The organism is Shewanella sp. GXUN23E (assembly GCF_050865035.1).
In the GTDB taxonomy this organism is placed as follows: Bacteria; Pseudomonadota; Gammaproteobacteria; order Enterobacterales; family Shewanellaceae; genus Shewanella.
The window spans coordinates 1-115,343 of record NZ_JBOZWP010000010.1 but is presented as its reverse complement, the minus strand read 5'-3'; the positions used below and the strand labels follow the sequence as shown (position 1 = coordinate 115,343).

Sequence of the window (115,343 nt, the reverse complement as noted above, 5' to 3'; positions counted from 1 at the left end):
AATGCCCCCAGAGTGATATGCAGGCCATGGGCGAAGGTGGCACGGGTCGGCCGACATTCAAAGTCACAGGTAAACACGCTGGCACCCAGCAGCATGATGGCGTACAGACCAAGTAAGCCGATGCCCAGCCGCAGTGGCACCGTCTGGGGCAGCACCGGCAGCAGCAGCGCCAGAAATACCAGCAACAGAAGTTCAGTCGGGACAAACCCGAGATAATTCACGCTCCAGGCATGGGGCGCACCGCTGGCACCAAGTTCACTCATATATTGGGAAACATGGCTGTAATCCGGGTAAAAAGCCCCGGCTATCAGCACAGTAAGTACTAACCAGAGGTAGCTCAGCACGGGCAGCCACTTAATCCACCATGGCCTGGAAATCATCAGAAACTGGCTCAACATACAGCACTCCCTGCGTCCACTTTCGATTTAAAATCAACCAATAATATGAAGATGCCAGGTCAGTGTCCAGCAATGCCACGCCGGAAAACCTCCAATACTGCGTTGTTTTTAAAATAAAAAAACCGTTTAAGCCAATCGAATTAATCCATTGATTCCAATCATCGCCGTCACAGACAACCGGCCATACCGGTGTCATGATGCTGCAATTACAGCGGCCGCTGTATCCTACAAGGAGAATCACCATGCGCAAGACGCTTATCGCTTCACTGATGTTGTTGGCAGCTGCCCCGGCTCTGGCCGCAGACACTGCCACCGTCGAGATGTCACTGCTGGCGCCGGAAGGCAATACCCAGGTCGGTACCATTACCCTGACACAAACCGAATATGGCCTGGTGCTGACCCCCGACATCCATGGTCTGACCGCAGGTCAGCATGGCTTCCATATCCATGCCAACGGCAGCTGTGAGCCTGCCACCAAGGATGGCAAAACCGTACTGGCCGGCGCCGCAGGTGGTCACTATGATCCGGACAACACCGGCAAACATGGTCATCCCTGGGACACGGGCAATCACAAAGGCGATCTGCCTGCCCTGTACGTGGATCACCATGGCAATGCCAACTACCCGGTACTGGCACCCAAGCTGACCCTGAATGAAGTCAAAGGCAAAGCGATTATGGTGCATGTCGGCGGCGATAATCACTCAGATCACCCTGCCCCACTGGGTGGTGGCGGTGCCCGCATGGCTTGTGGCGTGATCCAATAAGCGGAACTTGCAGGAAAATAGCCAATTCGTTTTGGCCCAAAAAACAAACGCCGGGTTAATTGACCCGGCGTTGTCGTCTGTGAAAGTCCGTCATTGAAATACAGTGGTTGCAAGGATGGCTATCACCCCTGCATATCCACATAACCCGGCAGCGCCCTGACCCGCTCAAGCCATGCCTGAATTGCCGGATACGCCGTTAAGTCAAAGCCGCCTTCGTGGGCGACATGGGTGTAGGCATACAGGGAAATATCTGCCGTGGTGAAATACTCCCCACACAGGTAGGGAGTGCGCTTAAGCTGCTGCTCCATCACATCCAGCGCATGGTAACCGGGCGCATGCTTGGCCTCGTATTCAGCCCGGCGCTCATCCGGCAGCCCCAGATAAAACTGAATAAAACGGGCGACCGCAATATAAGGTTCATGGCTGTATTGCTCAAAGCTCTGCCACTGGGCAACTTTGGCCAGCTCGAAGGCATCGGTGGGCAGCAAGGGGGAATCGTGAGCCAAAAAGTTGAGCATGGCGTTGGATTCACTCAGGCAGCGGCCATCATCCAGCTGCATCGCCGGAATTTTGCCATTGGGATTGATGGCCAGATACTCAGGGGTTTTATGCTCCCCCTTGAGCGCATTGATATTGACCCACTCGTGCTCAATTCCCAGCAGCGCACACACCAGTTTAAGTTTGTAGCAATTGCCCGAACTCACATCGCCGTAGATCTTCATTCCCTGCTCCTTCACCGTAAAAATCGCCCACAAAAAAGCCCACTCTCGTGGGCTTTTAGCATCAAGTCAACCGACTTATATTCAAGGCTGAATTAATCTTCAATGCCTTTGCTGCGCAGGAACTCATCATAGGTTCCCTTGAAATCGGTCACGCCATTGGGGGTGATCTCGATAATGCGGTTAGCCAGTGACGATACAAACGCGCGGTCGTGAGATACGAAGAACAGGGTGCCTTCGTACATTTCCAGGGCGTTGTTCAGCGACTCAATGGATTCCATATCCAGGTGGTTGGTCGGTTCGTCCATCACCAGAATATTAGGCTTTTGCATGATCATCTTGCCAAACAGCATGCGACCCTGCTCACCACCGGACAGCACCTTAACTGACTTGCGGATATCATCAGCGCCAAACAGCATACGGCCCAGAATGCCGCGTACCGCCTGCTCGTCGTCACCTTCTTTCTTCCACTGGCTCATCCAGTCAAAGACAGTCATGTCGTTTTCAAAATCACTGGCGTGATCCTGCGCGTAGTAACCGATAGACGAGTTTTCAGACCAGTGAATGGTACCTTCATCCTGTGGCAATTCGTGGATCAGGGTACGTACCATAGTGGTTTTACCGGCGCCGTTCTCACCCAGAATGGCAATGCGTTCGCCCACTTCAGCAATCATGCTGAAGTCTTTGAACAGTGGTTCGCCATCGAAGCCCTTGGTCAGATTCTCAACCACCAAAGCGTTACGGAACAGTTTCTTTTCCTGCTCGAAACGAATGTATGGGTTCACCCGGCTTGATGCCTTCACTTCGTCCAGCTTGATCTTTTCAATCTGCTTGGCACGGGAAGTGGCCTGCTTGGCTTTAGACGCGTTGGCAGAGAAGCGGGATACGAAGGTCTGCAGCTCAGCAATCTGGGCTTTCTTCTTGGCGTTGTCAGCCAGCAGACGCTCACGGGCCTGAGATGCAGCTGTCATGTACTCATCATAGTTGCCCGGATACACGCGCAGCTCGCCGTAATCCAGATCCGCCATGTGGGTACAAACAGAGTTCAGGAAGTAACGGTCGTGGGAGATGATGATCATGGTGCTGTTACGCTGGTTCAACATATCCTGCAACCAACGAATGGTGTCGATATCCAGGTTGTTGGTCGGTTCGTCCAGCAGCAGCACATCTGGATCGGAGAACAGTGCCTGCGCCAGCAGCACACGCAGTTTCCAGCCCGGGGCCACTTCACTCATCGGGCCAAAGTGCTGCTCCAGTGGAATACCCACGCCCAGCAGCAGTTCACCGGCGCGGCTTTCGGCGGTGTACCCGTCCATCTCGGCAAATTCCATCTCCAGCTCAGCGACCTTGATACCGTCTTCTTCGGTCATCTCAGGCAGAGAGTAGATACGGTCACGCTCCTGCTTCACTTCCCACAGTTCTTTGTGGCCCATGATCACAGTATCCACCACGCTGAACTGCTCGTAGGCGAACTGATCCTGGTTCAGCTTACCCAGACGCTCATTCACGTCCAGAGACACGTTACCACTGGTTGGCTCCAGCTCACCGGCGAGAATTTTCATGAAGGTAGACTTACCGCAGCCGTTGGCACCGATAAGACCGTAGCGGTTGCCGCCGCCAAACTTAACCGAGATATTTTCAAACAGTGGCTTGGCGCCAAACTGCATGGTGATATTCGCTGTAGTGATCAATGTGAACTTCCAAATCTTTGTGGGTGTGGCGGACCGAACCTTGTGCGCAGATGGCCAAAATTCATGCCGCAAAAATCGAACGCGGCACTATATCAAAAACACATCAAGATGTCATGAAATGAGCAAGATTAACGGCCGCCAAAAAAATTGAACACGGCATATGCTCCAATCCGCAGTCAAGAGCTGAAAAGATTGGGATGACATGGCAAGGCGCAGCGCAAAAACAGAGAAAGCAGCAGCGCGATAATATGGAAGTCAGCCGCAAACGGAGAGCAGGCTTACTTTGGACATAAAAAAGCACCTCTCTGAGGTGCTTTCAATTGGGATGCCGGATTAGTTCCAGCCGCGCTCAGGGTAGAGCCACAGGTGCACTGTCACTTCGTCGCGGTCGTGGTACAGGTGCTTGCAGCTGATGCGGAAATCTTCCACGCCGTTTTCCCGCAGAATTTCATCCATGGTCGCGAGGATCTGGTGCACTTCTTTAAAGCGGCTCTTCATCGGCAATTTCAGGTTAAAGATCGCTTCTTTAAACCAGCCGTTAATCGCCCAGGCTTCCATCAGCTCGGCCACGCGGCTTGGCTTTTCTACCATATCGCACACCAGCCAGTAGATGTTCTTGCGTGGCGGCTCCCAGCGGAAACCATCGGCCATATGGTGTTTCACCTGACCGGTTTCCATCAACTTGTCATTCATTGGGCCGTTATCGATGGCATGCACCATCATGCCGCGGCGCACCAGTTGATAGGTCCAGCCGCCGGGACAGGCGCCCAGATCCACCGCATTTAAACCGCTGCGCAGACGGGTTTCCTGCTCCTCTTTCGGGATAAAGTGAATAAAGGCTTCATCCAGCTTGAGGGTTGAGCGACTTGGCGCATCGGCCGGAAACTTGAGGCGTGGAATACCGCCGAAATGAGGTGATGAATTGTTGCTGTAGGAGTAACCGGCATAAGCCTGACCCGGCGCCACAAAACACACATGGATAATGGGGCGGCGTGGGCTTTCTTTCTGCAGCAGGTTACCGTGTTTGCGCAGGCTCTGACGCAGCGGCACGGTAAACTTGCGACAAAATGCCGACAGCTCTTTGGATTCGTTGGTGTCCGGGGTTTCAACTCTCAGTTCACCGGCTTTTTCAACCTGACTCAGGGCCTCAACGATAGGCGTGACTCTGTCTTCCTGCGGCAAATCAGCCAGCAGTTCAGAGGCTGCAAACATCTGCCGGGCAAACACCAGCGAGTCCAGACTCAGCTCTTTGGCCAGGCGATCGGCATCGCCCTCGGCGAAACACTGGAAAATCACATAGGCATCATCACGGTTGGCTTTAACAAACCCACCGATATTCATTTCACCAGCACGCAGCTGGATTTCCGCCGCGCAGTCTTTTTCATAGCCGGCACGACAAAACAAAAACAGATTCTTCATTGGAAACTCAGGTTAATCCGGGCAGCGGCCCTAATACAGTCAGGGCTAACCAGCCCTGCCAACGCAGGAGCATGGCACCCTGCAAAATGGGCAGCAGTATAACATAAACAAAAAATGCGGCATGCACTCAGGTCAAACCAGAGTGCAACGCCGCATTTTCAGATACTGAACTTATTCAGATACTGGGCTTATTCAGATACTGGACTATCTCAGACGATGACTGATCTCAACGAAAAGACTCAGGCTTATGCCTGCTCGACCACCTTATCACGCCACAGTGCCACCGCGATCAGCAGCCAGCCAATCAGAAACAGGCCGCCGCCCATGGGCGTGATCGGACCGGTCCATTTGGTGCCCAGCAGGGCGTAAAGGTACAAAGAGCCGGAAAACAGCAGTATGCCACCGGCAAAACACCAGGCCGCCCAGCCCAGCAGTCTTGACTTAACCCAATGCCCGGCAAACGCCACCGCAATAATGGCAAAGGTATGATAGAACTGGTATTCCACGCCCAGATTAAAGATATCTATCATCTGCGGGGTAGCGATATGTTTAAGCCCATGAGCGCCAAACGCTCCCAATGCCACAGCCAGAAATCCGCTCAGGGATGCCAGCAACAACCAGCCTTTACGCATGTTTCTCTCCAAAAAACGCAACACAATAATCAACGGCAAGCGTCAGGTTAGCCACTAATGTGGTACCGGACGACTTGCGCGGCACAAAGCTGTGATCGCCATCAGGGATTGGCTTTATCGAGGTGTTAGTGCCAAGCGGCCAGATGCTTGCCCTGGCAAAGGAGCCAAAGCTGTCACGCTCCCCCTGCAGCACCAGTACCGGTACTTTGGCCTGCTGCAACGGTTCCAGCCTGGGTTCAGTCTCCCCGCCCACTTCTTTCTTGCGGGCAACAGGCATAAAGGGATACCCAAGGCACACCACACCGGCCACTTTACCGGCAACCAGGTCATCAGCCACCATTATGGCTGCCATCCGCGAGCCCATGGACTTGCCCATTAAATAGATCCGAGCGGCCCCGGCGTTAACGGCCAAATCAAGGTAATGCTCAAAGCACGCCAGTAAGTTGGGCGCCCTGTCCGGCGGTCTGCGCTTACCATCCCCGGCGCATTTTTGCATATAGGGAAAGTTAAAGCGCACCACACACATGCCTTTGGCCGCAAGCCCTTTGGCCATAGCGGCCATAAATTCATGGTTCATGTCAGCGCCTGCGCCATGAGCCAAGAGCACCAGATCGCCACCGACCTTCAGCTCGCCATCAACAAGCACATGGCCAGCATCAATCTCAGCCTGGAAGCAGTTCACTGCGTGACTCCTCGGCAAACATATCCAGCATCCACTCGCGGAATGCAGCGATTTTGCCCTGCTCAGCATGGCTTTGCTGACACACCAGATAGTAGGCGTCCTTACTGACCAGCACTTCCTGGAACGGACAGACCAGACGACCGGCCTTGATATCCGGCCGCGCCAGCACGCTGTAGCCCAGTGCCACGCCCTGACCATGGGCGGCAGCCTGCAGCACCAAAGAGGAATGGCTGAAAATCGGCCCCTGATTGACATTGACATCCGTCACGCCGCACTGGCGGAACCACGCCTGCCAGTCCTGACGGCTGGAATCGTGCAGCAGGGTATGGAATTTAAGATCGGCGGGCTTTTCCAGCGGCTTGGGACCATTGAGCAGCAAGGGTGAGCACACAGGAATGAGCACTTCATTACGCAGTTTGTCGGCGCGCACCCCGGGCCAGTTACCCTGGCCGTAATAAATCGCCACATCCACATCATCGGTCAGGCTGGCGGAATCTGAGTCCACCGCCTTGATGCGCACATCGATGTCAGGATTCTTTTCACTGAACTTGGCTAATCTTGGCACCAGCCACTGAATAGCAAAACTGGGCGACATGGCCACCGTCAGCGAGCCTATCGCGCCGCGGGCCAGCAGACGGTCGGTGGCTTCTCCCAACTGCACGAAAATATCTTTGATATCGAGAAAATAGCTCTGACCTTCTTCAGTCAGCAGCAAAGAGCGGTTTTTGCGGCGGAACAGTTTCAATCCCAGAAACTCTTCCAACGCCTTGATTTGGTGGCTGACGGCCGCCTGAGTCACGAACAGCTCTTCAGCTGCGCGGGTAAAACTCAGATGACGCGCAGCGGCCTCGAACGCTTTGACCGCATTGAGCGGAGGTAAACGCCTGGACATAGTGGTCACTTCCCTTGTCTATGTATCTGACCGGCAAAAGTGCCGATCGCTACCCAGCCTGTATGAAGAACATGTTGGTGCAAGACTGGATTAGTTTTTCTAATCGCGATTGTGACATTTTCTTGGGCAAAAAGGCCAGCTAATCCAGTCAGTTTCCACACCTGTCTGGCGACTTTTGTGACAAACGGACATAAAAAAGCCGCATCATCAGATGCGGCCTCAGATCCGGAGTAGGATTAAGGACGATACACCTTCACATTGGTGAAGCCCTGCTCCTGCAAATACAGCGCCTGCAGCTTGCTCATTACGCCACGCTCACAGTACAGCAGGTAGGTTTTGCTGCGGTCCAGATCGGCAAACTGGGTCGCCAGTTTGAAGAAAGGGATCACCTTCACGTCCACACCGTCGATTTCCAGTGGCTGCTTCTCTTCCTCTTCCGGCGCACGGATATCCACCACGATTTCCTGGGCACCAACAGAGTTCACGGTTTCAGTTTCAGTCACTTTGGTGTCCATGCTGGCAGCTATCTCCCGGATATCGATAATCTTGGCCTCTTCCAGCACCTTATCGATAAGGTCCCCGGAAAACTTCTTCTCTTCTTCTTCGATTTTGGCCAGCACAGCCTTCACCGTTGGGCGCTGGGAAATCACCCCACAGTATTCAGGCATGGACTTGGCGAAATCTTCAGTGCCGATACGACGGCTTTCGTTGATGATGTCCTGCTTATCCATGGTGATCAGCGGGCGCAGGATCAGCAGATCCGTGCAGCGGTCAATCACATTCAGGTTAGTCAGGGTTTGGCTGGAGACCTGACCCAGACTCTCACCGGTGACCAGCGCCTGAATGCCCATGCGCTCAGCTACCCGGGCGGCAGTGCGCATCATCATACGCTTTAAGATCACGCCCATCTGGCCGTTATCGATTTTCTCCAGGATCTCAGCCACCACAGGCTCAAAAGGCACTGACACAAACTTCACCTTATGGGACTCGCCATAAGTCTTCCACAGGTGATAAGCCACCTGCTTCACGCCAATCTCATGCTGAGCGCCACCCAGATTGAAGAAGCAGTAATGGGTACGGGCGCCTTTCTTGATGAACTGGAAGCTGGAGACGCCTGAGTCGAAACCACCGGAGATCAGTGACAGCACATCTTCCTGGGTCGCCATAGGGAAACCACCCAGACCGTCGATGCGCTCCTCCACCATGTAGAGCTTCTGCTTGTCGATTTCCAGGTTGATGGTCATGTCAGGGTCTTTCAGTTTTACGCCTGCCGCTTCTGTGTGCTGGTTCAGACCACCACCGACATAACGCTCCACTTCAATGGATTTGAAGTCATGCTGACCGACACGTTTTACCCGCACACAGAAGGTTTTGCCCTTCAGTTGGTCACGGTAGACCGGCAGCGCATGCTGATAAATATCATCAACGGTTTCAAAGGTGTATTCATTCACTTTCAGCGAGTGGGCAATGCCGGGGATACATTGCAGGCGCTCGGCGATCCGGTCAGCCAAATCGGCTTTGCCCTCAGGCACAACCACTACCAATTTATCCCACAGGTGCTGCACTTTGATGTCTTCATCAACCTTTTTGAGCACATTGCGGATATTGGTTTCGAGCATCTTGGTAAAGCGTTTCCTTACCGATTTGCTCTTCATCATGATTTCCGGATACAACTTAACGATAAACTTCATGGGAGATCCAAAGGACTGTGTTTCCAAATAGCGATCCGGTGATTATACCAAACACAGGCTGACGGACGCACCCTGTTTGGGCCATCGCGGGTTCAGAGAGATAAATCAAAGGGATTAAGCCCATCAAATGATGGGCTTATGAATACTCAGTTGGAGGATTTTTCGACCGATATCTCATCGGACTCTTTAGCCTTGCCCTGCTCAATGGCAATTTCAACCCGGCGGTTGCGGGCCCGGTTGGCGGCAGAATTATTGGGAACCAAAGGGTTGTTCGAGGCCATGCCCACCACTTTCATCCGCTGCTGATCTATACCCTTAACTTTGGCCAGCTCCTGTGCGACAGATACCGCCCGGGTTGCAGACAAATCCCAGTTGGACGAATAAAGCTCGTTGCTGATCACCATATCATCGGTATAACCTGCCACGGTGATCACCCCGGGCACGTCCTTGAGCGTCTCACCTATGGTACGAATGATGGGCTTAACCTTGGGTTGCAAAAAGCCTGAGCCGGATGCAAAGGAACCTTTTTCGCGAATACGGATAATGATTTGCTGACCTAAAGACTCAAGCTCCACGGCGCCATCTATGATTTCCTGCTCCAGCTTCTCCGCCAGCTTTTTCACCTGATCATTGACCTGCTCCTGCTCCGAGCTGGTTTGATTTTCCGCTGAGGATGCCGAGCTTTGTGACGCGGTGGCCGCCGTCTGTCCACCCCGCTGCTGACCTTCCTGAGACTGGACACCGCCGCTGCTGTCATCTTCACCGGCCTGCACATTGACGCTTTGTTCCGTCATTTCATTGGTCTGCTGATTGATGATCTCAATCGGGGTAGGATCAGGCCTGCCGGGACGAAACTCCAGTGCAATCACCGACGTGCCTTTGGGAATATCTTTGACGTTGACTTTATTCTGCACCCCGAAGGCATACTTCATCGAGCCGGCGATCTGCTTGAACTTCACCACATCCATTTCGGAAAACGCCAGCAACAGCACAAAGAAGCACATCAGCAGTGACATCAAATCGGCAAAGGTTGCCAGCCACATAGGTGCGCCCGGTGGTGGACAGTCACACTTCTTCTGGGCCACGGCTTACTCTCCGCCTGTGGTGTCGACTTTACGTTTACCCTCATTGAGGTAATTCTTCAGGAAACTCTCAATGACCCGGGGATTTTGCCCATCCTGAATGGCCAGTACGGCATCCATGATGAGGTTTTTAACCATCACCTCTTCCGCCATGCGAAGTTGCAGTTTATCCGCTATCGGAATCGCCACCATGTTGGCCAGCATGGCGCCATATAGAGTGGTCAACAGCGCCACCGCCATCGCAGGACCGATGGATTTGGGGTCATCCATGTTGGATAGCATGGCCACCAGCCCCACCAGGGTACCGATCATCCCCATCGCCGGTGCCACATCGCCCAGCGCTTTGAAAATACTGACTCCGGCTTTGTGTCGCTCTTCAGTCAGGCTAATGTCTTTCTCCAGCGCCTCACGCACCACATCGCCGTCATGGCCGTCCACCAGCATATCGACTGCGCGCTGCATAAAAGGATTGGAGATTTGCGCTTCTTCCAGTGCCAGAAAGCCACCTTTGCGGGCAGCATCAGCCATAGTCACTGATTGTTCAATCAGATCTTCCGGCTTATCCAGTTTGAACATAAAGGCTTTGACGAAAATTTTACCCGCGCCGATCACTGAGCCCAGGTTGAATTTCATCATGACCACAAACAGTGAGCCACCAAACACAATGAGTACCGAGGGAATGTCGATAAAGATGGAAAGGCCACCACTGGTTACCATGGCGCCGACAACGAAACCAAATCCCCCCAAGATACCTATGAGTGTCGCTAAATCCACTGAATGCTCCTAAATCAACAAGGTACAACTGCGTACCCAAATCCCCAAAATACACCCCGGAACTGATCTGCCAGCCTTGCGCCAGTCCAGTAACCAGTCCTTTCTGCCATTTGAAATCAGGATGACACCTGTTCTCAGTTATCGGTCAGGTTCAAGGGAAGTTTAGCTTCATTTTAATTTTTCTAACAAAATTTCCCTAATAAAGCGTGCTGTTGAGCAAATATCCAACGTCCTGATTTGACCCCAACTGCGCCCTGAGATACCTTGTGCAAGCCTGAATATTAGGAAAGACAAAGTGGCCAAAAAACCGGAAAATCTCAGTTTTGAAGAGTCCCTTGCCGAGCTGGAACACATAGTGAACCAACTGGAGCGTGGAGAAATCCCGCTGGACGACGCACTCAAGCAATTTGAGCGTGGCATATCCCTGGTAAGAAACAGCCAGGCCAAGCTGGAACAGGCACAGCAAAAAGTTGCCATTCTGATGCAAGCCGATGAACAAGCCCCCCTGTCGAGCTACAACACCGAGGTAGAATAAGCGTGTTAGCCGATGCGATTACCGGGTATCAACAACGGGTTGATACCCAGCTTAAAGTGCACCTCAATGCACTGGATGACCAAGCTGCCACATTGAAAGCTGCCATGACCCATGGTGCCCTTATCGGCGGCAAACGAATCCGTCCCTTTTTGGTTTACAGTGTCGGTCAGATGCTCGGTGTGCCCCTAGGCAAACTCGATGCCTGTGCCGCCGCCATTGAATGTATTCATGCCTATTCCCTGATCCATGATGATCTGCCGGCGATGGATGACGACCACCTGCGCCGTGGTCAGCCCACTGTTCATATAGCCTTTGATGAGGCCAGCGCAATTTTAGCCGGTGACGCCCTGCAAACACTGGCCTTTGAGATTCTCAGTCAACCCATCGATGGGTTAACGCCAGGCCAACAGCTCAGGCTGGTATCAGCATTGGCCAAAGCATCCGGTTATCAGGGAATGTGTGGCGGTCAGGCGATCGATCTGGCCAGCGAAGGCAAGCGTATTGATTTGCCGACACTGACCCGATTGCATAACAAAAAAACCGGCGCCCTGATCCGCTGCGCGGTTGAGTTGGCACTGATTTGCGCCGATGCCAATGATGCCGATCGTAAAGCCCTGCTGACCTATGCCGATGCCATCGGGCTGGCATTTCAGGTGCAGGATGACATTCTGGACATTACCGCAACCACCGAAGAGTTGGGCAAACCACAGGGCTCTGACACTGAGGCAGATAAAAGCACCTTCCCTCAGTTGCTGGGGTTGGATGGTGCCATCGCCAGTGCGAACGGACTGGTCGCCGATGCCCTGTCAGCACTGCAGACTTTGCCGTACAATAGCCAGTTAATTGCAGACTTTGCCCGATATATTGTCGAGCGAAGAGTATAACAAGAGATAAAGTTGCTCATTATGAGTTTGGACATATCGCATTACCCCCTGTTGGCACAGGCCAACACCCCGGAAGAGTTGCGCCAGCTGCCGCCCTCTGTATTGCCACAGGTGGCCGATGAGCTGCGTGAGTTCCTGCTCAAGTCCGTGGGCATTTCCAGCGGTCACTTTGCCTCCGGTCTGGGGACAGTGGAACTGACTGTTGCGCTCCACTATGTATATAACACGCCTTTTGATCGCCTGATCTGGGACGTGGGTCATCAGGCCTATCCGCACAAAATTCTCACTGGCCGCCGTGACCGCATGCCAACCATTCGTCAGAAAAATGGTCTGCACCCTTTCCCATGGCGGGAAGAAAGTGAATACGACACCTTCAGCGTGGGTCATTCCGGCACTTCTGTGTCCGCCGCGCTGGCAATGGCAGTCGCCGCCGAAAAAGAAGGCGCCGGCCGTAAAGTGGTTGCCGTGATCGGCGATGGTGCCATGACTGGTGGCATGGTGTTTGAAGCCATGAACCACGCCGGCGATCTGCACAACGATATGTTGGTTGTCCTGAATGACAACGAGATGTCCATTTCCGAGAATGTCGGCGCACTGAACAACCACCTGGCCAAACTCATGTCAGGTCGTTTCTACACCACCATCCGTGAAGGCGGCAAAAAAGTGCTCAAAGGCATGCCGGTTATCAAGGAAATGGCCAAGCGCACCGAAGAGCACCTCAAAGGAATGGTGGTTCCCGGCACGCTATTTGAGGAGCTGGGCTTTAACTATATCGGCCCCATCGACGGCCATGATGTGAACGCTCTGGTGGAAACCATGAGCAATATGCGCAACCTGAAAGGGCCGCAGATCCTGCATATCATGACCAAAAAGGGTAAAGGCTATGAGCCTGCCGAGCGTGACCCTATCGGTTGGCATGCCGTACCCAAGTTTGATCCCAGCACTTTTGCCAAGCCTGCCAGTAAACCGGGCAAGCCCACTTTCTCACAGGTGTTTGGCAAGTGGCTGTGTGATGTCGCCGCCAAGGATGACAAAGTGCTGGGCATCACTCCGGCCATGCGTGAAGGCTCTGGCATGGTGGAATTCTCCCAGCGCTTCCCCAAGCAGTATTTCGATGCAGCTATCGCTGAGCAGCATGCTGTCACCCTGGGCGCAGGCTTTGCCTGTGAAGGTTACAAGCCTGTGGTCGCTATTTACTCGACCTTCCTGCAGCGTGGCTATGATCAGCTGATCCACGATGTCGCTTTGCAGAAACTGCCGGTCCTTTTTGCCATTGACCGTGGTGGTATTGTGGGTGCCGATGGTCCAACCCACCAGGGTGCCTTTGATTTGAGCTTTATGCGCTGTATCCCCAACATGGTGATCATGGCACCAAGCGATGAAAACGAATGCCGCCAGATGCTGTATACCGGCTATTGCTACAATGATGGCCCAACCGCCGTGCGTTACCCCCGTGGCAGTGCCACCGGCGCCGAGCAGGTTGAAGAAATGACCGCAATGGCAATCGGCAAAGGTCGCATTGTGCGTCAGGGCAACAGTGCCAATGGCAAGCGCATCGCCGTTCTGAACTTTGGTACCACTTTGGCTGCCGCGCTGGAAGCCGCTGAAGTGCTGGATGCCACTGTCGCGGATATGCGGTTTGTGAAACCACTGGATGAAGCCCTGGTCAGCCAGCTGGTTCAGGAACATGACGTCATAGTCACTGTGGAAGAGAATGCCATCAAAGGTGGTGCTGGCAGCGGCGTGCTGGAGTACATGGCAAGTCAGCAACTACTGAGGCCAACGTTACTTATCGGCCTGCCCGATGAGTTTATCAAGCACGGCGCACCGGAAGAGATCACCGCAGATCTCAAACTTGATGCCAAAGGTATTCTTGAGCAGATACAGCAATTTACTGCCTGAACAACGGTGAATCTATATTCCCGATGATAAAAAGCCCGGCCAGATGCCGGGTTTTTTATTGGGCTCAAACAGACCCAGCGGCATAACGCCGCGAAAACAAGATGTAACCTTACGCCTCAAACTTTCCACATTGGTGTAACCCGCTTCCATTTTTTGTGCTGCCTGCAGATAAATTCAGGCGACTTTCTTGCTCCTGATCACATCAATTAATTTCAACTGCTGGTAATTTTATTACCGAAACGAGCAGATTTGAACAACAGGAGAGTTTACATAACTCGTTGCTTATTAAGGATTTAACCCCTTTTGTCAGACACGACTTATGTGAATTTTTACTGACTTGAGAGGTGACCTATGGCCGCTAAATTCTTTATCCCTTCCGTGAACACTTTGGGTCAGGGCGCTCTGGACGATGCGATTAACGACATCAATGCCCTTGGTTTCAAACACGCGCTGATCGTCACCGATAAACCTCTGGTTGAAATAGGGCTGGCCGGTGAGTTAATTGAAAAACTCGGTGCCGGCGGCATCCAATCCACACTGTTTGATGGCGTGCAGCCCAACCCCACTGTCGGCAACGTTGAAGCAGGTTTGAAACTGCTGACAGACAACGGCTGTGACTTTGTGATCTCCTTTGGCGGTGGCTCGCCCCACGACTGTGCCAAAGGTATCGCTCTGGTCGCCACCAATGGCGGCTCCATCAAAGACTATGAAGGTGTCGATAAGTCTGCCAAGCCGCAACTGCCACTGGTGGCCATTAACACCACAGCAGGCACAGCCAGTGAGATGACCCGCTTCTGCATCATTACCGATGAAGCCCGCCATATAAAAATGGCGATTGTGGACAAACACACCACCCCGCTCCTGTCGGTCAACGACCCTGAGCTGATGCTGAAAAAACCAGCCGGGCTCACTGCAGCCACAGGTATGGATGCACTGACCCACGCCATCGAAGCCTATGTCTCGATTGCCGCCAACCCGATAACCGATGCCTGTGCCATCAAGGCGATTGAGCTTATCCACCAGAATCTGCAACTGGCCGTCAGGGATGGCAGTAATATTCAGGCCCGTGAGCAAATGGCGTACGCTCAGTTCCTTGCCGGTATGGCCTTTAACAACGCCTCTTTGGGTTATGTGCACGCCATGGCGCACCAGCTGGGTGGCATGTACGACCTGCCCCACGGCGTGTGCAATGCGTTGCTGCTGCCTTATGTTCAGCAATACAACGCTCAGGTTGCTGCCGCTCGCCTGAAAGATGTCGCCAAAGCCATGGGCGTGGACGTGACAGATATGAACGATGAACAGGGTGCGCAGGCTGCGATTGCTGCCATTAAGGCGCTGGCAGCATCAATCAATATTCCCGCCAGTCTGACTGAGCTGGGCGTACAGGAAGCAGATATCCCAACACTGGCCGAAAACGCCTTGAAGGATGCCTGTGGCCTGACCAATCCCAAACAGGCAACCCATGAAGAAATCTGCCAGATCTTCAGAAACGCTCTGTAATACCAACTCCGTTAATAGTTTGATCAATTCAGAGCGTGTCAGGGTTTCTATGTGCTTGATACTGTGCTCAGCCGTCTTGACATAGCAGCACTATGACTTCGCCACCTCGCAAACCACATGGATGTGGCGAATGTCATTAACGCACGACTGCTTGGATGCAAGAGGTAGAGCAACGCAGGAGCTGTTGCCAGGGAGCGGTTAATGACCTTGTCTCAAGCGCATTGAACTCCCGCTGAAACAGATCAACTATTAAATGAAATTGGGATAAGTAAGGCACCTGACTAACCCAGTCGCGGCCGGGGAAATGCAATAACTGCCTGGCAAATACGCAATAAATGAGGGTATCAAAGCCACCTGCGGGTGGCTTTTTCTGTGATGACGCCATCAGATCCGCCCCCCCCCACCGCAGACACAAGCGGAACCCGCAACAATACGCCCTGGCATCCCAATTACCTGAACTCCCGGTTCAAGTGCCTTAAACCACTTCTTGCCACACATGTTGCATTACATATTTCAGCGCGCAAACGACTAACGTTGCCAAGCCCGACATTGGCTGTCTGTGACGGTCTCTGCCAATACCAGTCAACTGAATCCTGGCATTTACGCCAGAGATGGCAATCCCGGACATTTACAGCTGACATCCATTCAGCGAGTGTCAATTCCAGGTGGCACCGCACAACGCCTTCAGTTTTAACGCGTTACCAGCCAACGGAGAGTTATGTCGCAGTCGCCGCTTCCGTCATTTTGTGTGGCCAGCACGCAGCACCCGTCTCACACTTCGGTCGCTGATGGCTTGACCCAGGCGAAAAAGCTCACCATGATGAAAAAAATGGCATTTCAGGGAGCGGTTCAATGACAGCAATTACCCAGGTATACAACTACACCGTCAGAACAATGAAACAGCCGGATGTCGAGGCATTTGACTGGCACACCCATGTAGAGATGAATCACTCCAGTGAAATAGCGCTGGATCGGGTTTACCGCTGGCACAACCAGGATGGAACTCAGGAGCTGGATCGCGGCGCCTTGGTCGTTAAAAAGCAATCTGATCGCCCGGTGTATTATGGGTTACTGCACGAACGGGTTAACAGTGACAATCATGTACTGGCCACATTCAAACTGATCCAGGATGAATCTCAGGCCGAAGTGGATATCGATGAAGTATTCCAGTACCTGTTGGATGACTTTATGCAAAAAATCAGTCAGTAAGTGCCAGCTTGCGGGTAACCCCCAACGCCGGATGAGCATGGATAAATAATCGCTGATTGTCCATGCTCAACGCTTTTCTTCGGTGTGACTGATAATAATTAATCACAGATCACATACTGACAAAAAAAACGCCACTCAGCCGCCATTAAAACCTTCATTTCAAAACAAACAATTCATTATTTTTCAAATAATTAAAGATGCAAAGTTAGCATTAATTGCATTTTAGCCCGCTAACCAGCGAATTGTTGTATTTTTACTACACTGCTATGATTCCTGTCCAATATCAGCCCATCTGTCGCTGAGCCGGTCATCGCGTACCCAACCAAAATCAATCAACACGCCGACGCCGGACCCAAATTCTGTTTTTTCTTCAAGGAGCATACGACAATGCAAGCGCAACCCAATGTGGTTATCGTCGGCGGCGGAGCCGGCGGTATGGAAATTGCCACCAAACTGGGTCATAAACTGGGCCGAAAAGGCAAAGCCAGAGTGACTCTGGTCGATTGTGCCGACAGCCATGTGTGGAAACCACTGCTGCACGAAGTGGCTACCGGTGCACTCGATGTGGGTATTGATGCCCTCAACTATCGCAGTCACGCAGCCGCCCACGGCTACCATTTCCAGCAGGGCGCAATGACCGACATCGACCGTGAGCAGCGTCAGGTGATCCTGGCTCCCATCTTTGATGACAATGGTGCCGAGCTACTGCCATCCCGTCGTGTCGACTATGACTATCTGGTGATCGCCATCGGCTCCATTGCCAACGATTTCCGTATTCCCGGCGTCCGTGAATATTGCGAATTCCTCGACAGCACTGAAGAAGCCATGGCCATCCGTAAACGCCTGCTGAACAAGTTCATGCGTTATGCCCGCCACGAACAGCTGCAGGATAAGATCAAGATTGCTGTAGTCGGCGCCGGTGCAACCGGTGTAGAGATGTCTGCCGAAATGCACCATGCCGTTGAACAGCTGCGCGGCTTTGGCTACAAGATAGACAACAGCCTTCTGGAAGTGACGCTGATTGAAGCTGACAGCCGTATTCTGCCCAAGGTTGAAAAGGCGGAAATCTCCGAGTCGGTAACCCGCGAATTGCAGAAACTGGGCGTCAATGTAATGACCAACACCCGCATTACCCGCGTTGATGCCAAGAGTCTGACCACGGCAGAGGGCGTCGAGTTGCCAGCAGATATGGTGATCTGGTCTACCGGCGTTAAAGCGCCGGATTTCCTGAAAAATATTGCCGGACTGGAGAGCAATGCCATCAACCAGGTGATGGTAAAGCAGAACATGCAAACCACTCTGGATGAGCGTATCTTTGCCATCGGTGACTGTGCGGCCTGTCCACAGCCGGATGGCAGCTTTGTACCGCCACGCGGCCAGAGCGCCCGTCAGATGGCACTGATGACCGCAGATAACATCATGCTGATGATCGACGGTCAGGCGCCACGTCACGAGTATCTGTACAAAGATCTGGGCTCACTGGTGAACCTGTCCCGCTTCCATACCGTGGGTAACCTGATGTCCTTCATCGGCGGTGGTGTGCTGGTTGAAGGCAAGATTGCCCGCTTCGTGTACACCTCACTGTACCGCCGTCATCTGATTGAACTGCACGGTGTGGTACGCGGCACTCTGCTGATGCTGGCCAAAGGTATCAGCCGTATCATTCATCCGCACCTCAAGCTGCACTGATCCTGCGACAAACAATGATGCCCGGTATTAACCGGGCATCATAGACGGCATGCAGGCCGCCAGCCACTTCAACATATCATTCCTTTATCAGATCAAATCAGATAGTTATAAAGCCAAAACTTGGATTACCCGGGTGTTTAAAATGACTCGCCCCGGAACCAGTATGGGTGCGAATAAACAGCCAAAACTGGCAAGTAAAGCCTATTTCAATCCCAACCTGACTTTCGCCTCTGCCGCATCAAAATGATCCCGCCGGAAGTTGTGTGCTTCGGTGTTAAACACACAATCATTGAAATCAAACACACTTTGCCCAGCGAATGCCAGATAGAAATATTTCAGGGTTTCGGCAAAAAAATAGGTGGCCAGATAATCTTTTGGCGCCTTGCTGCTTACATCCTCAACAGCATGAAAAGCCAGCGAATTTCGGCAGCAGGCGTTGATATCGCGCCAATAGGTTTTCACCATCTCCAGATAGGTATCATCACCGGTTAACTGGTGCAGATAATAGGCAGATTCGATGATCTCCGGATTCAGCTCCGAGTTGGCATACTCAACTCTGTCCTCACCATAGTGATAACGAGTGGGCAGCAGGTGGTGTTTCTGCCACATCCAGTGCCAGCTATGCTGGTTTTTCGCCGCATTCTGCACATCTCCTGACAGCGCCTGAATCGCGGGAAAAAAGGCGTCATACAGGGACACTGAGCGTTTGAGTATCTTGCCGCTGTCCATGTCCACTATGGTATAAAACCTGTGTCCCTCAAAATCATCAGCCAGATATTGATTGATGGCGCTGATACTGGCCTGCCACACCGCCTGGATCTCGGCGTCGGGAAACAGGATCAGGCTCTTGTACAGGTATTCATAATAAGAGTCCACACCGGCCTGAAGATGGTGCCAGCGGGTCCCCACCCATTCGCCGGTTTCCACATCGATATTCTCACCGGGAAGGCCAATTTCACTGCGACGTTCAAACACCGCCATCGTGGCCCGTTTGGCAGCCTGATAGTATTTGGGATCACGACTGTAATAACTGAGAATGCCAAACTCAAACAGGTAGGTCGCCGCCTGGGCGACATTCACCACCCGGCCCTCGCCCTCACCTTTGTTTCCAGCCGTCTTACCGGTTCTCAAATTGACCGAGTGATAAGGCATGCCAGTAGGGGAATCAAAAGCTGGCAGCAGTCGGTCGGCAAAATCCACAGCCTTTGCCAGTACCGCAGGATCCTGACTGTCGTCATACATAGCCAGCAATCCACCCAGAATTCGAATATTGACCTCGAACACCTGCACATACACGTCTTTATCCCAGTCCATCTCCAGCGCATAGGTGCGGACTTCATCGGCCTCCTTATCCATGCCCATCACTTTCAAGGTGCTGTAGGCGTCGTAGGGCGAGATACCCAGAGAACTTTCATACCAGTTGAAGCCTTGCGCTGACAAAGGCAGCAACACATCATCGCCCCAGGCGTACTTCCGGTAGGCCTGCCAGCTGCGTTGCATTTCAGCCTTCACTTCCCGGGCGAGAGCGGGCGACGCGGTAACGCCGGGCCTGGCCCGAAGAACCTGCAGCTTGCCCGACTGAACGCCCTGCTGATGGCTGCAACCGCCAATGACCAGTAGCAGCAAAATGAGTACGCCCCTGAGCATAATGTATCTCCCTGATTATGTTTTTATTTATGGCTCATCTCGAACACCAGTTCCCCACCGGCAGCCAGCTCCGCATGCGTAAACTCAGGAACCTGGCGGACTTCACCGTTAAACAGCACCCGGCTGACATAGCCATCCGCGCTCCCCTGGCGCTTTACCTTCAGTTTGCGACCATTGTCCAGCGCCACTGTCACCTGCTTAAACTGAGGCGTCCCCAATACATAGATGCCACCAACCGGGTTGAGGGGATAAAAGCCCAGCGCGCTGAACACATACCAGGCCGACATCTGCCCCAGATCATCATTGCCTGCCAGCCCGTCCGGTGCCGCCAGATACATGGTGTCGCGGATTTCGCGAATACGCTGCTCCCCCTTCCATTTATCCCGGGTGTAGCTATACAGATAGGTCACGTGGTGCACAGGCTCGTTGCCGTGGGCGTACTGGCCAATCAATCCCGAGATATCCGGTGACACGTCCCCCTGCATCTCAGAGCTGACGCTGAACAGCTGATCCAGCTTGTCCACAAAGTCAGCTTCTGAGCCAAACAGGGAGATCAAACCGGGAACATCCTGGGGCACAAAAAAACTGTACTGCCAGGCATTGGCTTCGGTGTAGTCGGTATTTCTGTGCTCCACATAGGTGGGGTTAAAAGGCTCAACCCAATCGCCTTTCGCGGTTTTGCCCCGCATAAAGCCGGTACTTCTATCAAACAACTGACGATAGGCCTGGCTGCGCTGATTGAAGTATTCAAACTCCTTTTGTTTACCCAGGGCTTTGGCCAACTGAGCAATTGCCCAGTCGTCATAGGCATATTCCAGCGTCTTGGATACTGCCTCAATTTCGAGCTCGGAAGGGATATAGCCATATTGACGGAACAGATCGATACCGAATCTGTCCTGCATGGCGGATGCCTTGCAGGCCTCAAACAGCAGCTCAGGATCGGCCGTAGTCAGCCCTTTCAGATAGGCATCCACCAGCACAGGCACCGCATGGTAACCAATCATCACGTCGGTCTCGTTGGACATCAGATCCCAGGTCGGCAGCAGTCCGGTTTCCTGATAAAAGCCGAGCATGGACTTGACCATATCGTCCACCCGGCCTGGGTCTGTGATGGTTAACAGTGGATGCAGCGCCCTGAAGGTATCCCAAAGGGAAAACAGCGAATACTTGCCATAGCCGGGATTATCGTGACTGCTGCCATCCGCGCCGAAATAGCGGCCATCCACATCATGGAAGATTTGGGGTGCGGTAAAAGCATGATAAAGCGCAGTATAAAACTTGGTCTTGTTAACTTTGCTGTCGTCTTCAACGTCGAACTTGCCAAGCTGTTCACGCCAGCGCTGCTCAGCGCGGTGGCGTGCAAGGTCAAAATGCCCAGGATTTTCAGCCGCCAGATTGGCTTTGGCACCATCGATGCTGACATAGGAGATACCTACTGCAACTTCCAGTGGCTTATCGCTGATATCGCCAAAATTCAGGACAATTTTGCCCTCTCTGCTGAGCAGTTGATCACCTTTAACCGCCATGGGCGTGGGATCCGGCTGATGCTCATTCAGGGTAAAAAGCGTGTGCGTAAAAGGCTGACTGAATCTGGCGGTGAAATAGACAGGCTGATACTTGGCCCAGCCGGTGGACAGACGATAGCCGGAGAGGGTGTAATCATCCTCAACCTTCAGCAGGGTCGAAACCGGTTTGTCGTAGTTTTGCGCGTAGCCCAGATCCACCAAAAGCTGAGCGTCTTCATCTCCCCTGAATTGGTAACGGTGAAACCCCACTCGCTCAGACGCAGTCAGCTCAACCTTGACTGATTCTTCGGGTAGACCAAGTTGATAATAACCGGCAGCAGCCTGTTCATCGTCATGGCTGTAGTGGCTGAAAATGCGGCCTTTGTCATCCCGCTGCCGCTTGAGATAGTCACCGCGAAACGGCATCACCAGCACATCCAGCAGATCGCCCACACCTGTGCCTGACAAATGAGTGTGACTGAAGCCTACCAGCACATTGTCTGAATAGTGATAACCCGAGGTCCAGTCCCAACCTTTGGAAGGGTTGTCCGGACTGAGCTGAACCATACCAAAAGGCACAAAAGGCCCCGGGAAGGTGTGACCATGGCCACCAGTGCCGATAAAAGGGTCAACGTATTTCAGCGGGTCCTGGCTGCTGACGCTCGCCAGTTCGTTATCCGCCACATTGGCGCAGGCTGTCAGGCTGAAAAGCACACACGCAGAGGTAAGGTATTTAGAAAAGGATATCCTTATATTCATTGTTTTTATCCTGTCAGTCCTGCAATTTGTCGTACCAGAAAAACTTGAGAAACACACTGCCCACAAGCATCAGAGCCACTGACCAAAGCAAGCCCTGATAGTCGCGCACAACCAGATAAATGGGGATCAGCACCAGGCTCAGCTGCCAGAAAATGCCCACCAGAATATTGGCCATATCCCGCGCCATGGGTGGATTGTCCAGCTCAGGGTGTTCAGCCAGCACCTTGTCTCTTACCGGCCCCCAGAATCCCCAGGGTCGAACCTGCAGGTAGAAGGCTTTCAATACGGCCTCTTCCTGAGCCGGAGTCGCCAACGCCGCCATTACAGAGCCTGCGAGGCTGACAGACAGCAGCAAAGGAAAGGCCAGCAGCGGGTGAGTTTCCGGCAACAGCAGAGGCAACAGCAGCGAGGCCAGCAGGCCTGACAGCATGCCGAAGAAATAACCGTAAGCGTTAAAGCGCCACCAGTGCCACTTCAGCAAATTGGCCGCCGCATAGCCGCCAAACAGCGCCGCAAAGATCCATTGCATGATGTTGTTAATGCTATCCAGCATAAATCCCACGCCAACGCCGATTAACACCAGCACAAAAGACACCAGATAACTCAGCCTGACATAGCGCTCAGGCGCCGCATCCGGGTTGAAATACTTGCGGTAAATATCATTCACAAAGTAGACGGGCGCGGCATTCAGCGAAGCCGCGAAGGTAGACATAAAGGCCGCCAGTAAACCGGCGATCAGCAAACCGGTGAGGCCGACCGGCACAAAGCGGTTAATGGCATAGGGCAGGATTTGCTCGAAATCAAACGCGCCGCCACTGGCCTGAATTTCCGGCCCCATATACACCAGTGCCAGCACCGCCAGCCCGGTCACCATCATATATCTGGGGAAAAACATCACCACAGACACCAGACCGCTCATTTTGGCAGCCTCCGACGGCGTTCTGGCTGCCAAAATGCGCTGCATATCATAGTTGGGCACAGGGCCGGCCATACTGGAGAGCACGCCTTTAAACAGCATCATCATCACCATGATGCCGAACAGCTCCAGACCATCAGCGTGGATCTTGTCGTTGACGCTATCAATCACTCCAGACCAATCCAGCCCCAACTGCCAGCCAAAACTCACCTCGCTCCAGCCTTCAGGAGTGGCCTGTGCCAGTTGCTCAGGCGAAACCAGACTCATGGCGATGATACCAACGGCGATGGCGGCTATGGTCATCATCACAAACTGCAGGATCTCGGTGAACACCACAGAGTACATGCCGCCCTTAACCACATACAAAGTGGTTACCGCGAAGATAATCAGGGCATACACATCCGGCGCCAACTCCCAGGGAAAGAAGATAACGGCGAATTTGCCAATGCCTTTGAATGCATAGGCAATAAAGCCTACGGCGCTGACCAGAGCAAAAATCACCACCGCTAACTGGCACAGTTCAGCATCCCGGCCGGTACCAAATCGGGTGTTGAGCCACTGAGCGCCGGTCATCACATTGGAGCGCCTGAGCCATACAGACAGGTAAACCATCAGGAAAACCTGATTGAAGATGGGCCAGATCCAGGGTAGCCAGGCGCTTTTCAGGCCGTAAACAAAACACATGGACACCAGCCACATGGTGCCTGTGATGTCGAACATGCCTGAAGCGTTCGACACCCCCAGCGCCCACCAGGGGATGGTTTTGCCGCCAAGAAAGTAAGCGCTCATATCCCGGCTGGCCAATCGGGATATGTACAAGCCCAGCACCAGGGTACCAACCAGGTAGACAAAGATGATCACTATATCTATGGTGCTGAGATTCATTCCCCCTCCTCCGGCCAAATCACGCTCGATACCAGGCTTATGCAAGTAAGCCCCGCCGCTTCTTCAAGCATGGCCTGCCTGTCACCATCTGCCAGTGGCAAAGTCACGGTTTTACTTCGGCCCGGCAGCAGGTCAAAAAAGTTATCGGAGAAGTTGCCCAGGCTTGTCGGCATGGCGAGATAGACCTGCCGGGCGAGGGTGTCGCTTTGCAGCGTGACGATGAGAGTGTCTTTGGCCAATACCGGCTCAATCCTGATGTTAGCCGGTTTAAGCTGTTGCTCCGCAGGCGCGACAAAGTAGAACAGATTTTCCGCCCTAACCTCGCCCTCATCGCTGCTCAGGGTCATCAGCAACAGATTACTTTCGGGCTGCAACTTGGGCCAAAGCTGGGCAGGAGACAAAGTCATCAGGGTCTTTGCCCTGCCTGGATGCAAACTCACGCTGATCTGCTGTTGCCACAACGGCTCGCCATCAAAACTCATCAGACTGACATTCAGGCTTCCCTGAAAGTCTGTCGGCCCATCCGACACGGCCTTGATGGTCAGTTCATCAGCCGTCATCTCGGCAAATACCAACTCAGGCGCGAAACTGCGCTTTGCCTGATAATGCAGGGCTTTATATCGTCCAAAGTAATCAATACCTGACCAGGAGGCCGCAGGCCAGGTGTCATTGAACTGCCAGTATAAGGTTCCCATACAGAAAGGCGTGCAGCCTCTGTGGGCCTCAAACCCCTGACGTAAGCCTTCAGCCTGTTGCACCTGACTGAGATATAACAGAGATTCGAAATCCCGGGCCGGCGGATAATCACGGGCAAGGTAAGACAAAATCAGCTGATTGCCTCTGGGATGTTTCTGGTGAGTCACCATCACAGGAGACTCAAGTTGCTGATCCTCGGCCCTGGTGTATTGATTGACCGATTCCTGCAGCGGAAATGACTGAAAACCAAACTCGCTCATAAATCTTGGCACGCAGCGCCGATATTCGCTGAACGCCTGCTCGCCGTGCCACACCCCCCAGTAGTGGTGGTTGGCCTTGTTGTACTCCTCATTTTCCCAGTAGCCGATGGGCGAGGAGCGCAGATAAAAACGTCCGGGATCCAGCGCCTGTAACGCATCCGGCAGGCACTGGTCGAAGAGTTTCAGATAATCTGCTTGCAGCTGCTTGTACAACTGCGGGCTGTAGTTGAACTTTTCCGGCCACTGCCAGTGTTCAATCGCCATTTCTACTTCATTGTTACCACACCAAAGTGCAATACAGGGGTGATTACGCAGTCGCTTGATATTGTATTGCGCCTCCTGGCTGACATTGCTCAGAAACTCGCTGTCGGCCGGATACAGGGAGCAGGCGAACATAAAGTCCTGCCAGATGAGTATCCCCTGCTCATCCGCCAGACGATAAAACTCATCATCCTGGTAGATACCGCCGCCCCAGACCCTGAGCATGTTCATATTGGCATCCAGTGCCGCCTCAAAGCCGGCCTGATACTCAGCTTTACCGACCCTGTGGGGAAACGCATCGCCGGGAATATAGTTGGCGCCTTTCATAAACAGGTCGCGGCCATTGACCCTGAACAGAAAACTCTCCCCGTCAGCATCCGGGCGGTTAATCACCTCTATGGTGCGCAGCCCAATGGCCAGCTCGCGACTGTCCACCAAGCGATTGTCGCGGTACCAGCGCAGTTCAAAGTGGTAAATAAACGCCTCACCGGCGCCGTTTGGCCACCACAGCTGCGGATTTTGCAGGGTTAATTCCAGTTGCGCATCCTCACCGGCAGTAAAACTGACTTCCCGATCCAGCTCAGGACATTCCCAACACTGCAGCATCAGGGTGTCAGCTCCGGCCTGCGCTACATTCAGCTCGGTTGCCAGTTTAAAAGCGAACTGCGCCTGCTCGGGATTGAGCGCATGCTGAATAAATTGCACATCTTCGATACGCCCAAGCTCGCAGCCTTCCAGATAGATATCCCGCCAGATCCCGCTGCTGACCAGACGAGGCCCCCAATCCCAGCCAAAGTGGCAGGGCGCTTTACGGCAGTAAACGCTGAGCTTATCCGCAGACTTATCATTTTCTGCCGGATAGACATAACCCGCGGCTTGTGCAAGAGGACGGGTTGAACGCAGAGGAGACTTGAATACCAGCTCAAGCACATTTTCCCCCGACCTCAGCAGCGCTTTGCAGTCGAATCGATAGCCAACAAACATATTGCGGGTACTGGCCAGCACCTGACCATTAAGAAAGATCTCGCAATAGGTATCCAGACCATCAGCAACCAGATAAATACCCGGTTTTTCAAGCAAGGCGTTATCAACAATAAAGGCTTTGCGATACACCCAGTCTTTCTCGGACACCCATTGAACCTTGTTTTCATTGTCGCCATAGAAGGGATCATCAATGACGCCTGCCGCCATCAGATCGGTGTAATTACACCCCGGTACCCGTGCCGGTAACCACTCGGGCTTATCCTGCTCGGCAAACAGCCACTCGCCACATAAAGATTGTCTTTGGATCATGGTGTCGGTGACCGAAGACGCCCTGTGTTCATCACCCTTTATCAATTTCGTCATCAAATTCACTTTATTCTTCTTGGTTGTTGTTGCACGCCGGATTCGGCCGTATTAAGGAGGGTCATTCGGTGTAACCTGGAAACCAGGCTGCATTCAGTCGCGCCTTCACGTAACACGGCTGAATGACAGTGCAGTGAGTAGGGCAAGCCGACGGGCTGCAGCAGCTCAAGCAGACCTTTGACATTGGCCTCTTTCAGACCGCCGCCGATAACCAGCTCAAGTGCCCCGTCAAGCCTCTCAAGCAGCCAAACTAATCTGGAGCGGGCCTCGGCATTCATATTCGCACCGGGCCAGTGACAACCGCTGCTGAGTACCCGGGAAACCTGGGATGACTTCAGCCACTCAATGGCCACCAGCGGATTGGCAACCGCATCAAAAGCCCGGTGGAAAGTCACTGACAACCCGTGCTCAGCGGCAATATCCAGCAGATATTCATTGGCTTTGATCTCCAGCTGCCGCTGCGCATCCAATACCCCGAACACCACACCGTCAGCCCCGGCCAGCGCCAGCTCCCGGATGCTTTTGCCCATCTGTCTGACTTCATGGTCCGAGTAATTAAAATCGCCGCCGCGGGGCCGTATCATGGCCAGCACGCCGCGGGTCGGCCCCCAGAACTCTCTGGCCAGTTTCACGGCCCGTTTGCACGGTGTGAGCCCCTGCTGTTTCATATCACTGCACAGCTCTATGCGCCGGGCGCCACCATATTGAGCGGCCATCACATTGCGGGGTAAGCGGTCCAAATCATCGGTGGAAACACAGATCTCCAGGGTGGGCCATCTGCCACTCATATGGCCTCTCCCAGCAACGCTTCAGATTGATACAACACCGCACCCCGCTGGTCCTGACGGGCATAACTAAAGCCAGGTTGAATGCAGTAAGCCGCACTTTCCCCCTGACAATTCAGCGCCACAAACCCCACTTGAAAGGCGGCATAATCCCCCAGCTTTTCAGCGATTCTGAGCACAGCGCCTTTACAGGCCTGCCCGGGCGATGCTCCTTGCCTCATCAGCTCCACCACCAGAAAACAGCCAAGGGTTTTCATCATCAGCTCGCCCATGCCGGTCGCTACCGCGCCGCCGACCGCCCCATCCACATACAGGCCAGCACCGATAATCGGCGAATCCCCCACCCGTCCGTGCAACTTGTATGCTGCGCCACTGGTCGTGCAGGCGCCGCACAGTCGGCCAGCGTTATCCAACGCCAGCATGCCAATGGTGTCGTGATTTTCGATATTGATGTCTTTGGGACGTTCGCCCTGCGCACGCCAGCGTTGCCAGTCGGCGTAAGATTCCGCCGTTAACAAGTTCTCTTTGGAAAAACCCCGGGACAGCGCAAATTCCTGGGCGCCACTGCCCACCAGCATCACATGGGGTGTATGTTCCATCACAGCTCTGGCAACCGAGATGGGATGTTTGATGTCCCGGAGAAACGCCACTGAGCCACAGTCCATGGCTTCGGTCATAATGCAGGCATCCAGGGTCACTTCACCGCTGGCATCCGGATAGCCGCCCAGACCAACTGTCCGTACCTCAGGATCGGCTTCTGTCACCCTAACCCCGGCCTCGACGGCATCCAGGCTGTATCCACCATCAGTCAACACTTTCCAGGCCGCCTGGTTGGCCGCCAGCCCATGGTCCCAGGTTGATACCACCACAGGCGTTGTCTTTGCCGGGGTCCCCGCCTTGTGTGGATTCAGCATCGGGTTCAGGCTATCTGATATCCCGGTGACCCCCATGGCCAACGCGCCGGAGATAAATTCTCTTCTGGTTGTCATCGCTCACCTCCGCGGCTCGACTCTAACTTCGCCGGCGCCCGGTCAAACTGCGCCATGGCCATCATGATGGCGCCTTCCTGAGGCGAATATCTGGCCGCAGTCAATATCTGAGTGTCTGAATCCGCCAGATAAGGCAACACGAACTGACTGATACTGCCGCACAGGACAATCTTGTTAACGCCGGTATGCCGCATGCGCCGGATCACCTGACTGACAAATTCGGCAGCATCCTGCACTAACTGCCCGGCCACATAATCCCCCTTCTCTGCCGCCGTGAGCACATGGGGCGCCAACGTGGCATAGCTTGTGGCAGAGGCATTCTGAAACTCAGTCGCCAGCCTTAATGGGTCATCGTCAGGCATCAGGCAAGCCGTTAAACTGGTGGCCGGCCCCAGTCCGTCTGCCGCCAGCAGGACGGCTTTAACAGCTTCAAGCCCCAACCAGGAACCGGAGCCAGTGGCATTGACCGGAAAACCATAGCCACCAATGGGGATTCGTCTGCCCTCAGCCTTGGCCAGCGCGGCAAAGCCGGTCCCCAATATAATCAAGCCGCCATCTTCGCCATCGTGGGCTCCCAGATTGGCGACCTCCAGATCAGTATCCAGATAAAGACGGTAAAAAGGGTGGTGCCATTGACTCATCTGCAGCCTTGCTGAGGGTAAGTGCAGCCCAGCCAGCCCGGCGCCAACCACCAAACGACTGATATGGGAGTAACCCAGTCCGGCGTGAGCCAATGCCTGCCGGGCAGCAGAGGTGATGGATGCGATGGTGGCAACATAGTCAATGACCGGATTTGCGCATTTGCCCTCGCCTTCGCCCAATATCTCCCCATCAGCACTCTTCAACAACGCCCGGCATCGACTGCCGCCGCCATCGATCCCCAGAAAGAGCAAGCCCTGTCGGTCATCGGCTAACGGCAGAGCTTTGCCCTTCACAGCGACACCATTCATCGCTTTCTCCTGTTCAGGAAGTCGGATGGTCGCCAAAACGACCATCCGTTCCGGGTTTACAGCTCAGGGCCGATGAGTTCTATCTCGGCGATCTGCATCAGGCCGGAATCACCTTTGTTCTTGGTGATCTCAGCCCGGTAGTACTTGAATGCCCGACCGTTGGCAGAGGTAAACTCCTTGCGCTCAAAGCGGCTATCGAACACCTCACCAACCCAGCTACCCACCTGAGTCCAGCTCTTGTCATCGCCCTCTGAGTTGGATCCCATCAGCCTGAAGTTTTCAGGATCCCGCTCAGGCGCATCATTGGCACTGGTGATTGCCAGCGAGTTCACCACTTTAGCGGCCGGGAAGCTGACCATCACCCAGGACGGCTCACTGTCTGATGGCACGCCGCCGTTATCCAGCCACTTGGTCGAAACATCATCGTCAAAGGCTTTGGGACCGGCTTCTCCGTCACTGATTTGCGCCCTGGCAGTGACCGTCACGTCCTGGCCTCCGTTGGTCTGGTCAATCGAGGCATAACCCGGACCTATCAGCGCAATTTCGGCCACCTGCATCAGGCTGCTGTCACCTTTGTCTTTGGTGATGTTGAATCGATAGTGAGAAAACGCCAGGGTGTTGGACAAACCGAAACTCTGATACTCAAATCTGCCGTTGAATACCACCCCATTCCAGCTACCCAGGGTCACCCACTGCTCACCGTCATTGGAGGCTTGCAGATTAAAGTTTTCCGGGTCTCTGTCCTGTGCATCATTGGCACTGATGAGCGCCAGCGTTGATACCGCCTGCGGCTCAGTCAGGGAGACTGTGACCCAGGATGGCTCGTCGCCAGACGGCACACCTGTGTTATCCAGCCACTTGGTTTCATGGCTATCGTCAAAGGCCTTGGAGCCGGCCTCGCCGTCACTGATGGCACCACGGGCGAGGTAACTGGCGCCCAAACCGTGGTTGGCAAACGCCTGCTGCGGACCTATCAGCTCTATTTCAGCGATCTGCATCAAGCCGTCATTGCCTTTGTTTTTGGTGATATTGAAACGGAACTGCTTGTATGCCGCTCCGGCCGTCAATGGATAAACCTTACGCTGAAAGCGACTGTCGAAGGCTTCACCGGCCCACTGTCCCAGCGTGACCCAAAACTCACCATCATTGGAGGCCTGCAGGTTGAAGTTCTCCGGATCTCGACTGTCAGCATCATTGGCGCTGGTCAGTGCCAGAGCGCTGACCGTCACTCCCTGTGCAAAACTCACCTGCGCCCAGGCAGGCTCGGTATCGCTCGGCGCGCCGGCATTATCCAGCCATTTGGTTTCGGCTGAGCCATCAAACGCCTTGGCACCGGCTTCACCATCACTGATGGCGGCTCGGACCGTGACATTGGCCGGCTCCACCCCGTGCAGGACATCGGCATACACAGGGCCTGTCAGTTCAATCTCGGCCACCTGCATCAGACTGCTGTCACCTTTGTTTTTGGTGATGTTGACGCGGTAACTGGAGTAAGCCAGCGAATTGTTCAGGCGGAAGTCCTGAGTTTCAAAGCGGTTATCAAACGACGCACCGACCCACTCCCCCAACCGAATCCAGCTGTTGCCGCCGTCATTGGAGGCTTCCAGATTGAAGTTCTCAGGATCTCTGTCCGGAGCATCGTTGGCACTGGTCAGCGACACTATGCTGACGGGATAAGCCTGGGCAAAATCAATCCGGATCCAGGAGGGCTCCGCTTCAGATGGCACACTTTCGTTATCCAGCCACTTGGTGCTGCTGTCACCATCAAAGGCTTTGATGCCACTCTCACCATCGCTGATCGCCTTACGAAAGGTAATGGTGGCATCAGCAATCCGGTCAGCCGTGGTGTACTCAACCACAGCGCCGGCGGCGCTCTCTTCCACAATCAGCGGCAATTTACTATCGATAATATCTTCAGCGGTCAGCTGCAGCGCGCTCAGCACTTCACTCAAAGCCAGACGGTTAAGCAGACGCTGACGTAAATCGGCCAGCGCATCAGCATCCCCATTGGCCGCCAGACGCGCCAGGCTCTGCCACTGAGAGAAGGAGTCAGCCAGGGTAGAGTCCTTGGCAAACCCGGCGAACATGCCATTAATCAAAGAAAGATTGCGGGTCAGCTCATCCACACCGTCAAAGTTGGCAACCGCTTCCGCGCTGACCAGAGGTCTGGCAAACAGATTGGCTTTGGCATCAATCCCGAGCAGACGCAGCACCAGAGTGGAATACTCCTCCTGCGCAGGCTCAAAGGTCGACTTGCCGGAAATATTTTTCCCCGCTGCCATGGCATCTTCGATCAATGCTGTCGCCAGGGTGGTCAGGGCATTCACCTGAAACTCAGCCTCCACCTCGCCACCTGCCGGGGTCCCCAGCGTCGCTTCGACCCACACCAGTGACGACAGACTCACACCGGCCAGCTCGTCACCCGGAGTCAGCTGCCCAAGAGAGGCGCTGCCACATACTGAGGCATCGCACACCATTGCGGTGTCTTTATCTGCCGTGGCGACCAGTTTGTGAATGCCTTTAAAAGCAAAACCTGTGTCGGATGCCAGCGCCACCAGCGCCTGTCCTTTCGCATCGGTTCTGCCGCCCGCAGTCAGGGTCACCTTTGATGCATTCAGGGGAAGTACTGTCAGCACAGCATTCTCCATGGTGCCTTTAATCACGCTGCCCTGCAGTTCCACACTGGAGTTTTCAATTTGAGGAACATGTTGTGGGTCCGGATCATCTCCGCCGCCACATCCCACCAATCCTGTGGCCGTGATCATTGTGGCCAGAGCTATTGGAGTTTTTATCAGCCTTTTCATAATAAAATCCTTTCTGTGTCTTAACTGCCGGCTGATGAACTCAGCCAGCAGATTGCAATAATCAGAACTGGTAACTGATGCCCATGTAGAAACGACGGCCCGAATAGCTGGTATTCAGCAATCTGGCATCTGTGTCATTACCCACCCGGGAAGTCTGTTCGGATTCAGTCAGGTTGATCACCGAGCCGGTCAGGGTGAGCGCTTCAGTAATATTGTAAGAAGCATTCACATCCAGCTGATCGTAGGGGTCCTGATAGACGTTTAAACCACTGTTGATGCCCTGCACCACTTCCCCACGTTTGTTGTAGGAGCCGCGGACACTGAAGTCATCGTTTTCGTAGTAAACAGAAAGGTTGTATTGATAATCGGCACTGCCCACCAAGGGTGATGCAGCCACCTCTTCGCCATTGACACTGATACCGGCCTGATTGGTATCGTTGCGGGTGTAGTTGGCGTAGAAACCAATACCATTGTCGAAAGAGTGCTGCATAAACACTTCCCAGCCCTGGGATTTGGCATTGGTGCCGTTTCCGGACGTGCTGTACGGACTGACAGTAATCTCTCCCGGTTCAATAATGCCCGGCATCCCCGGATAATAGCGGGTAGAATCAATCACCAAAGGCACCACGAAGTTATCCACCTTCTTGTAGAAGAGCGCTGCCCCTATCGCCGAGCCATCGCCGTAATAGTATTCGATGGACAGATCTGCCTGCAGTGACTCAAAAGGCTTCAGCTCTTTGTTCCCCCCGCTGCCACTGAATCCTGGCAGGACGTTGAATTCCTTACGATCATCCGCCCACTCTTCAGACACCCAGGAGATGCGTTCCTGACTGCCCATGGCATTGTAGCCGGGACGGGAGATCACCTCTGCCAGAGCAGTGCGAACCACCAAATTGTCGGTGACATCCCAGGCCAGGTTAAAACTTGGCAACACATGGGTATCGGTATTTTCGCGGGAGATCAGATCATAGTTTTCAACAAAGCGGTCATCGCCCTGAACCGGCTTTCCGGTGACATCATCGGTATGATCCAGAAAGAAGGTATAAAGATCAGTGGATGAGCTGATGGTTTCAGTGCGAACCACACGAACGCCGACGTTGCCACGGAAATCACTGAAGCTGAAATCCCCCTGCAGATACATGGCACTGATGGTTTCTTCTATGTCATAGACAAAGTTGTCCTCAATACGGGTATAAGGCACGTAGTTTTGCAGGATAAGGTTGCGATACTTTTCCCAGTTGATGGTGGGCATCAGGTTGATATCGAAACCGCCGGCAATATTGCTCTCTCCCGAGGTGTTGAGAATATCCATCGCCAGTGGCATACCACCGTTCCACTGGTAGCTGTCAAAGCGGGTGATGTCCTTGCCGGCAGCCAGCCTGGCTTCGACATCCAGATCCGGTGAAATAAAGAAGTTATTGCCGGTTTCCCTGTGCAGCTTGGCGTTACGGTACTTGGCACCGACAGCAATCTTGTCAAACAATCCCCATTCGACATCAAAATCAACATCCAACTGGGCATAGGTTTCTTCCAGCGTGCTGCGCACAAAGCTTGAGTTGGAAGAACCGGGATCACGGCCACCACCGGCGCCGGCCAGCAGATTGTTCAGGATGTTGGGATCCATATACATGGAAACCCTGTCAGGGCCCAGAGACCAGCCGGCATATTGAGCGGCATTGGAGATACCATCCCGCTCCTCACCCCAGTTGGAACTCTTATAGGCAGCTTCCCAGCTTTCTGACGGCCCCCCCTCTGATGCAGTGTGACCGGCAATCAAACGGGCTGAAAAATTATCGCCGACATAGTTCACCTTAAAGTCGTAGGTATCCGAGGAAGATTCTTCGCGCACATACGTCCCGCGGATCCAGGGGAACTGCATATCTGCCGGCGCACCGCTGGCACCGGCGCTGTAGTCCATGCCAGTGGCAATGGTGCCGCTGGGATCAAGGTGAATATTGGTCAAAAAGTCGGGAGACAACAGCCATTCCGGCATATCCACGGCGGACAGGGTTCTGTCCTGGCCCAGGTTGAAATGGAAATAGTTGGCGGTGACTTCCCAATCATCGGCTGGACGCCATTGACCGGTAACCTGAATGCCGTCGCGCTCACGCTGCTCTTTTACCACGGCGGTACGCACGACCTGTGGGAACCAGATACCTTCATATTGCTGGCCTTTGGCGTCAGTGATCTTGCCCCAGCCATTATTGTTATCTACCGGGTTACCATTGACATCAACTGCAGGATTATCCTTTGCGCCATTCCAGCGCCAGATATTGGCACTGGTGCCACCGGAAAGGGTCCGGTTGGTTCTGTGCTGCCGGGTGTACCCCACCAGCAGACCAATATCCTCATCGTCGTTCTTCCAGGAGTACACAACGGCAAACTGAGGCTCATACTTGTCAGTAACGTCCGCATAGGTGTATTCCACATTCACCAGCCCCGAGTTGGCCTCCATCTCAAAGGGAGTGCGGGTATGTAATATTACAGTACCACCTACCCCGCCTTCATCGAGACGTGCTTCTGGGGATTTGAACACTTCCACCATGGAAATCATGGATGAAGGTAACAGTGAATAGTCGAATGAGCGGGAAGGATCTCCCGGGCTGGAGGCGATAAAGTTGCCGTTAAGCTGGGTGAAGGTCAGATCAGACGACAGACCACGAATACTGACAGTAGCGCCTTCGCCGCCGTCACGCTGAATAATGACCCCGGGCACCCGTTGCAGGGAGTCGGCGACGTTTTTATCGGGAAACTTACCGATATCCTCCGCAGTAATGGCATCCACCACTGCATTGGACATTCTCTTGATATTGAGGTTTTGCGCCATACTGGCGCGAATGCCGCGCACCTCAATGACTTCCATATCTTTATCGTTTTTCTTCTGTGTTTCTGCGGCCTTGGTGTCATCGGCCTTGGTTTCTTCAGCATAAACATTGCCCATAGCCGCCAGAATGGCTAGGCAAAGCGTGCTTTTTACCAGGGCGCACCGCGAAGTCTTCCGCTTTTGTTGGTGCCAGATCGCCATTTGCTTTTCTCCGTTCTCTTGGTTCGAGTTATCCAGTCGCAACAACGGATACGCGTCTGCAAGGCCCAAAACACAGAATCAACAATGAGATAGCTTAGTATCCACGATTGGTTTCGGCTTCCTGCAAACAAACTGTAATCGTTTACATCAGCACTTGGATGATAAAGAACCAAATTTAACGGAGTCAACTTTTTTTTAACATTCATGTAAAAATAAAAAGCCCTGCTTCATGGCAGGGCTATTTACTACTTATAAATCAAATTATTGTGGCGATGGTCCGGAGCTGGAGCGCTCCAGCAAACGGAAAGGAAGCAACTCTCTGCGACGACTGAGAGGCTTGTTGCTCATCATTTGATGTAACATCTCCATCGCCTTTTTACCCATCTCAAAGGCGGGCTGATCCACTGTCGTCAGCGGTGGATCCATGTAGGGCGTGACCGGAATATTATCAAACCCCACAACAGAAACATCCTCTGGAACCCGCTTTCCCATTGACTTCAGGGCATGAATTGCACCGATGGCAATATCATCATTAAAGCAGACAATCGCGGTTGGAGGCTGAGCGACCGTCATCAATTGCTGGGCACCGGTGATACCGTTTTCAATACTGTAGCTTGACCCCACCAGCATCTCGTCAGTGAAGAGGATACCTTCCTCATCCAGGACGCTTTTGATACCAGCCAGTCGGTCACGGTGGATCTGACTGTCTATCTGTCCGGCTATCACCCCAAACCGCCTGTGACCATAGTTAATCAAATGATGGGTCAGCGCCCTGCAGGCACCGTGATTGTCCAGTTCTATACAGGGGAAACCATGATTTCCCTTGATCCTTTCACACACACTGACCATGGCAACATCCGTCCCCAGTTCAGCATCCAGCTCGGAAAATGGATAGGAGTGATCCAGCTGAATTAGCCCATCGGCACGGTTGCTGAGCACCATTGAAGCATATTGATGTTCCAGTTCCGCATTGCCCTGGGTATCGCCCAGCAACACTGAATACCCGTGTTCCTGCGCCGTTTTTTCGATGCCCTCAACTATCCTCATAAAAAACGGGTTAACGAGGTTGGGAACCAACACCACGATTGAGTTGGAACGCCCACTTTTGACACTGGCGGCCAGCCAGTTGGGGCGATACCCCACAGCCTTTACCGCATTGAGGACCTTCTCCCGGGTCTTGGGGCTGACAACCTCGGGATTCTTGAGTGTTCTGGATACTGTTGCCGTAGACACGCCAGCATACTGACTTACCTGTTTAATATTAGGCACTTAGCAACCTCCTCCACATTATGAAAACGTTACATCCATTTAAGTTGACGAATTTTCCTGATGCTGCGGGAAATTGCAACCCTAAAAAATATACCCCCTCAAAATCCAGTTGTGACGGGGGTTTCATCAATCCATGGGCGATATTACACAAGCATGACTTGTTTGCAAATTGTAAATATAGCTGGTATCACAAAATGTAATCGGTTACTTTTAATAATTGCGCAACATATCCAACGTAAAAACGACACATAAGGAATGTCATGTTGAACCCGGTCATATCCAATAAGCCTCTGATAAAGAACGCCTTAACTGGTGCGATTTGGCTGTTTTCCGGCGCTGTCTGCAGCAACGCTGCACCGTCAGTTAAGGTTGATACGCCCCTGTCATTGGTCAATACATTGATGGGAACTGACTCAACATTTGAGCTATCCAACGGCAACACCTATCCGGCGGTTGCCTTGCCCTGGGGCATGAACTTCTGGACCCCCATGACCGCGCCAATGGGGGATGGCTGGGCGTACAAATATGACGACAACAAGATCCGTGGCATCAAACAAACCCATCAGCCTAGTCCCTGGCTCAATGACTATGGTGCATTCTCGCTGATGGCCGTTACCGGCGCGCTGCAACTTCAGGAAGATGCCCGCGCCTCCTGGTTTTCCCATAAAACCGAGGTTGCCAAACCCGATCACTACAGTGTCTACCTGGCCGATTATGACGTGACTGCCGAAGTCACTGCCACAGAGCGCGCAGCACAATTCAGGTTTACCTTCCCCCAAACTGACGCCGCTTACATAGTGCTTGATGCCTTCGACAAGGGCTCCATGGTCAAAGTGTTGCCACAGCAGCGCCGGATCATCGGTTATGCCCGCAATAATCATGGTGGCGTGCCGGACAATTTCCACAACTACTTCGTGCTTGAATTTGATAAAGATTTTGAGCAAGTCCACACCTGGTCAGATGATTGGCAACTGGCACAGGATGCCATTGAGCAAGAGGGCAAACACACAGGCGCCATAGTGCGCTTTACCACCGGCAGAGGTGAGCAGATAGGGATAAAGGTCGCCTCTTCTTTTATCAGCCCGGCTCAGGCCCAGCTCAATCTTGAGCGGGAACTGGCAGATGACAGTTTTGAGCAGACCCGGGCAAAAGCCACTGCCCGCTGGCAGCAGGAGTTGGGGCGAATTCAAATTGAAGATGACAATCTGGATGCCAAACGTACGTTCTATTCGGCGCTGTATCGGGTACTGCTGTTTCCCCGCAGTTTTTATGAATATGACGCCCAGGGCAAGGTAATACATTACAGCCCCTATAACGGCAAGATCCTGCCTGGCTATATGTTTACCGACAATGGCTTCTGGGACACCTTCCGTGCGGTGTTCCCCTTCTTTAACCTCATGTATCCCGAGCTGAATGAAAAAGTGATGGAGGGCCTGGCAAACACCTATTTGGAATCTGGCTGGTTGCCGGAGTGGGCCAGTCCCGGCCACAGAAATGTGATGATAGGCTCCAATTCCGCCATCAATATTGCCGATGCTTATCTCAAAGGCGTAGGGCAGCAACATATTGAGACTCTGTATGAAGCCGTGCTGAAAAACGCAGAGGTGAATGAAGGCAGGCCAATGACCTCAGTCGGGCGGGAAGGTGTCAGCTATTACAACACGCTGGGCTATGTTCCTTATGATGTGGGTATCCATGAAAATGCCGCCCGCACGCTGGAGTATGCCTTTGCCGATTTCAACCTCTATCAGTTGGCCAGCGCTCTGGGCAAACAGGATGATGCAAAGCGCTTCTATCAACGCTCCCTCAACTACAAAAAGCTGTTTGATCCACAAACTGGCTGGATGCGGGGTAAGAACCGGGACGGCAGTTTTCAGACACCATTCAATCCGCTGAAATGGGGCGATGCCTTTACCGAAGGCAATGCACTGCACTACACCTGGTCAGTCTTCCACGATACTCAGGGTCTGATAGACCTGATGGGTGGCCAGCAGAAATTTGCAGATAAGCTGGATCAGGTATTCGAAATGCCACCGCTGTTTGACGATTCCTACTACGGCTTCACCATTCATGAGATCCGGGAGATGCAGATCGTCAACATGGGCAACTATGCCCACGGCAATCAGCCAATGCAGCACATGATTTATCTGTATAACCACGCAGGTCAGCCCTGGAAGGCGCAGCAGCGACTGCGGGAGGTAATGGATAAACTCTATGCCCCCACTCCCGATGGCTATTGCGGTGATGAAGACAACGGCCAGACTTCCGCCTGGTACGTGTTCAGCGCACTGGGCTTCTACCCTGTAACACCGGGAACGGATCAGTATGTCATCGGCTCGCCGCTGTTTGACAAGGCAACGCTGACGCTGCCGGGCGATAAGACACTGACCATTTCCGCCAAGGGCAATTCATCCCAAACCCCTTACATTGAGTCGCTGTCGTTCAATGGTAAAGAGTATGGCCACAACTGGTTATCTCACACCGAGCTGATGAAAGGGGGAAAGCTGACTTTCACTATGGCCGAAACGCCCAACAAACACAGAGGCACTCTGACACAGGATCTGCCTTACTCACTGTCCAGCGTGTCCCCTGACGAACCGTCTGCCGGCACTCACTGAGAATAACAATCAAGAGACACCGACCATGGCTATGATACAAACAGGAACTCCAACAACTCAGGTCAAAGGCTCCGCCAGTCAACTGGCATTCGCGGCGATGACCACACTCTTCTTTATCTGGGGTTTTATCACTGCGCTGAATGACATTCTCATTCCGCATTTAAAGGCGTCATTTGAGCTCAACTATACCCAGGCGATGCTGGTGCAGTTCTGCTTCTTTGGCGCGTATTTCATCATCTCGCCCTTTGCCGGCAAGCTGATCGAAAAGATAGGTTATATCAAAGGCATACTGACAGGTCTGGGCACTATCGCCGTCGGCTGCCTGATCTTTTATCCCGCCGCGGAAGTGGAGATCTACGGGATTTTCCTGGTGGGACTGTTTGTGCTGGCGTCCGGCATCACCATTCTGCAGGTATCGGCCAATCCCTATGTTGCCATACTGGGCCCGGAACGCACGGCCGCCAGCCGCCTGAATCTGGCTCAGGCGATTAACTCCATGGGACATACTCTGGCGCCGCTGTTTGGTGCCGCACTTATCTTCAGTGCAGTACCAACAGAGAATATCGATGCCAAGGCGGTGCAACTCCCTTACCTGCTGCTGGCCGGATTTGTGGCGCTGACGGCTCTGGGGTTTGCCTTCCTCAAGCTGCCGGTGATCCAGAGCTCAGATGATGAGCAAAAGCAAGTTCACGACAGCATCTGGCACCATAAGGGATTACTCTTTGGCGCTTTGGGGATCTTTGTTTACGTTGGCGCCGAGGTGTCCGTGGGCAGTTTTCTGGTGAACTATTTCGCCACGGCGGATCTCGGTGGATTGACAGAGCATCAAGCCAGTCAGCTGGTCTCTTATTACTGGGGCAGCGCCATGATAGGCCGGTTTGTCGGCGCTGCCCTCACCCGCTTTGTTTCTCCCCGCTATGTGTTGGCCGGCAATGCGCTGTTTGCCATCATGCTGCTTATCACCACCATTTCCAGCAGTGGCAATGTAGCGATGTGGAGCGTGATCGCGGTGGGTTTTTTTAATTCAATTATGTTCCCGACGATATTTACCCTGGCAATCCGCGGGCTTGGTACATTAACCAGTCGCGGCTCAGGCCTGCTTTGCCAGGCGATCGTCGGGGGCGCCATTTTGCCTTTGTTGCAGGGCGTGGTGGCCGATGTGGTTGGCGTGCAACTCAGTTTTCTCGTGCCGATAGTGTGTTACCTCTATATTGGTTGGTACGCACTGTCAGGCTGTAACAAAGGCCAGGCTCCGGAGTCCAGGTAACATGAAAGAAGTACTGTGTTTTGGTGAAGCCCTGATCGATTTCCTCAATACCGGCAAGACCGGACAGGATGGCTTGACCCTGAATGAGTTCCGTCAGTATCCGGGGGGAGCCCCCGCCAATGCTGCGGTGGCCATTGCCAAATTGGGCGGCAAAGCCAGGTTTGCCGGTCAGGTGGGGGATGACAGTTTCGGTCATTTCCTGACCGGCGCACTGGCGCATTATGGGGTGGATACCCGGGATTTATTGTGCCATCCCACAGCAAAAACCGCGCTGGCCTTTGTCACTCTGGATGCTGATGGCGAGCGCAGCTTCGCCTTCTATCGGGATCAGAGTGCCGATATGGTGCTCACCCCTGAGCAGGTCTCTCCCCGCTGGTTTATCAATCAACCTGTGGTGCACTTTTGCAGCAATACCCTCACCACCACTGAGATCGCTGCCAGCACCAGAGAATTTGTTGCGCAGGCCAAACAACAAGGTTGCCTGATCAGTTTTGATGTCAACCTGCGGCATAACCTCTGGCCCGCGGGCAAAGCGGATATCAGCAGAGTGAATGAGTTTGTGCTCAGCGCCAATCTGCTCAAGTTCGCCAGAGAGGAGTTTGATTTTCTGGCAGGCGACAACCCCAAACAGTTTATTGAACAGTGTTTTGAGCACAACTGCCGCCTGCTGATGATCACCGACGGCGGTAAAGAGCTTGAGTACTTTACCCCAAAGGCCTGCGGCATCATCTATCCTCCGAAGGTGACCAGTGTCGACACCACCGCGGGTGGCGATGGGTTTATTGGTGGCTTGCTGTTTGCGCTGGCGGCTGAGTATTCCCCTGAGGCGGCGTTGCAGGAGAAACTGACCGAATTGCTGACCTTTGCCTGTCATTGCGGCGCGCTGGCGGTCACCCGCCCCGGCGCGTTTCCGGCACTGGCAACACTCAATGAGATCAAGCAAACCCTGTCAGGCTCTGATGCCGCTGCCACCCTGAATGCTTTGAGGAGTGACAAATGAATTTTTACAACAAGGAGTTCCTGCTCTCTCACTGTCAGCAGATCCTCAACTTCTACACAGATAAAGTAGTAGATAAATCAGGCGGTTACTTCCAGAACTATCTGGATGATGGCACTCTGTTCAATCGCTCATTCAAACAATTGGTCAGCAGTACCCGCATCATAGTCAACTATGCCCTGGCTGGCATGGTGTTTGACCGCCAGTCCTATCTGGATATCGCCAGACACGGACTGGACTACCTGGAGCAGGTTCACTGGCAGGAAAGCACCAGAACCTATGCCTGGACCCTAGAAAATCACCAGCCGCTGGACATGACCCAGCAGGCATACGGCTACGCGTTTGTGCTGCTGGCTTACGCCTCGGTACTGAAAGCCGGCATCATCCGCTCTGATGTCAAACTGCAACAGGTGTGGGAATTACTGGAAGAAAGATTCTGGCAGCCTGAGTATGGCTTGTACGCCGATGAACTCAGCCCGGATGGCGTGCTCAGCCCCTACCGCGGCCAGAATGCCAATATGCACCTGTGTGAAGCCATGATTGCCGCCTATGAGGCAACCGGCAAAGCACATTTTCTGGACAGAGCACGGACGCTGGCCAGCAATATTGCAGTCAGACAAGCGAATCTGACCAACGGCCTGATTTGGGAACACTATACAGATACCTTCGATATCGATTGGGAATACAACAAAGAGGATCCCAGAAACCTGTATCGTCCCTGGGGATTTCAGCCCGGGCATCAGACTGAATGGAGCAAGCTGTTATTGCAGCTGAATCGTCACGCTCCCGAACCCTGGCTGGTTGAGCGGGCACAGGCATTGTTCCACGCCGCCTGGAAACACGCCTGGGACGATGAGTTCAAAGGCCTTGTCTACGGATTTTCTCCTGACGGTGCTTGGTGTGATGATGAGAAGTACTTCTGGGTACAGGCCGAAAGTCTGGCGGCTGCGGCGCTGCTGTATGAAGTCACTGATGAACCGGTTTGGCTGGAGCGATATACCAAGCTGTGGCGATACAGCTGGGACTATATGGTCGACCACACTTACGGTGCCTGGTACCGGTTGCTGCTGCGCAACAATACCAAATTCTCCAACGAGAAAAGTGCTGCCGGTGCCAAGTGTGACTACCATACTCTGGGTGCCTGCTTTGAAGTGCTGCACAGCCTTGAGCGCCTGCAAACCACTCAGAGCGAACAGGCATGAAGTTGCCGGCACTTGCGATAATGACCGCGACGTCTCTGATACTGCTGGGCGGCTGCATGGCTCAAAGCGGTATTGCTCAGGTGACACACACCAAGGTCAATCGCTCACCCTCTTCAGCCAAGGAGCCGGACGTCACGTCGCAGGCCAAACCTGAAGTCGAGCCGTCGCTGTTGCAATGGGTCAACCCTTTTATCGGCACCGGCGGCAAAGCCAACACCTTCCCCGGAGCCACTGTGCCCCACGGCATGGTGCAGCTGAGTCCGGATAATGGCCGGGGAGGCTGGGACTGGATTGCCGGGTACTACTATCCGGACAATATCATTGCCGGATTCAGCCACACCCACCTGTCCGGCACCGGCGCAGGCGATCTCTACGATATCTCCTACATGCCACTGACCAAACCACTCTACCGGGAGGTCACTGAACAAGGGCCTGAATCAGGCACTCTGGTCTCCAGATTCAGTCACGACAGAGAGTCAGCAAGCCCGGGGTATTATCAGGTCCATCTGGACAGCTATGACATCAATGTCGAGCTGACCGCCGGAGCAAGAACCGGACTGCAGCGATACACCTTCCCAAAGTCAGCAGACGAAGCCATCGTCAGGCTGGATCTGGGTTACAGTCGCAACTGGGATGACACCACAGCCACCGAACTGCAGGTGCTGGATGACAGAACCATCGCCGGCTATCGCTTCTCTACCGGCTGGGCCAAAGACCAGAAAGTCTTCTTTGTCAGCCGGTTCTCAAGGCCGTTCACCAAAGTGGCTGTATTTGATGGTGACCAGGCCCTGCCTCACAAGCCAGGCTATTCAGCCAAAGAGCTGAATGCCTGGTTTGAGTTCGATACCCGAAAGCAACAGGATGTGCTGGTACAAACAGCCCTCAGCTCAGTCAGTATCGATGGGGCCATGCACAATCTGTTGGCCGAAGGCCGGGAGTTTCCCCGGTTTGATGAGGTCAAGAGTGCTGCTCAACGGGCATGGCACAAAGAACTCTCCAGAGTCACCATTAAAGCCAGCCCGGATAACCTGACCCAGTTTTACACCGCCGCCTACCATGCGGCCCTGGCTCCCCGTATCTATTCCGATGTTGACGGCCGCTACCGTGGGCCGGATGGCGGTATCCACCAATCCTCTGCCTATCCGAGATATGAGCTGTTTTCCCTGTGGGACACCTTCAGAGCGCTTCATCCCTGGAAAACCATCACGGCCCCCGACACTACCCGGGAAATGATGACCTCTCTCATGAGTCACTACCAGGTTGCCGGGCGCTTACCTGTCTGGAACTTTCAGGGGCAGGAAACCGACATGATGATGGGGTATCACTCGGTCCCTGTGTTGGTGGATGCCTGGATGAAAGGACTGACCGACGAGCCGGGGGAAGCTATCCTCACCGCCGCACTGCAAAGCGCCATGCAGGATGACTTTGGCATAAAAAGCTATCGGGAGCGGGGCTATGTTCCCCATGAAGAGCGCAGCTGGAATGTCTCGTTGACGCTGGAGTACGCTTTTGACGATTGGGCAATAGCGAAGTTGGCAGAACAACTTGGCAAAGCCGATGTCAGCCGGGAATTTGCTCTTCGGGCCACCAACTACCGCCACCACTTCGACCCTCATTCCGGCTTTATGCGGGCAAAAGGGAAAGATGGCACATTTAAACTGCCATTCGATGCCAATGCCTATCACCCGGAAGATTACTGCGAAGCCAACGCCTGGCAGTACAGCTTTTTCGTGCCTCAGGATATTGCCGGCATGATTGCCCTGATGGGAGGAGCAGATAACGTCGACGCCAAGCTGGATGCCATGTTCAGCGCCGGGCAACAAGGCGAGATGCCGGAGTGGATCTCCGGTTATATCGGCCAATATGTCCATGGTAATGAACCCAGTCATCATGTGCCCTACCTGTACCAATACCTGGGCAAGCCCCATAAAACTCAGAAGCTGGTCAGGCAGATAATGCAGGAGCTGTACCGACCAACGCCCGATGGCTTGTCAGGCAATGAAGATGCCGGCCAGATGTCGGCCTGGTACCTGTTCAGCGCGCTGGGTTTTTACCCGGTGAATCCGGTTGGCGGCGAGTATGTGCTGGGCAGCCCCGAAGTGGATGCCGCCAGCATAGATCTGGGAAGTGGCCGATACTTTCATATCCGCACCCAAAACCAAAGCCAGGACAATGTTTACGTTGAATATGTACTGTTGAATGGCGAGCCACTTGAGGGCTTTATTCTTCGCCACGATCAGATTATGCGGGGTGGTGAGCTGCTGTTTGTCATGACCGGAGAACCAAAATGAAAATACTTACCCGGCCGTTTCTGGTTGCATCCTGCCTGCTGGTGTCTCAATGGGGAATGGCCGCCGAAAGTAAACCAGAGGTGGATTATGTGAATCCTTTTATCGGCACCTCCAACTTTGGCGCGACTCACCCCGGCGCCCAATATCCGCATTCACTGGTGTCAGTGTCGCCCTACAATGTTTCGGGCACCGGTGATGGCCTCAATCCTACAGAGCAGGATGACGCCTGGAACTCCAGAGGCTATATCCACGAAAACCGTTTTCTGACCGGTTTCAGCCACCTGAACCTCAGCGGTGTGGGCTGCCCTGAGTTTGGCGTGGTTCAGCTAATGCCTACCCGCGGCGAGCTTGAACTCGACAGTAAGATTTACGGCAGCCCCATGTCCAACGAGCAGGCGTCTCCCGGCTATTACAGCGTCATGCTGGATAAATATGATATTCGGGCCGAGGTCACCAGCACCCGAAGAACCGGGTTGAGCCGATTTACCTTTCCAACAGGGCGTGCCAATGTGCTGCTCAATCTTGGAGTGGGTCTGACCAACGAAACCGGCGCCATGGTGAAAATCAACTCCGCCACTGAGGTGGAGGGCATTCGCACGGTTGGCACCTTCTGTTATAACGCACAGGATGTGCGCCCTGTGTATTTTGTCGCCCGCTTCAGTCAGCCCGCCAGTGACTTCGGCACTTTTAAGAAGATGCCAGCCTACAAAAATGTGGAAGCTGACTGGGTAAAGTTCAATGACAAGTTTAAGCCCTACCCCGGCTACCTCTACCCTATGGCGGGCGACAATCCCGGCGCCTATTTCAGCTTTGAGCAGCTGCCAAATCAAACGCTGGAGGTTAAAATCGGTCTCTCGTTTGTCTCCATTGAAAACGCCCGAGAAAACCTTGAAGCTGAGCAGCCGGGCTTTGAGTTTGAACACACCCGCAAACAGGCGAGGGAAGCCTGGCAAAACCTGCTGACCAGAATCAAAGTCAAGGGCAAAGAGGAGGACAAAACCCTGTTCTACACCGCCCTGTATCACAGCCTTATTCATCCCAGTGTTATTTCTGATGTCAATGGTGAATATCCGCTGATGGGGCAAGCCGGTAAAGGCAGAAGTGATGAGCCGGTATACAGCGTGTTTTCTTTGTGGGACACCCACAGAAACCTGCACCCCCTGCTCAGTCTGGTGTATCCGGAACTGCAGCTGCAAATGGCCCGCAGCGCCGTCAATATGGGCAAGCAGAGTGGCTGGCTGCCCAAGTGGGAACTGGCGGCGATGGAAACCGGCGTGATGGTGGGCGATCCCGGCACCATCATGCTGGCCGACACCTACCTCAGAGGGCTGACTGACTTCGATGCAGAAGCCGCATTCGAGCTTATACTGAAATCGGCCAACAGCAGAAACAGCCCACTGCGTCCCGATAACGCTGACTACCTTGAGCTGGGGTATGTGCCGGTCGATGATGAAGGCCCCTGGGATGGCAGTGTGTCCACCAGCCTGGAGTATTATCTGGCGGACTTTAATATTGCTCAGCTGGCAAAAGCCCTCGGCAATGATGACGTTGCCAGCGAGTTTCAGCAAAAATCATTGAACTATCGCAAGCTGTATGACCCAGCAACCGGCATGCTCAGGCCCAAACACAAAGACGGTAAATGGCTGTCACCCTATGACACTGAACTGGGTCGCAATTTTGAGCCCGCGCCCGGCTATATTGAGGGCAACGCCTGGAACTACCGGTTCTACGTTCCCCATGACATTCCCGGATTGATTGCGCTTGGTGGCGGTGACGCTGAGTTTCAAAAAAGGCTCAACGCCACATTTTCCACCAATAACTTCGACATGGCCAATGAGCCGGATATCGGCTATCCCTTTTTATACAACTATCTGCCAGGCCAGGAGCTGCAAACCTCTGCCAAAGTGCGCTCGCTGATAGCTCAGTACTACAGTAATACTCCGGGAGGACTGCCCGGCAATGACGATGCCGGCACCCTGTCAGCCTGGTTGGTGTTTGCCATGATGGGGCTTTATCCGGTCACTCCGGGCATCCCGGAATATACACTGTTTCAACCAACTTTCGATGAGGTAGAGCTGCAACTTAACGGCGTACCAGCTGGCGCTACCCTCAAGATCAAAAGCGCATCAACGCCTGCCAGACAATTCCTGTTTAACGGCCAACCATTGCCCTCTCCTTTTATTCCCCACAGTCAGTTGGTGGAGGGGGGAGAATTACTAGCGCCCAATATCCTTCCCTGAATCAAATTGGAGAGTGAAATTCCGGCTCTGTAGTAAATCGACCTGCTACAGAGCCGCTGAAAAAACCAGCCTCGCAGCAGTACCAGAGGAAATGTAATCGATTACAACGCGTAATTGAGACTGATAATAAGAGACACCAATGGAGAACCACAATATGAAACTCAGTACTCTGCCACCATTACTGCTGGCCCTTAGCCTGATGGGTTGCGGCTCTGACAATGACGAAGGTCAGGCACCAACAACCGCTCCCCAGCCTCAGTCTTTCCCTCAGGCTGAAGCCGGCTTTTTTTTGAATCAGGGAGAAAGCTGCCCTGAGAGCGCCATCCACGTGAACATGAGTGAAGCCATTGCCAATCGCACTGATATTTGTGATGAGATGGGCGAATGGGACATCACCCGTATTGGCGAAAACGCCGCTATCTTTGGTAACGGCTACGGCTGTAAAGTAGAACAGAATCAACCACAGCAGCTGGCGAACTCAGCCTGTAAAACCGTCTACCGGGTGGAAAGTCAGGCATGTCCTTTTTATACGGAACACGTCACCCTGGCAGAAGCCAATGACAAGAGCAAAGGCGATGCTGACAACCTCTGTAATATGCTCAGCCGTGATGATGAAGTGCTGCTTTCAGCCAATGCTTCGATGAGCCGACCAACCGGGTTTTGTCAAACTGCAGGGCAAAGCAGCGGGGAGCTGAACGCTTCCCTGTGCAAAAACAAACTGGACTCAGTCGATGCCAGCTCGGGGATCGACACTTCCCAACGCAAAGTGGCTTACGTTGAGGTCAATAACAATGACTTTGGTAATGTCAGCTGTTTTGAACAGAATGGTGAAGCCCTGTTTGATATTGCAGTGATTTTTGCCGCCAACATCAACTATGACAGCACTGAACAAAAGGCGGTGTTGCACCTGAATGATCAGGTGACGGATCTGCTTGAAAACAATATCGATAAGGTACGGACTGTACAGGCGAAAGGCACCAAAGTCGTGCTGGACATTTTGGGGAATCACCAGAACGCCGGCTGGTCCTGTTTTGCCGATGAGGACTCCGCCAAAGATTTCGCCAGTCAGTTGAAAAATGCTGTCGACAAGTACGGGCTGGATGGCGTTGATATTGACGATGAATATTCCAAGTGCGACAGCACTTATGAAGAATCTGTACCTATGGTGGTCAAAGCCATTCGTGATGCCATGCCGGATAAACTGATCACCAAAGCCCTGTTTGCTGACTTTAACGACTTCCAGGCGGATTGGAATGGTCACAAACTCCAGGACCTGTTGGATTTCGGCTGGGACATGCGCTATTGGAGCGGCAACTGCGAAGCAAGACTCAGCGCCTACCGCACTCTTGGCATGTCTGATACCAAGCTGGGGGTGGGCGCCAGCACCATCATCACCTCATCCTCCCAAGCCAAAAACCTGGCCCAGTGCCTGGAAGACAATAATCTTGAAGGCGGCATGATGATCTTCAACCTGACCAAAGACTCCTATGGCTATATACAGTCAGTTTGGCAGGGCGTCGAGCAGGTTCCAAACTGCCTGAAGTAGCGTTAACCGGCGGTCTCACAGGACTGGTGGGAGTTTGACACCTCTCCCCCTTTCCTGTGAGGCTACCCTAAGTTTCGTTAATAAGCACTTGTCGGATTGTGTCTATCCGGCTCCAGGCCACACGCATAAACCGGACCTTAAGCCTGAGTTCGCCGGTAAAGGTATACCTGTCTGATTCGACTTATATAAGTCAAACCAACCGACCATATAAACAAATGTTATAAAAATGTATATATTTTCCGTCATAAACCCATTGTGCGATGAATAAATTATCTGCAGTATGTAAAAGACCTTGCCATTAAGGCGTTGTTCCAACCAAAAATGTAATCGTTTACATTTTTGGTTGGACCTGTGGTGTAAGATTAACGTATCCGACTATTCCGGAGACAAAATAATGAAATCAATAATATCAACCACTTCCCTGTTACTCTGTTGTTTCACGGCATCAAGTTCTGCCGCCAACTTCTTCGTCGCTCAGGGGGAAACTTGCCCTGCTGGCTCTATTCACGTGAATGTGAGTGAAGCCCAAGCCAATAAAGAGGCTATCTGTAATGAACTGGGCGACTGGTATATCTCCAGACTGGGAAATCAGGCAGGTATCTTTGGTAAAGGCTATGGCTGCCTGATAAAAACCAATCAAACCCAGGGTATGGGTGAATCCATCTGTAAAACAGTGCAAAAGGTGAGCAACAGCGACTGCCCTTCAGGTACTGAGCACGTCACCTATGAAGAAGCCAACGATGCCAGTCACGGTGATAAAGCAAACCTTTGCAATATGTTGGGCCGCTGGGAAATTACCCGGCTGTCGGCCCAGGCATCCATGGATGGTTCAGGATATGGCTGTGGCAGCAGCGGTTATGATTTGCGAACTCTGGGTTCATCTCTTTGTAAAAACAAACTTGACTCAGATGGCGGTGGTGATGGATTGGATGGACGCAACCAGAAGAAAGTCGCTTATGTAGAGGTAAACAGTAACGATTTTGCCAATGTAGGCTGCTATCAGGAGAACAGCCAGCCGCTGTTTGACGTGGCGGTCATATTTGCTGCCAACATCAATTTTGACAGCAATTCAGGCAAGGCTTCACTGCACCTTAATGCCCAGGTGTCAGATCTGCTGAACAATAATTTGGATAAAGTACGAGCGGTACAGGCTCAGGGCACCAAGGTCGTGCTTGATATCCTGGGCAACCATCAAAATGCCGGCTGGAGTTGTTTCGCCAACGAGCAGGATGCCAATGATTTTGCTCAGGTGCTGAAGGATGCCGTAGATCAGTATGGGCTGGATGGCATAGATATTGATGATGAGTACTCAAAGTGTAACAGCACCTATGCAGACTCCTTACCCATGATATCCAAGCTATTGAAAGACAAAATGCCGGATAAACTGGTTACCAAAGCCCTGTTTCGCGATATTCAGGACTTCAGCAGCCAATGGCAGGGTCATAAATTGGGGGATAACCTGGATTACGGCTGGGAAATGAGTTACTGGGCAGACACCTGTACGTCAAGACTCAATCCCTATGTCAGTGCCGGTGTCAGTAAAAGCAAACTGGGTGTTGGGGCAAGTACCGGCAGTACCCCATCAGCAACCGCTAAAAATCTGGCGAAGTGCGCCATGGACAATGGGTTTACCGGCGGCATGATGATCTTTAATGTCACCAAGGATTCCACCGGCTATCTGCAATCCATCTGGAAAGGTGTCAGCGCAAAACCCAATTGCCTGAAATAATATGAATTGCTATCCGATGCACATCTCGTGCTTTTTTGGGGGCAGGCTCCGCGCCCTCTTTTTCTTGCAAGCCACGTTTCTACTCTTACTGTCTGCTGTTATTGAGCTGCAGGCTGCACCTGCAACCCTGACAGATCATTTATCACAAGCGGGTTGGCAACTGGATAAGTTTACTCAGATAAGACCTGGCCTGACCCATATTGCCGCCAGCAAAAGGGGTGAAGACCCCTTAAAACTGCAGCTGATTGCGCTGGAACCCGGGCAATTTGATGGGCAACTTAAACTGGCAACGGCAACCGGGTTATATCCGGCATTGACGCCACTGCCAGATATCGCCAAACGTCATCAGGCGCTGGCGGGCATCAATGGCGGCTTCTTTGTCATGCAACGTCAGGATGGAATACCCGGTGATCCAGTGGGTGCAGTGATAGTGGATGGCATGCTTCTGAGTGAAGCCAATGGCGCGCTGGCTTCCGTCATTATCGGCCCGGACGATGCTGTCGATTTCATCAATGAACCAGCCATAAGCGCCGACCTGCAACTGGATCACCAATTCTGGCTCGAATTTACCGGCATCAATCGGGCAGCTGGTCTTGTCAGAAACTGTGGCCCGACGTCTTCAACGGTTCGCCATGATGTGACCTGCCAACAAAACGATGAACTCATTCTTTGGCAGCACCCTCCGGATAATTTTGCTGCAGAAATCATATCAGCAGAAGGGGGACCCAAAAGAATGCTCTGTTATGTCATCCTAAACGACCGGCTGACTCGGCTCGATCCTGCCAATCTGCCGAAGGAGTTGCCAGGACCCATGATTTTGGCGACAGGAAGTTACATTGAGGCGTTAAAGACCCATATCGGCAGGAACGTCAGCATCCACCAGGCCCCAAACCTCCCCCAAAATCTGTTAAGTAGTGGCCCTTCTTTAATTAAGCAGGGACAAAGCGCCGACTTCGAAACCCAACAGGGTTGGCCACAAGGTCATCTGCCAGACTGGATTGAAGGCCAACACCCGCGCAGTATCATCGCCCAGACCAATACAGGGATGATTCTGCTGATGACCATTGATGGCAGGCAACCCGGATTCAGTACCGGAATAAGTATCCCGGCACTGAAAGAGCTGTTGCTGAAACTTAAGGTACAAAACGCGCTCAATCTGGATGGTGGCGGTTCATCAACGCTCTGGCTTGAAGATAAAGTGATAAACAGTCCCTCCTCCGGCGCCCCCAGGGCAATCGCCAACGCCATTCTGATGTTGCCTTACTGACACTGCCAGCTTTCAGGATGAGTTTTTTTGTGCTGCCAGGTTCCTTATGACAGCACAAAAAGTGCTATATTCCGGCCACGTCACCTTCGAAGGAGTTGAGAACGAATGAAGAAAATCTTTGTTTCTGTGTTGTTGATTGCGGGCTTGTCTGGCTGTGCTCAACTCAAGGAAACCGGCCGGGATATAGGTCATGCCACCAAGGAAGCGACCACTGAAATTGGCCATGCCACCCGGGATGCTACCCGGGCGATAGGTCATGCCTCCCGCGACGCCGTCAAATCGGTTAAAGAAGAGGTAAAGAGCCAGTAAGCGGCTCAGGCCGCATTGGCTTTCATCCCGTGGGGGACAGGTTTGCCCTGTCCATCCACGTGAACAAACACCAACTTGTCTATGGCCACCACAGGAATACCGGTCACTTTATTACGCACCAGACAGGCCAGCGTAATACTGCTGGCTCCCAGACTGATCAATTCAAACCCAAACTCAAGCACATCCCCCTGACGAGCCGGTGTCAGGAAGTTGATTTCAGAAATCAACTTGGTCACGTGACGCTGACTCTTCATCTGGCATGCGGCAAAGATGGCGGCTTCCTCATCGATCCAGGCAAGTAGCTGACCACCAAACAGGGTATTGGCCGGATTAAGGTGTTCTGGTTTGACCCAATGTCGACTGTAGAATTTCATGTTGACCTCCTTTGCTTGTCCAAAAGACCCAAAGCAGTTTGAATGCCAACTTAAATATCCTTTAAATATCAATAAAATAAAAATCAAGCGGCGACTAGCCACAGGCGTTTATGCACATTTTGGGTGACGACTGCACCATCTTGTTTCATCACCGAGCGGTCGTCGCATCATCCTGCCATCAGCCAGTTTGAGCCTGTGACCCTAGTCGGGATAATGCAGGCGTTTTGCAACATGGTACCGGCTTGAACCGATAAAATGGCATCAACCAACTCAGAGCGCGCGTTTGATACTCTCGAGGGTGTGCAACACATCGGCACGGCTGATGTCTTTGTGAGTGACCCATCTGACAGTCCGTCCCGGTGTAATAACAATCCCCTGCTCACGCAGAGCGCGGGCCAGCATCTCGGGATCCAATTCCGGCGCCAACCCGGCAAAGACCATATTGGTGTGAACCCGGGTCAGATCCACCCGAAACTCATCCAGTTGCATCAATCCTTCAGCCAGCAGTCTGGCGTTATCATGATCTTCAGCCAGGCGCTCGATCTGCTGGGTCAATGCCAGCTTACCGGCGGCAGCCAACACACCGGCCTGTCGCATTCCGCCACCGAGCATTTTACGCCAGCGCCGGGCATTGTGAATTAATCTGCTATCGCCAAGCAGCAGCGAGCCGACGGGGGCAGCCAGCCCCTTGGACAGGCATAACGACACTGAATCAAAGTACTGGGATAACTGTGCCATGCTGCGGCCACTGGCCACAGCAGCGTTGGCCAGACGGGCACCATCCAGATGAGTTTTCAGCCTGTGCTCAAAAGCCAGCGCCTGAGCGTCCGCCAGAAAAGACTCAGGTAACACCAAACCGCCAATCGTATTCTCCAGACTAATGAGTTTTGTGTTGGCAAAATGCACATCATCAGGTTTTATCGCCTGACGAATATCGTCAAGCGACAGAGTACCATCCGCCTGATTGGTCAGCGGCTGCGGTTGAATACTTCCAAGTACCGCAGCACCACCGCCCTCAAATTTATAATTGTGCGCCTGCTGACCACAGATATACTCATCGCCCCGCTCACAATGGGCCATCAAGGCCAGCAGATTGGCCTGGGTGCCGGATGCCACAAACAGGGCATCATCAAATCCCAGCATATCCGCGGCCATCGCCTGCAATTCATTGACGCTGGGATCATCGCCATAAACATCATCCCCCACTTCAGCGTGGTACATTGCCTTGCGCATCGCCTCAGTGGGCTGGGTTACGGTATCACTGCGGAAATCTATCATGGTTCGGGTCTACTCAGTGTTATTGTAAAAATATCGTTCAGAACTCGAATTTGACGCCCAACAACAGAAAATGCAAACAAAAATCAGGAATCCATTAGCCATAGTTAAATTGAAACTACTGTAACACTCGCGTAAAAATCTTTCTGTAGCTGGAGCGAATCCTTAGCCGTGACTTTAAAAACATTAGTTAATCTAATGCTCATTTTTATAAATTGTCTATTGGAGAGGCGCCGGATTTCAGGCAAAATTCAGCTCCATTTTGGCTACAGGTATATTCATCATGCAAGAAGCGCAGTTTATCAGTCTACTCTGGTTCATCGGGATCATCGCCGAAGCCATGACTGGCGCGTTGGCTGCAGGCCGTAAGCAGATGGATTTGTTTGGCGTTGTGATTATCGGTTGTGCCACGGCGATTGGTGGCGGCACCCTCAGAGATATTCTGCTCGGCAACTATCCCATTGTCTGGATTGATAATGTGCATTATCTGATGGCCATTGCCTTTGCTTCATTGCTGACAGTCATCATCGCGCCACTGATGCGCTATTTGTCCAAATTATTCCTGGCTATCGATGCGCTGGGATTGGCGGTATTTTCCATCATAGGCGCACAAAAAACCCTGGCGCTGGGATTCAGCCCTGTGGTGGCGGTAGTGATGGGTGTGATCACCGGGGTGTTTGGTGGTGTCATCCGCGATATTCTGTGTAACCAGGTACCGCTTATCTTCCGCAAAGAGCTGTACGCGGTCATCTCACTGGCCACCGCTGCTCTGTATATCGGTCTGAGCGCGCTGCAGGTCACTGAATGGATTAACCTGCTGGTGTGTCTGAGTTTCGGTTTCAGCTTCCGTATGCTGGCACTTAAGTATCGTTGGTCCATTCCAACCTTCGATTATCAGGCTGAAGCGGATCCTCACGGCCACTGAACAGCTTTTTCATCAACGGGTTGTGACAAGACAAAAAAGCCGGCGTTTAGCCGGCTTTCTGTTATTAACAGCAACCTCAGGCTGCTGGTGTTTCCTTGATATACACATCCATCTGTGGATAGGGAATACCGATACCGGCTTCATCCAGCGACAGCTTGATGGTTTCAGTCAGCTCAAAATGGGCCGCCCAGTAATCTGAGGTTTTCACCCACGGACGCACCACAAAATTGACCGATGAATCCCCAAGGGAAGATACCGCCACCGTATACCCGGGTTCCTTCAGTACATACTGATTATTCTCAAGAATACTGCAAAGCAGCTGTTTAGCCTGGCGAATATCGGCATCATAGGATACACCTATCACCATATCCACACGGCGTTTTTCCATGGCGGAATAGTTGGTGATACTGCCATTCATGATGGACGCATTGGGAACGATGATCACCTTGTTATCCGGTGTCAGCATCTTGGTGGAGAAGATAGTGATTTCATCAACTGTTCCAGCCACACCACCAGCCTCGACATAGTCCCCAACTCGACATGGCTTGAACAGCACCATCAGCACACCGGCGGCAAAGTTCGATAAAGAGCCCTGCAGCGCCAATCCAACCGCCAGGCCGGCGGCACCGACTACAGCCACCAGCGAGGCCGTCTGCACACCAATTTGTCCGAGGGTGGCAATAATGGTCAGGGTAAAGATGACCGCCCAGGCAATATTGCCCACGAAGCTGACCACTGTCTTATCAATCTTGCGTTTCTCAAGCAGTTTTACCGTCAGCTTCTTGGCCACATTGGACAAGTATCGACCGACGATAAAAATGACGATGGCAAAGATCAACTTCAGACCGTAGGTCACGATTAAATCCGGTGCCTGCTCCATCAATCCATTCAAATCGTTCATCAATTTACTCCTGGGTAAGCTCCAAAATTACAAACGATACAAAACTATTCGTTTTTTATAACAAACTCAACCCGACGGTTGAGATATTTCCCTTTTTCTCCCTGCTCACTGGAGACAGGCATACTGCTGCCCTCCCCTGAAACCATTAATCGTTCTGCGGCAATACCATAGTCATCAACAAGCACTCGTTTTACCGCGTCTGCCCGTGCCAGCGACAGAGGAACGTTTATCGCATCGGAACCCCGATCATCAGCATGACCGGCCAACGCCATCCGGGCAGAAGGATAGGTTTTCAAAAAACGGGCAATGTCGGCAAGCACCGACCATTGAGATTGAGGTAAGGCAGCGCTGCCGGTTGGAAAGTGAACAACAACCGAGGTTGGAGCCGCACAGTTATCAGGAAAAACTCCGCCCCCGGACGCAGGTAAACATAATTGACTCAGGGGCATTTTGGAGCAACCGTTGGCATAGACGGCGAGCCCCAAAGGAGTGTCGCCGCAGGCGTCTTTCAGATCCGGTACACCGTCCTCATCCATATCTCCCCAGGCCAGCGCCAATGGTGCCCATAACAGCCATAGAATCCCTGTGAACCAAATTTTCATCACTCCGCTCCTTTTACCTCTGTCTGGCTATAGCTTATACCATCGGCCCCGGATCAGGACGAACATTCAATAAACCGGAAAATTAACGAGTTATCCCGCCATGTCGGTTTCAGACCTGGCACCAATCGACAACCGATATCGGTGCCGCAGCAGGTCATAAGCCCAGTTGAATAAAGTGGCATAGACAAAAAAGAACACCAGAAAACCGGCCTCCAGCGCCAGCGCCGCCCAAATTGAAATGCCCAGAAACCAGGCCACTGCCGGGACAGTGACAAATATCAGCCCACCTTCAAACCCCAGGGTATGCAGCATGCGGAGCTTCAAACTGCGACTTGCTCTGGGCTGCAGACAGATCCTGTCAAACCAGAGGTTGTAGCCATAGTTCCAGGCAACGGTATACAGGCTGAGCGCCACACCCACCAATGCCAGCGTGCCAGCACCTTGGCCGGTAATAAGCGCGGTCAGCGGCAGAATCAACAGCAACGCCAGGGCTTCAAACAGTACCGCATGAAATATCCGCTCTTTGGTCCCCATTATTTGGGCTACTTGCATCACCAATACTCCTGAATACAAAATCGAAAGACCTGAGCATTATCATCATGCATAATGATACTTAAAAGTTAGATACCATCTGATTATTAGATATGTATACATTGGAGCAACTGGCCTGTTTTGTCACCACCGTTGAGCATGGCTCATTTTCTGCGGCTGCCCGGGCTCTGGGGAAAGCGCAATCGGCAGTGAGCCAGCAGATCATCAATCTGGAGATTGACAGCAACCAGCGGCTTTTCACCCGCACAGGCCGTTATCCGGAACTGACGGAAGCCGGTAAACAACTGCTGCCTTATGCGCAGGCGGTGCTGGCTCAACAGACGTTGTTTGAGCAACAGCTGTGCTTACTGGACAGCCAACAACCGGCCAGACTAACCCTGGCATTGGATGAGGGGATCCCGGCTACGGGCCTGAAGGATGTGCTGATCACCATGGCGGCAGAATTTCCCGGACTGGCATTTGAAACCCTGTCTGCATCCAGCGCCGACATCATCGAGTTGGTGCAGCAGGGACGGGCGGGAACCGGGCTGGTGTTTTCATCGCTCGAATACCCAAGCCTGCTGCATTTTGACAGCGTCGGTACGGTGACTTTTGATATTCTGGTCAGTCCGTTGCATCCGTTGGCGCAGCATCGGCCCACGCACACAGATCAGCTCAAATTACACAGGCAGCTGGTCATAGGCTCCCGCAATCAGGTAGGCAGTGCATTCAATTACCCGCTGTCTCCGGATGTGTGGCAGGCCGACAACTATTACATGCTCAATGAACTGACCAAAGCAGGGTTGGGCTGGGCAATGCTGCCTCAACATATTGCAGACCAAGCGCTTGCAGAAGGCACTTTGATAAAATTGCCGGTCGATGCAGAAAATCTCAGCTGGCATGCCAATGTCGATTTGATTCAGCATCCGGGTGATGCGGCGACCCGGGCGGGCAGACGCCTGCGACAGTTGATGCAGGGGCTGCTGTGACACATTCGCCCCATCACAGGACATAATCACAGCCAATGCCTGCATTTGGGGATGATAACGAAAAAGCGGCAAATGCCGCTTTTTCATCAACACAGCTGTAAATATTACTGCTGTGGCTTGGGAGGATAATTGGCCATAATGTCCGCCACGGCCTTATTGATAAACTCAGTTCGTTCCTGAGGCGTTTTCTTGTCTCTGATGATGTCGGCAATACTGCCACGCCATACCAGCGCTTTGGTTTTGGCATCGACCAGATCCACAATCAAGGTACCAACGTTATATTCACGTACCTGAGTTTGCGTCTGTCCCCATTGACCACCCCAGCCCCAACCTGGGCCGTAGTATGGGTAGTAAGGGTTGTAGCCGTAATAATTGGTAAAGGTATCCACATCGACCTTGGTATCTACTTTGGTCAGATAGTTCACCAGCAGTTGTGCTTTATCCTGCGGCGCTTCAGTTAGCCCCTTCAGTACCAGCTGATCATCAATCGCCTTGCGGACGCGGGCATCCATCAGGCCATCCAGATGATATTCGGACTCATCATTGACTGATGTCGCCCAGGCAAATGTTTTAAACTGGGCGAAATCCACCGCCGGATTATAGTCCCAGTTGGTGTTCACCGAACTGCAGGCGCCCAGCATCAACGCCACAGCCAAAAGCATAAGATTTTTCATAACCACCCCACGTAAAGAATAACAATGTGGCTGGCTTTCCCATCCCTCAGGATTTGAAAGCCCCGGAGCACGACACCACAACCAATGCCCAATTCGACCAGTAACAGCTAAAAAAGTGCAATGTAAAGAAAGATTTTTACCCGAATTTACACAGCGGCCGTCGACTCTGCGCCGGCCACCCTAAACCCGGCTTGTCACTCATCACCTCGAGTGACAGTGCTTGTCAGCAAACGATAACCGCACGTCCGATATCGCCTCGGTAAACGCGTTTCACTCATCGCAAAACGCTTTTCACAATAGAACTTTACGACATTAACTACAAGTATGGTCAGAGAATCTGGCCCCGTGTTCTCCCATCACCACAATCTCGGAATACTCCCTCGCACGCAGTAAATTTGGTACACTCACAGGTCAACTTTACTCACTCAAACCAGCATTATGAGAATCGATCCCAATATTGCTTTGGTGTTCAGCACCGATAAAGGCCGCATTTCCCCGGAGCCGGAAGTCAGGGAAGTCCCCAAAGGCGATGGCATTGTCCGTATTCACCGTGACAGCAAAGGCCGCAAAGGCAAAGGAGTCAGCGTCATCAAAGGTCTGGGACTGGATGGGGATGACCTCAAAGCACTGGCGCAGAAGCTCAAGAAACAATGCGGCTGTGGTGGCACAGTCAAAGACTTTGAGATCGAAGTACAAACCGACAATCGGGAGCAGCTTAAATCCCTGCTGGAAAAAATGGGATATCAGGTCAAGCTGGCCGGCAGTTGATATCAAAGGTCGAGGGGGTTTTATGATGATGCAAAGTCTGACTAATCATTTTCTGGTTGCCATGCCCTCTTTGCAGGACACTTTTTTCGAGCGCACCGTTATCTACATGTGTGAGCACGATAACAAGGGAGCCATGGGGCTTATCATCAATCGGCCCTATGATATCCCGGTGACCGATCTGCTGGAGCAAATGGAACTCCAATCAGGGACTATCAGCAGGCCGGAAATGCTCGAACAGGCAGTGATGGTCGGCGGTCCGGTGACACCCGAACGCGGCTTTGTGCTGCACACGCCCCAGGCCAATTGGAGCAACAGCCTCAGACTCAGTGATGACCTGATGCTCACAACCTCCAGAGATATTCTGACATCGATCGGCACAGATAAAGCACCACGGCATGCCATGGTCATGCTGGGCTATGCCGGCTGGAGTAAAGATCAGCTGGAGCAGGAGCTGGCAGAGAACAGTTGGCTGACCATTCCCGCCAGCAATGAAATCATTTTCCATGTTCCTTTTGAGGACAGATGGCAACAGGCGACCCGCGCCCTGGGCTTTGATGTCTGGCAGATGTCACATCAGACCGGACACGCGTAAGCAGCAAGAGAGTTCAATGAGTACACAAACAGTTTTGGGTTTTGACTATGGCACCAAGAGCATTGGGGTTGCCATCGGCCAGCAGCTTACCGGCAGCGCATCTCCTTTGACCTCCCTCAAAGCGGTCGATGGTATTCCCAAGTGGGAGCAAATCGAGGCGCTGCTGAAAGAATGGCAACCGGATCTGGTAGTTGTCGGACTGCCGTTGAATATGGATGGCACAGAGCAGGAGATGACTCAACGAGCCCGTAAATTTGCCAATCGCATCAACGGTCGCTTTGGCGTGAAAGTCGCAACTCAGGATGAGCGCCTGACCACCGCCGATGCCAAAGCCAGGTTATTTGAGTTAGGTGGCTTTAAAGCGCTGACCAAAGACCAGGTCGATGCAGTATCGGCTGTGCTGATTATCGAAAGCTATTTCGAAAATCAGTACCGCTGATATCTGTCGACAACGTTAAAAAAACCGGCGATTTACGCCGGTTTTTTGTTGCTGCCTGTCACGCAAGACAACCGTGCTCAGCCCTGAATATACGGCTTCACCAACGCTGCCATCATGGCAATGTGTGCGTCGTCGTCATTCAGACAGGGAATATAACGGAATGACTCACCGCCGGCATGCTCAAAGTATTCACGATTTTCACCGGCAATTTCCTCAAGGGTTTCCAGACAGTCAGCACTGAATGCCGGACAGACAACTGCCACATCTTTCACCCCTTTTGCGGGCAATGACTTCATGGTCTCATCCGTGTAGGGCTGCAACCACTGCGCTTTACCAAAACGCGATTGGAAAGTGGTCATACAATCATCTTCTGTCAGCCCCAACTTTGCGGCCACCAGTCTGCTGGTCTTGAGACAGAAGCAATAGTAAGGATCGCCTTTTTGCAGATATTCCTCTGGCATGCCGTGATAAGACAACACCAGCTTCTGCGGTTTACCATGAACATCAAAATCCCGCTGGATGGATGCCGCCAGCGCATCAATATATTCAGCACTGTCATGGTAGGTATGGATAAAATGCAGTGACGGCACATAACGCCAGCGCATCAACTCAGTGGCAACTGCATCAAATACCGTTCCGGAAGTCGGTGCCGCATACTGGGGATACAAAGGCAGCACCACAATTCTGTCAATGCCCTGACGCTGCATATCCTGCATGACACTGGCAATTGATGGATTGCCATAGCGCATGGCCAGATGCACGCTGACGCCCGCCTGCTGCTCATCCAGCAACGCCTGCAGCCCGGATGTCTGTTTGAGGCTGATCTCCATCAATGGAGAGCCGGCATCCGTCCAGACTTCACGGTAGGCGGCGGCAGATTTGGCAGGCCGGGTCCGCAAGATGATGCCATGGAGAATCGCCTTCCACAGCAGTCTGGGCATCTCAATCACCCGGGGATCCGACAAAAACTCCGCCAGATAACGCCGCAGCGCAGGTGTAGTAGGTTCATCGGGTGTACCGAGATTAACCAGCAATACGCCGGTTTTGCCCCGCTGACTGTGTCCCTGCGCCTTGGTTAGTCCAATATATTTTGCCAAAACAGCCTCTTGTCTTTTTGGGTTTGCTGTACATCCCATTGGCTTGCTCAAGCCAATGGGTCTCCCTGCACTCAGGCCTGATGATGTAACATAATCGGCAGGACTTGAAACTTGATCCGGGTCAGAATTGTGACCAAGGTGACGGCATCTGCGACAATTTACAGAACAGATTCAATGGCCTTGGTCAGTTCCTCGCTGTCAGGTGTTACTCTGGAATTAAACTGCATCACCTGCTCACCATCGCCGCTGACCACGTATTTATAAAAATTCCATTTCGGCGACGCTGACTTTTCCGCCAGATACCTGAAGACCGGATTGGCATCGCTGCCACGCACCGCCGACGGCGATAACATGGTAAAACTGACGCCGTAATTCAAATAACAAACTTTGGCGGTATCCTTCTCGTCATCTTCTTCCTGAAAGAAATCATCGGAAGGAAAGCCAATAACCACCAGTCCTTTATCGGCGTACAGACGGTTAATCGCCTCCAGTTGTTTGAATTGCGGCGTAAACCCGCAATTACTGGCGGTATTGACGATAAGCACAGGTTTGCCCTGGGTTAACTCGCACAGATTGACCTTTTCGCTGGAATGCAGCCGTTTGGCATCATAGTTCAGATAATCGGGACACTGCGCCAGCGCGCCGCCGGATACCAATGTCAGTGCTGCTGTCCAAAATATTGTTTTCATTGCTGTCTCCCTGAAATCCAATTCATCCGGTGAATTTACGCAATATAACAAAACGGAGATCATAATGATCTCCGTTTTTGCCCTGAGAGACAGATTGTCTCAATCGTTTTGGCTTATCCCATGTCGATAGTGACGTTATCCATCAGGCCTGAGCTGGTTGGTTCATTACTGTCGAGCTTGATCATCAGCCGCAGGTCATTGGGCGAATCGGCACAGTGCAGGGCGTCGGCGTAACTGATCTCGCCTTCCTTATAGAGACGAAACAGCGCCTGGTCAAAGGTCTGCATCCCCTGCTCGTTGGACTTTGCCATGGTATCTTTCAGCAGATGCAGTTCATTGTTCTGAATGATGCTCGACACCCTGGGCGTATTGATCAGCACTTCAATCGCCGCACGCCGACCATTGCCGTCAATGCGAGGTACCAGTTGCTGGGCGACAATGCCACGCAGATTCAGCGACAGATCAAACAGCAACTGATGGTGCTTGCTCTCAGGCACCAGGTGCATAATCCGATCCAGCGCCTGGTTGGCGTTGTTGGCGTGCAGGGTTGCCATACACAGGTGACCGGTTTCCGCAAAAGACAGCGCAAATTCCATGGTTTCCTGACTGCGGATCTCACCGATAAGGATCACATCCGGCGCCTGGCGCAGCGAGCTCTTCAGCGCCGCATCAAAACTCTCGGTATCGATCCCCACTTCCCGTTGAGTGATGATACTTTGGTTGTGGTTGTGCACAAATTCCACCGGATCTTCGATGGTCAGGATATGCCCCCGTGCGTGGGCATTGCGATATCCGACCAGCGCAGCAAGGGAGGTGGACTTACCGGTACCGGTTCCCCCCACCATAATCACCAGTCCGCGTTTACTCATCACCAAATCCTTGAGGATGGGCGGCAGATGCAGCTCATCAACATCGGGAATTTTGGTTTCAATACGCCGCATCACGCAGCCACAGGACTCACGCTGCCAAAAGGCGCTAACCCTGAAACGGCCCAGCTCTTTGGCAGCAAAGGCGAAGTTACACTCTTTGGTATCACGGAATTCCTGCTTCTGCGCCTCGGTCATCAGGGACTCGACAAACTCCAGCGACTGCGCCGGTGTCAGCCGATCCTGACCAATAGGGATCAGTTCCCCATCAATTTTGGCGCTGGGGGGAAAGCCTGCGGTAATAAACATATCTGAGGCTTTGCGCTCCACCATGAGTTTCAAAAACGGACGAACATCCATGTGAATTCCTTAGAAAGACGCTTGCTTGTTGGAGCTCTTGGCCATGGCATCGTCACGGGTAATCAGTCCCCGGTTGACCAGATTCTGCAGGCATTGCTCCAGGGTCTGCATACCGTGGGACATACCGGTTTGGATCGCCGAATACATCTGCGCGACCTTATCTTCACGAATAAGGTTACGGATTGCCGGAGTTCCCATCATGATTTCGTGTGCCGCGACCCGGCCGCCGCCCACTTTCTTAATCAGCGTCTGGGAAATAACCGCCTGCAGCGACTCCGACAACATAGTACGTACCATGTCTTTTTCACCGGCAGGGAACACATCCACCACACGGTCGATAGTCTTTGCAGCCGAGGTGGTGTGCAGCGTACCAAACACCAGATGACCGGTTTCTGCCGCCGTCATCGCCAGACGAATGGTCTCCAGATCCCGCATTTCACCCACCAGGATCACATCCGGGTCTTCACGCAGTGCGCTGCGCAGCGCTGCATTAAAACTGTGGGTATGACGATGCACCTCGCGCTGGTTGATCAAACAGTTCTTGGTCGCATGCACAAATTCGATGGGGTCTTCAATGGTCAGAATATGGTCGTGGCGGTTCTCGTTGATATAGTTAATCATCGCCGCCAGCGTGGTACTTTTACCTGAGCCGGTTGGTCCGGTCACCAATACCAGACCACGGGGAAAACTGGCGATTTTTTTGAAAATCTCCGGAGCCCCCAATTCTTCAAGCGACTTGACCTCACTGGGAATGGTACGGAATACCGCCGCCGCGCCACGGGACTGGTTGAAGGCATTCACACGGAAGCGTGCCAGATTGGGCACCTCAAAGGAAAAGTCGATTTCCAGATGCTCTTCGTAGTCTTTGCGCTGCTTGTCATTCATAATGTCATAGACAAGACGGTGCACCCCTTCATGATCAAGCGCCGGAACGTTGATCTTACGCACGTCACCATCGACGCGGATCATGGGCGGAACACCGGAAGACAAGTGCAGATCCGAAGCATTATGCTTTACACTAAAGGCAAGTAACTCAGTGATTTCCATCGTTTTGGACGTCCCTTAGACTAATTGATTACACCATGATAACAATAGCAGACAGACTGGCGGCAGCCCAGCACAGGATCGCGCTGGCTGCGCAAAAATGCGCCCGTCAAACCAAGGATATACAACTGTTGGCGGTCAGCAAGACCAAACCCAGCAGTCAGATTATTGAAGCTTACCACGCGGGGCAACGTGCCTTCGGAGAAAATTACGTTCAGGAGGGACAACAGAAGATCCTTGAACTGAAACCGGATTTTCCCGACATTGAATGGCACTTTATCGGACCACTGCAATCCAACAAGAGCCGCATTGTGGCCGAGCACTTCGATTGGATGCATACCGTCAGCCGCGACAAAATCGCCAAACGCCTGAGTGAACAGCGCCCGGCGCAACTGCCGCCGCTGAACGTGTGCATTCAAATCAATATCAGTCAGGAAGACAGTAAATCCGGCACGGATCCCAGGCACATGCTGGCGCTGGCAGCAGAAATTGATGCCCTGCCCGGCCTGACGCTGAGAGGGCTGATGGCAATTCCGACTGATACCGATGATGTTGAGCAACAAAACCGTGAGTTTGCCGCGCTCAAGGACTGTTTTAATGAACTCAGGCAAGCTTTCCCGGAGGTGGATACTTTGTCGATGGGGATGAGCGGCGATCTTGAGCAGGCCATCGCCCACGGCTCAACCATGGTCCGTATCGGCAGCGCCATATTCGGTGCCCGTGATTATTCCGCCTGATCACAGGTCAGGTGGTTCAGCCTTGTATTTGTCAGGTTTGACCCCATAACATGGGCAGGCCGTCTTCACAGAGAGCGACATGGAATCCAGAAAAATTTGTTTTATCGGTGCAGGTAACATGAGCCGCGCCATCATCAGTGGTCTGGTTGGCAGCGGTTACCCGGCTGAGGCCATCATCGCCAGCAATCCTTCAACCCCCAAACTTGATGTGCTCAGGCGGGATTTTGGGATAGGCGTTACCACGGACAATCAAACCGCTATCAGCAGCAGTGATGTGGTGGTGCTGGCAGTCAAACCCCAGCTGATGGAGTCGGTACTGGCGGAGCTTAAACACATCGACTTCAGCAGCAAGCTGGTGATTTCCATTGCAGCTGGCATTCCCGCTGACCGTTACAGTGATTATCTGCAGCAGCCTCTCAAGCTGGTGCGTACCATGCCAAATACCCCGACCCAGATTGGCTTTGGCATGACAGGGCTATTGCGCAACCCCGGACTTTCAGCCGAGGATTCACTGTATGTTGAGCAACTGATGAGCGCCGGAGGCAAAGTACTGTGGGTTGATAAAGAGGCAGATCTCAATCTGGTGATTGCGCTTGCGGGCAGCTCTCCGGCCTATTTTTTCCTGTTTATCGAGTCGATGATCAATGCAGCCCAAAATCTGGGCATGGATCCGCTGCAGGCTAGAGCACTGGCCGAGCAGGCCGCGCTGGGCGCTGCCCAGATGGTGATCCATAATCCCGATACCGCTGTCAGCACCCTCAGAGAAAATGTTACCTCCAAAGGCGGGACGACGGCTCAGGCCATCGCCACTTTTGAATCCGGCGATTTGCGCCACCTGGTCGAGCAGGCCATGGTAAACTGCATTAAGCGCGCCGAAGAAATGGCGAACACTTTTTAATCTCCAGGCAGATTTATAGAAGGTAAATAACTGCATGAATGCAATGAGTTTCTTAGTTAATACTCTGTTCGATCTCTACCTGATGGTGGTGATCCTGCGTATATGGCTGCAGTTGGCGAAAGCTGACTTTTACAATCCATTGAGCCAGTTTGTGGTCAAGGCCACTCACCCACTGGTGGCACCGATGCGCCGGGTTCTGCCTGCCATGGGCAGTGTGGACACAGCGTCGGTTATGCTGGCTGTGCTGGTGGTTATTGCCAAACTGGTCGTGCTCTATCTGATTGCCGGTGCCGCCTTTGAACCCATCCCCATGCTGGTAATGGCGTTGGTGACCGTGGTTAAGAAGGCTGGTTCACTACTGTTCTGGATGCTGATTATCCGGGCGATTCTCAGCTGGTTTAATCAGGGCTACAACCCTATTGTGATGATCATGGAGCAACTGACTGAACCTGTCATGGCACCGGTACGCCGCATTATTCCGCCCATCGGTGGGCTGGATCTGTCCGTGATGGTGGTACTTATCGGTATGAACTTCCTCAATATTCTGCTGGCTCAGTATGTCCCATACTGGGGCATCATCTGATGGCAGCAGTCGCGATGCAGCAGGGCGACCTGCTGCTGAATCTGTATATTCAGCCCAAGGCCAGTCGGGATCAGATTGTCGGCCTGCACGGAGATGAACTGAAAGTTGCCATCACCGCACCGCCCATCGACGGCAAAGCCAATGCACATCTGACCAAATACCTGTCCAAGTTGTTTAAGGTTCCCAAAGGTGAGATAGCTATCGTCCGCGGGGAATTGGGCCGGCACAAGCAGGTTCTTATCCCATCTCCAAAGATTATTCCCGAAGATATTGAGGCGCTGCTCTGATGTTCAGCCCCGAATGACAGAGCTGCAAATCTGCTGGTTAACATAGTTAACAGCTTTTATACTGATGCCTCCGCCCCTGCAGAGGTATTCAGTATGAATCGATTTTTCAAGGCACTTGGCCTGCTCACACTTGCGTTGTGTTTTCCAGTCAGTGCGGATCAACAAACTGTGGGTGATTACGTCATTCATTATCAGGCATTTGGCAGTACCTTTCTGACTCCGTCCATCGCCAAGGCTTATGGCCTGCAGCGCAGCAACTACACGGGTGTGGTCAATATTTCCGTTCTGCATGCCAATGAAAAGGATTCCCCCGGCGTTCCGGTGGAGATAACCGGCGTAGCCAAAAATCTGCTGGACAGCAGCATCAATCTGAAATTCAGGGAAATCCGCGAAGGCAAGGCAGTTTATTACATCGCCGAGGTGCCCTATCGCAATGACGAGACGATTCACTTTCAAATTGGCATCAAACACGGACGTCAGTTGAACACCACGCTCAAATTCAAGCAGAGCTTTTTCACGGATTGATCTGTTACTGCAGCGACAGAACGGCGCCCCGGCGCCGTTTTTTATTGCCATCGGGCCGCTACCCTGAAGGCCGCGGATTGGGTATCATGCTGCCACTTTTACGTCAGTCAGGGATCTCCCATGAAACAGATAGTGCTCGCCAGCGGCAATAAAGGAAAACTCAACGAATTTGCACAGATGCTCAAGGACTTCCAGGTCGAAGTACTGCCTCAAAGTCAGTTTGATGTAGCAGATGTGGCAGAGACAGGTACCACCTTTGTTGAGAATGCCATCATCAAGGCCCGCCACGCCGCGCAGATCACCGGGCTGCCAGCCATTGCCGACGATTCAGGTCTGGAAGTGGATGTGCTGGACGGCGCGCCTGGGATCTATTCAGCCCGCTACAGCGGTGAAGGCGCTACCGATGTGAAAAACTATCAAAAATTGCTGCAGGCACTGGCAGGCGTTGAACAGCGCTCAGCCCGTTTCCAGTGTGTACTGGTTTACATGCGCCACGCCAAAGACCCGACTCCGGTCATCTGTCAGGCCAGCTGGGAAGGTCAGATTGCCCTGACGGCTACTGGCGACAATGGCCACGGCTATGACCCTATTTTTATCCCTGAACATGAACAGCGCTCTGCGGCTGAAATGTCAGGCGAGGAGAAAAATGCCGTCAGTCACCGCGGCAAAGCACTGGCATTACTGGTTAACGCCCTGTCCGACAAAGGATTGCTGGTTTGAATACCCTGACTTTGCCACTGCAGCTGCCGCCACTGAGCCTGTATGTACACATCCCCTGGTGTGTGCAGAAATGTCCCTATTGCGACTTCAACTCCCACGGTCAACAGGGGGAACTGCCCCAGGCACAGTACGTTGAGGCTCTGCTTGATGATTTGCAGCAGGATCTGCACTATGTCCAGGGCCGCACTCTGCACTCGATTTTCATCGGCGGTGGCACGCCATCACTGTTTGATGCAAAACATATCAAGCACTTGCTTGATGGCATTGCCGCGCGTATCCCTTTTGCCGACAACATCGAAATCACCATGGAAGCCAATCCGGGTACGCTGGAGCACGACGACTTCGCCGCGTACCGGGCAGCAGGTATCACACGTTTATCCATTGGTGTGCAGAGTTTCGCCTCGGACAAATTAAACCTGCTGGGCCGTATTCATGACCGGGATGAGGCACAAACGGCGGCCAAACGCGCCGCCACTGCAGGATATCAGAGCTTTAACCTCGATCTGATGCACGGGCTGCCCAATCAAACGCTGGAGCAGGCACTGGCCGATATCGACACTGCGGCCTCTTTCCAGCCGCCGCACCTGTCCTGGTACCAACTGACGATAGAACCCAACACCCTGTTTCATTCCCGGCCGCCTCAGCTACCGGATGACGAAGCGTTGTGGGAGATCTACCGTCAGGGACAGCAACGCCTGAGCGACCTGGGATATCAGCAATACGAAATATCCGCCTATGCCAAACCCGGTTTTCAATGTCGCCATAACCTCAATTACTGGCAATTTGGCGACTATTTGGGCATCGGCTGTGGCGCTCATGGCAAAGTCACGCTGCCGGAATCAGACCGCATAGTGCGTACAGTGAAAATCAAGCACCCCAAAGGTTATCTGGACGCTGAGCAATACACCTTCGACACGGCAGAGGTTGAGCGGGAAGACCGAGCGCTGGAGTATCTGATGAATCGCCTGCGTCTGATGTCGCCAATTCCCAAGGCTGAGTTTGAGGCCAGAACCGGAGTTGCGGCAGAGGAAGTCGCTGAAGGTATGGCACGGGGTGCTGAGCGTGGTCTGGTCACTGTATCAGACACTCACTGGACGTTGACTGACAAGGGACACTTCTTCGTTAACGACCTGCTGTCTCAGTTTTGCTGAAATCCGTGCCGGAGCGATGTGCCGCTCCGGCATGAGCGTCCGGTTAATGACGTTCCTGCCGGGCTCATTCACGACGGGAATTGCCCGATCATGCTGGTTGCGTAATTCCCGCCTCATATCCTTCACCTATCCGTCCATCTCCTATCAGTGCGCCTCGTATTGGCCTTACGTTAAAGAACCCCCACAGCGGTTAACCCGATAAGTCAGCCCCCGCATCCCCTGTCCGCCCCATCCGCCCGGCAAATCGGTTGACAGAGAGAAAATCAATTAAAGCCGCGGGCAGGAAACATTCATTAACAAAAAGAACATGAATTTCACACAGGCTGCTTTAGGATGTTGCACAGACTTGTTCAAGGAGCCTGACAATGAAAACGACAAAGACACTGGTTGCCGCTGCCCTCTCTGCTGTACTGCTGTCAGCCTGTGCCACAGCCCCCAATCCCGATTCAACCGTCTCCGGCCATGCCAGCACAAATGTCAGTGCTGACAGTATTCATGCCGAGTCCGAGCGGGCCAATGCCATGTTTGAAGCCATGTTTATGGAAAATGTGATGGCCAGTCCCATCACTCAAACCTATCTGGGCATCAAGCAGGACTATGGCAAATGGGATGAGATCAGCGAGTCAGCCCGGCAGCGGGATCTGCAGCGCGCCAAACAACAGCTTATTCAACTTGGCAGCCTCAATCCTGCTTTGCTGGATAGTCAAACCCGCATCAGTTACAACCTGGCCAAACAGGGACTGGAGCAGCAAATAGCCAATTTCAGGTGGCGCCACCATAACTATCCGGTAAACCAGATGTATGGCGTCCACTCCACCACTCCGGCGCTGCTTATCAATCAACATGCCATTGACAGCCTTGAGGATGCCGAAGCCTACATCAGTCGCCTGCAGGGCATTAAGCAACGTTTTGCACAGCTCAATGCCGATCTCAAGCTGAAAGCTGATCGGGGTATTATCGCTCCCGCATTCGTGTTCAATCATGTGTTGTCTGATAGCCGCAACATCATCCGCGGCATGCCGTTTGAAGCCGGTGAAGATTCAACTCTGCTGGCCGATTTCAAAAGTAAGGTCAACAAGCTGGCGATCAGCGAACAGCAAAAACTTGAACTGATAGCCAAAGCCAACGCTGCGCTGCTGCAATATGTCGCACCGGCTTATCAATCGCTTATCGGCTATGTCAGCGAATTGCAGGCCAGGGCTGATACCCGTGATGGTGTATGGAAACTGCCTCAGGGTGATGAGTTTTATGAAAACGCACTGCAGCAAACCAATACCACCGACCTGAGTGCAGATGAAATCCACCAACTCGGCTTGCAGGAAGTGGCACGTATCCATGATGAAATGCGTGCCATCATGAAGAAAGTGGGCTTTGAAGGCGATTTGCAGGCCTTTTTCGCGTTTATGCGTGATGACCCAAGGTTCTACTATCCTGACACTCAGGCCGGAAGGGATGCGTACATTGCCAAAGCCAAAGCCTACATAGACAACATGAATGCCCGTCTGGATGAAGTATTTCGTATCAAGCCCAGGGCAGGCCTTATCGTTAAGCCGGTGGAAGCGTTCCGGGAAAAGTCGGCCGGCAAAGCCTTTTACAGCCAACCGTCTCCGGATGGCTCCCGTCCGGGAACCTATTACGCCAATCTGTACGACATGAAAGCCATGCCGAGCTACCAGGCAGAGGCCTTAGCCTACCACGAAGGCTTGCCTGGGCATCATATGCAAATTGCCATCGCTCAGGAGCTGGAGGGTATCCCCAAATTCCGCCGCTTTGGAGGTTACACCGCCTACATCGAAGGCTGGGGCTTATATACTGAGCTGTTTCCCAAGGAGATGGGACTGTATCAGGATCCCTACTCGGACTTCGGACGCCTGGCAATGGAACTGTGGCGCGCCTGCCGCCTGGTCGTGGATACCGGTATTCACAGCCAGCAATGGACCCGGGAACAGGGAATTGCCTACTATGTACAGAACACCCCGAATGCCGAATCAGACGCCGTCAAAATGGTCGAACGGCACATAGTGATGCCTTCCCAGGCCACAGCGTACAAAGTGGGTATGATAAAGATTCTGCAATTGCGCGAGCAGGCAAAGACCCAGCTGGGAGACAACTTTGATATCCGGGACTTTCACACATTGCTGTTGAAAAATGGCCCGCTGCCTCTGGATGTACTGGAGGAGCAAGTCAACCTGTGGGTAGATGAAGTCAAGGGTGGATGACGTCAATAAAGGGTCATGTCACTCAACCCGTTCTGATCAAATGATTCAAGGACGCAGATATCCCGTGGAATTGCCCTACGGTTCTGACAACCGGGAAGATTAAGGATTCAAACAATAGACAGTAAAAGTCCCGGACAGTGCCGGGACTTTTTTATTCAAAGTGGTAACGCCCAACAGAGCACAGGCAGCACATTTTCTGCCGACACTCGCCAATTGTCGGTTTCAGACGACAATCACCGCCGGGCCTTTAATCACCACACGCTCAAGCCAAACTGTTACTTGCGTTCAGCATACAGTGCCGCGTATGGCTGATCCCAGTATGGTGGCGCACCAATTCTGTCTTTGATGAAGTCGATAAAGGCACTGACTTTTGGCGCCAGATGCTTACGACGCGGATAAACCGCCTGCAAAGGCAAATGATGCGTCAACTGCCAGTCCCGCAGCAAAGGCACCAACGTTCCCTTTTCGATTTCGCCTTCAAGCAGATAACTGGCGAGATAGACCACACCCAGACCATTCACGGCCGCAGACTTGAGCGCGGGCGCGTTATCTACGCGGAAGTTACCATTGACGCCAATTTCACAGTAGTCGTCCCCTTTGCGGAACTGCCACACGCTGTGTTCATGCCATTCGCCGTGGTACACCAAACAGTTATGGTCCACCAGCTGCTCTGGACGCTCCGGAGCACCATGACGGGCGATATAGTCGGGAGATGCCAGCAACATAAACTGGCACTTCATCAGCGGTCGCGCAACCATCCCCAGAGGCAATTGCTCGGACATCGTCAGCAGCAGATCCAGACCTTCACTGACCACATCGACTTTGTGATCCAGCAAACTGACCTGCAACTCCAGCTCCGGGTGAGTGGTCATAAACTCTGATAATGCCGGAATAATGTGCATGGTGCCAAAAGACTGGGAGATCCCCACCTTGAGCACCCCGCGGGTGGCATCATTGAGATTGTGAACGCTGGCAACTGCCTGATCGGCGTCCCGCAGCAGTTCCTCTCCCTGCACATACAACAGATGTCCGGCTTCAGTCAGACTCAGGCTGCGGGTTGTTCGCTGAATAAGCTGTACCCCGAGTTTATGCTCAAGATCGGCAACCTGGGTACTTACCTTGGATTTGGAAATTCCCAGTCGTCGGGCGGCGGCACTGAAGCTTCCTGCCCTGGCCACATGGGTGAAGATAGCTATCGGTTCTAAGAGTTCTAACATGGGAATCGCCTTCGCTGTTCACTAAGCTGTTTTTATTATTCCCCCCGCCAGGGATCCACTGCGGGAGCCTGGCAAAGGTCCTGTATATAAAACTATCAGGTTAAGTCGGCGAACAATCAAACCACAAGTAAAATCTCAGCGGATTTTCCGTGGCTACTGCTCAAATTTCGCCAACTGTGGACATTTTGGCGGAAGTATAGCAGACAATCTGTCTAGTTTTAAGATAACCAGATAAAAGTCAGTAACTTCCTGTTTGGACAATAGCGCTGCCAAACAGATTTATTGCCAGTTTTCTTTGACAGGGCAAACAAAAAAAGCCCCTGACACCAATGATGTGCAGGGGCAAGCGGGTTGGATTGTCCAAATGTCAGAACGGGAGTACCGGTTTAAAAGATGAAGCTTTGAAGCACTTAAAAATTACATGTTCCGGCTGTCTGACTCTGTCAGCCTGAAATCAGCCAGCTGTGGAATGTCACGGCGCAACTGAGCTTCAAGCGTGGCAATCTGTTTCATATCCTGACACATGGCATTGGCACGCTCTTCAATGGCATCACCGCGCTGAGTCATTGCAGCGTCAATCTCGTTGCCAATATTGTCCATTTTCTCGCTCATGCTATTGAGTTTGGCTTCCAGAGTATCGCCGTCAGCCTGCAGCATCTGGGCACCAATATTCATCATGATAGAGCCGATTGATTGTATAATCAGTTGCTCCATTTCCTGTTCAAACTCTTCGCCAAATGCCTCATCGATAGAGGTTCCCGATACTCCGAGACGATATGTATCACCATTACGTGATGCCAGCAGCGCCATTCTGTCCTCAACCCTGTTCATCAGCGCGGCCAGCTGCGCACTGCTGCTGTCACCCAGCAAGGGCGTCAGAGCCAGCGACAGTGCTTCACCGGTCAGCACCAGAGTATCGTTTACCAGCGCCACAACCTGTGGCACCTGAGTGGCAACCTGCTGCTCATAACGAGCAACCAGCTCCCGTTGTCCGGCAGTCAACGCAATTTTCTTATCATTAATACGCAGCTCACCATCGCTGAACTGATAGCGGGTTTGGTCATCCGTAATCACCTGCAAATTATCCGGCTCCAGCACCAGATCGTAATTAATTGAAATGTCACAATCATCACCGGCGAAAGCAAAAACACTGGTACAACTGAAGGCGGCTGCGGCAACTATTCTGGTAAATCTGTTCATGGCTTCGTCCTTAAATACGCGTTGGTATAACACAAGCAATGCCAACAACGTGCCAACATTGTTAAATCGCAGTGAAACATGGAGTTGGGCAGGAATTGTGGAAATCAGGGAGGAGATGACTTTGTATCAGATATCCGGGGTTGTGGTGAAAATCATCAGATATTGGTCAGAACGCAAGAGACATAAACAGAGGCCATGACGCAGATGGTCACAGCCTCTGTTTATGATTCAGAAAATGGATCGTCCGAGGGTTTGACTCAGTCCTTCCAGCATGGCGGTGCCGGCGACAGAGTTACCCTGATTGTCCAGCGCAGGTGACCAGACACACACGGACATATCACCGGGGATCACTGCGATAATACCGCCGCCGACCCCACTTTTACCCGGCATTCCTACCCGGTAGGCAAACTCTCCGGCACCATCATAGAGGCCCGAGGTCGCCAGCAAGGCGTTCATTTGTCGGGCCTGCACTGGTGAGATCAGTTGTTTTCCAGCCAGTGAACGGCCCTGATTGGCCAGATACATCATGGCCCGGGACAAATCTGCGCAGCTCATACGCAATGCACAATAATGAAAATAACTGCGCAGCACGGTATCCACGTCGCATTTGAAATTGCCAAATGACTTCATCAAATAGGCAATGGCGGCATTTCGGGCACTGTGCTCATACTCAGAGCGGGCTACCTCTTTGTCATAATTGATCAGCGGATTGCCACTCAAATTACGTACCAGCTCCAGCATCCTGTGTTTGGGCGCGCTCAAACGTCCCTGCAATAAATCCGCTATGACCAGTGCACCGGCGTTGATAAACGGATTGCGGGGAATACCGCGCTCCAGTTCAACCTGCACCAGAGAATTAAAGGAGTGACCGGATGGCTCTTTGCCGACCCGTTGCCAGATGTCCTTCTCATCATAGAGTGTCAACGCCAGCGTCAGGCTGAATACTTTGGAAATACTCTGGACAGAGAAAGGTTCGAGATAATCCCCGGCGCCAATAGTGACGCCATCAGGAGTAGTAACGGCAATGCCGAGTTTATTGCCACTGACCTTGGCCAGTGCGGGGATGTAATCGGCCACCTTGCCCTGGCCCAGCAAAGGCCGGGCCTGCTCTACCAGTTGTTCCAGCAGTTGTGGCTCTGGCATCAATCCCACCAGAGATCGTACAGCTCAGTCACATCCACGCTGGCAACAGGCTGTGACTTCCAGAATGCCAGAACGGCTTCCCGGTCTTCATCGGTGCACTTGCCCAGCTTTTGAGTAGCGATAATCCCTTCCCAGCTTTTGTGGCCGCCACCGTGGAACCCCAGATTACGGGGCTCGATAACGTCATCGATAAATTTGTCTACCAGCTGATCGATTTGCTCTTCAGTTACACTGTCGGCAAAAGTCCAGTGCACGTCAAAACCCAACTCCTGAAATTCATCAACGCGCAGTTTCTTGCGCAGACGAGGGCTGCGATTTGTAGCCATAGTGACTCCTTTATAGTCAGGACAAAAACTGACGGCACCTAAAAGGTGCCGCTAAAAACTATTATGAGGTGTAAACCTGCTTAGTCTACTTTCTCAAACATCAAATCCCAAACGCCATGACCCAGACGGTGACCACGGGCTTCAAATTTGGTCAGCGGACGATGGTCGGGACGCGGAACATAATCACCGTTGGCCGACTGGTTACGGTAACCTTCAGCACCACTCATGACTTCCAGCATATGCTCGGCATAGTTTTCCCAGTCCGTCGCCATATGGAATACACCACCGACTTTCAGTTTGCGGCGGATAAGCTGAGCAAATTCAGCCTGTACAATACGACGTTTGTGGTGACGTTTTTTATGCCAAGGATCCGGGAAGAACAACTGAACCCGGGCCAGAGAACCATCAGGAATGCTGTTTTCCAGCACTTCGATGGCGTCGTGGTGATAAACGCGCAGATTGGTTACTTCTGCCTTACCGGCATCACTCAAACAGGCGCCAACCCCCGGCTTGTGTACTTCAATACCGATAAAGTTCAGCTCAGGCGCCGCGGCAGCCATGGCCACCAGCGAAGCTCCCATACCAAAACCAATTTCCAGCACAGTGTCAGCGTCGCGACCGAATACCGCCTGCAGGTCGATATTATCCGGAGTGTAGTCCAGCCCCATTGATGGCCAGTACTCCTCCAGCGCCTGCTCCTGACCTTTGGTCAGACGGCCTTCTCTCAATACAAAACTGCGGATTTTACGCAGGTATTTGCCTTCTTCATTAAACTCAGCGGTGGTCACTTCGCTCATTCTTGCCTCGCCTGATTTGACGCCCAAAAACACAAAAGAAGGGCATTATCCAAAGTTCACCTCACAGCGCAAGCTTTTCGCTCAAAGCTTCATAAAAAACCTGCCAATTACACGTTCAAAGATAGTGGGGAAACCTCCGGCCAACCACGGCTATTGTACCTGAGGTAGGCAGTGGCTACACTGCACCGGCATTTGGCCTTAACCCACAACCGGAACACTATGACACAGCAAGCAAGTGACCAACAAGCTACCCCTTTCAGCCAGCGGATTATCAGCTGGTATGAGCAATTCGGCCGTAAACACCTGCCTTGGCAAGAGCAGAAAACGCCGTATCGGGTATGGATTTCTGAAATCATGCTGCAGCAGACCCAGGTTGCCACTGTCATCCCTTACTACCAGAAGTTTATGGCCCGCTTTCCTGATGTGGTGAGCCTGGCCGATGCACCGACAGATGAGGTTCTGCATTACTGGACCGGTCTTGGCTATTACGCCCGGGCCCGCAATCTGCACAAAGCGGCGCAGGTCATCCGCGATCAATTTAATGGACAGTTTCCCACCGATTTTGAGCAAGTGCTGGCATTGCCGGGTATTGGTCGCTCCACAGCCGGCGCGGTATTGTCACTGTCATTGGGTCAGCATCACCCCATTCTGGATGGCAATGTAAAACGGGTACTGGCAAGACATGGCGCAATCGCCGGCTGGCCAGGAGAAAAAGCGGTGGAAAACCAACTCTGGCAGCTCACCACCCGCTATACCCCAAAGCAGGATGTACAGGCGTACAATCAGGCCATGATGGATATCGGCGCCACTATTTGTACCCGCAGCAGGCCCAAATGCGAACTTTGCCCTGTAGCCCGGGACTGCCAGGCCCAACGTCAGGGAAAACAGACAGACTATCCGGGTAAAAAGCCTAAAAAACAGATCCCGGCCCGCGATGCCTTTATGCTGATCATCCGCAATGGCGATGAGGTGCTATTAAAGCAACGTCCACCTGCCGGTATTTGGGGCGGCCTGTGGTGCTTCCCACAGTTTGATACCCAGGCCGACATGCAAGAGTTTGTGCTGGCTCAGGGACTTGACGGGCTGACTGAGTGTGATGCGTTCAGGCATACATTCAGCCATTTCCACCTGGATATTCAGGCCTGGCAGGTACAATCCCGAAACAGCGGTGACGGGCAAGTCATGGAATCCGGCGGCAGTCTCTGGTATAACCTTCGTCAACCCGAAAAAGTGGGTCTGGCCGCCGCTACCGAGCGATTACTGGCCGGGCTTACCGCAGGCAACTAAAGGAGTAACCATGGCTCGCACCGTCAACTGCGTATATCTGAAGAAAGAAGCAGAAGGTCTGGATTTTCAACTGTATCCAGGAGAGCTGGGCAAGCGCATCTTTGACAGTATCAGCAAAGAAGCCTGGGCCTTGTGGCAACAAAAGCAAACCATGCTCATCAATGAGAAGAAGCTCAACATGATGAATGTGGACGATCGCAAATTGCTGGAAGAACAAATGGAAGCTTTCCTGTTCAAAGGACAGGATGTGGAAATTGAAGGTTATGTACCACCCGCTGCTGACTAATTTGTGTAGCTGTTGTGGCGCGCCGAACAGTTTGACAAAATAATTCGCTTATTTTGACAAAAGTCCGGCGCAGATGTCAGGCTATCACACAGCATCATTTGCCAAACTCAAAGGCCCTTACAAAGGGCCTTTGTTTTGTCTACAGCAGTCCTTCTGCCGTTGCGGCCTCGACCAATACCGGATCTATTGACGCTTTGACATACAGGGCCTCCCACAAATCATAAAGCTGGTTGGCGACATCGCCACTGGCATTATCCGTCAAGGCGTCAAACTCGCGGATAAGCTCAAGAGTCAATGGTTGCGAGAGTATTTCCTGCGCCCTTCTGAGTGCATCTGAATTGTCATCATGTGAATCTGTCATCATCCGCCTTACGCCTCACTCAACGTGCAGATCCTTCTTTCTGCACTGTAAAGCGTAGCAAATCTGTCAATAAGCCAGCACCTGGACTGAGCATGACTAAAGTAACCACAGCCCCGCTGCAGTATTCTCGCCCATGAATAATGCCGGACTGACCACAAGGAAGTGCGGACAAATATTCAACATTCAAATCGTTCCGGCTAAATATTACTTGCCGCAGTACATTTGAACCCGATAAGATACGCCCACTTCGATTCGCTGTAAGGCAATGGAAGACAGACGCAAGTCTATTGCCCGAATAGCTCAGTTGGTAGAGCAGCGGATTGAAAATCCGCGTGTCCCTGGTTCGATTCCGGGTTCGGGCACCACTTAATATCAGAGCCTGTGGGTGTCGATATTAAGTTGAACACATTTCGCCGGCATAGCTCAGTTGGTAGAGCAACTGACTTGTAATCAGTAGGTCCCGAGTTCGACTCTTGGTGCCGGCACCATATAAACAAACAAGGCTGCCTCAATGGGCGGCCTTGTTTGTTATTGTCCTCAATAAGTTATCTGTACAGTTCGAACAAATCCCATTACTGGGAACTGTCCTTCCGGGCATCCCCCATGAGCTTCAAAAAACTACTCTGCTGCCAAATTAATGACTGGCGTGTCAATTTTTAAGGCTTGTAACTTTAGACCGAGCAGGTAACATCAAGAGATAAAATAACAAACGCCAATAATAACTATGTTTGGAAAAAAGAAATCTCAGGCGGGGCTAACTTATATTGCTCAGGGCACCAAAATCTCCGGCGAGTCAGTGTTTTGTGGTGATGCACTGGTTGGCGGTGAAATTCACGGTACAGTCTCATCAGAATCGACCATTACCATCGAACCTGATGGCCTGATCACCGGCGAAGTCAATTGCCAGGAAATCAAAGTCTCCGGCTACTTCAAAGGTAAACTCCAGTGTGAAAAGCTGACCATTACCGGCAGCGGTACTGTGGAAGGTGAAGTCGCCAGCAGCCAGATGGAAATCTTTGAAGGCGGCCAGTTTATCGGTGTACGAGTCAAGGAGCGCACTGAATTGCTGGACAGCAAACATCTGGTTGACGAGAAGAAACTGCAGCAAATTATGCAGTTGGATGAAGCGCAGGCTTAAAAACAGTGCCAGTGGCTTATCGTCCTTTTTAATACACAACACCCCGCAACTGCGGGGTGTTGTGTATTCAGGCATATAGTTCTAGTTGCATGGCCGAGGATCCAGCGAAGCAATACGGCACAGCTCCGGCATCAGCTCATGTAAGTTATCTCTGGCGGCAATCCAGGTCAGCGGGTATGTCCCGCAAAAAACCTGCAAGCGCTTACTTGTTTAGCATTGGTCCGCAGCTACCACTCACAACCAGAAGAAATCGCTGCAACAGCTACGCTCAAAAAGCACATGTAAAAGCCAGTAGATTCAACAATATTGCACTTTCAAAGTCTGGGTTGCAGGTATCCCCGCAGCAAAGAGACAAACTCCTCAGGAGATCTGTCCAGACTGTCTGCCGGCAAGTAGATATGATAACCCAGAGCCCGGTTTAACAGCTCACAGCGATGTCCGAACATGGCAAGCACACCCCGGTAACGCTCTCCATTGATAATCAAAGGGGTAAACTCCGCACTCAACTGTTGCTCCAGCGTGTCCAGCTCATCCAACTGACCCACTGCAGTCATCAGCAAAGGCCGCTGCTCACTGACAAAACCTGTCGCCAGCCTTGGAGAAATGCAGTCCAGCACAGGATTGAGCTGCCTGAGCCTGACGCCAACGTAGGGCAACTCAGTCAACTCCATCCCCTGAGTTACACGCACGACATCAACACGCTGGATATTGTCCCAGGCGATACCCAACTGCCCTTTTCGATGCACAAACAAGAGACCATCGGACGTTAACTCAAAACTGATCTCAGGCTCAGCCAGCTTGCTCCCCCCCAGGATGAGTGCAATAGCCCCCAGAGTGAAACACACCAATCCCGGGGCAAACAGGCCGCGGGCTCCCACAAACAGCCAAAATGCCAGCACCAGCAGAGCAATACCGGCCAGGGTGAAACTGATGGCGTTACGTTTATTGAAAGGCCGAATGGCTAGAGCTTCGTTCATACACAGGTTTCCAAATGCTATTTGTGCAGCACCTTAGGCTCGTCGGCATGCTCTTCGTCCTGCTGGTATCTCAGGAAAAACCAAAGCCTTCCCACCCACTCGTGAATGGCCCGCTGAGAGGTCTGCAAATTGTCAGCACTGAGTACCCACCAATGACCGCTACGGTTTCGAAAATCCGTAGGCGCCGGCTGAGGATGCAGCCCGGCATCATCAAATATGGTCATGGCTCTGGGCATATGGGCAGCAGATGTCACCAGGCGAAACGGCACATCACCAATTTCCATCTTCAAATAATGTGCTTCTTCAATGGTATCTTTGGCGAGCGGTAAACGGATAATCCGCTCAGGTGGCATCCCCAATTCAGTCGCCGCATCAGCAGCCACTTCCGCAAAAGAGCGGCGATTAAACTCGCCTGACCAGCCGCTGGTGACCAGCATGCAATCCGGCCCAAGACTCACCTGCCGCAACCCCTCCGTCAGTCTTGCAAGCGCAGTGGATGACAACTGATGTAAAGGTCCGGGAATACTGTCATCCATACCACTGCCCAGCACCATCACCACGCAGCCGGTATCCAAAGCAGCGTTATTGACCTGATACTGCCGCTCCAGCGTGCCGGTCAGCCAGTTACTGACCGGCGTTGACGATAAGCCTGCAAGCATCAGCATAGCCAAGATCACCAAACGCTTGCCAGCACGGCGCCACAGCAGCAATGCCAGTAACAGCAGTAATAAAGTTAACGGAATAGGCATCAACAACTGAGATACCATTTTTTTTAGCCAAAAAGTCACGCGATTCCCTCCGCATCATTCCATAGCCAGGCGGCACCGCGCACGCCGCTTGACGCTCCATATAAATTCGGCACTACCTGAGTGCGGCACTCACCACCCACTGTGCAGGAAGGCAGTCGGCTGGCCAGTTCACCATACAAGGCGCTGATATTAGAAACTCCGCCACCAAGGACAATTACATCAGGATCCAGCAAATTAATCACATGACCAAGCGCACGGGCAAGCCTGTCGATATAGCGTTCAAACACCGCCTGAGCAACCGCATCACCGCCTGCGAGCCGAGCCATGATGTCCTCTACCCGCAAAACGGTAGACAAGTTCAATTGCGTATTGTGACTGTGCTGATCTGCATCCTGGTAATCACTCACCAGCGCTGGGCCGGAAATAAAGGTTTCGATACAGTCGTACTTGCCACAAAAACACTGACGTGAGCGAAACTCAGACTCTGTCATCCAGGGCAAGGGATTGTGGCCCCACTCCCCGGCCACGGCGTTTACACCGCGATGCACCTTACCGCCCGTCACAAAACCGGCACCACAGCCAGTCCCCAAAATCACGCCAAATACCGTATTGGCTCCCGCACCCGCGCCATCAGTTGCCTCCGACAACGCAAAACAATTGGCGTCGTTAGCAACTCTTACCGTTCTGCCAAGCCGCGCTGTTAAATCGCTGTCCAGCGGATGCCCATTAAGCCAGGTCGAATTGGCGTTTTTCACCAGATGGGATACCGGAGAAATCACACCCGGGATCCCGACACCAACGGTTGCAGTAACACCAACTTCTTGCTCTGCCTCAGTGACCAGAGATGTCATCACATCAAGTGCGCCGGCATAGGTTCTGGCAGAAATCACCCGCTTACGAAAGACTTCCAAGCCGTCATCGCTGAGCATCACCAACTCGGTTTTGGTGCCACCCAAATCAATACCAATTTTCATCTTGTTCTGTATATCTGTTCTCTGCGCCCCGGATATAACACGCATACTCTTTGTCGTTTATTCGCTGCCATAAAACCAACGCAATTGCACAGGGGGCTATCAACCGGGTGCACTGGCAACAAACCAGGGATTTATTATTGAGTCGCCGCGATTGTACGTCAGCGGCTTGCCAGTTTCATACTCCAAAACCCGACCACCGGCGCTCTCCAGCACTGCCTGCGCTGCAGCGGTATCCCATTCACTGGTCGGCCCAAGGCGGGGATAGAGATCTGCTAGTCCCTCGGCGAGCAAACAAAATTTCAGCGAGCTGCCAATGCTCAACATTTGGTGCTCACCCAATTTATCCAGATAACCGGCAAGTTCAGCTGATGGATGAGAGCGACTGCCCACCACCACAGGTAAGATGCGTTTATCGCGACTCATAGGCAATTGCTGCTGGCATCCCTGATGAGTCAGCCAGGCGCCCATTCCCCGTTGGCCGATATAGCATTTATCAAGCACTGGCGCATACACCACGCCGGCAACCGCACGCCCTTGATCGATAAGCGCAATATTCACGGTAAATTCGCCATTGCGTTTGATAAATTCTTTGGTGCCATCCAGCGGATCAATTAACCAGTAACGCGACCAGGTCTGCCGGATCGCATAGGGAATATCCGCCGCTTCCTCAGACATCACCGGAATACCGGCAAATTCCCCGGCAAGTCGCTCACAAATCAGCTGATGACTGGCCAGATCCGCTGCGGTCACGGGACTAGCATCAGCCTTAAGCATCACGTTCACTTCACCGCTATGCTCAGCACCATGATAAACCGACATAATCGCCTGTCCGGCATCACGGGCGATCGCCTCCAATGCACTGAGCTGCTCTGCGCTTAATGGCAGATGATCTACACGGGTATGGGACATGAATGCTCCTGATGACCTTCTATCAATCCGGGTGTCACAAAATGGCCGACATTATGCCAGCAATCTGTTCAACTGTTTAATAACCAAATAAAAACTAAACGAAAGTTTGGCTATGAGAAATCAATCAATCAATCAACCGTGGAGTCCTGTTACTCATCATATCTTTGTATCGCTTTGACTCTCGAGGGTACAAACAAGTCCTTACAGCACTCTGGCTGACGAGCTAAAGCAAGTTCTAGGTATTCAAATGAAGAAATGCTGGTTGCCTTTCAAAGCTGAAAAAGCGCCATCGCAAATACCCGAAAACCCTGGAGGGCGTGACTGATTGCCCTCTCTTTGTTGCCGCTGTTGTTAAGAACTGGAGCCTTTAACATCAAGCTGCGCCGTACATCTAAAGGCTATCCGAACTCCCAGAGCACACAGGGAATTATTCGCACCGGTCCTAAATCATCAGTGCTGGATAGTGTTCTTCATTCCCGGCAGGCGTATACTGACGCTCATTGACCGATTGGAGAACTGCCAAATGAAGAAATCGTCAGTGATACTGGTATCCGTCTTTTCCGCTTTGCTGATCACCGCCTGCGAAGAAAAATCCACAGACAACGCTGCAGATAACTATGCTGACAAAAAAGCATCGACCATACCTGTAGCCTCTCAGGCAACCACCTCTGATAAACCCAAAACAACTCAGATTGCAAAAGGCGATACCAGTCAAACGTCCTTGGACTGGCCGGGCTCCTACCGCGGCACCCTGCCCTGCGCCAGTTGTGAAGGCATTAAAACCACCCTGATCCTCAAGGCCGATGGCCAATACCGATTACTGACTGATTATATGGGTGAACTGGATGGCAGATTTGATGAGGAAGGAAAATTCAGCTGGGATGCCGATGGCAGCAAAATAAAACTGTCTAACGGCAATCAATATCAGGTAGGAGAAAACCAACTCTTTATGCTCGATCAGGCAGGTAACAGAGTGACCGGCCCTCTGGCAGACCACTATCGACTGCTAAAGAAATAATTAACTCAATCAATAGTGCAAATCTGAACAATAAAAAGCCTGCTCAAGTAGCAGGCTTTTCAGTCTAAGGAACATGTTTTAACGTCAGATCAATCGCTACCAAAAAGATCTCGAGTGTAAACCTTATCAGCGACATCACTGATCTCTTCAACCATGCGATTAGAAACGATCACATCACAGCTGTTTTTAAACTCCTCAAGGTCTCGAATCACTTTCGAGTGAAAAAATTGGTCGTCTTTGAGCACAGGCTCATAAACAACAACTTCGACACCTTTGGCTTTAATCCGCTTCATAACCCCCTGGATACTTGACGCTCTAAAATTATCAGATCCTGCCTTCATAATCAGGCGATAAATTCCAACTCGATTTGGATTACGTTTCAGAATTGAATCCGCAACAAAATCCTTACGGGTTGAGTTCGCATCTACAATGGCGCGGATGAGATTGTTAGGCACATCGGCATAGTTGGCACGCAACTGCTTGGTATCTTTAGGTAGACAATATCCACCATAACCGAAAGAAGGATTATTATAATGATTGCCAATGCGAGGGTCTAAGCCGACACCTTCAATAATTTGCCGGGCATCCAAGTCATGGGACTCTGCGTAAGTATCCAGTTCATTGAAATAAGCGATACGAAGCGCCAAATAGGTATTGGAGAACAGCTTAACAGCTTCAGCTTCTGTTGAATCAGTAAACAGCATCGGAATATCTTGTTTTACCGCACCTTCGGCCAACAAGTTAGCAAATACTTCTGCTCGCTCACTACGTTCACCAACAATAATCCGTGAAGGATACAGGTTATCGTATAAAGCCTTTCCTTCCCGTAAAAACTCGGGGGAAAAGATGATATTATCAGCACCGAACTCTTCTTTAACACGCCTGGTATATCCAACAGGCACTGTTGACTTAATCACAATAACTGCACTTGGATTAATCTCGAGTACATCACGGATTATCGCTTCTACAGATTTTGTATTAAAATAATTCGTCTGAGGATCATAATCAGTTGGGGTAGCGACTACAACAAAATCAGCCCCATGATACGCATCTTGCTTATCTAATGTAGCTCGAAAATGAAGTCCCTTGTTCGTAAGGAAATCTGAAATCTCAGCATCAATAATTGGCGAAACGCCATCATTAAGCATATCGACTTTTTCAGCAACAATGTCTAACGCAACAACCTCATGGTGTTGCGCCAACAACATTGAGTTAGATAAACCTACATAACCTGTTCCCACAACAGCTATTTTCAAAAATAAATCCTCAATTAAGGAACTAAACTTATAACCCTACTTTGCTTCTCGGATAATTCAGGCTTATCACTGCCAGATAAAGTAGCTTCGATACTTTGACAATTCTTAACCTGCCAAACCAGGTCACAGATTCCGTCAGTAGGACTAAAGCCTGTCGGCGCTTCAAGCAACAACTCTCTGATTGTCTCATGGTCAAAAGAATGACAAGCCATATCGAGTTTTCCAAGCAGCTTGTGCAATTCATCCCAAGGCAAATGCACTTCATTTGCTGTCATGATTCTTTCATGGTCAGTACCCATCACATCGTCACCGATGAGCAGCTCTTCGTATAGCTTTTCCCCGGGACGGAGTCCTGAAAACTCTATGGCGATGTCGCCATCGGGATTAAGTTCGTCCTTGACTTCAAAACCACTAAGACGAATCATTTTTTTAGCTAAATCAACAATTTTTACTGACTGCCCCATATCGAGGACAAAGACATCACCACCTTTCCCCATAGCGCCAGCCTGAATAACCAACTGAGATGCTTCTGGTATAGTCATGAAGAAACGAGTGATCTCAGGATGAGTTACGGTCACAGGCCCCCCATTCGCAATCTGTTTGCGAAACAGCGGAACGACTGAACCACTTGAACCAAGCACATTACCAAAACGCACCATACAAAACCGAGTGCTCCTCTGAGTATTGGACAATGCCTGCAATACCAACTCAGCCATCCGTTTGGTCGTCCCCATCACATTCGTGGGGCGCACAGCTTTGTCAGTAGAGATTAAGACAAACGTATCAACTCCAGCTGCGATAGCAGCCTTGGCAGTATACCAAGTCCCAAATACGTTGTTACGAACACCTTCAACCACATTATGCTCGACCAATGGCACATGCTTGTAAGCAGCAGCATGGTATACAGTATTAACACCAAATGCCTCCATGACAGCCTGGACACGATTCTCTTTCTGAACTGACCCCATAAGAGGGAATATTTCAACCTCCAGACCAAGCTCGTTCTTTCGTGCCTGCAATTCACGATCAATGGAATATAGTCCATATTCAGACAATTCGAATAGAATCAGTTTACGGGGCTTCTGTATCAAGATCTGTCTACAAAGCTCAGAACCAATCGAACCACCTGCTCCGGTTACCATAACGACCTTGTTAGTTATGTTAGCCTTCATTAAGTCAGCTCGGGGAGCTACACAGTCACGACCAAGCAAATCCTCAATCTCTACTTCCTTTACGTCACTGAATAGCTTATCCCCACTGACCAAATCAGCCATTGCTGGCAAGGTCATAACTTTTACGGCCAATGGTTCTAAAGACTGCAAAATTTGCTGACGACGAGCACGACTTGCACTCGGCATCGCCAGCAATACACGTGTCGCGTGCTTTTGTTTTACAAGCTTGCGAATAATAGAAGGACAGTGCACGTGTAAGCCCTGAATTACTGTACCATGAAGTGATTCATCATCGTCGACAAACGCAACGGGATGATATTCATGGCTCTGCGCAAGCGCCAAAGCAGTTTGCCTCCCACTAACACCGGCACCATAAATGATAACAGGCTCACCCCGACGGTTGAGTCCACTGCCGACCATAGAGCGCATCATCGCTCTGGCACCACCCACAAATACCAATGCAAAAGCTGCATAGATAAAGGGCACCGTACGAGGTAAATCGACTGAGAAGAAATAGGCTACGGTTACAAGTGCAATAGTACTAAGGACAACCCCAAAGACTATAGCGGTCAGCGCCTGACTGCCGAGGTAACGAAGCACCGCTCTATACAAACCAAGCTTTACAAATCCAGCAATACTGATTGGACATGCGAACGCGATAAGCAGCCAATACTGACTACTGAGCAACACCTCAACAGAATCGACCCGGACAAGCAACGCAAACCAGAATGACAGAATCAAAAAGATCGAATCTACCACAACACTGACCATGCGTTTTTGAGGTCTCTTAAGCGAAAATAAAAACTGGAAAAAATCCATTTTTAACACCACCAAATAATTCATTTACAACAAACAAGCTAACAGGCCGATCAGCGTCAAGAGGTTTGCTCACAAAACAGATACCAATCACAGCAAATGTTCAAAAGGTACCCCCAAACACTAAAAACAACAAATATACTCTATGACTCAGAGAACGCTAGCCAAACAACATGCGGAACAATGATCTTGACAACAGAACGAAATTTTAAATTGGAGCAAGCCTAACAGCTGAACCAAAAAATGTCTCAGTTAGCGAAATCTGCCACAAGGGCTGTCTCAGATAAAAATTTACAAACTTAATTGATTAATAAAAAACAAGTTATCAAGAGACAGCCTTCTTGTCCAAGGGGAGGCACTATTGGGACAGTTTATATTGAATATCTACTTTTTAACCGCGTCACCGGCACCACTGCCGGTGGCTGTCATCAAAATATAGCGGAAGTAATCCTTCAGCGTCAGGGTGTCAATCATTTGCTTATCGGTTTTGGCAAGCAACGCAGGGGTAGACATATCAATGTTTTGTACTTGCGCCAGACCCGTAATACCAGGCAGTACGTCGTAGACACCTAGAGCTTCTCGCTCGTAAATCAAATCAGTTTGATTGAACAGATTCGGACGCGGCCCCACCAGACTCATCTCACCTTTGACGACATTAATCAGTTGTGGCAACTCATCAATTTTAGTTTTACGCAAAAAGGCACCGAGTTTGGTGATGGAAACCGTACTTACTAAGTGAGAAGCGACAGACTGGGTATCCACTGACATGGTGCGAAACTTAATCAGCTTAAATGGCTTTTTATGCCGCCCCACGCGTTCTTGTACAAAAATTGGCGAGCCGGTATCAAAAAAGCCAATAATGATGACCACTAACAAGATAGGCCACAGAAACAGCAGACCGAAAAAGGCTGCTAAAAAATCTATTATACGGATCATGAGTTACCACTATTTTTTTTTGGATTGTAAAAAAGCCTCAGCGGTTTGCTTAAAGCCTTGTTGGAGCGTTTGCGGGGGCGTCCAGTCTAACGTTTGTTTGGTATGGGTAATATCAACCTGAAGTGAGCCAGTTAATCGAGCAACAACGCCTGATTTATTGAACAATTTGGCGGCAAGTTTATAACACCAGATGGGCACGGGCAATTGCCAAGTGGACTTACCAAGCGCCAAAGCCATTTCACGTACCATTTGCGATGTGGATACATCACAGTCATCTGAGACTAAAAAAACCTGATTAGCCGCTTTGGGATGATCAATACAGGTGATTATCAAATCAACCAAATTATCAACCGATACCAAACTGCGCTTATTATGCGTAATACAACCAAACGGCAGCGAAATACCTTTAGAAACCAAATTCATCAAAGAAGCAAAGTTAGCCTTGACACCAGGCCCATAGACCAAAGTTGGGCGTATGATGACTACGTCCATTTCAGATCCTTTCGCAACATCTAACAGTAGCTGCTCAGCTTCCGATTTGGATACGCCGTAATCATCCTCTGGTCGATGAGGATCAGCTTCGCTAAATGGCTTATTTAGTCGCGTACTCTCACCATTAACCTTAATACTGCTGATAAAAATAAACCGCTTCACACCGGCCTCGATTGCTTGTCTGGCTAGATTCAGCGTTCCTGCTGCATTTGTTTCAAGATAAAGTGCTAATGGGTTCTTTTCCTGCTCATCCATTACATGAACACGAGCTGCACAATGGATCACCGTTTTACAACCAGCTAAAGCTTGTGAGTAATTATCCTGGCTATTGATTTCAGCTTGAAAATAAGGATAACGGGGAAACTTGCTAACACTCCCCCTACCTAATAAGACGAGCGCTCTATCAGACACATTTTTAATGATATGGCGTCCAAGGAAGCCATTGGGACCTGTGATTAAGATCATTTGAATATTAATCCCATTATCTTTTCAGGATATTTACTCAGAACCGATAGCCAAGAGCAGGGTAAGCCGTTACTTCGACATGACTTAATGATTTCTCTGTTCAATAGGATATTGGCAGATATACCTGATGTACTTATCCCCCCCTCCCGCATCTTGACCACTTCTTCTGGTAGATACCTAAAGGTCGAATTTGAAATGGAAAACGCACGCACTAAAAAATCAAAGTCTGCCGCAATTTTAAAGTCAAGGCTATAAGGACCAACCTGTTCAATAAGTGTTCTCTTAAGGTAGCAAGAGGGATGGGCGGGCATAAACCCCCTAGAGAATTTAGCTTTATGAAACCCCTTTGAGGAATAATGGCGCGTTTTTTTTGTCAGTGTGACATCGTAGAATCCAATATCACCATATACACCATCCACACCCTCTGCCGCTTGCACGATACGTTCTATAATGCAATCATTGGCAAGAATATCATCGGAGTTCAGGATCCCGACCAAATCGCCAGTTGCCCGCGCTAAGCCTTTATTCATCGCATCATAAAGCCCTTGGTCTTTCTCTGATACCAAAATATCGACCACATCCAAATACTTGCTCAAAATATCAAGGGTTGTGTCAGTGGACCCTCCATCAATAACAATAAACTCAATATTTGAATACTTTTGATTCTTAACCGATTCGATAGTATCCGTGATGGTTTTCGCGGAGTTATAACAAACCGTAATTATGGATACTTTCATTTTCACTTTTTCATTTAACAATAAGTACGTGCAACGGTTCCGGTACAGGTGAGTGAGTAACTTGGCGCTACCGCAGGAATAATGACCGACTGACCGGCTGCTAAGGTTACTTGACTGTGGACGCTATTGATCGTCGCTGTTCCATTGATACAGAGGATAATTTCTGGTGACGATACAGAAATATCTATGGTACCAGCCTTGATGATATCAAACTTAAAATCATCAACAGGAGTAGGATAAATCAACCTACCATTGGTTTCGACCGGTTTTAATTTTAAGTCGCACATTTTTAACGACTCAAACTTGGTATTCGCCAATAACTCCTGGACGTCAATATACTTCGGTGTAAGCCCAGCACGTAACACGTTGTCAGAATTGGCCATCACCTCAACCCCGACTCCTTTTATGTAAGCGTGTGGCGTCTCGGCAGCCAGATACATCACTTCACCAGGTTGAAGCTCAATAACATTAAGAAACAGAGGCGAGAACAAACCAACATCATCTGGATATAAAAAAGAAAACTCTGAAATTAACTTGAGTATTTCTACCTGGTCTGGATACGTTTCTAGGCGAGCATAACAATTAAGCAACTCATTGATAGCCTGACTTTTAAGCGACTCATCCAACAGCAAAATGGATTCAAAAAGTTGCGCTAATGTTTCTGTACAAGGCCGAGAAAGGAATGGTTCAATAATTTCGCAAAGAGATGGTAATGCTAAACGTGAAAAGAATCGATGAATTTCATCAAGCTTCCGGAAACCGTTCATAGCCAGATACGGTGTAATAGCATAAAGCAGCTCAGGCTTGTGATTCGCATCTTTATAGTTCCGCTCTGGCGCATTCAGAGAAATCCCTTGAGCATTTTCCTTATCGAAACCAATTTTTGCGGCCTCTTTACTCGGATGGACTTGAATGGATAGTGGTTGATGGGCGGCTAGAAGCTTGACCAAAAATGGCAATTGACTCTCGAACTGTTCACACTTTTTTCCAAGCCATAACTCTGGCTTTGCGTTAATCACATCGACTAATGCATGGTCACGATTATCCAGCGTCAAACGCGAACTACTACTTGGATGCGCTCCCATCCATAACTCGGCTTGCGGTAATCGGTCTGGATTTGCGATATTGAATAGATTAAAGAACGCGTCGGGACAACCCCACTGAAAGTTTTTAATTGGGTTGGTTAATTGAAATATCATGATATGGCCAACTTCAACTCACACTTGTGACTATATGAAAAGTGCAGGTGGATATACCCCTGCACTCCCCTCTTTACAGATCCGTAGGCGCTATATGCTGTAATTTATTTAGTGTCTGAATAACCAGTGCATTTGACTTTTCAACTGAATCAGACTCAGCATAACAACGAAGTTCCGGAGCATTCCCGGATGGACGCAAATGAACAATATCACCGGATGCCAGTGTCATTCTTAGGCCATCAGTCACATCAACTCCCGAAACCAAGGAGTCTTCAAACCCCAGAGTTCTAAGCAAGCATTCTGGTTGCTCAGTTGCTTTACCGATAATTTGCTGACTTTTCTCTGTTGCATAGTTTTGAATACGATCACTCGACGTAAAACGACGCGGCAAGGCTCGTAGCAAGTCAACTATCTTACTATGCTTGGCTTCTGCCAACAGCATCAACGCCGGTAATACAGCATCACGGGTTGGCAGCGCATTTAAACACTTGCCATTAATACTGATATCGGAACCTAATAAGAAACCACCATTCGCTTCAAAACCTGCAACCGAACTGTAATAACGAGATAATTCATCAAATTCAGCAATTACATAAGGCGAACCTATTTTAGTTTGGGACACTCGCTTGAATGCAGGCGATGCGGCAATCATTGTGTTACAGCTGACGGGCACGGCTAACGCCTCTATGCCTAATGCTTGTGCACACAACAGCCCTAATATATCACCACGAAGCCATTCACCGGTCTCATCTGCAACGAGTGGTCTGTCACCATCACCATCCGTTGAAAAAATAAAGTCCAGTCCATTTTGCTGGGACCAAATCTTACCTTTACGCTTATCGCACTCGGCTACAGCTTCAGTGTCAATTGGCACAAATTCGTCAGTCCTTCCAAGGGAAATCACTTCCGCCCCAAGTGCCTCAAACAACCCTCGGTATAAATCACGTCCTGCACTGGAGTGCTCATAGATACCAATGCGTTTGCCTTGAAGTAATGTCGCATCAAATAACTGAACATATCGTTCAACATAACGTTGCGCTGCAACATCGTTAGCTATGAGTTCCGGCAACATAATACGAGCATCAAAATCGACTTCGGCGTTCAAAATCAATTGCTCGTCCAGTTTGGTGATTTCGCCATCAGGTCGATAGAACTTTAAGCCATTACGGTCAAAAGGTATGTGACTCCCGGTAACCATAATGCAAGGTATGCCGTCTTGCATGGCGGAGAAAGCCAAAGCCGGTGTAGGTATAACGCCGTAATAAACCGCCTCTAATCCGACAGACTCTATCGCTGCTATACAGGCTTTGGCCATCTCAGGGCTACTTGGACGGTTATCAATCGCGATGGCGATTTGCTTAAATTCAAACCTACCAGATAACGCATGTATGAATGCATGGCCAAATGCAACGCAAACCTCTGGCGTGAACTGGGTAACCAATCCACGAGCGCCACTAGTACCAAATTGGACGCCAGAATTGGCAATTACCTGTCTTGTATTTAACTTATTCATGTTCAGTATCCTATACCATACTCTTCTAAACGTACGATATCGTCTTCTTCCAAGTAATTACCCGAGCGCACTTCAATTAAATGCAAATCAACTTTACCGGGATTTTCGATACGGTGTGCAGAACCAAGCGGAATATAGGTAGATTGATTTTCACTGACTAAGTAGGATTTTTCTCCGTTTGTGACTTTTGCTGTCCCCTGAACTACTACCCAGTGCTCTGCGCGATGATGGTGCATTTGCAACGCGGTCTGCTCACCCGGTTTTACGCATAAATGCTTCACATGGTAGCGCTCACCTTCCGCGATTTCATCATGCGACCCCCAAGGGCGGTAGACCTCTCGGTGTTGCTCCCACTCACGACGTTGCAATCCTTTCAGTTGGTTAACGATATTTTTGACGTCTTGTACTTTGTCTTTATTGGCAACCAACACTGCATCCTTGGTTTCAATAATCACTAGGTTATCGACACCTACTGTAGAAACCAGCTTATTTTGTGCATAAACGTAACTATTATGGGTTTGGTCGGAGATGACATCACCTACCAATACATTTCCATCTTCGTCCTTCGAAGATACTTCCCACAAGGCGCTAAAAGAACCCACATCGCTCCATCCTGCTTCCATCGGCACCACTAGGGCATCTTGTGTTTTTTCCATTACAGCATAGTCGACTGAATCATCAGGGCATTGTAAAAACTCATCTTCAGCTAATCGAATAAAGTCCAAATCCAGCCTTGCACCTGACATCGAAGCTTCACATGCGCTGAGAATATCAGGCCTATGAAGTTTAAGCTCTGCTAAATAACGAGACGCTTTAAACAGGAACATACCACTGTTCCAATAGTAGGTTCCGGAAATAAAGTATTCTTTAGCTGTAGCGAGATCAGGCTTTTCAACAAACTGTGCCACCCGAAACGCAGAGCCTAAAACCTCGCCTTGTTTAATATAACCATATCCTGTTTCAGGTGCGGTTGGTACTATCCCAAACGTAACTAACATTCCCTGCTCAGCCGATGAGATAGCATTGTTGACAGCTTGACGAAATGCATCTTGATTTTGGATCACATGATCGGCAGCCAGCACCAACAACAAGGGATCATCACCATCTTTAATGGCATGTAACGCCGCAAGAGCAATCGCAGGAGCTGTATTACGTCCGACGGGCTCCAAGACGATACCACTATGGGTTACACGTTGTTGCCTCAGCTGCTCTGCGATAATAAAACGATGTTCTTGATTACATATCAATAGAGGAGCTTGATGTTCTAAACCAGAAAGACGTGCAATCGTCTCTTGTAACATCGACTTATCGCTGGCGAGATTAATAAACTGTTTTGGATATAAACTACGCGAAAGAGGCCATAGTCGACTTCCAGAGCCTCCGGCCATTATCACAGGTAAAAGCATAGAACTTACCTACTTTATTATTTATAACTGTCACAAAAATATGCTTTTGTATTTCGATGAACAAGATCTGATGCTAAGAGGTCTTCAATATCCCACCACCGGTAGTTATGATGTTGCTCTACGGGAAGTTTGCGAATGGGGATATCGCTATCAATCTGATAGCCCAACACAACATAGTGAGTTGAGAATTGAGTGCCTGAAAAATTGTCATCATAAAGGTGCTGATAGGGTCCAAGAAAAGTAGCATCCATCAGTCCAATAGATTGACCTAACTCCAATTGTGTCAATCTCAAAAACGCTTGTTCAAACGTTTCATCTTTACAAATACGACCACCAGGAACAAACCAATAACCTTGAGCCGGGCGATTTGTCCTTAATCCTAATAAAACCTGATCGTTCGCATTACGGACGATCAGGTCTATCGAAACCAGTGGCGTAGATGCAACGACAGTTTTAAATGTTAACTCGTCGAGTCGTTGCGTCATTACGGAACCTTACGTGTACAAGCTATTTACGGAAGTTATCTTGGTTATTCAAAAACCATTGATATGTCCGACGCAAACCGGATTCTAAATCAATGCTATACTGCCAGCCAAGTGAGGCGAGGCGCTGAACATCCATCAGTTTACGAGGCGTACCGTCTGGTTTAGTCGTATCAAATACGACAGAACCATCAAAACCTACAACTTTTGCCATAGTTTCAGCCATTTCACGGATAGTGCAATCAACCCCAGTACCTACGTTAATGTGGGAAAGCATAGGTTCAGTGTTAGCAAGATAGGTCTCGCGGTCTAGCTCCATCACATAAACAGATGCTGCAGCCATATCATCTACGTAAAGAAACTCGCGCATTGGCGTACCCGTGCCCCAAACAACTACCTCAGCATCCCCCCGATGCTTAGCTTCATGGAAACGACGCATCAATGCAGGAATAACGTGAGAATTCTCCGGGTGAAAATTATCATTTTCCCCATAGAGATTTGTTGGCATCACGCTTCGGTAATCACGACCGTATTGGCGATTATAAGACTCACACAGCTTAATACCTGCGATTTTGGCGATTGCATATGGCTCGTTGGTGGATTCTAGCGTTCCGGTTAGCAGTGCACTTTCCTGCATTGGCTGCTCAACCAGTTTAGGGTAAATACAGGATGACCCTAGAAATAAGAGATGTTGTACGTTGTTACTATGTGCTGCATGGATGATGTTGCATTCCATCATCAAGTTTTCGTAAATAAACTCTGCCGGATAAGTATTATTGGCATGAATGCCACCCACTTTTGCAGCAGCAATATACACCTCATCGATGTGCTCTGTATCAAAAAACGCGTTTACAGTACTCTGATCGAGTAAATTCAACTCACTACGAGTACGAGTAACGATCTCGACATCATCACATTTCGATAATTGGCGAACAATAGCAGAACCCACCATGCCCTGGTGACCAGCAACAAAGACTCTTTTAGACATGGTTATTCACCTGCTAAGCCGTGCGTTTTAATGTCCAACTCTTGTTTCGCTTTCGTGAAGGTGTTGGTATTCTCTAATGAGATAGAAATATCGAAGCCATGAGCTTTAAGAATCGCATGCTGTTTAGCTTTAGCGATGTCCGCAGCCACCATTTCTGCACACATCTCTTCTACTGTGATCTCTGGCACCCAACCCAATTTTGCTTTTGCTTTGCTAGGATCACCTAGTAGCGTTTCTACTTCTGCCGGCCGGAAGAACTTCGGACTAACACGAACAATCACATCACCAACATACACTGCCGGTGCTTTTTCTGAATCTACCGATGTTACGGTTGCAACTTCGTCGACCCCCTTGCCAGAGAACTCTAACTCGATGCCAGCTTCTTTGGCTGACATGCTAACAAACTCACGCACTGAGATTTGCTTGCCTGTCGCAATAACAAAATCATCTGCTATATCTTGCTGTAACATCATCCATTGCATACGAACATAATCTTTCGCATGGCCCCAATCGCGCAAAGCATCCATATTACCGAGTTCAAGACAAGACTCAAGCCCCTGAGAAATGTTCGCAATTGCACGCGTGATCTTACGCGTAACAAACGTTTCACCACGACGCGGAGACTCGTGATTAAACAAAATGCCGTTACACGCATACATACCGTATGACTCACGGTAATTTACAGTAATCCAATACGCGTACATTTTTGCAACTGCATAAGGTGAGCGTGGATGGAAAGGAGTTGTCTCTTTTTGCGGGATTTCACGAACCTCGCCATAAAGCTCAGAAGTCGATGCTTGATAGAAGCGCGTTCTTTTTTCAAGTCCATTGATACGAATAGCTTCAAGTAAACGAATAGTTCCCATAGCGTCGACATCAGCTGCGTATTCTGGGGACTCAAAAGAAACTGCCACATGGGACATTGCACCTAGGTTATAAATTTCATCGGGTTGGATTTCTTTTACCAATCGAATAAGATTTGATGAGTCCGTAAGGTCACCATAGTGAAGATGGATATTGCCTGAGTTCGCAATCGCTGAGTCAATACGCTCGGTGTTAAAAGAAGAAGCCCGACGAATAAGCCCATGAACTACGTAACCCTTTTCGACTAACAACTCTGCTAAATATGATCCATCTTGACCAGTAATTCCGGTAATAAAAGCAGTTTTTTTTGTCATTTGATATTGACCTTACCTTAAAGTGATGCGTATATCTTTTTTGTTTCTCTACAACAGTTATCCCAAGAAAATCGTTTCGCGTTTTGTAATCCTGCGGCGATAACCTCATACCGACATTTACTATTCATCAACATAGAAATAGCCTCGGATAATTCTGCTGCATTTGCTCTTTCAAGCAATATGGCGGCATCACCTGCTACCTCTGGGATGGAAGAACAGTTAAGTGCGATAACAGGGCAACTAGCTCGCATAGCTTCTAACACGGGTATACCAAAGCCTTCATATTGTGAGGGATAAACCAATGCCAATGCCTTATTATAAATTAAATTTAGATCCGAATTAGTCAAAAAACCTTTGACTTCATAACGACCAGGAAGATTTTTATTCAAAAAATCAGTTTCTTTATCCGTTAGCTTTCCACCACCAACAATAATCATTTTAACGTCTCTAATTCGACGAACAGATTCTACTGTTATATTAAAGTTTTTATACTTTGCTCTAGATCCTACAAATACAACATAATCGTCACTGTTTAAGTTCAATGGATAATAATCTTCTGAAACACCATTATAAACAACTTCAATCTTCGACTCAGGAACAGGACAGTACTTTAATAAATCATTCGCGGTATTATGTGAAACGCAAATAATTTTATCACTATTCATAATAGCATTGTTTTTTTGAAAAGAATGCACCTTTTTAGGAAGTCCTGTAACATACTTTTCATATGTAAAGTCATGTACGGTGGTTACAATTTTACATTTTGATGTTGGTAATCGATAATATGTAGAATGAAAAATATCATTGCTTGACAAGTTTAAGTTAAATCTTCTATATCTCTCAAACAATCTAGGTGACAATTTCGTTGCATTATTCTTTAACTCACCTCCATCTCCATAAGTAAAGTACTTACTTTCTCCTAATTTCATTCTTTTATTTAACTCATGAAAAAGAACACTTACTCCACCATGAGATTGAATATGATTAATAATACCATCATAAACTATCATTCGATCACCTTAAGAAAGCCAATTACAATACCTTTAAGACGATAGAGATACACTTTTCTATTGACATTATTACTCAAAGAGAAAGCAAGGCCACCTGAAATACGGAACAATATATACAGGTAATAAAACAGAATACGCCAATTACCATCATCAAACATTTCCCTTACCAAATAGCCGAAACCAATGCTGTATTTATAATACTTAGCTATATCTGATATAGCATAGTTACTATCAACTACAGGATGATAAACAAATATATCTCCTACGTACACGCATTTATTATTTATATCTATAAGTCTATATATGAATTCCGTTTCTTCTCCTGAACCGACCTTAGTTCCAGCACCCAATTTCTCATTAAAGTAAATTTGATCGTGTTCAACATTTTCAAGCCGAACAAATATACCTACTGAAATTGGATATTTAAATACATTAAACTTAGTTACAACTTTAATTACATCTACCGGGCGCCCCCCGTATGTCTTATTATTACTGGGGTCTAAAACATTAGTGCATAGAATATCACAATCAATATTAGCTTCAAAAAAATCAACTACTTTTTCAATTAGACATTCTTCATACCAACAATCATCATCAGGAAAAGCTATAAAATCATATTCTTTTAACTCAAGACATGACAATGCGATATTTCTCGCCTTAGACAAAGATACAAGATGATTGACCTCAATGGTAATAAGATTTATATTTTCTGGAAAATCATAACCGTGGTATTTTTTAATATTTTGATTAACAAAAATCAAATCTATAATATAATTCGTATTTTGAGCACTCAAAGAACCAAAAAATTGTTCTATTACATCAAATTTGGCATTTGTTGTAACGATAAGACATATCTTTTTCATTTCACTACATTTCCGTTTATATCATTATAAAAAGTAGATGACTCCTGAGTAAAAATATAATTATTTATTCAAGATATAATAATCTATTAATCACAAAAAAGATAACTTCCAAAGATAATTTCTACTCACATTAGCCATTAAAAGTATAAGTCTTATTGCATATAAAAAAGCCGTTCAATAAATTTTTCATATGAATGTTGAACTTCCAACTTATTAATATCTGCATAAAATAAATTACAGTAATCTTCTTCATTCATTTTATTAAAGAGCTGACTCAGCTCAACAACCTTTTCACTAGTTATAGTATCAACCACAAAAACAGACTTAAAATCTCGCCAATAATCAGATCCAGCATAAGTATTAACAATAACAGGAACACCATTATCAATAGCTTCTAAAATAATAGTAGGCAGCGCTTCCGTCTTTGAATTAATAACTAAAATCCTAGCTTCATCTCGTTCTATGGAAAAGGGAGATTTTACAAAACCAAAAAATGTTACTCGATTCTCAATATTAATGTTCTTAACTTTATATTCCAAGAACTCTTTTTCAATACCATCGCCATATATATTCAATTTGAAATTATTTGGTAATTTAGCAAGTAAATCTAACGTAAAATCAACCCTTTTTAACTTAGCAAGGCTTGATATTGACAACAGCGTTATACTTTTTCCCGTGATAAATGCATTTTTTGAGACATTCTTCTTAAATTCAAAAGGGTTAGGGATAAACACCCCTTTCTGACTAACTGGAGATGAATTGATTCTTCTAGGGTAAGATGTATATGAAGCTTTATACAAAAGCCTATTTTTAAAACTCAAAAATTTCTTGTATTCTTCAAAATAACAATGATTCCAAAGGATAAACTTTTTTTTTCTATATATGATTTTGAATGGCAGTATAACCAACCCTAAAATACCTTCAGTTCCAATTATTACCTTATCCGCAAATTTTATTTTTGAATAAACTAATATTATAAATTTTACGTATCTTAGAAAAATAGAGTAATGTAATAAAGACTCCATATTGACCCAATCAAATGTTTCATGACAGGAAGACACCAATTGTTCAATAATTTTTTCTGCTCCCCCACCTTTAGCCCTAATAGTTAGGATTAGTACTCGCTCCATTCTTGAATCCTCTCCAATCTGAGATCCCACCATTTAATAGTGCCATAAGGGAACTTAGTTACAGTTCTATCTTTAATTTTCTTTGCAGGAACCCCCCCCCATATTTCATAAGAAGGTATGTCTTTTGTTACAACAGAACCTGCGGCAACTACAGCTCCATCTGATATAGTAATACCTTGCTTTACAATAGCTCCATGACCTATCCAAACATCATTACCAATTATAGTTTCTTTACATGAAATGTTTAAGACTCGTTTGGCACCATAATAACTATTAAATAAAATAGGGTGTGTAGTAAAAAAGTCTATTGGATGCTCAAATCCACCGAGGCTACAGTTTGATGATATAGATGTGAATTTTCCTACTTTTACATTAGACAATATCGTACCTCTATTAATGTAAGAAAAATCACCAATACTGAAATCACCATCAATATACACTCCGGCCTCAATCGTATTCATATAACCAATTTTTGAATGAAGAGGAATATCAAGAGTTTTAAGACTAAGTTTAGTATTTTTATATTTTATCTTAAAGTAAAGATATTTCATAATCTTTTTAAACATATCACTTCCAACAATGACTTAATATCAAGACATAGTATACTTTCTTTTATCAACCGTCTTCTCCATGCTTTATCTAAAGTGTGAAATTTACATATTGAAGTAAATGAAAGAAAATACTGAACAGATTTTGAAACACTTTGTCTCTCATATTTACCTAGTTTCAACTTGTAATCTCGATTCTTAGATAATTGTATTTGAGCATCTTGATGATACTCAAAGGTAGACCTTCCACTATAAAAGCAGTTATGTTCTTTAAAGATTTCACTAAATAACCATATCTCAGACAAACGGAATGCATGACTTGTTACATATTTTCTCAATACATCAGATTTTACAATCATCATGTAATCTGATGGGCGGCCTTCGAATTTTACAAAATCGCAATATTCATGAATTGATTTGACGCCAAAATCAACTAAACTTTCTCCGCCCTTAAAAGTGAAGCCATATAAATCATAACCTCGATTGTTAGCTCTAACATTTTCAATCGTATTAATAGAGTCTTGCAACAAAGTATCATCACTGTCTAGCAATATAATGTATTCATGACTAGCAAAAACAGAACCTTTCAACCTTGCTCTAACTGGCCCTCCATTATTCTTTAAATGTAAATGTTGAGATACTCTCGGGTCATCTAGCCATGTTTTAGAACCATCTTCTACCACAATTATTTCAGGTTTGGTAAAGTCGGAAAATGCTACCTCAATAGAGTCCAAGCACCTTTTAAGCTCAGTTACTCGATTATAATTAGCAATTACGATCGTATACATTTTCACCTCTTAAGATATAAACTTGCAATATCATCTTTAATAAAACTGCACCAGAAATAAAATAATTGTACTCACTTAAGCTTTCGAAAGTCACAATCAGATTCAATGTAATAACAAAGATCACCGAAATTAAAATGAGATCAAGAACTATAAATTCCTTTAATTTCTTTTGCATCTTTAAAGCAATTGACAAATTAACACTCGAGATTGCCATTAGAGAAACAAACAAAAATGTAGATATTAATATTTCGGATGAATATATATTTACCATATTTAATAAGAAGTAAGAATACTCTGAAAATAAGAAAATTAGCAAGGCTATGGTGACAACTATAAAAAGCAAGAAGGAGTTGACTAAAAAAACATTTACTTCTTTCTTCATTTCAGAACTTAAAACTTTTAATGTCAATAGGTTTAAGGGTATTACAATAAAATTAGACAATGATAAAGACAATGTATATTGAGCTAAAGAGAGTTTATCTAAAAATTCCGAAAAATTTATATATGGCAATCTTGTCATTACTATTGACATAATTGAGAATATATATATATAGCTCACATAATTGAATATTTTTCTTAAGCTAATAGTCTGGTAGATCATCGATTTTGTTTTATATCGCTTACTTAAAGATATAAAACAAAACAAAGGAAGTATAGGTGTAACAATAAACATCAATGCATAATATTTTTCATCAATATTAATGCCAGAAAAAAATTTTATAGGATTACTAAGCACAAAAGCCAATAAAACTATATTGCCCATTAATTGTAAAACTCTAGGGTATTCAAACATCCCTATAGAGTTCATCACTCCGACATTTAAATCATTGAATAGAGAGATATAGATAAATACAAATAGAACAGGAAGTATTAAATAATGATTTTCTAGAAAAAAAACACCTAAAACTATCGTAGAGATAACAGCCATTAATAAACAATATTTGTAAAGGCTTCTTGGTACTTTTTTCTCTCTACTTACCATTAGAGAAATTGCATTTGGCAACCCAAAAATTGCTAAAGTAATTGCGATCTGGAGATAACTCATAAACAAGTCAAAATCATATTTAACCTGCAAGCCATATATATCAATTATTTTAATCTGTATATAATATGAAATTAAAGAGCTTAAGTAAAGAACAAGTGTTAATGCAAAAAATTTTTTACTTTCCATTTCGATAAGCTAATCTTTTTGAATAGTAAAAGAACAAAACAATCAATAACAATCTTGATATTTCTATGAAATCACCTCTTACCCACATAAGTATCCCATAATAACCTGTTAGAATTAAAGCTTTATCAAAGTCATCTCCTTGTATAAACTTGCCCTCTAATTTATTTAAAAGTATAATAACTAAAAAAGGTATGAATACTAGACCTACATATCCAAAACGATAGTAAATTTCACCGACAAACGAAAAACCAAATCCACCACCAGCCTCGGCCCATCCAGGATCATATGCGACAGCAAACTCTGTAGCTAGCGAATTTAAAGGTTCTGCCCCCAACGGTACAATTATACTTTGCGGAAGAGTAGTCAATATAACCATCAATAAAGATTGATCCAAATTGCTAATTATATCTAAGTTGGAAATAATCATTGGTATGTTAGCTAATTCAATCGCCATTCTTAACAAAATCGAGCCCCCTTCGGAAGCTCCTCCCTCCCTTAAAGCTCCAGCAATAACAATCATTGGTAACAACATTATTGATAAAGAAAAACACTTTTTATAAGTGACTTTTTTTAATACTAGTAAAAAGGCCATAATTGATATAAAGCTATAAATAAAGAAAGAGCGACTTCCATACATAGAATAACTAATGACAACAACTAGCATTATTATTAAGTAATAAACCTTCTTATCATTTAGGTATTTAGAAAATATCAAAAAATAAAAGATCAGTAAAAATGGAAATAATGAGGTTGCCTTTATCACTTGTTCAGAAGCACTTTTATACCCTGCAATATAACCATTAGAGAGCACTTCAAACCCTAAGCTTACATTCTGATAAACAACTAATATAGCAAATAATGAGAAAAAATATAAAACCAATTTAGAATACTTATACTTTCTTAACCTGTATATAATACTTACGGACCTTTTCTTTAACAAAAGACTTATCACATGAAGAATTGTAATTGAAAAGTTCAATACCAAAAGTAATTGAATAACTATTTCATTGTCAAAAGAAACAAGCTCGTAATTAATAAATGAAGTTATGACTGAAGTAAAGCCAGTCAAAAAATTTATTAAAAATACAAATATCAGACTTGTTGGATGTGATTTTAGAATAAACAAGACCAGAATTAGCGTCAATAAATATAGACTCTCAAGCATTAATCCTCCAACAACATAAAAAAGGAACCAAATATAGGATCAAAAACAAGTTTATATAATTTAAATCTGAATCTTAATATTTAGTAAATTTTAGCTCACTCAACATAAATCTCAGAGCAATCCACTAATACCAAAACTGACTTTTGCTTTTAGATTACATTCTGTAACAGTAAACTTACTTTAATTCTTTTTCTTCACTAGAATATTTTAATAATTAGAATGAAACTCTCTATTCCTAAGAGTCAAAACCTGATAGTACGCCACAAATCGTGAGCAAAATAATATCTGACAATTTGTGTTCTACTTTAGTAGCTTGCCGGTAATCTTTTATAACTTAAAAAGCTCATAAATTGGTTAGTCAATTTAGTCACAATTCGGCTTCTTTTACATTGAAAAATACTAACGATGACCTATAAATTGCTCCTTAATTGAGTATCCCATGTTGTTACGAGAGTTGAGGAAATAATGTGTAAATTAGAAGATGTTAATTACACAAAAGCCTTTTAAAAATGAAAAATCTCATACAATTGCTCTGGATACATAGACCTTTCCCCTGTGCCGAATTCAATCAAGGGCGTTGTTGACTACTTGTATCATTTTCATTGGGAAACGTTTTGGCGAAAGTGTTAAAAATTCTGTGTCAAGTTAAAAATCACAGATCGATGTGGGCATCCAGCCGCCCTTCAAAATGGATAGATAATTGTAACAACGTCAAATTCCAGTTTTGAATCGGGTGTAACCATCGCTTCTTCGCCTTCAATATACCGGCATAGATCAGTTTGAGTAAACTGTTCTCGTTGACAAAACCGCCCTTAGTTTTGGCCAGTTTGCGAAACTGGCGGTGCACGACTTCAACGGCATTGGTGGTGTAGATTGCCTTTCGTGCGTATTCCGGGTATTTAAAATCGGTTGATAGTAGCGCCCACTTGTTGCGCCAGGATTTAATCACCATGGGAATTTATCGCCCCACTTGGCCTCCAATTCGGCCAGTGCCATTTCTGCGGAATTCAGTGTGGTCGCCTTGTAGATACACTCCAAGTCCTTCATAAACGCCTTCTGATTCTTGGATGGCACATACTTCATCGAGCTGCGAATTTGGTGGATGTTGCATGAGACTACAGACTGTGTGCAGGTAAATGGCTTCAGGGAAGCCGTTAAGCCCATCGACACAGGCAATCAGGTGTCTTTGATGCCACGATTATGCAGCTCGGTCAGTATGTTCAGCCACTGATGTGCGCCTTCACTCTCAGAGATATATAGCCCAGCAGCTCCTTTTTGCCCTCCACATCGTGCGCCAGTATGGTTTACATAGCTTTGCTAACAAAGCGGCCATTTTCTTTAATTTTATAGTGAATAGCATCAACCCAGAGGATGGGGTAAAACGCTTCCAAATCACGTTCACGCCAAGCCTGAAGCTCTAGTAGTAGTTTGTCGGTAATCACGCTGATAGTGACATTAGGAACCTCAATACCGTACAAGTCGGCGATATGGACTCGGATATCCAGATAACTGGTACCAGTGAAAACAGCGCAATGATTTGCCCTCCATCTCATCGATAAGATAGGTCTGGTTCTTTTTGACAGGTTGCGGCTCGAAGCAACCATCTCGATCACGTGACTTCAGCAACTCAGAGCTACCAGTGGCGCTTTCAAGTGTCTTGCTGGTCTTGCCATTTCTGCAGTTACCGGGTTGCTTAGCCTCAAGATGCTGGTCGATTTCAACATTAAGTGTCACCTCAGTAAGCTGCTTGATGAGCAGAGTGAGAATGCCATCTTTGCCAGTCAGATCTTTAACGGCCCCGAATACTTCAATGGCAGCGTCAATGACGAAAGTAGGTTTGGTCATTTGAATATCCTTTTTTATCTTATTCAAATGACACATATTTATGAACATTACCGATTTCGCTGTTTACAGGAATTGGATTCCTGTAGCTTCCTCGGGAAAAGACATTTTTAATCATAACTGTTCAAAATTGCGAGCTTTTACTTTCTATTCATCTCGGGGATTTTGCCTTCTGAGACAACTTTTATTCAAAATGAGATTGCTTGATTTGACTATCTCATTGTAATTCCGTGATTTCATTTATCTTACAAAACCAGCTCTAATAGGCATTTACATATGATATTGATTCTTGATTCTTGATTCTTGATTTCTGAATGCAAATCGAACCAATACAATCACAACACTCAGCATTCCACCAAGTAATGTGCCCAATATACAAATCAAAGCACGTTTTGGTCCAGCCTTTTCCTCAGGAATTAATGCGGGGTCAATTGTCTTAAACACATACTCGTCCCGCACATTTGCAAACATAATAGTTTTTTGTGCCTGTTCCATCAATTGGTACAATACAGTGCGCATATCTGTTACATTAGTTTTTCTAAGCTGGTCTTCTAAGAAATCTTGACCTCTGAGAGCTTCTTCAACATCACGCTGTTTCATAACTTGGTTGATGTCTGCAATCAGCCATTCGACCCATTGCTGAGCGACCGCTGGCGACAAATGTTCAACAGAAATTGTTACCATGCCAGTGTCTTTTGCAGTATTAACAGAAAACTTTTTTGAAAACGCTTTGTATGCTTCCTGCATAGATGGCTCAGGTTTAAATGGTGCTTTAACTTCCCGTACCCACGTTTTTGATTGCGAATCGTATAATTCAGGATCAAAAATTAAATCATTGTTAGCCATGTCCCATTTTTCTGCGGCCATCAATTCTGGCAGAATTTCGTGCTTTTGAATAAAGTCACTTATAAACTGACGTGATTTCATGACTTCAATCGCAAGTTGTGACTTGTCAGCACCGCCACCGCCTAAATTTATGCCTGCTATACTTGCTAGGCCACCGAATTGACCTGCTAGTGCAGCAAGACCGCCACCGCTGCTTTCTGATTCAGCAGGCGCAAGTAAAGCTTCAGACTTATATATATTTGGTTGGCTCAGTGCAAAAATTACAGAGCCGATGGCAAATACTGTAGTGATAGCAATAATTAGCCATTTACCTTGCCATATGACTGAGAATAGTTCTCGGAGATCGATTTCATCATCCCGCGTCATTTGCGAGAATTGTGCATCAGTGTAGTTTTGATGATTTTGAATTTGATTGGTCATGTGTTTTTAGGTTCTAGGTTCTAGGTTCTAGGTTCTAGGTTCTAGGTTCTAGGTTGAAAAGTGTAATCAGCAGCATCTTCTTTCACACTGCCTTTTCGAATTTTTATCGGGCTTGCAATCATTGCTGAGATTTCCTTGGCTTCTTTTATTAGCAATAAGCCAGACTCTTTCTCAACAACTCCGATCTCTATAGCAATATATAGCTGAGTGACAAGTTCACCTGTAGAACCTTTTGCAAAGTAGAGAAACCTCGCAGACTCAGCCTGAGATTCTCTTTCCTCACCCCCTGCAATGTTCGAAGCTATAGACACGGCAGCAAGAGTCATCTGATCTCTCAGACCAAAGTCTCGACAGTCTTTAAGCACCTTATAAATATTGCAAGATAAACGGCATGCTCGCTTCCATTCGTCAAGATTTTCAAATTTCATACCTAATCCTTTAGGTTCTATGATAGGTACTAAGGTTTAGATTCTAGATCCTAGCGCCTCGAAGAGGCATCCTAGAACCTAGCTCCTGAACTTGCTACGCCAGTTACAACCCTGAGATCGTGGCGACTGCTACTGCGGTGTTGTAGATGATCTGAGTGACCTGGCTCCATAGGGTCAGGTTATCTTTATACTCTGTATCAAGTGGCACGATAACCGTATCTCCAGGGATAAGCTCATCGCGGTTGTTGAACCAGAGTGAAGCACTTGGCAGCATCACGCTGCCATCGGCTTTGAGTACATAGATACGGTCATCATCGGCGCGTTTACGCGGGCCGCCGGCCATCTCCAAGTAGTCGTCCACTGTCAGACCTTTTTTGTATCTATGAGTGGAAGCATGCTGAACTTCACCCATGACAGATACGGTTTGACGGTTGGATGGGATGTAAACGATATCCTGATTTTCTAACTGGATGTCAGCCTGCTGAACACCCATGGCAATAGCAGGCATGTCAACAACCAAGCGCCCCACTGGTTTCATATTTTCCAGGTCAGTTAACATTAGCTGAGCGTCGGCGTAGTTAACCACATTGCCATCCTTTGAGACTCCGCGGGTAGCGATGTCACGTCGCAATTGATCCGCCAGTTTTTTAATTTCCAGCTTTTCCTGCTTGCGAATGGACTCACGCACAAACACTGATGCTGGCAGATAGGCATATTCAGTAAAGCCTCCTGCGCGGTTAATCACTCCGCCTAATGTTTCACCACGGCGGATATTGTAAACACCAGGGAATTTAACCTCACCTCGGATTTCGACTGATTGGTAGTCCTGCCAGTCCGGGGTGGTTTTCACCGTTAAGATGTCTCGACCTTTCAAAGCGATATTAGAGGCTTTGTTACCCGCCATAGCGTCAGCCAACGCTACACCAATATGCTCGATTTGCGATACCTGATTATCAGTGACAGTACGAGTCAATTCTGCCCTTGCCGTATATGCACCTTCTTTCAAACCTCCGCCTGCAGTGATTAATGTCAACACATCTGCATTGTTGGGAAGAGGGTATATACCAGGATGGCGCACCTGGCCATTGATTGCGACGACCTTAACGGGGGTGCCTGCACGTGCCTGTGCGTTCAGTTTCACAATAATTGGATAAAGCAATTCGTTGCGATTCATCTCTCCACTCAGGCGAATAAGGTCTGCGTCCTCAAACATGTTAGCCAACATCTTGTTAACTTCACTGGTGATGAGTTCTTGTTGATCATTCATTTCAGCTTTATTTTCGCCAGAAACGACTACTCCGCCCAATTCGCTGCGTTGACTGAGCATACGCTGTTGTAGCTGACTGAAACCGGCTTTGAATAAATCACTGCCAACCAAGCTGTCTCCGGTCAAGGCTTCGACCTTGCTGACTCTTGCCTTTACAAGTTTGTTCAGGGCATAACGATTTTGAGTTTCATCATCGAAGTTGAAGATGATCACCTTATCACGCGCATTCAATGTTAGGTTTTGTGCTGGGTCTTTTACGGTAATCGCTTTACCAGGCGCAAACTGCAACACTTCGATATCACCAAAGGCATTGATTTCACGGATCACCAAACCAAAGTCAAGATCGGCTGACAACGCAAGTTCGCCCCAAATGGAGGGAAACAAATCACTGATGCGTTGCCCTTCGAACCACTGGTATTTACCCGGACGAACCACTGCGCCTACAACTGTAATCGCATCTTCAAACTGATTGGAAGCCGACTTTACGTTGAGGGAATCACCGGCCTGTGCTTTTACTTTTTGTCCTTTTGAAGAGGTCAAATCTACATTGACAATGGTTTTCATACCCTGACTGTTGAAACGCTCAACAGTGCTGGACTTCGGAAAAGCGCCAGTGCGTAGACCGGCTGCCATCGTCAATACATCACCCAGGGTGTCACCATTTTTCAATTCATAAATTGCAGGACGACGAACTTCACCAGTCACATTGATCTGTGCTTTCACTGACGGGATGAATACGACGTCACCGGATTGCAGACGAATATCGCCCGAGGCGTCCCCCTTCATCAGCAAATCATAGAGGTCGAATTTACCAACCAGTTTGCCATTGCGTTTTACCTGAATATTTCGCAGTGAGCCGATGTCATTAATACCGCCAGCCACAAACAAGGCCTGAGTTACGGTTGACAGACTGGAAACAGTATAAGAACCGGGTTGGAATGCATCACCGGCCACAAAAATGCGGATAGAGCGCAGCTCGCCCATGGTGATATTTGCATCAACACCAATCATCTGATTTTTGATTTGCTTGCCGAGCGACTCGCGCAGCTCGGAAAAGGTCAATCCGGCTACAGAGATAGGACCAAGGTCGGGAAAGTTAATACTGCCATCACGATTTACAACCAAAGTAAAGTCTTTGTTTTCTTTACCGAACAATTGAACTTTGATGTTATCCCCTGGACCAATCATGTAGTCAGCAGGGACTGGCGCATCAGACACCGGAGCAAAGGTCGTTGGAGAACCCGCAAACAATTCGATTCCGAAGCGCTTAAGCTTTTTTTCATGTTCATCTTCACTGAAGTCCACCACTTTTTGGGCCGATGCTGACTGGTCCTGGACCTGGGCCGCGTCAGAACGCGGTGCTACCACCTGAGGATTGGCAAGTTGTGTGGATTGATTACTGCCACCGGAAATCATTGAAGGGTCAATACCGTACTGACGAGCCAAACGCTCCTGCTCGGCTCGAGGCAACTGTTTAAATTGCTCAATCATCTGGGGGGATGGGGCAATGGCATTGGCCTGTCCCGTCAGGATTGCCAAAGCACTCAGGCCCGCAATGATGAGGGTTTTGGTTTTGTTAAACACCGGTTTCTCCGTGGCAAAGACTACAAGATTTAGGATTGGAATTATTTTAATGCTCTGGGGAAGAGCTGAATTTAGTTCTAGGTTCTAGGTTCTAGGTTCTAGGTTCTAGGTTCTAGGTTCTAGGTTCTAGGTTCTAGGTTCTAGGTTCTAGGTTCTAGGTTCTAGGTTCTAGGTTCTGCAAAATGACAGTGAGTGCCGAGATTAAAGGCAATAGCTAGTGACAACAGATTACGGAACGCTGCGCTTACGGAATACTGATAACCGACAGCAGATTGTTGAACACTACACTTACGGATTAGTGAAAGCAGTAGCAGAGCCTTGTCTGTAGGCCGTTCTATAGCGACGAAGTAGCATTCTGGAAATTCAGGCACGCTACCGACCCGCGTGACCGCCAGAGGCCTTCGGCTATAGCTAAACGAATGAAACTATTCATTCGATGCTCTTCGAGCACGCTACCGCCCATGGATTACGGCCTCCAAATTGCCCTTAGATTCCTCTAAACACCTAATTTTTAGTAACTTACGGATAATTGCTTTTAAAACAGCTATTCGTAAGCCACTCTGGTAACTAATCACCCTATCTCAACAATCCCTATCTACTATGCTCTCAAGCAAGCGCGGCATTATATCAGCTGCAATCTCACTTCCCTGTTGCAATTTTCACCAAAACAGCCGTAACTATGTGTGTCATCTCCCGCTTAGCACTCTAAAAGTCAATTCTTCGTCACTTTGACAACATATCAGGCTAATAACTCTTCAACAGTGAATATGAACTCAAGATGAATACCTGCACGAATGGCAAATGTCTTACAGCAACCTATGGCAAGGTCTCACATATCCTTCGCAGCCAAAGGCGCTGGCATCAGTTGCTCTCTGGGTACTTTCATCAACTGCATTTTGCCCAGCACCTCTAGAAGTATCATGCACCTTTCATTACTGCTGTGTTTCTCAAACACCCCTTCAAGAGCTGTAAACGGGCCTTCAACAAACTGCACTTTGTCACCAGGCGAAAACTCATAGTCTGCACGGTTTTCTTTAGATTCCGTAGTCCAGGCAGATTCTGTGATATCTATTATCCCCAGGGTCTTCTCCTGCCTTCGAAGTGCAAACACCAAATGGCATAAAGGCGTCATCTGTTCACGACAGTCAACAATACTGGCAATACCACGGGTAGATTTGATTCGAGCGACACTGGTTACAGTGGGATCAAACCTCGCAAACAGATAGTTGGGAAACAGCGGAGCCGATTCGACCACATCCTTGCCTCGAACCTTTTTTTTGATACGAACCATTGGTAGATAAGTTTGAATCTGTTGCAAATGGAGATTTTGTTGAGCCCTTAGCTCACTTTTCGGTTTACAGTAAAGCAGGTACCAGGCATTCATTTGCAACTCTCAAGGTATAAATCAGGTGAATTCAGCATTCCATTGGCAGCCAAGCATACTACTAAAATGCCCTTATGAAGGAAAGTATCCATTAGTCGTCTGCTTATTTTGTATCACTATGTATCAATTTAGTTAATTTCGGGCGTTACTACACGGCCTGAAGTCCTCAATACCCACTCCTATTTTTGCCAAATGTTACGCTCACCGACAGTTCGAATGGCCGCATCCGCATTGACTTTTGTCGTCATTAAAGGGTATATAAACTTGGTATTTTAGGCATTTCAATGCCAATAACGATAAAAAAGTCCTGTGAATTGCCTTTTTGATGTTCGCAACCGGATCTTCATCTGCTGTTGCCGTCGTGGAAAAGTCTGTTTGCCGATAATTGCTGACGGCCTATGTAGCCGCTCAGACGTACACAAGCTGAAGGTGGAGTTTTAATGAGCGCAGTAAAACCTCAGGGGACCATGTTGGGTCACCCAAAGGGATTGTTCCTGCTGTTTACAACAGAGCTGTGGGAGCGATTCAGTTACTATGCGATGCGGGCTATTCTGGTTCTGTATCTTGTTGACCAGGTTCAAAATCAGGGCGGTGGAGGTCTGGGATGGACCCAGGCTGATGCACTTTCCCTTTATGGTACTTTCACCGCTCTTGTCTATCTGACACCACTGATTGGTGGCTGGTTGGCCGACAATGTGCTGGGGCAGCGTAAAGCAATTTACCTGGGCGGCGCCCTGATGGCGGCCGGTCAGTTTACTCTGGCAACCCCTCACGCTTGGATCCCCGGTCTTGAAACCACAGTGTTTTATATTGGTCTGGGCATTTTGATCCTCGGTAACGGTCTGTTCAAGCCTAACATCTCAACTATGGTTGGTGACCTTTATGAAGAAGGTGATCACCGTCGTGACGGTGCCTTTACCATTTTCTATATGGGTATCAACCTGGGTGCCGCGTTGTCCGGTTTTGTTGTCGCCTGGGCATACACCCATTTTGGTCATACTGAAGTTGTCAATGGCCAGGAAATTTTCGTCAATAACTGGCAGGCAGGTTTCTTCTGTGCCGGTGTTGGTATGATTATTTCGTTAATTATTCAGTTCCTGTTTGCCCAGAAGTTGCTGGGGGATATCGGTACTATTCCTGCAGCCAAACTAGAAAAACAGCGCGCAGCTGAGCGCGGTGAAGTTCGTAAGGAACCACTGACCAAAGTAGAGCGTGATCGTATCAAGGTCATCATGGTAATGGGCTTGTTCACCATCATATTCTGGGCTGGCTTTGAACAGGCCGGTGGTCTGATGAACCTGTTTACCAATGACTTTACCGACCGTTATATCGGTAGCTGGGAAGTTCCAACAACTTACTTCCAGTCATTGAACGCTATCTTTATCGTGTTGTTTGCGCCTGTTGTTGCTTCCATTTGGGTGCGCATGGGCAGCAAAGAGCCAAACTCTCCGGTCAAATTTGCCCTGGGTTTGTTCCTGTTGGCAGTCGGCTTTGTATTTATGATGGGCGCCGTTGTAGAGATGAACGGGGATCCGACATCTAAATCAAGCATGTGGTGGTTGGTGGGAGCTTACTTCTTCCATACTATGGGCGAACTGTGTTTGTCTCCTATTGGTCTGTCTATGGTGACCAAGCTGGCACCTCTGCGTATAGCCTCTCTGATGATGGGGGCATGGTTCCTGTTCATCGCCGCGGCCAATAAAGTTGCCGGATTTGTCGGCTCACTGATTGGTCATGGTGGTACCGAGGAAGAGCAGCTGGCTAATGCCATGTCTATTTTTTCCGGTATTGCGATTACCGCAGTAGCATCGGCGATTCTGCTGTACTTTATGGCAGACAAACTGGTTGACTGGATGCACGGCGCAGAAGAAGGCCACCACAAGAGTGAAGAAGCTGCACTGGAAGAAGAAATCAGCATTACAGGCGAGCACGAAGCAATTATCAAAGAAGCGCCTAAGGCATAGTTATCGGTTGTAGATTGAAAAACGCCTCAATTGAGGCGTTTTTTATTTCCGTTGCAAAATTCTCAATTAGTCTATTTTGCACCCGCCCTCGACGCTTGACGCTTCCATCATCGCCGGTTAAACAGGCAATAGTACCCGCTGCGTTCTTCCAAAATTCACCTATTAAGACTCAGTTGTATAAAACCACCAGGAGTCGCCAAGGGATCTTCAACCAGACCAACAAACTGATCTTTCAACAATTGAGGTTTAAGATTCGTATCGTGACTGATAATGCACATGGATTCAGCCGTTTCAAGATTTCTGAACTGATAGCTTGGTTTCCCCCAACCCAGAATTCCCAGCTGTAACGCTTCATGCATTGCAAGCGGCATCAGCCCTTCTACATTGCGAACATAACATCTTAGCCCCTGTCCAGCCTGAGCAACTGCAACTCTGCGATGCTCTATATCCAACACCAGATAGATCATGTCAACCGTCAGGTCCAATCCCGACTTGACTAATCTTTCATTGAGGTAACACAACAGGTTGTAAGGTTCAGTGACCATATCACTGGTCCCACTTCTGAACGCTTTAAGCTTTTGATTGATAAAGCTGCGAAGTAATACCGAGGCAAATGCGGAACGACTATCTTCCGGATTAAAATGTGCCATATACATCATTGCATGGCGACTGCCGACAAGCGCGGAATCGATGTAGTAACTGCTTACTTCCTGCGTTTTAAAAAGACTGTACGCAAATTTAACACTCCCCAAAAGCTGCACAGATTCCGCAGGGAACAATTGACTCTGTATCTGGCCGCCGGCAAAAGGGTCCTGCACCAGCTGAGCCAAATTAGCCTCAAGCTCCTGATGCGACAACCTGTCCAAATCCGTTGCTAAAGGTGCCGGTATTTGTTGCTTCATACACTGATGAATGGCCTGTTCAATTGCGAGTAAATCAAACACAGGCTTAACCAGATAGTCATTGGCGCCAATTCTTAAGGCTTCCACCACATCGGCCATGACATTGTTACCTGAAATGACAATTGAAGGAGTTCCAGGTCTTATCTTCGACATCTCTTTAAGCATATCCAAACCACCAAGATTTGGCATGGAGAGATCAGCCAGGACCACATCGAAGTCCCCCTGACGGAACTTATCTATTCCATCCAGGCCGTCACAGGCTTCAGTAATATTAGCGCCACGACTCAGTAAAAACTCGGCGACCAGCTTTCTGAAAACCGGGTCATCTTCTACCAGCAAAACAGATACATCAGGTAAAGCCATGTCAGATCCTTCTGGCTGGTTCACCTTCCCCGAATCTCAGGTCAGTCCAGCTCGTCTAAGTATTCATCAAGCAGTTCGTCGTTATCCTGTGTCACAGGGACGTTGCCATCATAAACCTTATAATCCATATGTTGAAAATAGGCATTTTTTACAAAGGTATAGGGATCAAGCGAGTTGTCAATCAGGCGTTCCTGATCAATCGCATCCGCCCTGGCATGTAAGCTCTTGATACCCCACTTTAATGCCGATTGAATAAAGGTTAATTCTGACAGTGGAAAGTATAGATCATCCACCCAATCAGATGCGATTTCCCGGGTGACGTAAGGGCCGACGACCGGTGCCATAATATAAGGACCATTAGGAACGCCGTAATACCCCAGGACTTCATTGAAATCATCCTGTTTTCGCTCCATCCCCATCATATTGGCGACATCGATAAATCCAGCCAATCCCAGAGTGGTGTTGACCACAAACCGGCCCCCGGCATTGGCAGCCCATCCCCATTTACCCTGCAGGCTGTTATTGATAAGCGATGAGGGTTCTTCCAGATTATAAACAAAGTTGATCAATCCCAGCTTGACGGGATTGGGGACATAGTCTTTATAAGTGTGAGCGACAGGTTTGTAGATGTACCTGTCCAGATAGTCATAGTTAAGATCCCACATGGCACGGTTAAAGCCTTCAAGTGGGTCTCTGGGATCGTCATAAACCACTTTGATATCGGATTGACCATCTGCGTTCTGCTGCTCTTGTGCGGGTAAGACTTCAAAACTCAAAGCCGCACATAACACCATGAATACTGACTGATACTTCATAATTCGCTCTTGCTGTAACCGGACGGACCTGTCGCCCACAGGTGTCCCGGCAGGGATATCACTTTGTCTGTTATTATCTTGGGGGAAATTAAGCCTAAAACTGCTATGAGACATTCGCTGGATACTGATTGATAAAACATCAACCGTATAAGAGTATTCCGAACTGGTGAGCACTCAATCCAACGCTTAGCCGGATCGCCAGTGCTTCGCCCCCATGGCTAGTTTGCACCTTCCATTTAAAGGACAAAGGATACTGGCTGTACAGACAGAATCAATTTTTATTTGTGAACAATAGTGTCTGTTTAGTCGAATATGAACAGATATCATGCACATCCAGTCGATCGTTCGATAATTGTAATCACAACCGGTGAATAAGGCATTACCACAGGTATAACTGTTCCAAGATTGCGAGCTCTTCGTTGAGAACTGAGCCAATCAACTTACGGCCCCGCACTCAAAGCTCACAGAAATTCACGGTAATTTCCAATCAATGAAATGATAACCTGATGAAGTTTTAAGGAACGCTTCCTGTACCTAACCTCAGATCTGCATAAGCGA

The 115,343-nt window shown here is 49.5% G+C and carries 102 protein-coding genes, 2 tRNA genes and 2 pseudogenes (1 of these 106 running past the window's edge); 37 read left to right on the top strand and 69 right to left on the bottom strand.

Annotated features, from left to right (window positions below):
- Positions 1-398 carry the 5' portion of a DUF998 domain-containing protein gene (locus tag ACRRUX_RS10980; protein WP_432530146.1) on the bottom strand. Its footprint begins 256 nt before the window's first position, so only the first 398 of its 654 coding nucleotides appear in the window; it begins with the start codon at positions 396-398; the stop codon falls past the left edge of the window.
- Positions 355-642: a hypothetical protein gene (locus tag ACRRUX_RS10975; protein ID WP_432530144.1), complete on the bottom strand. Its 288-nt coding sequence runs from the start codon at positions 640-642 to the stop codon at positions 355-357. The genes ACRRUX_RS10980 and ACRRUX_RS10975 overlap by 44 nt, the downstream gene beginning before the upstream one ends.
- Between ACRRUX_RS10975 and sodC the strand changes: the two genes are divergently transcribed.
- Positions 641-1,162 carry a superoxide dismutase [Cu-Zn] SodC gene (sodC, locus tag ACRRUX_RS10970; protein ID WP_432530142.1) on the top strand — a complete coding sequence of 174 codons (522 nt, stop codon included), beginning with the start codon at positions 641-643 and terminating at the stop codon, positions 1,160-1,162. The two genes, ACRRUX_RS10975 and sodC, sit on opposite strands and share 2 nt — an antisense overlap.
- Before the next feature lie 122 nt (positions 1,163-1,284).
- Here the strand turns inward: sodC and ACRRUX_RS10965 are convergent, their stop codons facing one another.
- The 9 genes from ACRRUX_RS10965 to pomA form a co-directional block, all read right to left on the bottom strand.
- Entirely contained in the window at positions 1,285-1,884 is a 600-nt protein-coding gene (locus ACRRUX_RS10965; RefSeq protein WP_432530140.1) for a glutathione S-transferase family protein, read from the bottom strand.
- Between the two features lie 92 nt (positions 1,885-1,976).
- Positions 1,977-3,572 carry an ABC-F family ATPase gene (locus ACRRUX_RS10960; RefSeq protein WP_432530138.1) on the bottom strand — a complete coding sequence of 532 codons (1,596 nt, stop codon included), beginning with the start codon at positions 3,570-3,572 and terminating at the stop codon, positions 1,977-1,979.
- A 333-nt stretch (positions 3,573-3,905) separates the two neighbouring features.
- Positions 3,906-4,991: a 23S rRNA (cytidine(2498)-2'-O)-methyltransferase RlmM gene (gene rlmM / locus ACRRUX_RS10955; protein ID WP_432530136.1), complete on the bottom strand. Its 1,086-nt coding sequence runs from the start codon at positions 4,989-4,991 to the stop codon at positions 3,906-3,908.
- Positions 4,992-5,236: 245 nt separating this feature from the next.
- Positions 5,237-5,623, bottom strand: a complete 387-nt coding sequence (locus ACRRUX_RS10950) for a DUF423 domain-containing protein (protein WP_432530134.1) — start codon at positions 5,621-5,623, stop codon at positions 5,237-5,239.
- A complete protein-coding gene (locus ACRRUX_RS10945; protein WP_432530225.1) occupies positions 5,616-6,284 on the bottom strand; it encodes an alpha/beta family hydrolase in 669 nt (222 codons plus the stop codon). Before ACRRUX_RS10945 ends, ACRRUX_RS10950 begins: the two co-directional genes overlap by 8 nt.
- A 1-nt stretch (position 6,285) precedes the next feature.
- Positions 6,286-7,197, bottom strand: a complete 912-nt coding sequence (locus tag ACRRUX_RS10940; protein ID WP_432530132.1) for a transcriptional regulator GcvA — start codon at positions 7,195-7,197, stop codon at positions 6,286-6,288.
- Positions 7,198-7,433: 236 nt separating this feature from the next.
- Complete coding sequence (gene thiI / locus ACRRUX_RS10935) at positions 7,434-8,888, bottom strand: tRNA uracil 4-sulfurtransferase ThiI (protein ID WP_432530130.1); 1,455 nt, start codon at positions 8,886-8,888, stop codon at positions 7,434-7,436.
- A 146-nt stretch (positions 8,889-9,034) separates the two neighbouring features.
- Positions 9,035-9,973: a flagellar motor protein MotB gene (locus tag ACRRUX_RS10930; RefSeq protein ID WP_432530128.1), complete on the bottom strand. Its 939-nt coding sequence runs from the start codon at positions 9,971-9,973 to the stop codon at positions 9,035-9,037.
- A 3-nt stretch (positions 9,974-9,976) separates the two neighbouring features.
- Positions 9,977-10,744, bottom strand: a complete 768-nt coding sequence (pomA, locus tag ACRRUX_RS10925; protein ID WP_432530126.1) for a flagellar motor protein PomA — start codon at positions 10,742-10,744, stop codon at positions 9,977-9,979.
- A 295-nt stretch (positions 10,745-11,039) separates the two neighbouring features.
- On the opposite strand from pomA, the gene xseB reads away from it, so the two are divergent.
- From xseB to ACRRUX_RS10895, 6 genes are all read left to right on the top strand, one after another.
- A complete protein-coding gene (xseB, locus tag ACRRUX_RS10920; RefSeq protein WP_432530124.1) occupies positions 11,040-11,279 on the top strand; it encodes an exodeoxyribonuclease VII small subunit in 240 nt (79 codons plus the stop codon).
- 2 nt (positions 11,280-11,281) lie between these two features.
- The gene (ispA, locus tag ACRRUX_RS10915) at positions 11,282-12,163 is read left to right on the top strand and encodes a (2E,6E)-farnesyl diphosphate synthase (RefSeq protein ID WP_432530122.1); all 882 of its coding nucleotides are present in this window, start codon (positions 11,282-11,284) and stop codon (positions 12,161-12,163) included.
- Between the two features lie 21 nt (positions 12,164-12,184).
- The gene (gene dxs, locus ACRRUX_RS10910; RefSeq protein WP_432530120.1) at positions 12,185-14,065 is read left to right on the top strand and encodes a 1-deoxy-D-xylulose-5-phosphate synthase; all 1,881 of its coding nucleotides are present in this window, start codon (positions 12,185-12,187) and stop codon (positions 14,063-14,065) included.
- Between the two features lie 351 nt (positions 14,066-14,416).
- A complete protein-coding gene (gene yiaY / locus ACRRUX_RS10905) occupies positions 14,417-15,565 on the top strand; it encodes an L-threonine dehydrogenase (protein WP_432530118.1) in 1,149 nt (382 codons plus the stop codon).
- Positions 15,566-16,417: 852 nt separating this feature from the next.
- Entirely contained in the window at positions 16,418-16,774 is a 357-nt protein-coding gene (locus tag ACRRUX_RS10900) for a cytoplasmic protein (protein WP_432530116.1), read from the top strand.
- Between the two features lie 387 nt (positions 16,775-17,161).
- Complete coding sequence (locus tag ACRRUX_RS10895) at positions 17,162-18,463, top strand: NAD(P)/FAD-dependent oxidoreductase (RefSeq protein ID WP_432530114.1); 1,302 nt, start codon at positions 17,162-17,164, stop codon at positions 18,461-18,463.
- Positions 18,464-18,664: 201 nt separating this feature from the next.
- Here ACRRUX_RS10895 and ACRRUX_RS10890 read toward each other — a convergent pair whose 3' ends face one another.
- From ACRRUX_RS10890 to ACRRUX_RS10845, 10 genes are all read right to left on the bottom strand, one after another.
- Positions 18,665-20,110, bottom strand: coding sequence for a glycoside hydrolase family 47 protein (locus ACRRUX_RS10890; protein WP_432530112.1), 1,446 nt, complete (start codon positions 20,108-20,110; stop codon positions 18,665-18,667).
- 23 nt (positions 20,111-20,133) lie between these two features.
- Positions 20,134-22,374: a GH92 family glycosyl hydrolase gene (locus ACRRUX_RS10885; RefSeq protein ID WP_432530110.1), complete on the bottom strand. Its 2,241-nt coding sequence runs from the start codon at positions 22,372-22,374 to the stop codon at positions 20,134-20,136.
- 13 nt (positions 22,375-22,387) lie between these two features.
- A complete protein-coding gene (locus tag ACRRUX_RS10880; protein WP_432530108.1) occupies positions 22,388-24,175 on the bottom strand; it encodes a sodium:solute symporter family protein in 1,788 nt (595 codons plus the stop codon).
- Positions 24,172-26,739, bottom strand: coding sequence for a beta-mannosidase (locus ACRRUX_RS10875; protein ID WP_432530106.1), 2,568 nt, complete (start codon positions 26,737-26,739; stop codon positions 24,172-24,174). Before ACRRUX_RS10875 ends, ACRRUX_RS10880 begins: the two co-directional genes overlap by 4 nt.
- A 5-nt stretch (positions 26,740-26,744) precedes the next feature.
- On the bottom strand, positions 26,745-27,527 hold the full coding sequence (locus tag ACRRUX_RS10870) for a copper homeostasis protein CutC (protein ID WP_432530104.1): 783 nt from the start codon (positions 27,525-27,527) through the stop codon (positions 26,745-26,747).
- Positions 27,524-28,438: a N(4)-(beta-N-acetylglucosaminyl)-L-asparaginase gene (locus tag ACRRUX_RS10865; RefSeq protein ID WP_432530223.1), complete on the bottom strand. Its 915-nt coding sequence runs from the start codon at positions 28,436-28,438 to the stop codon at positions 27,524-27,526. Before ACRRUX_RS10865 ends, ACRRUX_RS10870 begins: the two co-directional genes overlap by 4 nt.
- Positions 28,439-28,509: 71 nt before the next feature.
- A complete protein-coding gene (locus ACRRUX_RS10860; RefSeq protein ID WP_432530102.1) occupies positions 28,510-29,463 on the bottom strand; it encodes a BadF/BadG/BcrA/BcrD ATPase family protein in 954 nt (317 codons plus the stop codon).
- A 56-nt stretch (positions 29,464-29,519) separates the two neighbouring features.
- Complete coding sequence (locus tag ACRRUX_RS10855) at positions 29,520-32,267, bottom strand: discoidin domain-containing protein (RefSeq protein ID WP_432530100.1); 2,748 nt, start codon at positions 32,265-32,267, stop codon at positions 29,520-29,522.
- Between the two features lie 61 nt (positions 32,268-32,328).
- The gene (locus ACRRUX_RS10850; protein ID WP_432530098.1) at positions 32,329-35,292 is read right to left on the bottom strand and encodes a TonB-dependent receptor; all 2,964 of its coding nucleotides are present in this window, start codon (positions 35,290-35,292) and stop codon (positions 32,329-32,331) included.
- 261 nt (positions 35,293-35,553) lie between these two features.
- On the bottom strand, positions 35,554-36,561 hold the full coding sequence (locus tag ACRRUX_RS10845) for a LacI family DNA-binding transcriptional regulator (RefSeq protein WP_432530096.1): 1,008 nt from the start codon (positions 36,559-36,561) through the stop codon (positions 35,554-35,556).
- A gap of 260 nt (positions 36,562-36,821) precedes the next feature.
- Between ACRRUX_RS10845 and ACRRUX_RS10840 the strand changes: the two genes are divergently transcribed.
- The 10 genes from ACRRUX_RS10840 (at position 36,822) to ACRRUX_RS10795 (ending at position 52,027) form a co-directional block, all read left to right on the top strand.
- On the top strand, positions 36,822-39,179 hold the full coding sequence (locus ACRRUX_RS10840) for a GH92 family glycosyl hydrolase (RefSeq protein WP_432530094.1): 2,358 nt from the start codon (positions 36,822-36,824) through the stop codon (positions 39,177-39,179).
- A gap of 25 nt (positions 39,180-39,204) precedes the next feature.
- Positions 39,205-40,446: a sugar MFS transporter gene (locus ACRRUX_RS10835; protein ID WP_432530092.1), complete on the top strand. Its 1,242-nt coding sequence runs from the start codon at positions 39,205-39,207 to the stop codon at positions 40,444-40,446.
- Position 40,447: 1 nt separating this feature from the next.
- On the top strand, positions 40,448-41,446 hold the full coding sequence (locus ACRRUX_RS10830) for a carbohydrate kinase family protein (protein ID WP_432530090.1): 999 nt from the start codon (positions 40,448-40,450) through the stop codon (positions 41,444-41,446).
- Positions 41,443-42,645 (top strand): AGE family epimerase/isomerase, encoded by a 1,203-nt coding sequence (locus ACRRUX_RS10825; protein WP_432530088.1) that lies wholly within the window; start codon positions 41,443-41,445, stop codon positions 42,643-42,645. The genes ACRRUX_RS10830 and ACRRUX_RS10825 overlap by 4 nt, the downstream gene beginning before the upstream one ends.
- 20 nt (positions 42,646-42,665) lie before the next feature.
- Complete coding sequence (locus ACRRUX_RS10820; RefSeq protein WP_432530086.1) at positions 42,666-44,936, top strand: GH92 family glycosyl hydrolase; 2,271 nt, start codon at positions 42,666-42,668, stop codon at positions 44,934-44,936.
- Positions 44,933-47,176 carry a GH92 family glycosyl hydrolase gene (locus ACRRUX_RS10815; protein WP_432530084.1) on the top strand — a complete coding sequence of 748 codons (2,244 nt, stop codon included), beginning with the start codon at positions 44,933-44,935 and terminating at the stop codon, positions 47,174-47,176. Before ACRRUX_RS10820 ends, ACRRUX_RS10815 begins: the two co-directional genes overlap by 4 nt.
- A 154-nt stretch (positions 47,177-47,330) precedes the next feature.
- The gene (locus ACRRUX_RS10810; protein WP_432530082.1) at positions 47,331-48,722 is read left to right on the top strand and encodes a glycosyl hydrolase family 18 protein; all 1,392 of its coding nucleotides are present in this window, start codon (positions 47,331-47,333) and stop codon (positions 48,720-48,722) included.
- 394 nt (positions 48,723-49,116) lie between these two features.
- Positions 49,117-50,451 carry a glycosyl hydrolase family 18 protein gene (locus tag ACRRUX_RS10805; RefSeq protein ID WP_432530080.1) on the top strand — a complete coding sequence of 445 codons (1,335 nt, stop codon included), beginning with the start codon at positions 49,117-49,119 and terminating at the stop codon, positions 50,449-50,451.
- 64 nt (positions 50,452-50,515) lie between these two features.
- On the top strand, positions 50,516-51,718 hold the full coding sequence (locus tag ACRRUX_RS10800; protein ID WP_432530078.1) for a phosphodiester glycosidase family protein: 1,203 nt from the start codon (positions 50,516-50,518) through the stop codon (positions 51,716-51,718).
- Between the two features lie 105 nt (positions 51,719-51,823).
- On the top strand, positions 51,824-52,027 hold the full coding sequence (locus ACRRUX_RS10795; RefSeq protein ID WP_432530076.1) for a hypothetical protein: 204 nt from the start codon (positions 51,824-51,826) through the stop codon (positions 52,025-52,027).
- A gap of 5 nt (positions 52,028-52,032) precedes the next feature.
- Here ACRRUX_RS10795 and ACRRUX_RS10790 read toward each other — a convergent pair whose 3' ends face one another.
- Positions 52,033-52,401 (bottom strand): acyl-CoA thioesterase, encoded by a 369-nt coding sequence (locus ACRRUX_RS10790; RefSeq protein WP_432530074.1) that lies wholly within the window; start codon positions 52,399-52,401, stop codon positions 52,033-52,035.
- 270 nt (positions 52,402-52,671) lie between these two features.
- Positions 52,672-53,679: a low-specificity L-threonine aldolase gene (gene ltaE / locus ACRRUX_RS10785; RefSeq protein WP_432530072.1), complete on the bottom strand. Its 1,008-nt coding sequence runs from the start codon at positions 53,677-53,679 to the stop codon at positions 52,672-52,674.
- A gap of 280 nt (positions 53,680-53,959) precedes the next feature.
- Between ltaE and ACRRUX_RS10780 the strand changes: the two genes are divergently transcribed.
- Positions 53,960-54,601 carry a trimeric intracellular cation channel family protein gene (locus ACRRUX_RS10780; RefSeq protein ID WP_432530069.1) on the top strand — a complete coding sequence of 214 codons (642 nt, stop codon included), beginning with the start codon at positions 53,960-53,962 and terminating at the stop codon, positions 54,599-54,601.
- Positions 54,602-54,677: 76 nt separating this feature from the next.
- Here the strand turns inward: ACRRUX_RS10780 and ACRRUX_RS10775 are convergent, their stop codons facing one another.
- From ACRRUX_RS10775 to ACRRUX_RS10765, 3 genes are all read right to left on the bottom strand, one after another.
- Entirely contained in the window at positions 54,678-55,502 is an 825-nt protein-coding gene (locus ACRRUX_RS10775; protein WP_432530067.1) for a mechanosensitive ion channel family protein, read from the bottom strand.
- Between the two features lie 44 nt (positions 55,503-55,546).
- A complete protein-coding gene (locus ACRRUX_RS10770) occupies positions 55,547-56,104 on the bottom strand; it encodes an OmpA family protein (RefSeq protein ID WP_432530065.1) in 558 nt (185 codons plus the stop codon).
- Between the two features lie 90 nt (positions 56,105-56,194).
- A complete protein-coding gene (locus ACRRUX_RS10765) occupies positions 56,195-56,638 on the bottom strand; it encodes a PACE efflux transporter (protein WP_432530221.1) in 444 nt (147 codons plus the stop codon).
- Between the two features lie 110 nt (positions 56,639-56,748).
- Here ACRRUX_RS10765 and ACRRUX_RS10760 point away from each other — a divergent pair, with 110 nt between their 5' ends.
- Entirely contained in the window at positions 56,749-57,624 is an 876-nt protein-coding gene (locus tag ACRRUX_RS10760) for a LysR family transcriptional regulator (RefSeq protein WP_432530063.1), read from the top strand.
- 104 nt (positions 57,625-57,728) lie between these two features.
- Here the strand turns inward: ACRRUX_RS10760 and ACRRUX_RS10755 are convergent, their stop codons facing one another.
- Positions 57,729-58,298, bottom strand: coding sequence for a DUF4136 domain-containing protein (locus ACRRUX_RS10755; protein ID WP_432530061.1), 570 nt, complete (start codon positions 58,296-58,298; stop codon positions 57,729-57,731).
- 438 nt (positions 58,299-58,736) lie between these two features.
- Here ACRRUX_RS10755 and yciH point away from each other — a divergent pair, with 438 nt between their 5' ends.
- The 3 genes from yciH to ruvX are packed head-to-tail and all read left to right on the top strand — an operon-like array spanning position 58,737 to position 60,097.
- Positions 58,737-59,066, top strand: a complete 330-nt coding sequence (gene yciH, locus ACRRUX_RS10750; protein ID WP_432530059.1) for a stress response translation initiation inhibitor YciH — start codon at positions 58,737-58,739, stop codon at positions 59,064-59,066.
- A 28-nt stretch (positions 59,067-59,094) separates the two neighbouring features.
- Positions 59,095-59,658, top strand: coding sequence for a YqgE/AlgH family protein (locus ACRRUX_RS10745; protein ID WP_432530219.1), 564 nt, complete (start codon positions 59,095-59,097; stop codon positions 59,656-59,658).
- A 16-nt stretch (positions 59,659-59,674) separates the two neighbouring features.
- Positions 59,675-60,097 carry a Holliday junction resolvase RuvX gene (gene ruvX, locus ACRRUX_RS10740; protein ID WP_432530057.1) on the top strand — a complete coding sequence of 141 codons (423 nt, stop codon included), beginning with the start codon at positions 59,675-59,677 and terminating at the stop codon, positions 60,095-60,097.
- Between the two features lie 77 nt (positions 60,098-60,174).
- Here ruvX and hemH read toward each other — a convergent pair whose 3' ends face one another.
- From hemH to ACRRUX_RS10720, 4 genes are all read right to left on the bottom strand, one after another.
- A complete protein-coding gene (gene hemH / locus ACRRUX_RS10735; RefSeq protein ID WP_432530055.1) occupies positions 60,175-61,194 on the bottom strand; it encodes a ferrochelatase in 1,020 nt (339 codons plus the stop codon).
- A gap of 158 nt (positions 61,195-61,352) precedes the next feature.
- Positions 61,353-61,883, bottom strand: coding sequence for a glutathione peroxidase (locus ACRRUX_RS10730; protein ID WP_432530053.1), 531 nt, complete (start codon positions 61,881-61,883; stop codon positions 61,353-61,355).
- 113 nt (positions 61,884-61,996) lie between these two features.
- The gene (locus tag ACRRUX_RS10725; protein ID WP_432530051.1) at positions 61,997-63,109 is read right to left on the bottom strand and encodes a PilT/PilU family type 4a pilus ATPase; all 1,113 of its coding nucleotides are present in this window, start codon (positions 63,107-63,109) and stop codon (positions 61,997-61,999) included.
- 9 nt (positions 63,110-63,118) lie between these two features.
- On the bottom strand, positions 63,119-64,156 hold the full coding sequence (locus ACRRUX_RS10720; protein ID WP_432530049.1) for a type IV pilus twitching motility protein PilT: 1,038 nt from the start codon (positions 64,154-64,156) through the stop codon (positions 63,119-63,121).
- Positions 64,157-64,191: 35 nt separating this feature from the next.
- Between ACRRUX_RS10720 and ACRRUX_RS10715 the strand changes: the two genes are divergently transcribed.
- The 8 genes from ACRRUX_RS10715 (at position 64,192) to ACRRUX_RS10680 (ending at position 71,273) form a co-directional block, all read left to right on the top strand.
- A complete protein-coding gene (locus ACRRUX_RS10715; protein ID WP_432530047.1) occupies positions 64,192-64,890 on the top strand; it encodes a YggS family pyridoxal phosphate-dependent enzyme in 699 nt (232 codons plus the stop codon).
- Between the two features lie 79 nt (positions 64,891-64,969).
- Positions 64,970-65,788, top strand: a complete 819-nt coding sequence (gene proC / locus ACRRUX_RS10710) for a pyrroline-5-carboxylate reductase (RefSeq protein WP_432530045.1) — start codon at positions 64,970-64,972, stop codon at positions 65,786-65,788.
- A 34-nt stretch (positions 65,789-65,822) separates the two neighbouring features.
- The gene (locus ACRRUX_RS10705; protein ID WP_432530043.1) at positions 65,823-66,371 is read left to right on the top strand and encodes a YggT family protein; all 549 of its coding nucleotides are present in this window, start codon (positions 65,823-65,825) and stop codon (positions 66,369-66,371) included.
- Complete coding sequence (gene yggU / locus ACRRUX_RS10700; protein ID WP_432530041.1) at positions 66,371-66,658, top strand: DUF167 family protein YggU; 288 nt, start codon at positions 66,371-66,373, stop codon at positions 66,656-66,658. Before ACRRUX_RS10705 ends, yggU begins: the two co-directional genes overlap by 1 nt.
- A 93-nt stretch (positions 66,659-66,751) precedes the next feature.
- Entirely contained in the window at positions 66,752-67,183 is a 432-nt protein-coding gene (locus tag ACRRUX_RS10695; protein WP_432530039.1) for a DUF4426 domain-containing protein, read from the top strand.
- 120 nt (positions 67,184-67,303) lie between these two features.
- The gene (gene rdgB, locus ACRRUX_RS10690) at positions 67,304-67,903 is read left to right on the top strand and encodes an RdgB/HAM1 family non-canonical purine NTP pyrophosphatase (RefSeq protein ID WP_432530037.1); all 600 of its coding nucleotides are present in this window, start codon (positions 67,304-67,306) and stop codon (positions 67,901-67,903) included.
- Complete coding sequence (gene hemW, locus ACRRUX_RS10685; RefSeq protein WP_432530035.1) at positions 67,900-69,054, top strand: radical SAM family heme chaperone HemW; 1,155 nt, start codon at positions 67,900-67,902, stop codon at positions 69,052-69,054. Before rdgB ends, hemW begins: the two co-directional genes overlap by 4 nt.
- 359 nt (positions 69,055-69,413) lie before the next feature.
- Complete coding sequence (locus ACRRUX_RS10680) at positions 69,414-71,273, top strand: DUF885 domain-containing protein (protein WP_432530217.1); 1,860 nt, start codon at positions 69,414-69,416, stop codon at positions 71,271-71,273.
- Positions 71,274-71,548: 275 nt separating this feature from the next.
- Here the strand turns inward: ACRRUX_RS10680 and ACRRUX_RS10675 are convergent, their stop codons facing one another.
- The 5 genes from ACRRUX_RS10675 to trmB all read right to left on the bottom strand — a co-directional run bounded on the left by ACRRUX_RS10675 (position 71,549) and on the right by trmB (position 75,956).
- A complete protein-coding gene (locus tag ACRRUX_RS10675; protein ID WP_432530032.1) occupies positions 71,549-72,490 on the bottom strand; it encodes a LysR family transcriptional regulator in 942 nt (313 codons plus the stop codon).
- Positions 72,491-72,907: 417 nt separating this feature from the next.
- A complete protein-coding gene (locus ACRRUX_RS10670) occupies positions 72,908-73,690 on the bottom strand; it encodes a YggN family protein (RefSeq protein ID WP_432530030.1) in 783 nt (260 codons plus the stop codon).
- Between the two features lie 228 nt (positions 73,691-73,918).
- The gene (gene glsB, locus ACRRUX_RS10665) at positions 73,919-74,833 is read right to left on the bottom strand and encodes a glutaminase B (protein WP_432530028.1); all 915 of its coding nucleotides are present in this window, start codon (positions 74,831-74,833) and stop codon (positions 73,919-73,921) included.
- Positions 74,833-75,159, bottom strand: coding sequence for a YggL family protein (locus tag ACRRUX_RS10660; RefSeq protein WP_432530026.1), 327 nt, complete (start codon positions 75,157-75,159; stop codon positions 74,833-74,835). The genes glsB and ACRRUX_RS10660 overlap by 1 nt, the downstream gene beginning before the upstream one ends.
- 80 nt (positions 75,160-75,239) lie before the next feature.
- Complete coding sequence (trmB, locus tag ACRRUX_RS10655; protein WP_432530024.1) at positions 75,240-75,956, bottom strand: tRNA (guanosine(46)-N7)-methyltransferase TrmB; 717 nt, start codon at positions 75,954-75,956, stop codon at positions 75,240-75,242.
- A gap of 219 nt (positions 75,957-76,175) precedes the next feature.
- On the opposite strand from trmB, the gene mutY reads away from it, so the two are divergent.
- Together mutY and ACRRUX_RS10645 are read left to right on the top strand one after the other, a co-directional pair.
- Positions 76,176-77,243 (top strand): A/G-specific adenine glycosylase, encoded by a 1,068-nt coding sequence (gene mutY / locus ACRRUX_RS10650; protein ID WP_432530022.1) that lies wholly within the window; start codon positions 76,176-76,178, stop codon positions 77,241-77,243.
- 10 nt (positions 77,244-77,253) lie between these two features.
- Positions 77,254-77,529, top strand: coding sequence for an oxidative damage protection protein (locus ACRRUX_RS10645; RefSeq protein WP_432530020.1), 276 nt, complete (start codon positions 77,254-77,256; stop codon positions 77,527-77,529).
- 139 nt (positions 77,530-77,668) lie between these two features.
- Here ACRRUX_RS10645 and ACRRUX_RS10640 read toward each other — a convergent pair whose 3' ends face one another.
- Positions 77,669-77,893 (bottom strand): hypothetical protein, encoded by a 225-nt coding sequence (locus ACRRUX_RS10640; RefSeq protein WP_432530017.1) that lies wholly within the window; start codon positions 77,891-77,893, stop codon positions 77,669-77,671.
- A gap of 286 nt (positions 77,894-78,179) precedes the next feature.
- Between ACRRUX_RS10640 and ACRRUX_RS10635 the strand changes: the two genes are divergently transcribed.
- From ACRRUX_RS10635 to ACRRUX_RS10625, 3 genes are all read left to right on the top strand, one after another.
- Positions 78,180-78,255, top strand: a tRNA-Phe gene (locus ACRRUX_RS10635).
- A 47-nt stretch (positions 78,256-78,302) separates the two neighbouring features.
- Positions 78,303-78,378: transfer RNA gene (locus tag ACRRUX_RS10630), tRNA-Thr, on the top strand.
- Positions 78,379-78,614: 236 nt separating this feature from the next.
- The gene (locus tag ACRRUX_RS10625; RefSeq protein ID WP_432530015.1) at positions 78,615-79,028 is read left to right on the top strand and encodes a bactofilin family protein; all 414 of its coding nucleotides are present in this window, start codon (positions 78,615-78,617) and stop codon (positions 79,026-79,028) included.
- A gap of 314 nt (positions 79,029-79,342) precedes the next feature.
- On the opposite strand, the gene ACRRUX_RS10620 is transcribed toward ACRRUX_RS10625, so the two are convergent.
- From ACRRUX_RS10620 to cysQ, 4 genes are all read right to left on the bottom strand, one after another.
- On the bottom strand, positions 79,343-80,005 hold the full coding sequence (locus ACRRUX_RS10620; protein WP_432530013.1) for a DUF2982 domain-containing protein: 663 nt from the start codon (positions 80,003-80,005) through the stop codon (positions 79,343-79,345).
- A 17-nt stretch (positions 80,006-80,022) separates the two neighbouring features.
- Positions 80,023-80,793 (bottom strand): YdcF family protein, encoded by a 771-nt coding sequence (locus tag ACRRUX_RS10615; RefSeq protein WP_432530011.1) that lies wholly within the window; start codon positions 80,791-80,793, stop codon positions 80,023-80,025.
- Complete coding sequence (locus tag ACRRUX_RS10610; RefSeq protein ID WP_432530009.1) at positions 80,790-81,728, bottom strand: ROK family protein; 939 nt, start codon at positions 81,726-81,728, stop codon at positions 80,790-80,792. The genes ACRRUX_RS10615 and ACRRUX_RS10610 overlap by 4 nt, the downstream gene beginning before the upstream one ends.
- Positions 81,729-81,827: 99 nt before the next feature.
- On the bottom strand, positions 81,828-82,637 hold the full coding sequence (gene cysQ / locus ACRRUX_RS10605) for a 3'(2'),5'-bisphosphate nucleotidase CysQ (RefSeq protein ID WP_432530007.1): 810 nt from the start codon (positions 82,635-82,637) through the stop codon (positions 81,828-81,830).
- A 523-nt stretch (positions 82,638-83,160) separates the two neighbouring features.
- On the opposite strand from cysQ, the gene ACRRUX_RS10600 reads away from it, so the two are divergent.
- Positions 83,161-83,655, top strand: a complete 495-nt coding sequence (locus ACRRUX_RS10600; protein ID WP_432530005.1) for a copper resistance protein NlpE — start codon at positions 83,161-83,163, stop codon at positions 83,653-83,655.
- Between the two features lie 89 nt (positions 83,656-83,744).
- Here ACRRUX_RS10600 and ACRRUX_RS10595 read toward each other — a convergent pair whose 3' ends face one another.
- From ACRRUX_RS10595 to rfaH, 26 genes and pseudogenes are all read right to left on the bottom strand, one after another.
- On the bottom strand, positions 83,745-84,911 hold the full coding sequence (locus ACRRUX_RS10595; protein WP_432530003.1) for a nucleotide sugar dehydrogenase: 1,167 nt from the start codon (positions 84,909-84,911) through the stop codon (positions 83,745-83,747).
- Between the two features lie 14 nt (positions 84,912-84,925).
- A complete protein-coding gene (locus ACRRUX_RS10590) occupies positions 84,926-86,902 on the bottom strand; it encodes a polysaccharide biosynthesis protein (protein WP_432530215.1) in 1,977 nt (658 codons plus the stop codon).
- Positions 86,903-87,283: 381 nt separating this feature from the next.
- Complete coding sequence (locus ACRRUX_RS10585; protein ID WP_432530001.1) at positions 87,284-87,835, bottom strand: sugar transferase; 552 nt, start codon at positions 87,833-87,835, stop codon at positions 87,284-87,286.
- Positions 87,836-87,844: 9 nt separating this feature from the next.
- Positions 87,845-88,792 carry a UDP-glucose 4-epimerase family protein gene (locus ACRRUX_RS10580; protein ID WP_432529999.1) on the bottom strand — a complete coding sequence of 316 codons (948 nt, stop codon included), beginning with the start codon at positions 88,790-88,792 and terminating at the stop codon, positions 87,845-87,847.
- Positions 88,789-89,529: a glycosyltransferase family 2 protein gene (locus ACRRUX_RS10575; RefSeq protein WP_432529997.1), complete on the bottom strand. Its 741-nt coding sequence runs from the start codon at positions 89,527-89,529 to the stop codon at positions 88,789-88,791. The genes ACRRUX_RS10580 and ACRRUX_RS10575 overlap by 4 nt, the downstream gene beginning before the upstream one ends.
- Positions 89,530-89,543: 14 nt before the next feature.
- Positions 89,544-90,728: a mannose-6-phosphate isomerase, class I gene (gene manA / locus ACRRUX_RS10570; protein WP_432529994.1), complete on the bottom strand. Its 1,185-nt coding sequence runs from the start codon at positions 90,726-90,728 to the stop codon at positions 89,544-89,546.
- Between the two features lie 73 nt (positions 90,729-90,801).
- Positions 90,802-92,241, bottom strand: coding sequence for a phosphomannomutase (locus tag ACRRUX_RS10565; RefSeq protein ID WP_432529992.1), 1,440 nt, complete (start codon positions 92,239-92,241; stop codon positions 90,802-90,804).
- A 2-nt stretch (positions 92,242-92,243) separates the two neighbouring features.
- Positions 92,244-93,647: a mannose-1-phosphate guanylyltransferase/mannose-6-phosphate isomerase gene (locus ACRRUX_RS10560; protein ID WP_432529990.1), complete on the bottom strand. Its 1,404-nt coding sequence runs from the start codon at positions 93,645-93,647 to the stop codon at positions 92,244-92,246.
- Positions 93,648-93,664: 17 nt separating this feature from the next.
- Positions 93,665-94,132: a GDP-mannose mannosyl hydrolase gene (locus ACRRUX_RS10555; RefSeq protein ID WP_432529988.1), complete on the bottom strand. Its 468-nt coding sequence runs from the start codon at positions 94,130-94,132 to the stop codon at positions 93,665-93,667.
- 22 nt (positions 94,133-94,154) lie between these two features.
- Complete coding sequence (fcl, locus tag ACRRUX_RS10550; protein WP_432529986.1) at positions 94,155-95,117, bottom strand: GDP-L-fucose synthase; 963 nt, start codon at positions 95,115-95,117, stop codon at positions 94,155-94,157.
- 2 nt (positions 95,118-95,119) lie between these two features.
- On the bottom strand, positions 95,120-96,295 hold the full coding sequence (gene gmd / locus ACRRUX_RS10545) for a GDP-mannose 4,6-dehydratase (protein WP_432529984.1): 1,176 nt from the start codon (positions 96,293-96,295) through the stop codon (positions 95,120-95,122).
- A gap of 17 nt (positions 96,296-96,312) precedes the next feature.
- Complete coding sequence (locus tag ACRRUX_RS10540; protein ID WP_432529982.1) at positions 96,313-97,305, bottom strand: glycosyltransferase family 4 protein; 993 nt, start codon at positions 97,303-97,305, stop codon at positions 96,313-96,315.
- The gene (locus tag ACRRUX_RS10535) at positions 97,302-98,168 is read right to left on the bottom strand and encodes a glycosyltransferase (protein ID WP_432529980.1); all 867 of its coding nucleotides are present in this window, start codon (positions 98,166-98,168) and stop codon (positions 97,302-97,304) included. The genes ACRRUX_RS10540 and ACRRUX_RS10535 overlap by 4 nt, the downstream gene beginning before the upstream one ends.
- A gap of 152 nt (positions 98,169-98,320) precedes the next feature.
- Positions 98,321-99,298, bottom strand: coding sequence for a glycosyltransferase (locus ACRRUX_RS10530; protein WP_432529978.1), 978 nt, complete (start codon positions 99,296-99,298; stop codon positions 98,321-98,323).
- Entirely contained in the window at positions 99,283-99,864 is a 582-nt protein-coding gene (locus tag ACRRUX_RS10525) for a CatB-related O-acetyltransferase (protein WP_432529976.1), read from the bottom strand. Before ACRRUX_RS10525 ends, ACRRUX_RS10530 begins: the two co-directional genes overlap by 16 nt.
- On the bottom strand, positions 99,846-100,634 hold the full coding sequence (locus ACRRUX_RS10520; RefSeq protein WP_432529974.1) for a glycosyltransferase family 2 protein: 789 nt from the start codon (positions 100,632-100,634) through the stop codon (positions 99,846-99,848). Before ACRRUX_RS10520 ends, ACRRUX_RS10525 begins: the two co-directional genes overlap by 19 nt.
- Positions 100,612-101,805: a hypothetical protein gene (locus tag ACRRUX_RS10515; RefSeq protein WP_432529972.1), complete on the bottom strand. Its 1,194-nt coding sequence runs from the start codon at positions 101,803-101,805 to the stop codon at positions 100,612-100,614. The genes ACRRUX_RS10520 and ACRRUX_RS10515 overlap by 23 nt, the downstream gene beginning before the upstream one ends.
- A complete protein-coding gene (locus ACRRUX_RS10510) occupies positions 101,795-103,003 on the bottom strand; it encodes an O-antigen polymerase (RefSeq protein WP_432530213.1) in 1,209 nt (402 codons plus the stop codon). Before ACRRUX_RS10510 ends, ACRRUX_RS10515 begins: the two co-directional genes overlap by 11 nt.
- A 214-nt stretch (positions 103,004-103,217) precedes the next feature.
- Positions 103,218-103,317, bottom strand: a pseudogene (locus ACRRUX_RS10505) (transposase family protein); the annotation flags it as partial.
- Positions 103,318-103,622: 305 nt separating this feature from the next.
- Positions 103,623-104,224 (bottom strand): annotated as a pseudogene (locus ACRRUX_RS10500) (transposase).
- Between the two features lie 50 nt (positions 104,225-104,274).
- Positions 104,275-104,523 (bottom strand): transposase, encoded by a 249-nt coding sequence (locus tag ACRRUX_RS10495; RefSeq protein WP_432529970.1) that lies wholly within the window; start codon positions 104,521-104,523, stop codon positions 104,275-104,277.
- The gene (locus tag ACRRUX_RS10490) at positions 104,435-104,815 is read right to left on the bottom strand and encodes a transposase (RefSeq protein ID WP_432529968.1); all 381 of its coding nucleotides are present in this window, start codon (positions 104,813-104,815) and stop codon (positions 104,435-104,437) included. The genes ACRRUX_RS10495 and ACRRUX_RS10490 overlap by 89 nt, the downstream gene beginning before the upstream one ends.
- A gap of 267 nt (positions 104,816-105,082) precedes the next feature.
- Positions 105,083-106,078, bottom strand: coding sequence for a Wzz/FepE/Etk N-terminal domain-containing protein (locus ACRRUX_RS10485; protein WP_432529965.1), 996 nt, complete (start codon positions 106,076-106,078; stop codon positions 105,083-105,085).
- Positions 106,079-106,119: 41 nt separating this feature from the next.
- Complete coding sequence (locus ACRRUX_RS10480; RefSeq protein ID WP_432529963.1) at positions 106,120-106,506, bottom strand: four helix bundle protein; 387 nt, start codon at positions 106,504-106,506, stop codon at positions 106,120-106,122.
- Positions 106,507-106,609: 103 nt separating this feature from the next.
- On the bottom strand, positions 106,610-109,357 hold the full coding sequence (locus ACRRUX_RS10475) for an SLBB domain-containing protein (protein WP_432529961.1): 2,748 nt from the start codon (positions 109,355-109,357) through the stop codon (positions 106,610-106,612).
- Positions 109,358-110,186: 829 nt separating this feature from the next.
- Positions 110,187-110,741, bottom strand: coding sequence for a transcription/translation regulatory transformer protein RfaH (gene rfaH, locus ACRRUX_RS10470; protein ID WP_432529959.1), 555 nt, complete (start codon positions 110,739-110,741; stop codon positions 110,187-110,189).
- Positions 110,742-111,181: 440 nt separating this feature from the next.
- On the opposite strand from rfaH, the gene ACRRUX_RS10465 reads away from it, so the two are divergent.
- On the top strand, positions 111,182-112,705 hold the full coding sequence (locus ACRRUX_RS10465; protein ID WP_432529957.1) for a peptide MFS transporter: 1,524 nt from the start codon (positions 111,182-111,184) through the stop codon (positions 112,703-112,705).
- 155 nt (positions 112,706-112,860) lie between these two features.
- On the opposite strand, the gene ACRRUX_RS10460 is transcribed toward ACRRUX_RS10465, so the two are convergent.
- Positions 112,861-113,970 (bottom strand): response regulator, encoded by a 1,110-nt coding sequence (locus ACRRUX_RS10460; protein WP_432529955.1) that lies wholly within the window; start codon positions 113,968-113,970, stop codon positions 112,861-112,863.
- 41 nt (positions 113,971-114,011) lie between these two features.
- Positions 114,012-114,785, bottom strand: a complete 774-nt coding sequence (locus ACRRUX_RS10455; RefSeq protein ID WP_432529953.1) for an MlaA family lipoprotein — start codon at positions 114,783-114,785, stop codon at positions 114,012-114,014.
- Positions 114,786-115,343 lie beyond the last annotated feature (558 nt).

What these genes read in the sequence shown, in the direction of transcription:
- rlmM (WP_432530136.1), bottom strand. Translation starts at nt 4,991, where the DNA reads ATGAAGAATCTGTTTTTGTTTTGTCGTGCCGGCTATGAAAAAGACTGC.
- ACRRUX_RS10770 (WP_432530065.1), bottom strand. Translation starts at nt 56,104, where the DNA reads ATGAAAATTTGGTTCACAGGGATTCTATGGCTGTTATGGGCACCATTG.
- ACRRUX_RS10825 (WP_432530088.1), top strand. Translation starts at nt 41,443, where the DNA reads ATGAATTTTTACAACAAGGAGTTCCTGCTCTCTCACTGTCAGCAGATC.
- ACRRUX_RS10720 (WP_432530049.1), bottom strand. Translation starts at nt 64,156, where the DNA reads ATGGAAATCACTGAGTTACTTGCCTTTAGTGTAAAGCATAATGCTTCG.
- ACRRUX_RS10660 (WP_432530026.1), bottom strand. Translation starts at nt 75,159, where the DNA reads ATGGCTACAAATCGCAGCCCTCGTCTGCGCAAGAAACTGCGCGTTGAT.
- ACRRUX_RS10835 (WP_432530092.1), top strand. Translation starts at nt 39,205, where the DNA reads ATGGCTATGATACAAACAGGAACTCCAACAACTCAGGTCAAAGGCTCC.
- ACRRUX_RS10875 (WP_432530106.1), bottom strand. Translation starts at nt 26,739, where the DNA reads ATGACGAAATTGATAAAGGGTGATGAACACAGGGCGTCTTCGGTCACC.
- ACRRUX_RS10860 (WP_432530102.1), bottom strand. Translation starts at nt 29,463, where the DNA reads ATGAATGGTGTCGCTGTGAAGGGCAAAGCTCTGCCGTTAGCCGATGAC.
- ACRRUX_RS10485 (WP_432529965.1), bottom strand. Translation starts at nt 106,078, where the DNA reads ATGACCAATCAAATTCAAAATCATCAAAACTACACTGATGCACAATTC.
- ACRRUX_RS10790 (WP_432530074.1), bottom strand. Translation starts at nt 52,401, where the DNA reads ATGAAATTCTACAGTCGACATTGGGTCAAACCAGAACACCTTAATCCG.
- ACRRUX_RS10950 (WP_432530134.1), bottom strand. Translation starts at nt 5,623, where the DNA reads ATGCGTAAAGGCTGGTTGTTGCTGGCATCCCTGAGCGGATTTCTGGCT.
- ACRRUX_RS10580 (WP_432529999.1), bottom strand. Translation starts at nt 88,792, where the DNA reads ATGATCTTAATCACAGGTCCCAATGGCTTCCTTGGACGCCATATCATT.
- cysQ (WP_432530007.1), bottom strand. Translation starts at nt 82,637, where the DNA reads ATGTCCCATACCCGTGTAGATCATCTGCCATTAAGCGCAGAGCAGCTC.
- ACRRUX_RS10585 (WP_432530001.1), bottom strand. Translation starts at nt 87,835, where the DNA reads ATGATCCGTATAATAGATTTTTTAGCAGCCTTTTTCGGTCTGCTGTTT.
- yggU (WP_432530041.1), top strand. Translation starts at nt 66,371, where the DNA reads ATGGCAGCAGTCGCGATGCAGCAGGGCGACCTGCTGCTGAATCTGTAT.
- ACRRUX_RS10775 (WP_432530067.1), bottom strand. Translation starts at nt 55,502, where the DNA reads ATGAACGATTTGAATGGATTGATGGAGCAGGCACCGGATTTAATCGTG.
- ACRRUX_RS10815 (WP_432530084.1), top strand. Translation starts at nt 44,933, where the DNA reads ATGAAAATACTTACCCGGCCGTTTCTGGTTGCATCCTGCCTGCTGGTG.
- ACRRUX_RS10560 (WP_432529990.1), bottom strand. Translation starts at nt 93,647, where the DNA reads ATGCTTTTACCTGTGATAATGGCCGGAGGCTCTGGAAGTCGACTATGG.
- ACRRUX_RS10760 (WP_432530063.1), top strand. Translation starts at nt 56,749, where the DNA reads ATGTATACATTGGAGCAACTGGCCTGTTTTGTCACCACCGTTGAGCAT.
- fcl (WP_432529986.1), bottom strand. Translation starts at nt 95,117, where the DNA reads ATGTCTAAAAGAGTCTTTGTTGCTGGTCACCAGGGCATGGTGGGTTCT.
- thiI (WP_432530130.1), bottom strand. Translation starts at nt 8,888, where the DNA reads ATGAAGTTTATCGTTAAGTTGTATCCGGAAATCATGATGAAGAGCAAA.
- ACRRUX_RS10540 (WP_432529982.1), bottom strand. Translation starts at nt 97,305, where the DNA reads ATGATAGTTTATGATGGTATTATTAATCATATTCAATCTCATGGTGGA.
- ACRRUX_RS10515 (WP_432529972.1), bottom strand. Translation starts at nt 101,805, where the DNA reads ATGGAAAGTAAAAAATTTTTTGCATTAACACTTGTTCTTTACTTAAGC.
- ltaE (WP_432530072.1), bottom strand. Translation starts at nt 53,679, where the DNA reads ATGATAGATTTCCGCAGTGATACCGTAACCCAGCCCACTGAGGCGATG.
- ACRRUX_RS10715 (WP_432530047.1), top strand. Translation starts at nt 64,192, where the DNA reads ATGATAACAATAGCAGACAGACTGGCGGCAGCCCAGCACAGGATCGCG.
- gmd (WP_432529984.1), bottom strand. Translation starts at nt 96,295, where the DNA reads ATGACAAAAAAAACTGCTTTTATTACCGGAATTACTGGTCAAGATGGA.
- ACRRUX_RS10830 (WP_432530090.1), top strand. Translation starts at nt 40,448, where the DNA reads ATGAAAGAAGTACTGTGTTTTGGTGAAGCCCTGATCGATTTCCTCAAT.
- ACRRUX_RS10565 (WP_432529992.1), bottom strand. Translation starts at nt 92,241, where the DNA reads ATGAATAAGTTAAATACAAGACAGGTAATTGCCAATTCTGGCGTCCAA.
- ACRRUX_RS10455 (WP_432529953.1), bottom strand. Translation starts at nt 114,785, where the DNA reads ATGAAGTATCAGTCAGTATTCATGGTGTTATGTGCGGCTTTGAGTTTT.
- ACRRUX_RS10890 (WP_432530112.1), bottom strand. Translation starts at nt 20,110, where the DNA reads ATGCTCAGGGGCGTACTCATTTTGCTGCTACTGGTCATTGGCGGTTGC.
- ACRRUX_RS10670 (WP_432530030.1), bottom strand. Translation starts at nt 73,690, where the DNA reads ATGAACAGATTTACCAGAATAGTTGCCGCAGCCGCCTTCAGTTGTACC.
- ACRRUX_RS10600 (WP_432530005.1), top strand. Translation starts at nt 83,161, where the DNA reads ATGAAGAAATCGTCAGTGATACTGGTATCCGTCTTTTCCGCTTTGCTG.
- trmB (WP_432530024.1), bottom strand. Translation starts at nt 75,956, where the DNA reads ATGAGCGAAGTGACCACCGCTGAGTTTAATGAAGAAGGCAAATACCTG.
- ACRRUX_RS10870 (WP_432530104.1), bottom strand. Translation starts at nt 27,527, where the DNA reads ATGAGTGGCAGATGGCCCACCCTGGAGATCTGTGTTTCCACCGATGAT.
- ACRRUX_RS10820 (WP_432530086.1), top strand. Translation starts at nt 42,666, where the DNA reads ATGACCGCGACGTCTCTGATACTGCTGGGCGGCTGCATGGCTCAAAGC.
- ACRRUX_RS10795 (WP_432530076.1), top strand. Translation starts at nt 51,824, where the DNA reads ATGAAGAAAATCTTTGTTTCTGTGTTGTTGATTGCGGGCTTGTCTGGC.
- ACRRUX_RS10840 (WP_432530094.1), top strand. Translation starts at nt 36,822, where the DNA reads ATGTTGAACCCGGTCATATCCAATAAGCCTCTGATAAAGAACGCCTTA.
- ACRRUX_RS10695 (WP_432530039.1), top strand. Translation starts at nt 66,752, where the DNA reads ATGAATCGATTTTTCAAGGCACTTGGCCTGCTCACACTTGCGTTGTGT.
- ACRRUX_RS10765 (WP_432530221.1), bottom strand. Translation starts at nt 56,638, where the DNA reads ATGGGGACCAAAGAGCGGATATTTCATGCGGTACTGTTTGAAGCCCTG.
- ACRRUX_RS10850 (WP_432530098.1), bottom strand. Translation starts at nt 35,292, where the DNA reads ATGGCGATCTGGCACCAACAAAAGCGGAAGACTTCGCGGTGCGCCCTG.
- ACRRUX_RS10555 (WP_432529988.1), bottom strand. Translation starts at nt 94,132, where the DNA reads ATGACGCAACGACTCGACGAGTTAACATTTAAAACTGTCGTTGCATCT.
- ACRRUX_RS10965 (WP_432530140.1), bottom strand. Translation starts at nt 1,884, where the DNA reads ATGAAGATCTACGGCGATGTGAGTTCGGGCAATTGCTACAAACTTAAA.
- rfaH (WP_432529959.1), bottom strand. Translation starts at nt 110,741, where the DNA reads ATGAATGCCTGGTACCTGCTTTACTGTAAACCGAAAAGTGAGCTAAGG.
- ACRRUX_RS10490 (WP_432529968.1), bottom strand. Translation starts at nt 104,815, where the DNA reads ATGACCAAACCTACTTTCGTCATTGACGCTGCCATTGAAGTATTCGGG.
- ACRRUX_RS10535 (WP_432529980.1), bottom strand. Translation starts at nt 98,168, where the DNA reads ATGAAAAAGATATGTCTTATCGTTACAACAAATGCCAAATTTGATGTA.
- ACRRUX_RS10900 (WP_432530116.1), top strand. Translation starts at nt 16,418, where the DNA reads ATGACAGCAATTACCCAGGTATACAACTACACCGTCAGAACAATGAAA.
- ACRRUX_RS10745 (WP_432530219.1), top strand. Translation starts at nt 59,095, where the DNA reads ATGCAAAGTCTGACTAATCATTTTCTGGTTGCCATGCCCTCTTTGCAG.
- mutY (WP_432530022.1), top strand. Translation starts at nt 76,176, where the DNA reads ATGACACAGCAAGCAAGTGACCAACAAGCTACCCCTTTCAGCCAGCGG.
- ACRRUX_RS10805 (WP_432530080.1), top strand. Translation starts at nt 49,117, where the DNA reads ATGAAATCAATAATATCAACCACTTCCCTGTTACTCTGTTGTTTCACG.
- yciH (WP_432530059.1), top strand. Translation starts at nt 58,737, where the DNA reads ATGAGAATCGATCCCAATATTGCTTTGGTGTTCAGCACCGATAAAGGC.
- ACRRUX_RS10530 (WP_432529978.1), bottom strand. Translation starts at nt 99,298, where the DNA reads ATGGAGCGAGTACTAATCCTAACTATTAGGGCTAAAGGTGGGGGAGCA.
- ACRRUX_RS10610 (WP_432530009.1), bottom strand. Translation starts at nt 81,728, where the DNA reads ATGAAAATTGGTATTGATTTGGGTGGCACCAAAACCGAGTTGGTGATG.
- sodC (WP_432530142.1), top strand. Translation starts at nt 641, where the DNA reads ATGCGCAAGACGCTTATCGCTTCACTGATGTTGTTGGCAGCTGCCCCG.
- ACRRUX_RS10620 (WP_432530013.1), bottom strand. Translation starts at nt 80,005, where the DNA reads ATGAACGAAGCTCTAGCCATTCGGCCTTTCAATAAACGTAACGCCATC.
- ACRRUX_RS10465 (WP_432529957.1), top strand. Translation starts at nt 111,182, where the DNA reads ATGAGCGCAGTAAAACCTCAGGGGACCATGTTGGGTCACCCAAAGGGA.
- ACRRUX_RS10495 (WP_432529970.1), bottom strand. Translation starts at nt 104,523, where the DNA reads ATGAGATGGAGGGCAAATCATTGCGCTGTTTTCACTGGTACCAGTTAT.
- rdgB (WP_432530037.1), top strand. Translation starts at nt 67,304, where the DNA reads ATGAAACAGATAGTGCTCGCCAGCGGCAATAAAGGAAAACTCAACGAA.
- ACRRUX_RS10755 (WP_432530061.1), bottom strand. Translation starts at nt 58,298, where the DNA reads ATGAAAAATCTTATGCTTTTGGCTGTGGCGTTGATGCTGGGCGCCTGC.
- ACRRUX_RS10810 (WP_432530082.1), top strand. Translation starts at nt 47,331, where the DNA reads ATGAAACTCAGTACTCTGCCACCATTACTGCTGGCCCTTAGCCTGATG.
- ACRRUX_RS10880 (WP_432530108.1), bottom strand. Translation starts at nt 24,175, where the DNA reads ATGAATCTCAGCACCATAGATATAGTGATCATCTTTGTCTACCTGGTT.
- ACRRUX_RS10975 (WP_432530144.1), bottom strand. Translation starts at nt 642, where the DNA reads ATGGTGATTCTCCTTGTAGGATACAGCGGCCGCTGTAATTGCAGCATC.
- ACRRUX_RS10520 (WP_432529974.1), bottom strand. Translation starts at nt 100,634, where the DNA reads ATGTATACGATCGTAATTGCTAATTATAATCGAGTAACTGAGCTTAAA.
- yiaY (WP_432530118.1), top strand. Translation starts at nt 14,417, where the DNA reads ATGGCCGCTAAATTCTTTATCCCTTCCGTGAACACTTTGGGTCAGGGC.
- glsB (WP_432530028.1), bottom strand. Translation starts at nt 74,833, where the DNA reads ATGCCAGAGCCACAACTGCTGGAACAACTGGTAGAGCAGGCCCGGCCT.
- ACRRUX_RS10855 (WP_432530100.1), bottom strand. Translation starts at nt 32,267, where the DNA reads ATGAAAAGGCTGATAAAAACTCCAATAGCTCTGGCCACAATGATCACG.
- ACRRUX_RS10480 (WP_432529963.1), bottom strand. Translation starts at nt 106,506, where the DNA reads ATGAAATTTGAAAATCTTGACGAATGGAAGCGAGCATGCCGTTTATCT.
- ACRRUX_RS10705 (WP_432530043.1), top strand. Translation starts at nt 65,823, where the DNA reads ATGAATGCAATGAGTTTCTTAGTTAATACTCTGTTCGATCTCTACCTG.
- ACRRUX_RS10575 (WP_432529997.1), bottom strand. Translation starts at nt 89,529, where the DNA reads ATGAAAGTATCCATAATTACGGTTTGTTATAACTCCGCGAAAACCATC.
- ACRRUX_RS10640 (WP_432530017.1), bottom strand. Translation starts at nt 77,893, where the DNA reads ATGATGACAGATTCACATGATGACAATTCAGATGCACTCAGAAGGGCG.
- manA (WP_432529994.1), bottom strand. Translation starts at nt 90,728, where the DNA reads ATGATATTTCAATTAACCAACCCAATTAAAAACTTTCAGTGGGGTTGT.
- ACRRUX_RS10940 (WP_432530132.1), bottom strand. Translation starts at nt 7,197, where the DNA reads ATGTCCAGGCGTTTACCTCCGCTCAATGCGGTCAAAGCGTTCGAGGCC.
- ACRRUX_RS10590 (WP_432530215.1), bottom strand. Translation starts at nt 86,902, where the DNA reads ATGGATTTTTTCCAGTTTTTATTTTCGCTTAAGAGACCTCAAAAACGC.
- ACRRUX_RS10460 (WP_432529955.1), bottom strand. Translation starts at nt 113,970, where the DNA reads ATGGCTTTACCTGATGTATCTGTTTTGCTGGTAGAAGATGACCCGGTT.
- ACRRUX_RS10675 (WP_432530032.1), bottom strand. Translation starts at nt 72,490, where the DNA reads ATGTTAGAACTCTTAGAACCGATAGCTATCTTCACCCATGTGGCCAGG.
- ACRRUX_RS10625 (WP_432530015.1), top strand. Translation starts at nt 78,615, where the DNA reads ATGTTTGGAAAAAAGAAATCTCAGGCGGGGCTAACTTATATTGCTCAG.
- ACRRUX_RS10780 (WP_432530069.1), top strand. Translation starts at nt 53,960, where the DNA reads ATGCAAGAAGCGCAGTTTATCAGTCTACTCTGGTTCATCGGGATCATC.
- ACRRUX_RS10895 (WP_432530114.1), top strand. Translation starts at nt 17,162, where the DNA reads ATGCAAGCGCAACCCAATGTGGTTATCGTCGGCGGCGGAGCCGGCGGT.
- ACRRUX_RS10865 (WP_432530223.1), bottom strand. Translation starts at nt 28,438, where the DNA reads ATGCTGAATCCACACAAGGCGGGGACCCCGGCAAAGACAACGCCTGTG.
- ACRRUX_RS10645 (WP_432530020.1), top strand. Translation starts at nt 77,254, where the DNA reads ATGGCTCGCACCGTCAACTGCGTATATCTGAAGAAAGAAGCAGAAGGT.
- ACRRUX_RS10730 (WP_432530053.1), bottom strand. Translation starts at nt 61,883, where the DNA reads ATGAAAACAATATTTTGGACAGCAGCACTGACATTGGTATCCGGCGGC.
- ruvX (WP_432530057.1), top strand. Translation starts at nt 59,675, where the DNA reads ATGAGTACACAAACAGTTTTGGGTTTTGACTATGGCACCAAGAGCATT.
- ACRRUX_RS10525 (WP_432529976.1), bottom strand. Translation starts at nt 99,864, where the DNA reads ATGTTTAAAAAGATTATGAAATATCTTTACTTTAAGATAAAATATAAA.
- ACRRUX_RS10725 (WP_432530051.1), bottom strand. Translation starts at nt 63,109, where the DNA reads ATGGATGTTCGTCCGTTTTTGAAACTCATGGTGGAGCGCAAAGCCTCA.
- ACRRUX_RS10885 (WP_432530110.1), bottom strand. Translation starts at nt 22,374, where the DNA reads ATGAATATAAGGATATCCTTTTCTAAATACCTTACCTCTGCGTGTGTG.
- proC (WP_432530045.1), top strand. Translation starts at nt 64,970, where the DNA reads ATGGAATCCAGAAAAATTTGTTTTATCGGTGCAGGTAACATGAGCCGC.
- dxs (WP_432530120.1), top strand. Translation starts at nt 12,185, where the DNA reads ATGAGTTTGGACATATCGCATTACCCCCTGTTGGCACAGGCCAACACC.